108 protein-coding genes and 2 tRNA genes (1 of these 110 cut by a window edge) are annotated in these 112012 nt (G+C 63.0%); 50 read left to right on the top strand and 60 right to left on the bottom strand.

Annotated elements, in window-relative coordinates:
- The 4 genes in view from ACFHWW_RS15005 to ACFHWW_RS14990 are tightly spaced (at most 6 nt apart) and all read right to left on the bottom strand, a layout consistent with a single transcriptional unit that may run on beyond the window.
- Positions 1 to 768, bottom strand: partial view of a Na+/H+ antiporter subunit D gene (locus ACFHWW_RS15005; RefSeq protein WP_379938982.1) — the 5' portion only. Its footprint begins 798 nt before the window's first position; 768 of the gene's 1566 nt are visible here — the first part of the coding sequence; it begins with the start codon at positions 766 to 768; its stop codon lies off the left edge, out of view.
- 6 nt (positions 769 to 774) lie between these two features.
- Entirely contained in the window at positions 775 to 1152 is a 378-nt protein-coding gene (locus tag ACFHWW_RS15000; RefSeq protein WP_003527393.1) for a Na+/H+ antiporter subunit C, read from the bottom strand.
- On the bottom strand, positions 1152 to 1571 hold the full coding sequence (locus ACFHWW_RS14995; RefSeq protein WP_018094534.1) for a Na(+)/H(+) antiporter subunit B: 420 nt from the start codon (positions 1569 to 1571) through the stop codon (positions 1152 to 1154). The genes ACFHWW_RS15000 and ACFHWW_RS14995 overlap by 1 nt, the downstream gene beginning before the upstream one ends.
- Positions 1568 to 3943 (bottom strand): putative monovalent cation/H+ antiporter subunit A, encoded by a 2376-nt coding sequence (locus tag ACFHWW_RS14990; protein ID WP_379938979.1) that lies wholly within the window; start codon positions 3941 to 3943, stop codon positions 1568 to 1570. The genes ACFHWW_RS14995 and ACFHWW_RS14990 overlap by 4 nt, the downstream gene beginning before the upstream one ends.
- Before the next feature lie 252 nt (positions 3944 to 4195).
- Between ACFHWW_RS14990 and msrB the strand changes: the two genes are divergently transcribed.
- Positions 4196 to 4603 (top strand): peptide-methionine (R)-S-oxide reductase MsrB, encoded by a 408-nt coding sequence (gene msrB / locus ACFHWW_RS14985; RefSeq protein ID WP_100672002.1) that lies wholly within the window; start codon positions 4196 to 4198, stop codon positions 4601 to 4603.
- 190 nt (positions 4604 to 4793) lie between these two features.
- Complete coding sequence (locus tag ACFHWW_RS14980) at positions 4794 to 5291, top strand: hypothetical protein (RefSeq protein ID WP_379938977.1); 498 nt, start codon at positions 4794 to 4796, stop codon at positions 5289 to 5291.
- A 22-nt stretch (positions 5292 to 5313) separates the two neighbouring features.
- Here the strand turns inward: ACFHWW_RS14980 and trhA are convergent, their stop codons facing one another.
- The 3 genes from trhA to ACFHWW_RS14965 form a co-directional block, all read right to left on the bottom strand.
- The gene (gene trhA / locus ACFHWW_RS14975) at positions 5314 to 5976 is read right to left on the bottom strand and encodes a PAQR family membrane homeostasis protein TrhA (protein WP_100672000.1); all 663 of its coding nucleotides are present in this window, start codon (positions 5974 to 5976) and stop codon (positions 5314 to 5316) included.
- Positions 5977 to 6240: 264 nt separating this feature from the next.
- On the bottom strand, positions 6241 to 6585 hold the full coding sequence (locus tag ACFHWW_RS14970; RefSeq protein ID WP_018094528.1) for a TraR/DksA family transcriptional regulator: 345 nt from the start codon (positions 6583 to 6585) through the stop codon (positions 6241 to 6243).
- Positions 6586 to 6644: 59 nt separating this feature from the next.
- Positions 6645 to 7067 (bottom strand): universal stress protein, encoded by a 423-nt coding sequence (locus ACFHWW_RS14965; protein ID WP_100671998.1) that lies wholly within the window; start codon positions 7065 to 7067, stop codon positions 6645 to 6647.
- Positions 7068 to 7408: 341 nt separating this feature from the next.
- On the opposite strand from ACFHWW_RS14965, the gene ACFHWW_RS14960 reads away from it, so the two are divergent.
- From ACFHWW_RS14960 to ACFHWW_RS14935, 6 genes are all read left to right on the top strand, one after another.
- Positions 7409 to 8299, top strand: a complete 891-nt coding sequence (locus ACFHWW_RS14960) for a VOC family protein (protein ID WP_379938974.1) — start codon at positions 7409 to 7411, stop codon at positions 8297 to 8299.
- 175 nt (positions 8300 to 8474) lie between these two features.
- Positions 8475 to 10583, top strand: coding sequence for a S9 family peptidase (locus ACFHWW_RS14955; protein WP_379938972.1), 2109 nt, complete (start codon positions 8475 to 8477; stop codon positions 10581 to 10583).
- Positions 10584 to 10595: 12 nt separating this feature from the next.
- On the top strand, positions 10596 to 11123 hold the full coding sequence (locus ACFHWW_RS14950) for a DUF1697 domain-containing protein (RefSeq protein ID WP_338278593.1): 528 nt from the start codon (positions 10596 to 10598) through the stop codon (positions 11121 to 11123).
- A gap of 94 nt (positions 11124 to 11217) precedes the next feature.
- A complete protein-coding gene (locus tag ACFHWW_RS14945) occupies positions 11218 to 12174 on the top strand; it encodes a homocysteine S-methyltransferase family protein (protein ID WP_379938970.1) in 957 nt (318 codons plus the stop codon).
- Between the two features lie 167 nt (positions 12175 to 12341).
- On the top strand, positions 12342 to 13814 hold the full coding sequence (locus ACFHWW_RS14940) for a YdiU family protein (protein WP_379938968.1): 1473 nt from the start codon (positions 12342 to 12344) through the stop codon (positions 13812 to 13814).
- A gap of 231 nt (positions 13815 to 14045) precedes the next feature.
- Positions 14046 to 16379 (top strand): glucose/quinate/shikimate family membrane-bound PQQ-dependent dehydrogenase, encoded by a 2334-nt coding sequence (locus tag ACFHWW_RS14935; protein WP_324763090.1) that lies wholly within the window; start codon positions 14046 to 14048, stop codon positions 16377 to 16379.
- A 122-nt stretch (positions 16380 to 16501) separates the two neighbouring features.
- On the opposite strand, the gene bla is transcribed toward ACFHWW_RS14935, so the two are convergent.
- Entirely contained in the window at positions 16502 to 17392 is an 891-nt protein-coding gene (gene bla, locus ACFHWW_RS14930; protein ID WP_379938966.1) for a class A beta-lactamase, read from the bottom strand.
- A 289-nt stretch (positions 17393 to 17681) separates the two neighbouring features.
- On the opposite strand from bla, the gene ACFHWW_RS14925 reads away from it, so the two are divergent.
- The gene (locus tag ACFHWW_RS14925) at positions 17682 to 18095 is read left to right on the top strand and encodes a helix-turn-helix domain-containing protein (RefSeq protein WP_018094518.1); all 414 of its coding nucleotides are present in this window, start codon (positions 17682 to 17684) and stop codon (positions 18093 to 18095) included.
- 189 nt (positions 18096 to 18284) lie between these two features.
- The gene (locus ACFHWW_RS14920; protein WP_100674527.1) at positions 18285 to 18788 is read left to right on the top strand and encodes a GNAT family N-acetyltransferase; all 504 of its coding nucleotides are present in this window, start codon (positions 18285 to 18287) and stop codon (positions 18786 to 18788) included.
- A gap of 23 nt (positions 18789 to 18811) precedes the next feature.
- On the opposite strand, the gene ACFHWW_RS14915 is transcribed toward ACFHWW_RS14920, so the two are convergent.
- From ACFHWW_RS14915 to ACFHWW_RS14905, 3 genes are all read right to left on the bottom strand, one after another.
- Entirely contained in the window at positions 18812 to 19726 is a 915-nt protein-coding gene (locus ACFHWW_RS14915; protein WP_379938964.1) for a c-type cytochrome, read from the bottom strand.
- A 122-nt stretch (positions 19727 to 19848) separates the two neighbouring features.
- Positions 19849 to 20295 carry a cytochrome c gene (locus ACFHWW_RS14910; RefSeq protein ID WP_013844129.1) on the bottom strand — a complete coding sequence of 149 codons (447 nt, stop codon included), beginning with the start codon at positions 20293 to 20295 and terminating at the stop codon, positions 19849 to 19851.
- A gap of 204 nt (positions 20296 to 20499) precedes the next feature.
- The gene (locus ACFHWW_RS14905) at positions 20500 to 21138 is read right to left on the bottom strand and encodes a LysE family translocator (protein ID WP_379938962.1); all 639 of its coding nucleotides are present in this window, start codon (positions 21136 to 21138) and stop codon (positions 20500 to 20502) included.
- A gap of 127 nt (positions 21139 to 21265) precedes the next feature.
- Here ACFHWW_RS14905 and ACFHWW_RS14900 point away from each other — a divergent pair, with 127 nt between their 5' ends.
- Entirely contained in the window at positions 21266 to 21979 is a 714-nt protein-coding gene (locus tag ACFHWW_RS14900; RefSeq protein ID WP_275596592.1) for a YafY family protein, read from the top strand.
- Positions 21980 to 22072: 93 nt separating this feature from the next.
- On the opposite strand, the gene ACFHWW_RS14895 is transcribed toward ACFHWW_RS14900, so the two are convergent.
- On the bottom strand, positions 22073 to 22675 hold the full coding sequence (locus ACFHWW_RS14895; RefSeq protein WP_018094513.1) for a superoxide dismutase: 603 nt from the start codon (positions 22673 to 22675) through the stop codon (positions 22073 to 22075).
- Between the two features lie 231 nt (positions 22676 to 22906).
- On the opposite strand from ACFHWW_RS14895, the gene ACFHWW_RS14890 reads away from it, so the two are divergent.
- Positions 22907 to 23317 carry a VOC family protein gene (locus tag ACFHWW_RS14890; RefSeq protein WP_100674532.1) on the top strand — a complete coding sequence of 137 codons (411 nt, stop codon included), beginning with the start codon at positions 22907 to 22909 and terminating at the stop codon, positions 23315 to 23317.
- A 76-nt stretch (positions 23318 to 23393) separates the two neighbouring features.
- Here the strand turns inward: ACFHWW_RS14890 and ACFHWW_RS14885 are convergent, their stop codons facing one another.
- Positions 23394 to 24275, bottom strand: coding sequence for a branched-chain amino acid aminotransferase (locus tag ACFHWW_RS14885; protein WP_379938959.1), 882 nt, complete (start codon positions 24273 to 24275; stop codon positions 23394 to 23396).
- A 152-nt stretch (positions 24276 to 24427) separates the two neighbouring features.
- Between ACFHWW_RS14885 and ACFHWW_RS14880 the strand changes: the two genes are divergently transcribed.
- From ACFHWW_RS14880 to ACFHWW_RS14860, 5 genes are all read left to right on the top strand, one after another.
- Complete coding sequence (locus ACFHWW_RS14880) at positions 24428 to 25468, top strand: zinc-dependent alcohol dehydrogenase family protein (protein WP_379938957.1); 1041 nt, start codon at positions 24428 to 24430, stop codon at positions 25466 to 25468.
- A gap of 67 nt (positions 25469 to 25535) precedes the next feature.
- A complete protein-coding gene (locus ACFHWW_RS14875) occupies positions 25536 to 26087 on the top strand; it encodes a phosphatase (protein ID WP_379938955.1) in 552 nt (183 codons plus the stop codon).
- A 180-nt stretch (positions 26088 to 26267) separates the two neighbouring features.
- Entirely contained in the window at positions 26268 to 26930 is a 663-nt protein-coding gene (locus ACFHWW_RS14870; protein WP_100674536.1) for a haloacid dehalogenase type II, read from the top strand.
- A 13-nt stretch (positions 26931 to 26943) separates the two neighbouring features.
- Positions 26944 to 27717, top strand: a complete 774-nt coding sequence (gene tam / locus ACFHWW_RS14865) for a trans-aconitate 2-methyltransferase (RefSeq protein WP_338278570.1) — start codon at positions 26944 to 26946, stop codon at positions 27715 to 27717.
- Positions 27718 to 27857: 140 nt separating this feature from the next.
- Entirely contained in the window at positions 27858 to 28685 is an 828-nt protein-coding gene (locus ACFHWW_RS14860) for an aldo/keto reductase (protein WP_324763083.1), read from the top strand.
- A 97-nt stretch (positions 28686 to 28782) separates the two neighbouring features.
- Here ACFHWW_RS14860 and ACFHWW_RS14855 read toward each other — a convergent pair whose 3' ends face one another.
- Entirely contained in the window at positions 28783 to 29175 is a 393-nt protein-coding gene (locus ACFHWW_RS14855) for a hypothetical protein (protein WP_379938952.1), read from the bottom strand.
- Between the two features lie 290 nt (positions 29176 to 29465).
- On the opposite strand from ACFHWW_RS14855, the gene ACFHWW_RS14850 reads away from it, so the two are divergent.
- Positions 29466 to 31028, top strand: coding sequence for a helicase HerA-like C-terminal domain-containing protein (locus ACFHWW_RS14850; RefSeq protein WP_379938950.1), 1563 nt, complete (start codon positions 29466 to 29468; stop codon positions 31026 to 31028).
- 417 nt (positions 31029 to 31445) lie between these two features.
- On the opposite strand, the gene ACFHWW_RS14845 is transcribed toward ACFHWW_RS14850, so the two are convergent.
- On the bottom strand, positions 31446 to 31868 hold the full coding sequence (locus ACFHWW_RS14845) for an organic hydroperoxide resistance protein (RefSeq protein WP_010968954.1): 423 nt from the start codon (positions 31866 to 31868) through the stop codon (positions 31446 to 31448).
- A 109-nt stretch (positions 31869 to 31977) separates the two neighbouring features.
- On the opposite strand from ACFHWW_RS14845, the gene ACFHWW_RS14840 reads away from it, so the two are divergent.
- From ACFHWW_RS14840 to ACFHWW_RS14830, 3 genes are all read left to right on the top strand, one after another.
- Positions 31978 to 32454 (top strand): MarR family winged helix-turn-helix transcriptional regulator, encoded by a 477-nt coding sequence (locus ACFHWW_RS14840; RefSeq protein WP_275596599.1) that lies wholly within the window; start codon positions 31978 to 31980, stop codon positions 32452 to 32454.
- Positions 32455 to 32721: 267 nt separating this feature from the next.
- Positions 32722 to 33000, top strand: coding sequence for a DUF1778 domain-containing protein (locus ACFHWW_RS14835; protein ID WP_100674542.1), 279 nt, complete (start codon positions 32722 to 32724; stop codon positions 32998 to 33000).
- Positions 32997 to 33524 (top strand): GNAT family N-acetyltransferase, encoded by a 528-nt coding sequence (locus tag ACFHWW_RS14830; protein ID WP_379938947.1) that lies wholly within the window; start codon positions 32997 to 32999, stop codon positions 33522 to 33524. Before ACFHWW_RS14835 ends, ACFHWW_RS14830 begins: the two co-directional genes overlap by 4 nt.
- A 160-nt stretch (positions 33525 to 33684) precedes the next feature.
- Here ACFHWW_RS14830 and ACFHWW_RS14825 read toward each other — a convergent pair whose 3' ends face one another.
- Together ACFHWW_RS14825 and ACFHWW_RS14820 are read right to left on the bottom strand one after the other, a co-directional pair.
- A complete protein-coding gene (locus tag ACFHWW_RS14825) occupies positions 33685 to 34464 on the bottom strand; it encodes a L,D-transpeptidase family protein (RefSeq protein WP_026168561.1) in 780 nt (259 codons plus the stop codon).
- A gap of 185 nt (positions 34465 to 34649) precedes the next feature.
- Positions 34650 to 36968 (bottom strand): EAL domain-containing protein, encoded by a 2319-nt coding sequence (locus tag ACFHWW_RS14820; protein ID WP_379938945.1) that lies wholly within the window; start codon positions 36966 to 36968, stop codon positions 34650 to 34652.
- A 262-nt stretch (positions 36969 to 37230) separates the two neighbouring features.
- Between ACFHWW_RS14820 and ACFHWW_RS14815 the strand changes: the two genes are divergently transcribed.
- Positions 37231 to 37890 (top strand): glutathione S-transferase family protein, encoded by a 660-nt coding sequence (locus tag ACFHWW_RS14815; protein ID WP_379938943.1) that lies wholly within the window; start codon positions 37231 to 37233, stop codon positions 37888 to 37890.
- A gap of 30 nt (positions 37891 to 37920) precedes the next feature.
- On the opposite strand, the gene ACFHWW_RS14810 is transcribed toward ACFHWW_RS14815, so the two are convergent.
- From ACFHWW_RS14810 to ACFHWW_RS14800, 3 genes are all read right to left on the bottom strand, one after another.
- Complete coding sequence (locus tag ACFHWW_RS14810) at positions 37921 to 38829, bottom strand: LysR substrate-binding domain-containing protein (RefSeq protein ID WP_379938941.1); 909 nt, start codon at positions 38827 to 38829, stop codon at positions 37921 to 37923.
- Positions 38830 to 39215: 386 nt separating this feature from the next.
- Positions 39216 to 39836: a glutathione S-transferase family protein gene (locus ACFHWW_RS14805; RefSeq protein ID WP_003536681.1), complete on the bottom strand. Its 621-nt coding sequence runs from the start codon at positions 39834 to 39836 to the stop codon at positions 39216 to 39218.
- Between the two features lie 90 nt (positions 39837 to 39926).
- Positions 39927 to 40934 (bottom strand): asparaginase, encoded by a 1008-nt coding sequence (locus tag ACFHWW_RS14800; RefSeq protein ID WP_379938939.1) that lies wholly within the window; start codon positions 40932 to 40934, stop codon positions 39927 to 39929.
- A gap of 71 nt (positions 40935 to 41005) precedes the next feature.
- Between ACFHWW_RS14800 and ACFHWW_RS14795 the strand changes: the two genes are divergently transcribed.
- Positions 41006 to 41743 carry a DUF3750 domain-containing protein gene (locus ACFHWW_RS14795; protein ID WP_379938937.1) on the top strand — a complete coding sequence of 246 codons (738 nt, stop codon included), beginning with the start codon at positions 41006 to 41008 and terminating at the stop codon, positions 41741 to 41743.
- Between the two features lie 300 nt (positions 41744 to 42043).
- Here ACFHWW_RS14795 and ACFHWW_RS14790 read toward each other — a convergent pair whose 3' ends face one another.
- From ACFHWW_RS14790 to ACFHWW_RS14780, 3 genes are all read right to left on the bottom strand, one after another.
- Positions 42044 to 43045, bottom strand: coding sequence for an NAD(P)H-quinone oxidoreductase (locus tag ACFHWW_RS14790; protein ID WP_379938935.1), 1002 nt, complete (start codon positions 43043 to 43045; stop codon positions 42044 to 42046).
- Between the two features lie 79 nt (positions 43046 to 43124).
- Positions 43125 to 44924, bottom strand: a complete 1800-nt coding sequence (locus tag ACFHWW_RS14785) for an EAL domain-containing protein (protein ID WP_379938933.1) — start codon at positions 44922 to 44924, stop codon at positions 43125 to 43127.
- Positions 44925 to 45031: 107 nt separating this feature from the next.
- Positions 45032 to 45580: an HdeD family acid-resistance protein gene (locus ACFHWW_RS14780; protein ID WP_018094491.1), complete on the bottom strand. Its 549-nt coding sequence runs from the start codon at positions 45578 to 45580 to the stop codon at positions 45032 to 45034.
- A gap of 144 nt (positions 45581 to 45724) precedes the next feature.
- Between ACFHWW_RS14780 and betI the strand changes: the two genes are divergently transcribed.
- The 4 genes from betI (at position 45725) to betA (ending at position 51262) form a co-directional block, all read left to right on the top strand.
- Positions 45725 to 46345: a transcriptional regulator BetI gene (betI, locus tag ACFHWW_RS14775; RefSeq protein ID WP_018094490.1), complete on the top strand. Its 621-nt coding sequence runs from the start codon at positions 45725 to 45727 to the stop codon at positions 46343 to 46345.
- A gap of 103 nt (positions 46346 to 46448) precedes the next feature.
- A complete protein-coding gene (betC, locus tag ACFHWW_RS14770; protein ID WP_379938930.1) occupies positions 46449 to 47987 on the top strand; it encodes a choline-sulfatase in 1539 nt (512 codons plus the stop codon).
- Between the two features lies 1 nt (position 47988).
- Entirely contained in the window at positions 47989 to 49452 is a 1464-nt protein-coding gene (gene betB / locus ACFHWW_RS14765) for a betaine-aldehyde dehydrogenase (protein ID WP_379938928.1), read from the top strand.
- A 160-nt stretch (positions 49453 to 49612) separates the two neighbouring features.
- Positions 49613 to 51262, top strand: a complete 1650-nt coding sequence (gene betA, locus ACFHWW_RS14760) for a choline dehydrogenase (protein ID WP_324763072.1) — start codon at positions 49613 to 49615, stop codon at positions 51260 to 51262.
- 1 nt (position 51263) lies between these two features.
- Here the strand turns inward: betA and ACFHWW_RS14755 are convergent, their stop codons facing one another.
- Together ACFHWW_RS14755 and ACFHWW_RS14750 are read right to left on the bottom strand one after the other, a co-directional pair.
- The gene (locus ACFHWW_RS14755; RefSeq protein ID WP_379938925.1) at positions 51264 to 51743 is read right to left on the bottom strand and encodes a DUF6644 family protein; all 480 of its coding nucleotides are present in this window, start codon (positions 51741 to 51743) and stop codon (positions 51264 to 51266) included.
- Positions 51743 to 52129, bottom strand: a complete 387-nt coding sequence (locus ACFHWW_RS14750) for a DUF6152 family protein (protein ID WP_026168560.1) — start codon at positions 52127 to 52129, stop codon at positions 51743 to 51745. Before ACFHWW_RS14750 ends, ACFHWW_RS14755 begins: the two co-directional genes overlap by 1 nt.
- 156 nt (positions 52130 to 52285) lie before the next feature.
- Here ACFHWW_RS14750 and ACFHWW_RS14745 point away from each other — a divergent pair, with 156 nt between their 5' ends.
- The 4 genes from ACFHWW_RS14745 (at position 52286) to cysN (ending at position 57073) form a co-directional block, all read left to right on the top strand.
- The gene (locus ACFHWW_RS14745; RefSeq protein ID WP_379938923.1) at positions 52286 to 53638 is read left to right on the top strand and encodes a chloride channel protein; all 1353 of its coding nucleotides are present in this window, start codon (positions 52286 to 52288) and stop codon (positions 53636 to 53638) included.
- Between the two features lie 143 nt (positions 53639 to 53781).
- On the top strand, positions 53782 to 54576 hold the full coding sequence (locus ACFHWW_RS14740) for a phosphoadenylyl-sulfate reductase (protein ID WP_379938921.1): 795 nt from the start codon (positions 53782 to 53784) through the stop codon (positions 54574 to 54576).
- Between the two features lie 47 nt (positions 54577 to 54623).
- Entirely contained in the window at positions 54624 to 55577 is a 954-nt protein-coding gene (gene cysD / locus ACFHWW_RS14735) for a sulfate adenylyltransferase subunit CysD (RefSeq protein ID WP_127711630.1), read from the top strand.
- Positions 55577 to 57073, top strand: coding sequence for a sulfate adenylyltransferase subunit CysN (gene cysN / locus ACFHWW_RS14730; protein ID WP_018094481.1), 1497 nt, complete (start codon positions 55577 to 55579; stop codon positions 57071 to 57073). The genes cysD and cysN overlap by 1 nt, the downstream gene beginning before the upstream one ends.
- A gap of 114 nt (positions 57074 to 57187) precedes the next feature.
- Here cysN and ACFHWW_RS14725 read toward each other — a convergent pair whose 3' ends face one another.
- Both ACFHWW_RS14725 and ACFHWW_RS14720 read right to left on the bottom strand, forming a co-directional pair.
- A complete protein-coding gene (locus ACFHWW_RS14725) occupies positions 57188 to 57331 on the bottom strand; it encodes a hypothetical protein (RefSeq protein WP_100674558.1) in 144 nt (47 codons plus the stop codon).
- A 192-nt stretch (positions 57332 to 57523) separates the two neighbouring features.
- Positions 57524 to 57600, bottom strand: a tRNA-Pro gene (locus ACFHWW_RS14720).
- A gap of 278 nt (positions 57601 to 57878) precedes the next feature.
- Between ACFHWW_RS14720 and ACFHWW_RS14715 the strand changes: the two genes are divergently transcribed.
- The gene (locus tag ACFHWW_RS14715; RefSeq protein WP_018094479.1) at positions 57879 to 58292 is read left to right on the top strand and encodes a hypothetical protein; all 414 of its coding nucleotides are present in this window, start codon (positions 57879 to 57881) and stop codon (positions 58290 to 58292) included.
- A 93-nt stretch (positions 58293 to 58385) separates the two neighbouring features.
- On the opposite strand, the gene ACFHWW_RS14710 is transcribed toward ACFHWW_RS14715, so the two are convergent.
- The 4 genes from ACFHWW_RS14710 to ACFHWW_RS14695 all read right to left on the bottom strand — a co-directional run bounded on the left by ACFHWW_RS14710 (position 58386) and on the right by ACFHWW_RS14695 (position 62359).
- A complete protein-coding gene (locus ACFHWW_RS14710) occupies positions 58386 to 61004 on the bottom strand; it encodes a DUF3772 domain-containing protein (protein WP_379938918.1) in 2619 nt (872 codons plus the stop codon).
- Between the two features lie 344 nt (positions 61005 to 61348).
- Complete coding sequence (locus ACFHWW_RS14705) at positions 61349 to 61696, bottom strand: hypothetical protein (RefSeq protein WP_198516906.1); 348 nt, start codon at positions 61694 to 61696, stop codon at positions 61349 to 61351.
- Positions 61696 to 61947: a hypothetical protein gene (locus ACFHWW_RS14700; protein WP_379938916.1), complete on the bottom strand. Its 252-nt coding sequence runs from the start codon at positions 61945 to 61947 to the stop codon at positions 61696 to 61698. Before ACFHWW_RS14700 ends, ACFHWW_RS14705 begins: the two co-directional genes overlap by 1 nt.
- A 337-nt stretch (positions 61948 to 62284) precedes the next feature.
- A tRNA-Gln gene (locus ACFHWW_RS14695) sits at positions 62285 to 62359 on the bottom strand.
- A gap of 234 nt (positions 62360 to 62593) precedes the next feature.
- On the opposite strand from ACFHWW_RS14695, the gene ACFHWW_RS14690 reads away from it, so the two are divergent.
- Positions 62594 to 63502 (top strand): MBL fold metallo-hydrolase, encoded by a 909-nt coding sequence (locus tag ACFHWW_RS14690; RefSeq protein WP_100674575.1) that lies wholly within the window; start codon positions 62594 to 62596, stop codon positions 63500 to 63502.
- 53 nt (positions 63503 to 63555) lie between these two features.
- Here ACFHWW_RS14690 and ACFHWW_RS14685 read toward each other — a convergent pair whose 3' ends face one another.
- Positions 63556 to 64464: a DUF1499 domain-containing protein gene (locus tag ACFHWW_RS14685; RefSeq protein WP_324763065.1), complete on the bottom strand. Its 909-nt coding sequence runs from the start codon at positions 64462 to 64464 to the stop codon at positions 63556 to 63558.
- 294 nt (positions 64465 to 64758) lie between these two features.
- On the opposite strand from ACFHWW_RS14685, the gene ACFHWW_RS14680 reads away from it, so the two are divergent.
- Together ACFHWW_RS14680 and ACFHWW_RS14675 are read left to right on the top strand one after the other, a co-directional pair.
- Positions 64759 to 65148 (top strand): hypothetical protein, encoded by a 390-nt coding sequence (locus ACFHWW_RS14680; RefSeq protein WP_100674560.1) that lies wholly within the window; start codon positions 64759 to 64761, stop codon positions 65146 to 65148.
- A 168-nt stretch (positions 65149 to 65316) separates the two neighbouring features.
- Entirely contained in the window at positions 65317 to 65565 is a 249-nt protein-coding gene (locus ACFHWW_RS14675; RefSeq protein WP_018094472.1) for a hypothetical protein, read from the top strand.
- A 42-nt stretch (positions 65566 to 65607) separates the two neighbouring features.
- Here the strand turns inward: ACFHWW_RS14675 and ppdK are convergent, their stop codons facing one another.
- The 5 genes from ppdK to ACFHWW_RS14650 all read right to left on the bottom strand — a co-directional run bounded on the left by ppdK (position 65608) and on the right by ACFHWW_RS14650 (position 74034).
- Positions 65608 to 68304, bottom strand: a complete 2697-nt coding sequence (gene ppdK / locus ACFHWW_RS14670; RefSeq protein WP_100674561.1) for a pyruvate, phosphate dikinase — start codon at positions 68302 to 68304, stop codon at positions 65608 to 65610.
- Positions 68305 to 68500: 196 nt separating this feature from the next.
- Entirely contained in the window at positions 68501 to 71962 is a 3462-nt protein-coding gene (locus ACFHWW_RS14665; RefSeq protein ID WP_379938913.1) for a chromosome segregation SMC family protein, read from the bottom strand.
- Between the two features lie 196 nt (positions 71963 to 72158).
- Positions 72159 to 72530, bottom strand: coding sequence for an endonuclease domain-containing protein (locus ACFHWW_RS14660; protein WP_379938911.1), 372 nt, complete (start codon positions 72528 to 72530; stop codon positions 72159 to 72161).
- Positions 72531 to 72607: 77 nt separating this feature from the next.
- On the bottom strand, positions 72608 to 73417 hold the full coding sequence (locus ACFHWW_RS14655) for a DsbA family protein (RefSeq protein WP_379938909.1): 810 nt from the start codon (positions 73415 to 73417) through the stop codon (positions 72608 to 72610).
- A gap of 110 nt (positions 73418 to 73527) precedes the next feature.
- Complete coding sequence (locus ACFHWW_RS14650; protein WP_026168555.1) at positions 73528 to 74034, bottom strand: DUF721 domain-containing protein; 507 nt, start codon at positions 74032 to 74034, stop codon at positions 73528 to 73530.
- An 89-nt stretch (positions 74035 to 74123) separates the two neighbouring features.
- Between ACFHWW_RS14650 and mutY the strand changes: the two genes are divergently transcribed.
- A complete protein-coding gene (mutY, locus tag ACFHWW_RS14645; RefSeq protein ID WP_379938906.1) occupies positions 74124 to 75224 on the top strand; it encodes an A/G-specific adenine glycosylase in 1101 nt (366 codons plus the stop codon).
- A gap of 72 nt (positions 75225 to 75296) precedes the next feature.
- Positions 75297 to 75953, top strand: a complete 657-nt coding sequence (locus ACFHWW_RS14640) for an HAD family hydrolase (RefSeq protein WP_379938904.1) — start codon at positions 75297 to 75299, stop codon at positions 75951 to 75953.
- Positions 75954 to 76086: 133 nt separating this feature from the next.
- On the opposite strand, the gene ACFHWW_RS14635 is transcribed toward ACFHWW_RS14640, so the two are convergent.
- A complete protein-coding gene (locus ACFHWW_RS14635) occupies positions 76087 to 77217 on the bottom strand; it encodes a site-specific DNA-methyltransferase (protein WP_324763059.1) in 1131 nt (376 codons plus the stop codon).
- Positions 77218 to 77385: 168 nt separating this feature from the next.
- Between ACFHWW_RS14635 and ACFHWW_RS14630 the strand changes: the two genes are divergently transcribed.
- The 3 genes from ACFHWW_RS14630 to ACFHWW_RS14620 all read left to right on the top strand — a co-directional run bounded on the left by ACFHWW_RS14630 (position 77386) and on the right by ACFHWW_RS14620 (position 80212).
- Positions 77386 to 78069: a helix-turn-helix transcriptional regulator gene (locus ACFHWW_RS14630; RefSeq protein WP_100674577.1), complete on the top strand. Its 684-nt coding sequence runs from the start codon at positions 77386 to 77388 to the stop codon at positions 78067 to 78069.
- A 184-nt stretch (positions 78070 to 78253) separates the two neighbouring features.
- Positions 78254 to 78949, top strand: coding sequence for an HAD family hydrolase (locus ACFHWW_RS14625; RefSeq protein ID WP_379938902.1), 696 nt, complete (start codon positions 78254 to 78256; stop codon positions 78947 to 78949).
- A gap of 156 nt (positions 78950 to 79105) precedes the next feature.
- The gene (locus ACFHWW_RS14620; protein WP_100674568.1) at positions 79106 to 80212 is read left to right on the top strand and encodes an ABC transporter substrate-binding protein; all 1107 of its coding nucleotides are present in this window, start codon (positions 79106 to 79108) and stop codon (positions 80210 to 80212) included.
- Positions 80213 to 80404: 192 nt separating this feature from the next.
- Here the strand turns inward: ACFHWW_RS14620 and ACFHWW_RS14615 are convergent, their stop codons facing one another.
- Positions 80405 to 80950, bottom strand: a complete 546-nt coding sequence (locus ACFHWW_RS14615) for a hypothetical protein (RefSeq protein ID WP_379938900.1) — start codon at positions 80948 to 80950, stop codon at positions 80405 to 80407.
- 343 nt (positions 80951 to 81293) lie between these two features.
- Between ACFHWW_RS14615 and thrC the strand changes: the two genes are divergently transcribed.
- The 4 genes from thrC to ACFHWW_RS14595 all read left to right on the top strand — a co-directional run bounded on the left by thrC (position 81294) and on the right by ACFHWW_RS14595 (position 87811).
- Complete coding sequence (gene thrC / locus ACFHWW_RS14610) at positions 81294 to 82700, top strand: threonine synthase (RefSeq protein ID WP_198516904.1); 1407 nt, start codon at positions 81294 to 81296, stop codon at positions 82698 to 82700.
- A 15-nt stretch (positions 82701 to 82715) separates the two neighbouring features.
- Entirely contained in the window at positions 82716 to 84017 is a 1302-nt protein-coding gene (locus ACFHWW_RS14605) for a pitrilysin family protein (RefSeq protein WP_018094458.1), read from the top strand.
- A 270-nt stretch (positions 84018 to 84287) separates the two neighbouring features.
- A complete protein-coding gene (locus ACFHWW_RS14600; protein WP_379938897.1) occupies positions 84288 to 84899 on the top strand; it encodes a GNAT family N-acetyltransferase in 612 nt (203 codons plus the stop codon).
- Positions 84899 to 87811: a sensor domain-containing phosphodiesterase gene (locus ACFHWW_RS14595; protein ID WP_275596627.1), complete on the top strand. Its 2913-nt coding sequence runs from the start codon at positions 84899 to 84901 to the stop codon at positions 87809 to 87811. The genes ACFHWW_RS14600 and ACFHWW_RS14595 overlap by 1 nt, the downstream gene beginning before the upstream one ends.
- A gap of 145 nt (positions 87812 to 87956) precedes the next feature.
- Here the strand turns inward: ACFHWW_RS14595 and ACFHWW_RS14590 are convergent, their stop codons facing one another.
- Entirely contained in the window at positions 87957 to 88562 is a 606-nt protein-coding gene (locus ACFHWW_RS14590) for a YqgE/AlgH family protein (RefSeq protein ID WP_018094455.1), read from the bottom strand.
- A gap of 204 nt (positions 88563 to 88766) precedes the next feature.
- Between ACFHWW_RS14590 and ACFHWW_RS14585 the strand changes: the two genes are divergently transcribed.
- Entirely contained in the window at positions 88767 to 89594 is an 828-nt protein-coding gene (locus ACFHWW_RS14585) for a protein-disulfide reductase DsbD domain-containing protein (RefSeq protein WP_379939040.1), read from the top strand.
- A 55-nt stretch (positions 89595 to 89649) separates the two neighbouring features.
- Positions 89650 to 90135, top strand: coding sequence for a peroxiredoxin (locus ACFHWW_RS14580; protein ID WP_018094453.1), 486 nt, complete (start codon positions 89650 to 89652; stop codon positions 90133 to 90135).
- Between the two features lie 208 nt (positions 90136 to 90343).
- On the opposite strand, the gene rnhA is transcribed toward ACFHWW_RS14580, so the two are convergent.
- The 12 genes from rnhA to coxB form a co-directional block, all read right to left on the bottom strand.
- Positions 90344 to 90805, bottom strand: coding sequence for a ribonuclease HI (gene rnhA, locus ACFHWW_RS14575; RefSeq protein ID WP_018094452.1), 462 nt, complete (start codon positions 90803 to 90805; stop codon positions 90344 to 90346).
- The gene (locus ACFHWW_RS14570; protein ID WP_379938893.1) at positions 90802 to 91782 is read right to left on the bottom strand and encodes a homoserine kinase; all 981 of its coding nucleotides are present in this window, start codon (positions 91780 to 91782) and stop codon (positions 90802 to 90804) included. Before ACFHWW_RS14570 ends, rnhA begins: the two co-directional genes overlap by 4 nt.
- Before the next feature lie 152 nt (positions 91783 to 91934).
- Complete coding sequence (gene ispH / locus ACFHWW_RS14565) at positions 91935 to 92945, bottom strand: 4-hydroxy-3-methylbut-2-enyl diphosphate reductase (RefSeq protein WP_379938891.1); 1011 nt, start codon at positions 92943 to 92945, stop codon at positions 91935 to 91937.
- A gap of 92 nt (positions 92946 to 93037) precedes the next feature.
- Entirely contained in the window at positions 93038 to 93805 is a 768-nt protein-coding gene (locus ACFHWW_RS14560; protein ID WP_379938889.1) for an SURF1 family protein, read from the bottom strand.
- 4 nt (positions 93806 to 93809) lie between these two features.
- A complete protein-coding gene (locus tag ACFHWW_RS14555) occupies positions 93810 to 94157 on the bottom strand; it encodes a DUF983 domain-containing protein (protein ID WP_379938887.1) in 348 nt (115 codons plus the stop codon).
- Positions 94154 to 94255 carry a L,D-transpeptidase gene (locus ACFHWW_RS14550; protein ID WP_234819171.1) on the bottom strand — a complete coding sequence of 34 codons (102 nt, stop codon included), beginning with the start codon at positions 94253 to 94255 and terminating at the stop codon, positions 94154 to 94156. Before ACFHWW_RS14550 ends, ACFHWW_RS14555 begins: the two co-directional genes overlap by 4 nt.
- 96 nt (positions 94256 to 94351) lie before the next feature.
- Positions 94352 to 95230: a cytochrome c oxidase subunit 3 gene (locus ACFHWW_RS14545; protein ID WP_100669988.1), complete on the bottom strand. Its 879-nt coding sequence runs from the start codon at positions 95228 to 95230 to the stop codon at positions 94352 to 94354.
- 61 nt (positions 95231 to 95291) lie between these two features.
- Complete coding sequence (locus ACFHWW_RS14540) at positions 95292 to 95888, bottom strand: cytochrome c oxidase assembly protein (protein ID WP_100669157.1); 597 nt, start codon at positions 95886 to 95888, stop codon at positions 95292 to 95294.
- Positions 95889 to 95899: 11 nt separating this feature from the next.
- Positions 95900 to 96040: a hypothetical protein gene (locus tag ACFHWW_RS14535; RefSeq protein ID WP_010968907.1), complete on the bottom strand. Its 141-nt coding sequence runs from the start codon at positions 96038 to 96040 to the stop codon at positions 95900 to 95902.
- Entirely contained in the window at positions 96040 to 96990 is a 951-nt protein-coding gene (locus tag ACFHWW_RS14530; protein ID WP_198516603.1) for a heme o synthase, read from the bottom strand. The genes ACFHWW_RS14535 and ACFHWW_RS14530 overlap by 1 nt, the downstream gene beginning before the upstream one ends.
- 98 nt (positions 96991 to 97088) lie before the next feature.
- Complete coding sequence (gene ctaD / locus ACFHWW_RS14525; RefSeq protein WP_003532329.1) at positions 97089 to 98777, bottom strand: cytochrome c oxidase subunit I; 1689 nt, start codon at positions 98775 to 98777, stop codon at positions 97089 to 97091.
- Positions 98778 to 98796: 19 nt separating this feature from the next.
- Positions 98797 to 99681 carry a cytochrome c oxidase subunit II gene (gene coxB, locus ACFHWW_RS14520; protein ID WP_018094445.1) on the bottom strand — a complete coding sequence of 295 codons (885 nt, stop codon included), beginning with the start codon at positions 99679 to 99681 and terminating at the stop codon, positions 98797 to 98799.
- A 400-nt stretch (positions 99682 to 100081) separates the two neighbouring features.
- On the opposite strand from coxB, the gene ACFHWW_RS14515 reads away from it, so the two are divergent.
- Positions 100082 to 100612 carry an invasion associated locus B family protein gene (locus ACFHWW_RS14515; RefSeq protein WP_026168549.1) on the top strand — a complete coding sequence of 177 codons (531 nt, stop codon included), beginning with the start codon at positions 100082 to 100084 and terminating at the stop codon, positions 100610 to 100612.
- 69 nt (positions 100613 to 100681) lie between these two features.
- On the opposite strand, the gene ribB is transcribed toward ACFHWW_RS14515, so the two are convergent.
- Both ribB and aroC read right to left on the bottom strand, forming a co-directional pair.
- Positions 100682 to 101782, bottom strand: a complete 1101-nt coding sequence (gene ribB / locus ACFHWW_RS14510) for a 3,4-dihydroxy-2-butanone-4-phosphate synthase (protein ID WP_379938883.1) — start codon at positions 101780 to 101782, stop codon at positions 100682 to 100684.
- Positions 101783 to 101897: 115 nt separating this feature from the next.
- On the bottom strand, positions 101898 to 102995 hold the full coding sequence (gene aroC / locus ACFHWW_RS14505; RefSeq protein WP_379938881.1) for a chorismate synthase: 1098 nt from the start codon (positions 102993 to 102995) through the stop codon (positions 101898 to 101900).
- Positions 102996 to 103433: 438 nt separating this feature from the next.
- Here aroC and ACFHWW_RS14500 point away from each other — a divergent pair, with 438 nt between their 5' ends.
- Positions 103434 to 103694 (top strand): DUF1344 domain-containing protein, encoded by a 261-nt coding sequence (locus ACFHWW_RS14500; RefSeq protein WP_003532345.1) that lies wholly within the window; start codon positions 103434 to 103436, stop codon positions 103692 to 103694.
- Positions 103695 to 103704: 10 nt separating this feature from the next.
- On the opposite strand, the gene ACFHWW_RS14495 is transcribed toward ACFHWW_RS14500, so the two are convergent.
- The 4 genes from ACFHWW_RS14495 to ACFHWW_RS14480 all read right to left on the bottom strand — a co-directional run bounded on the left by ACFHWW_RS14495 (position 103705) and on the right by ACFHWW_RS14480 (position 107167).
- Complete coding sequence (locus ACFHWW_RS14495; protein ID WP_275598133.1) at positions 103705 to 104289, bottom strand: histidine phosphatase family protein; 585 nt, start codon at positions 104287 to 104289, stop codon at positions 103705 to 103707.
- A gap of 144 nt (positions 104290 to 104433) precedes the next feature.
- Positions 104434 to 105252, bottom strand: coding sequence for an enoyl-ACP reductase FabI (gene fabI, locus ACFHWW_RS14490; protein WP_018094441.1), 819 nt, complete (start codon positions 105250 to 105252; stop codon positions 104434 to 104436).
- 199 nt (positions 105253 to 105451) lie between these two features.
- Positions 105452 to 106495 carry a DnaJ C-terminal domain-containing protein gene (locus ACFHWW_RS14485; protein ID WP_379938878.1) on the bottom strand — a complete coding sequence of 348 codons (1044 nt, stop codon included), beginning with the start codon at positions 106493 to 106495 and terminating at the stop codon, positions 105452 to 105454.
- 216 nt (positions 106496 to 106711) lie between these two features.
- On the bottom strand, positions 106712 to 107167 hold the full coding sequence (locus ACFHWW_RS14480; protein WP_198516561.1) for an RT0821/Lpp0805 family surface protein: 456 nt from the start codon (positions 107165 to 107167) through the stop codon (positions 106712 to 106714).
- On the opposite strand from ACFHWW_RS14480, the gene pdxH reads away from it, so the two are divergent.
- Positions 107116 to 107928 (top strand): pyridoxamine 5'-phosphate oxidase, encoded by an 813-nt coding sequence (gene pdxH, locus ACFHWW_RS14475; RefSeq protein ID WP_379938875.1) that lies wholly within the window; start codon positions 107116 to 107118, stop codon positions 107926 to 107928. The genes ACFHWW_RS14480 and pdxH overlap by 52 nt on opposite strands.
- Positions 107929 to 107951: 23 nt before the next feature.
- On the opposite strand, the gene ACFHWW_RS14470 is transcribed toward pdxH, so the two are convergent.
- Positions 107952 to 109010 carry a polysaccharide deacetylase family protein gene (locus ACFHWW_RS14470; protein ID WP_379938873.1) on the bottom strand — a complete coding sequence of 353 codons (1059 nt, stop codon included), beginning with the start codon at positions 109008 to 109010 and terminating at the stop codon, positions 107952 to 107954.
- A gap of 211 nt (positions 109011 to 109221) precedes the next feature.
- On the opposite strand from ACFHWW_RS14470, the gene ACFHWW_RS14465 reads away from it, so the two are divergent.
- Complete coding sequence (locus tag ACFHWW_RS14465; protein ID WP_324763049.1) at positions 109222 to 110451, top strand: D-alanyl-D-alanine carboxypeptidase; 1230 nt, start codon at positions 109222 to 109224, stop codon at positions 110449 to 110451.
- Between the two features lie 86 nt (positions 110452 to 110537).
- Here the strand turns inward: ACFHWW_RS14465 and tldD are convergent, their stop codons facing one another.
- Positions 110538 to 111953: a metalloprotease TldD gene (tldD, locus tag ACFHWW_RS14460; RefSeq protein ID WP_275596636.1), complete on the bottom strand. Its 1416-nt coding sequence runs from the start codon at positions 111951 to 111953 to the stop codon at positions 110538 to 110540.
- Positions 111954 to 112012 lie beyond the last annotated feature (59 nt).

Below are 112012 nucleotides of genomic sequence, written 5' to 3'. Positions count from 1 at the left end.
ATGGTAGGAAGCAGGCAACCAGAAGTTCAAGGGAAACGCGGCCGCCTTCATGCCGAAGGCGAGAACATAGAGTCCGACCAAAGTCATCAACGGCGCATTGACGCGCAGTTCGTCGGCCTTACGCGCGATGTCGGCCATGTTGAGCGTGCCGAACACGGCGTAGAGGAAGCCGGTAGCGACCAGGAACAGTGTCGTTGCGACCAGGTTCAGAAAGCCGTACTTCACCGTCCCGTCGATCTGCCCGCGCTCGGAGCCGAGGACCAGAAGCCCGAAGGAGGAAATCAGCAGGACCTCGAACCAGACATAGAGGTTGAAGATATCCCCCGTGAGGAAGGCTCCCGATACGCCGGCCATCAGCAGCATCAGCAGCGGATAGAAACCATAGCGCCGGCCGCTGTCGTTGATATCGGCCAGCGAAAAGATGCCGGCCGCAAAAGCGACCAAGGCCGCCACCAGAGCAAAGAGCGCACCGGTCAGGTCAACCGTGAAGGCGATGCCGAACGGCGGCAGCCAACGCCCCATCACCATGGTCATCGGCCCGTTTCTCGCGACGTGATCGAGCAGCGCCACGTCGATCAACACCAGAACGGCCAGGCTCGCAAGCGCTATTGCGGGCTGGAGGCCGGCCCAGCGACGAAGCATCACGAGGAGCGCGCCGACGGCCAGGCACCAGGCGACGGGCAGAACGACGAGCCATTCGACGGCCGACGCGGGGGCAAGCATCAGGGCTGCGGAAAGATCGACGTGAGCGGGGGTGGAAACGGCCATGGTGCGTCAGTATCCCAGTGGCGGCGCCGGCTCGTTCACCGGTTCCGCAACACGCATCTCGTCCGTGTTGTCTGTCGCGAGGTCTTCATAGGCGCGCCAGGCGAGAACGAGGAGAAAGGCGAAGAAGGAGAAGGAAATGACGATGGCGGTCAGGATCAGCGCCTGCGGCAAGGCATTGGCCGCCGGACCGGAAAGCACATCGGCACCCTCCGCTATGACCGGCGGTACGTCGCGCGTCAGGCGGCCGCCGGTGAAGATCAGAAGGTTTACCGCATTTCCCAGGATCGCCACGCCCAGGAGGACGCGGATGATGGATTTCGACAGAAGCAGGTAAATGGCGACGGTGAAGAAGAAAGTGACCAGCAGGGAAAACCATGTCTCCATCAGGCGCCCCCTCTTTCTTCAAGCGACAGCGCGATCGAACTGATGGCACCGACGACGACCAGGTAGACCCCCGTATCGAACAGCATGACCGTGGAGAGCGGAACTTCGACGCCGAAAAAGGAGGGATATATCCACAGCCCGGTCATGAACGGCACCCGCGCGAAAAGTGACGCCAGTCCCGCCAAGGTCGCGGCGAAAAGGCCGGCGCCCGCGATAGCCATCGGGTGGAAGAATATCGCCCGCCGCACCGTCTCCACACCGTGGGCGATGCCGTAGATCGCCAGCGCCGAAACGGCGATCAAACCGCCTATGAAGCCGCCTCCGGGCTCGTTGTGGCCGCGCAGCAGCACAAAGATAGAAAAAAGCATCATCAATCCGGCGAGGAAGGGCGCGACGGTCCGAAAAATGATCGACTTCATACCGGCTCCTTCGTGTTCGCTTCAGCGGCCGCGATCTCGCGCGTTTCGCCGCGTCTCAACGATCCCGCCCGCAACCGCACGAGGGAAAGGATGGACAGGCCAGCAACCAGCACGACGGCAATTTCGCCGAGCGTATCCGTACCGCGGAAGTCGACGATGATGACGTTGACCACGTTCGCGCCGTGCGCGATCGATTTCGAATAGAGGTTGAAGAATTCCGTCAGCGTCGAATCGAACGGCACACCGGTAACCCGGAGGAGGAAAAGGCCGAATCCGATTCCGCAGGCGAGCGCGATCGTGAAGTCGGGAAGCTTCTGTCTGAGTGGTCGGTGATCGGAGGGAGACAGCCGCAGCCGGGTCATCACGAGTGCCAGCACGACGACGGACAGCGTCTCTATCATGAACTGGGTGAAGGCGAGATCCGGAGCGCCGTAAAGCAGGAAGAGCATCGCAACGGCGAAGCCCTGAATTCCGAGCGACACGATCGCCGTCAGCCTGTCCGCGGCCAGCACCACGGCGAAGAGGCCAAGCACGGCGATCGCCATGATCGCGAATTCGTGCAGCGGGACGTCGCCCGGAAAGAAAGGTGCGCGCGGGAATTCGCCATAGCGCAGCGGCAATGCGAGCATGACGGCGGCGACGAGCAGGAAGGTCACGGTCATGTAGTTATCGAGACGGCCGCCCTGCAAGCGCCGGGTCGCGGCGACCGCAAACCGCACGAGGCCGCGTATGAACTGGTCGAAGCCTCGATCCGGTCCCCAGCCGATATCGGCGAGGATCACCGCCATGGCCGCGCGCAGCCGCGTCAGATTGAGGAACAGAACGACGCCGACCGCCAGCGTCACCACGGAGAGCAACAATGGCACGCCGATATGCGGTGCGAGCGATATCGTCACGGTTCTCGGCTCGCCGGCAACGGCCGAGGCCATGGGCGAGGTCACGAACCGATGAACGAGGCCCGACATCAGCGCACTGGAAAGGCCCATCGCAGCCAGGATAGCCGGGCCGATCCAGAGGAGCACCGGTGCCTCGTGGGCATGCTTCGGCGTATCGACCTTAGGGCCGAGAAACGGTTTTAGAGCGATCGCGAAGCCGACGGCGAACATCAGGCCGTTGCCGAGGATGGTCAAGGCCGCGAACACCATGGACCGACGGTCGAAACCGGAGAGTGCGGCGTAGATTTCCTCTTTCGCAAGGAACCCGAAAAAGGGCGGAAGGCCGCCCATCGACAGGGCCGCCGCAAGAGCTATGGCGAAGGTCAGAGGCATGGCACTGCGCAGGCCGCCGAGCTTCGTCAGGTGGCGCGTACCGGTTTCATGATCGATAATGCCGGCCACCATGAACAGCGCCCCCTTGAACAGGGCATGCGCCACCAGGTAAAGCACTGCGGCTTCAATGGCGTAGGGCAGGCCGAGCCCGGTCAGCATGACCAGAAGACCCAGCGACGACATGGTCGTATAGGCCAGCATCATCTTCAGGTCCGTCTGGCGCACTGCCAGGGCGGCTCCGGCGACGAGCGTCGTCACGCCGAAGAGCGGCAACAGCACCTGCCACTCCGTCGTGCCGCCGAGCAACGGGTTGAGCCGCATCAGAAGATAGACGCCCGCCTTTACCATCGTCGCCGAGTGCAGATAGGCCGAAACGGGAGTCGGCGCTTCCATGGCGTTCGGCAGCCAGAAGTGAAACGGAAACTGTGCCGACTTGGTGAATGCGCCGCCGAGGACGAGGAGCAGCGCCGCGAGATAGAAGGGGCTCTGCTTCAGTTCGTCTCCGAAGGACAGCAGCAGCGAAAATTGCGTGACGCCGCTGACGTTCCACAGGATGAGGAGCCCGGCAAGCAAGGCAAGTCCGCCTCCCCCGGTCACGACCAGAGCCTGCAAAGCCGCGCGGCGCGCCGCCTCGCGGCCGTGATCGAAGCCGATCAGCAGGAACGAAGTGATCGACGTCAGCTCCCAGAAGACGAAGAGCATCAGGAAGCTGTCCGAGACGACGAGCCCCTGCATCGAGCCCATGAACATCAGAATGAACGAAAAGAAGCGGCCCTGGTCGGGATGCCCCTTCAGATATCCGCCCGAATAGAGGACGATCAGTGTGCCGATGCCCGAAATCAGAAGTGCAAATGTCAGTGACAAGCCGTCGATCAGCCAGGAGAAGCTGACGTTGAAGGATGGTATCCAGATATAGCCGCCGGTGACGATCTCGCCGGCGGCGACCTCCGGAATGAAGCCTGCGAGATGCATGAAGACGGCGAGTGGCGCCAGCGCCAACAGCCAGGCGGCATTCCCGCCGAGAAGCCGGGTCAGGGCCGGCGCGACGACGGCCGCGGCAAAGGGAAGACCGAGGGCCAGGAATGTCAGGGCCGCGGCATCCATCGTATCGACACGCTCCTTCTCATTGATCTTTCAGTCAAGCTTTAACCGGACATAGAAGATGGTCGGGCCTGCCTCAAGGGAAATCGGCCGGGGTGTGAGGTTATGCCACGTTTATACTGTGTAGAGGGCAGCGGCTTCGTCCCGACCCCGATCAGTATCCTGTCCAAAACGCGGAGCTCCTGGCATCGACCCCCATTTGTGCCCAAGCAGAACCCATCCTATATATTCGCTGCAATCGAAAGGAGCGCAGCCATGTCCGAAAACCGGATGCCGAAGATTACGAAGACGAACGAGGAGTGGCGGGCAGCGCTGACGCCCGAGCAGTACCGCGTCACACGCGAACATGGCACCGAGCGTCCCTTCACCGGCCCCTTCCTCGACAATAAAAGGCATGGCACCTACAAGTGCGTCTGTTGCGGCCGCGCGCTGTTTCGCTCGGATACCAAGTTCGATTCCGGCTGCGGCTGGCCCAGCTATTTCGCCCCGGTCGATCCGGACGCGATCTCTGAATATGTCGACCGCTCGCACCACATGGTCAGAACGGAGATTCGCTGTGCCGATTGTGACGCCCATCTCGGCCATGTCTTCCCCGACGGGCCTCCACCGACGGGCCTGCGCTATTGCCTGAACGGCACCGCGATGACATTCGAGGAGGATTGACCACGGGCCTGTTTCGGCGGCACTTTCCAGCCTGCGTGTGATCTGTCGCATGCCCTTAAACCCGGAACGTTTTGAAGATAAGATGGTGCAGCAGTTCAAAGCCGTTGCGGCGGCCCTCGGCGTCCAGAACAAAACGCGCGGCGCGGTGAGGAGAAGCGGCAGGTCGAACGAAGCCTAGAGGACGCCCCGCATGCGCCGTGCCTGTATCGCATCTCTGCTCCTCGTGACGCTTGCCTCGCCCGCTGTCGCCGAGGACGACTGGCACCCTTACGCCAATCCCCGCTTCGGTTACACGGTCGACATCCCGCCCGGATTCGAGATGGGCCTCGAGGCCGATAACGGCGACGGCGTCAGATTTCACGCCGATGACAACGGCGCGACGCTCATGGTGTTCGGCACCCATCCGCCGGATGGCGACTTCGAAACCGACGTCGCCGAAAGGATCGGCTACGAGAAGCAGGACGACTGGCGAATCATCTTCTCGCGCGTCACGCCCGCCTGGGCGAGCTTTTCCGGCGCGCGCGAGAGCGACGTCTTCTATACGCGGGCGATTGCGCTCTGCGACGGCAGCGCCGCCTATTTCAGGCTCCAGTATCGGAAGAGCAAACTGACCAGTTTCGATGGGGTCATCTCGCGCATGGCCTCGGCACTCAGGCCGTCGGAAGAATGTCAGCCTGCTGCGGACTAAAGCTGCAGCTTTGAATCCAAGCTTAAGATACGGCGGCGCTGCTGATGCAGGTCAGGACTGCGGAATAGTGCACAGCAGCTCCCGTGACGACGAAGCCGTGCCAGATGGCGTTCTGGAAGCGCAGGCGCTCCCAGACATGGAAGATGACCCCGACCGAATAGATGACGCCACCGATGACGATCAGAGTGAGCGTCGTTGCGCTCAAGGCGGTAAAGAGGGATTTCGCGGCGAGCAAACCGCTCCAGCCCATTGCGAGATAAAGCAAGATCGCCAGCCGATCGAAGCGCCCGGGCAGGAGGCACTTCATGGCGATGCCGGCGGCTGCGATAAGCCAGATGGCGACCAGCATCGAGAAGAGGAACGGATCATCCCAGCCGCGCTGCAGAAACGGCGTGTAGGTTGCAGCGATCAGCACGAAGATTCCGGAGTGGTCCAGCCGACGCAGCAGCCACTTGGCCCGGCCGACCGGAAAGAGATTATAGACGAATGAGATGGACAGAGCGGCGATGAGCCCGCCGCCATAGATCGAAGCCGCGGCCAATTGCCCGGACGTGCTCCAGACGGTGGCGTAAAAGATCAGGGCGGTAACACCGACGAGCGCCGCCGAAAGGCCGATCCCATGGACGATTGCGTCGGCGATCATCTCCGATCGGTCGTAGTCCCATTTGACGCCGGCAACCTTCACGCGGCCCCTCCCGCTCCGCTTCCGATATCCGTGCAGCCTGCAGCAGCAACGAAATACCTCATGATCGATCACGGCGAATTCGAACGGTCCGTAACGCCGTACAAGACCACTGGTTCGGTTCATCCTGCCACAGGGCAGCGGCGCGTCAAAGCACCAGGATCGGGCGAAAGGATCAACTTTTGCAACGCATTACAACAAATACCGCACCCTCCGCCGGAGCGTGCGGCAGGCGGCTTCCTCTGGAGCAGGTGGGAGTTTGGGCGGTTATCTCCCGCCGGTCGCGATCTCGGCGGCGCAGGTCTGACAGAGCGGAGCATGCGGCACGGCGCGCAGCCTTTCCGGGGATATGGGGTCGCCGCAACGCACGCAAATGCCGAAGGTCCCTGCTTCGATGCGGTTGAGTGCAGCATCGATCGCGCGAATCTCGCCCTGGCCGGCCAGGCCGAGTCCCTCCAGGACCTCATCGCTCTCCCGTTCCGTTACGCGATCCGGCACATCGGCATTCATCGGCTGCTCGAGATCTTCCTCTATTTGCACCAACCGGCCATGAAGTTCGCGTTTGCGGCGCAAAAGCTGTTCGCGAAAGTCGTCAAGCGCATACTTATCCATTGCGTGACTCCTTCGGATCGCGGCGCAGGGGGCCTGCACCGTGCCGTTTATTCCCAGTGTTACCGGTCGACGAGAACCGCGCAGGGGCAATGGCTGACGACACGGCTGGCGGTCGACCCGATGAAATAATCGATCAGGCCCGGGCGGTGGGACGCGATGATCACCAGGTCGGCCTTCTCTTCCTCGGCCAGTGCATTGATGCTGCCGGCAGCTCCGCCGGTGCGGATTTCGACGCGTCCGTTGATGCCATGCTTGGTTTTCAGCGCTTCCAGGGTCTTGACCGCGTGCTTGCGCGATTCCTCGATCATCTCCAGCGGAAAATCGACGATCATGTAACCTTGTGCATAGGCGTTGAGATCCTCGACGACGTTGAGCAGAATGATCTCTCCCCCCTCGTCGATCAGTTTCTCGGCGATGCCAAGGACGGACTCGCCGTGCTCCAGTTGATCCATGGCAATCGGCACGATGATCTTCCTGTACATGCTGCTAGGTCCTTTTCCTATGTTACCACGTCGCACGCCGAATGCGACGGCCCCTGGCTCCCGATAGAGACGGAAACCACATCACGTACGCCGTCCTGCGCCGGACCGATATCGCACGGTGACGGCTGTACGGGCCTTGACTTGGATCAAAGTGACCGCCCCACTGCTCCCATCGCTCCCACCGTTAAAGGTAGCGCGGCCGCGGCGACTGTCAACGTTTGTCGAACACAACATCAAGTAATAAAAGAGCTTTCGCCTACGTGTTGACGTGCTCATATTGGATCTGGGCAGCAGATCACAGTCTCGGGCGTCGCCCTCCCGCTGTCCGAAAGGCGAATAGGATGAAGGACACCGCACAACCGAAGCCGCAGGCCAGCGTTCCCGCCGATCACGCGACCGCGATGCCCGCTTATGTCGATCGGTCGCATCTTGTCGTCAGCGACCTGGAGACGGTCTCGTCCTGGTACCAGCGGATAATCGGTCTGTCGCCGATCGAGGCGAACAAAAGCGGCGTGACCCTCGGCGTCGCCGGAAGACCGCTCCTGACATTGACGGGCGACGGCAATGCCGTAAGGGCTCCGCGAAGTGCACCCGGTCTCTTCCATCACGCATTCCTGGTTCCGGACCGCACCGAGCTCGGACGCTGGCTCGTGCACGCCGCCGAGAACGGGGTGCAGTTGCAGGGAGCCTCCGATCACCTCGTCAGCGAAGCAATCTATCTCGCTGATCCGGAGGGTAACGGAATCGAGATTTATCGCGATCGCCCACGCGCCGAATGGAATTACGGAGCGGACGGCATGGTGGCAATGAACACGCTGCCGCTCGATCTGCAGGCACTCTACGACGAGGTGCCGAAGAACAGCTGGGACGGCTTGCCGGCCGGCACCACGATCGGTCACATTCACCTCCAGGTCTCGGATATCCCGCAGGCGGACAATTTTTTCCGCAATGGCCTGGGGCTCGACCTCATGGCACGCTACCCTGGAGCCAGCTTCTTCGCGACCGGCAAGTACCATCACCACGTGGCGGCCAATATCTGGAATTCTCGCGGAGCGCCGAAACGCCTGGGCAACATGACCGGTCTTGCCGACTACACGATCCGCTTCCGGGACCCGGAGGCCCTCGACGCGGCGATCCAGAAGCTCGACGCGCTCGAAATAGCGAGGGACAGGCAGGGCGACACGCATAGCCTCACCGACCCGTGGGGCATCGGCCTCAAACTCGTCGCCTAGGCGTCTCGGCGGCCCTTTCCGCTTGATCGCCGCGCTGGTGCCCTCTATCTCATTGTCTCCCCCATACGGCGCCGCACGTCTCGTCAGACGCGCAAGAGGTCGCTGTAGCGCATTAATCTGCTGCCTGTTTTCCCCTCCGGAAGACATGCAGCAGGACCGATCCCGGAGACATGCCTTGTCCGTATTCAAGAACCTGCCCGCCGCACCCGTCGCCCCGAAAAAGCCGGCAACGGATACCCGCCACGGCATGACCCGCACCGACGATTACGCTTGGCTCAGGGCCGAAAACTGGCAGGCCATGTTCAAGGATCCGTCGATCCTGGATCCCGAGATCCGTCGCCATCTGGAGGCGGAGAATACCTATATGAACGCCGCGATGGCGGACACGAAGGATCTGCAGAAGACGCTGTTTGCCGAAATGCGCGGCCGGATCAAGGAAGACGATTCATCGGTTCCGATGAAGGATGGCCCTTTTGCCTACGGGACGTCCTACGTCACCGGCGGCGAGCATCCGCGCTATTTCCGGATCCCGCGCGAGGGTGCAGCGGGCGACGAGACGATCCGCAAGGTGCTGCTCGACGGCGACAGGGAGGCTGAAGGTAAGGCCTATTTCCGTATCGCCGGGCTCGACCATTCGAGCGATCATTCCCGCGGAATCTGGGGGTACGACGACAAAGGGTCCGAATATTTCACTTTGAAGGTGCGCGACCTTTCGACCGGCGAGGACCTCGAGGACCTGCTCGAAAATACGGGCGGCGGCGGCGCCTGGGCGCCGGACGGCAAGAGCTTCTTTTATACCGTGCTCGACGAGAACCACCGGCCATCGAAGATCTTCCACCACGTCATCGGAACGCCGCAGTCGGAAGACCGGCTGGTTTATGAGGAGCCCGATCCCGGCTTCTTCATGTCTGTCGGCGGTTCGCTCCTCGACGATTTCATCTATATCGACATCCATGACCACGAGACGAGCGAGTATCGGCTCATCCCGACCAGCGACCTTGCCGCGGAGCCCAGGCTCGTGGCGGAGCGCGTAACCGGTCTGGAATATTCCATCACCGAGGGCGGCGACGTCTTCTACATTCTGACCAATGCCGACGGCGCCAAGGATTTCAAGATCATGGAAGCGCCGGTGGAAGCGCCGCAGAAGGAAAACTGGCGCGAGGTCGTGCCGCACAAGCCGGGAACGCTGATCCTCAGCCATATGGCCTATGCCCGGCATCTGGTCTGGCTGCAGCGCCGCAACGGGCTGCCGGAAATCGTCATCCGCGACCGCCGCACCGGCGAGGAACACGCCATCGCATTCGCCGAGGAGGCATATTCTCTGGGGCTTTCGGGTGCGGCCGAATACGACACCGACATCATCCGCTTCTCCTATTCGTCGATGACGACGCCTTCGCAGCTGTTCGACTACGACATGCAGACGCGCAAGCGCACACTGCTCAAGACGCAGGAAGTCCCCTCCGGGCACGATCCGGACGCCTATGTGACCCGCCGGGTATTCGCCCCGGCGCATGATGGCGAGCAGGTGCCGGTCACCCTGCTCTATCGCAAGGACACACCGCTCGACGGATCCGCCCCTTGCCTGCTTTACGGCTACGGTGCCTACGGCATCACCATTCCCGCCAGCTTCAACACCAACTGCCTGTCGCTCGTCGACCGCGGCTTCGTCTACGCCATCGCCCATATCCGCGGCGGCAAGGACAAGGGCTTCCACTGGTACGAAGACGGCAAGATGGCGAAGAAGACCAATACGTTCAAAGACTTCATCGCAGCCGCCGATTATTTGAATCAGGAAAAGTTCACCTCCTACGCGAACATCGTCGCCGAGGGCGGATCGGCTGGGGGCATGCTGATGGGCGCCATCGCCAATATGGCGCCGGAGAAGTTCCGCGGCATCATCGCCGCGGTGCCCTTCGTCGACGTGCTCAGCACGATGCTGGACGACACGCTGCCGCTGACACCCCCGGAATGGCCCGAATGGGGCAATCCGATCGACAGCCCGGAGTTCTACGACATCATCGCGAGCTACTCGCCCTACGACAATGTCGGTGCCAGGCCGTATCCCGCCATTCTGGCGCTCGGAGGCCTGACCGATCCGCGCGTCACCTATTGGGAACCGGCGAAATGGGTGGCGAAACTGCGCGAGGAGACGACCGGCAGCGAACCCATCCTGCTCAAGACCAACATGGATGCGGGCCACGGCGGCGCTTCCGGTCGCTTTCAGCGGCTGGAGGAGATCGCCTTCGAATATGCCTTCGCCATCAAGGTCGCAGGCAAGGCGTAAGGGGAAGAGCCGGTGCCGGTCTATGTAGCACTGCTCAGGGCCGTCAATGTGGGCGGCACCGGCAAGCTGACGATGGCGGACCTGAGGGCCGCCTGCGATGGGCTCGGCTTCGCGGGGGCCAAGACCTATATCCAGAGCGGCAACGTCGTTTTTCGCTCTGATCTGCCTGAGCCCGCAGTGCAGGCGAAACTCGAACAGGCGCTGGCGGCGAAAATGGGCAAGGCGCCGGGAGTCTTGCTCCGCAGCCGCCGCCAACTGGAGGACGTCGCCGCCAGGGCGGAGCGGTTTCTCGATGCCAAGCCGAACTTGCTGCTGATCACCTTCCTGCCGGAGCCGCCTCCCCGCGACGCGCTCGACAAGCTGGTGGCACCCGATGGAGAAAAGGTGCGGATCGACGGGCGCGAAATCTATATCCACTATCCGAATGGATCCGGACGATCGAAGCTGAAGCTTCCGGCGCTCAGACCGGGCACGGCGCGCAATCTCAACACAATACGCAAGCTGGCGGAAATGGCCGCCGCGATGGAAGAGGGTTCCTGACGTTACAGCGAGACGCCGACACCTGTGCATACTCTGCTCCGCCCCTGCCAATTTGGCAGGAGAACAAACGCAAGGAGGGATAAAGGTGGAGGACTTGGCCAGGTACAGACATGATCTGCCGCTTGTACGGGGCGGCATGTTCTTGAGCGACGGTGGCATGGAGACCGCGCTGATCTTCCAGGAGGGGATCGAACTCCCGCATTTCGCGTCCTTCGTCCTGCTCTCGACGGCGGAAGGCCGGCGGCGGCTTCTGCGCTACTACACGCGCTATCTCGAAATCGCCAGGCGCCACGGCACCGGCTTCGTGCTCGATACCGCCACATGGCGCGCCAATGCCGATTGGGGTGAAAAACTCGGCTACGATGCGGCGGCATTGAGAAAGGTCAATCAGGATGCCGTTGATCTCCTCACGGGGTTGCGCACCGAGTACGAGCGGCCGCAGGCTCCGGTCGTCCTCAATGGCGTGATCGGCCCGCGCGGCGATGGCTATCAGGCGGGCCGGATTACGGCCGACGAAGCGGAGGACTATCATTGCGCCCAGGTCGCCACCTTTGCCGACAGCCAAGCAGACATGATCACGGCCGTCACGATGACGAATACCGAGGAAGCGATCGGGGTCGTCCGGGCCGCCAGGGGCCATGACATGCCCTGCGCCATCTCCTTCACGGTGGAGACCGACGGCCGCCTGGTTACCGGTCGCTCGCTACAGCACGCGATCGAGACGGTGGACGCCGAGACCGGCGGTTATCCGCACTACTACATGATCAATTGCGCCCATCCGGCCCATTTCGAGAATGTGCTGGAACGGCAGAGCGCCTGGGTCCGGCGGATCGGCGGCATTCGTGCCAATGCCTCGACGAAGAGCCATGCCGAACTCGACGAGAGCGAGACATTGGATGCGGGCGACGCGGGCGACCTTGCAGAACGTTATCGTTCGCTCACCGGCTGCCTGCCGCATTTGCGGGTGCTCGGCGGCTGTTGCGGTACCGACCACCGGCACATGGCGGCGATCTGCGAGGCGTGCCTGCCACGAGCGGCGCTCAGTGCCTGATCGCGACGGCCCCTTCGGACGAAGGAGCGAGGGGGCTCATATAGGCGTCCAGGCCGAAACCTCGCGAAAAGCGCGAGGCTCGTGTAGACTTGCTGCGAAAGGGCGGCCGACTTTCGGCGTGCCGCTGTATCGCGATGAGTCCCGTTCCAACGCAGCCAATTTCAAAGATGACCGCATTCCGCTTCGACAACAGCTACGCCCGGCTGCCGGCCAATTTCTACGCCCGTGTGGAGCCGACGCCGGTCGCGGAACCGTGGCTGATCAAGCTCAACCGACCGCTGGCCGTCGAGCTTGGGCTCGACTCCGAAGCGCTCGAACGCGACGGCGCGGCGATCTTTTCGGGTAATCTCGTCCCCGAAGGTGCCGAACCGCTCGCCATGGCCTATGCGGGCCACCAGTTCGGCGCTTTCGTGCCGCAGCTCGGCGACGGACGTGCCATCCTGCTCGGAGAGGTGACCGACGCCGGCGGACGGCGACGCGATATCCAGCTCAAGGGAGCCGGCCAGACACCCTACTCCCGCCGCGGCGACGGACGGGCGGCGCTCGGGCCTGTCCTACGCGAATATATCGTCAGCGAGGCGATGCACGCGCTCGGCGTGCCGACGACCCGTGCCCTGGCTGCCACGGTTACGGGTCAGCCCGTCTACCGCGAACAGATCCTGCCGGGCGCCGTCTTCACCCGGGTCGCGGCAAGCCACATTCGTGTCGGCACGTTCCAGTTCTTCGCGGCACGCGGCGACATGGAGTCGATAAGGACTCTCGCGGATTATGTGATCGACCGTCATTATCCGGAGCTGAAGAAGGATGAGAAACCCTATCTCGCGCTCTTCAAGGCGGTCGCGGCGCGTCAGGCTGCACTGATCGCGCGCTGGCTGCATGTCGGCTTCATCCATGGGGTGATGAATACCGACAATATGACGATTTCGGGCGAAACGATCGATTTCGGCCCCTGTGCCTTCATGGACGTTTACGATTCGAAAACGGTGTTCAGTTCGATCGATCAGTTCGGCCGTTATGCCTATGCCAACCAGCCGGCGATCGGTCAGTGGAACCTCGCCCGCCTCGCCGAGACGCTGGTGACGCTGTTCGATCCCGTGGCGGACACGGCCGTGAACCTCGCCAACGACGCTCTTGGCGAATACGGGAGTATCTTCCAGAACCATTGGCTCGGCGGCATGCGGCGCAAGATCGGCCTGTTCACGGACGAAGACGAGGATCTCGACCTCGTTCAGTCGCTGCTGACGCTCATGCAGAACGGGAAAGCCGATTTCACTCTCACCTTCCGCCGGCTGGCGGCATCCGCGGAAAACGCGGCCGCCGATACGGAGCTTGCAAGCCTCTTCGAAGAACCGCAGGCACTCTCACCCTGGCTCGGGGATTGGCGCCGAAGGCTCGAACGCGAACCGCAGCCGGCGAGCGAACGCGCTGCCGCGATGCGCGCCGTCAATCCCGCCTTCATTCCGCGCAACCACCGGGTGGAACAGGCGATCGATGCGGCAACGGAAGACGCGGATTTCTCGCTCTTCGAAGCGCTCGTCGAGGTGACCTCCCGTCCCTATGAGGACCAGCCGGGCCGCGAAGCCTACGCCGCGCCACCCAAGCCGGGCGAGGAAGTGCTCCAAACCTTCTGCGGCACCTGACACTCCCTGTCGATCGTCATGCGACCATGCGCCGACAATCTCGGTCTCCGTCGGATTGTGGCCATTGAAAGGCACGCGTTTTGCGTTAACTTCGAAATAGCGCACCGACCGGGCTCCGCACGGAGCCGCGCCTTCGTCGTCGGCAATGCGCGTTCTCCTCCAGGCCCGGCCGGGCCTGCCCGCGGAATCAGTCGTGTCCACGGCACGTCCTCAACTCGGGAGTTCTACTTGATGCTCATCGTCCTGACCGCCATCGTCTTTGCCGTGATCGGCCTCGCCCTCGGTGCGGGCGGAACGCGGCTCCTGCTGCTCGGCGGCAGCCCTTACTACCTCGTCGCTGGCCTGGGCTTTCTGCTCACCGCGTTTCTGCTCTTTCGCCGACGCGCCGCCGCGCTCTGGGTCTATGCGCTGGTCGTCCTGGGCTCGCTTGCCTGGGCGGTCTGGGAGGTGGGATTCGATTGGTGGCAGCTCGGGCCTCGCGGCGGCGTGATTATCCTGCTCGGGCTGTGGTTGCTCACACCCTGGATACGGCGCCCCCTCGGCTTCGTCAGCCCCACGGGCGAGCAATACGGCGCGCGCGCCTGGCCGCTCGCCCTGGCCAGCCTTCTATCGATCGGCGTTGCGCTGTTTTCGATGACACAGAACCCCCACGACATCAGGGGCGATCTGCCGGGCGAGGTCGTGGCAAACCCGAATCTCGGGGGCAACGTGCCGCCGGGCGAATGGCACCAATACGGGCGCACGCCCTTCGGCCAGCGTTATTCCCCGCTCGACCAGATCCGCCCGGAGAACGTCTCGAACCTCCAGGTGGCATGGCAATATCAGACCGGTGACGTGAAGCTGCCGGAGGACGTCAGCGAAACCACCTACCAGGTGACGCCGCTGAAGGTGAAGGACACGCTCTATGTCTGCACACCGCACAACTGGGCGATCGCGCTCGACGCCGCCACCGGCCAGGAGAAGTGGAAGTACGATTCGAATTCCGGCATGAACCCGGACCGTCAGCACCAGACCTGCCGCGGTGTCACCTATTGGGCCGATCCGGCCGCGGCGCCCGGCAGCCCCTGCGCCGAACGGGTGTATCTGCCGACGTCCGACGCCCGCCTGATCGCGCTCGACGCGACGAATGGAGAGGTGTGCACCAGCTTCGCCGACAACGGGGTCCTGCATCTGGAGCAGGGCATGAAGTACAACCCGGCCGGTTATTACTATTCGACCTCGCCGCCGGTCGCCGTCGGCGACAAGATCATCATCGGCGGTGCCGTCAACGACAACTATTCGACCATGGAGCAGTCGGGCGTGATCCGCGCCTTCAACATCAACACCGGCGCCCTCATCTGGAACTGGGACAGCGGAAATCCGGACGTGACGACGCCGCTGCCTCCGGGTGAAACCTACACCACCAATTCGCCAAACAGCTGGTCGGTCTTCAGCTATGACGAGGGGCTCGGCCTCGTCTACATTCCCATGGGCAACCAGGTACCCGACCAGCTCGGCATGGGACGCAGCGAGCATGTGGAGAAATATTCCTCCTCCATCGTCGCCCTCGACATCAACACGGGCGCGGTTCGCTGGGTGCGCCAGACGGTGCATCACGACCTCTGGGACATGGACGTGCCCGCGCAACCCGCCCTGCTCGACATCACGAGAGAGGACGGGACCGTCGTGCCGGCACTCGTCGGACCGACCAAGCAGGGCGACATCTATGTGCTCGACCGGCGAAACGGGGAGCCGATTATCCCGATCGAGGAAGTACCCGCGCCCGGCGGCGCGATCCCCGAGGATTTCACTGCGCCTACCCAGCCGGTCTCGGGCCTCACCTTCATGCCCCCGCCGCTCATGGAGCGCGACATGTGGGGGATCAGCATGTTCGACCAGCTTGCGTGCCGTATCGAATTCAGATCGCTGAAATACGAGGGGCGCTACACGCCGCCTTCCCTCGAGGGAACGATCGTCTATCCCGGCAATTTCGGGACTTTCAACTGGGGCTCGGTCGCCGTGGATCCGGAACGCCAGGTGATGTTCGGGATGCCGACCTATCTCGCCTTCACCTCGCGGCTCGTTCCGCGCGACCAGATCGCCCCGAAGGGCGAGGGCGAAAAAGGTAGCGAACAGGGCCTCAACCGCAATGAAGGCGCACCTTACGGGGTCTTTATGGGTCCGTTCCTCGGCCCGCTCGGGATTCCCTGCCAGGCCCCGCCATGGGGCTATGTCGCAGGCGCCGATCTCAGAACCGGCAAGATCGCCTACAAGCACAAGAACGGCACGGTCTACGACATGACGCCGCTGCCGCTGCCCTTCAAGCTGGGCGTACCGGGCATCGGGGGGCCCATGATAACCAAGGGCGGTCTCGCTTTCCTGGGTGCCGCGGTCGACAATTACTTCCGGGCTTACGACCTGACCACGGGTGAGCAGCTCTGGGAAGCGCGGCTTCCTGCCGGCGGCCAGTCGACGCCGATGACCTATACGGTCGGCGACAAACAATATGTGCTCATCGTTGCGGGCGGACACGGTTCGGTCGGCACCAAGCCGGGCGACTATGTCATCGCCTATACGCTGCCCTGACGCACGAACCGGAATGCGCGCGCCCGCATGGGCGTCCGGAGGACTGCAACTCATCTCTGTGCTTGTCACAGAGATGAGGCGATCAAACAAGCGGCGGCGGGCGGCCGGAATCTCAACAGGCCTCAGGCCATGCCGGCGACGATACTGCCGATATCGGCGAAGACAGGGTTCAGGTCGTCGAGCGGCGCCTCGGCCTCGCCCATGTAGACGCAGATCAGGATCGGACCACGGCCCTGCGGCCAGGCGACGGCGATATCCGAAACGGCACCGGTCATACTCGTTCCCGTCTTGTCTCCGATCCGCCAGTCCTTGGGCAGGCCCGCCCGTAGCCGCGCATCGCCGGTCTTGTTCGCAACCAGCCAGTCGATGAGCTGCTGGCGCCCTTCTTGCGAGAGGACCGGACCCAGGACCAATTTCCCGAGCGTGTCGAGCATGGCGGCCGGTGTGGTGGTGTCGCGCGGATCGCCCTTCCTGGCCTCGTTCAGCTCGGGCTCCGTTCGGTCGAGCCGCGTGGTCTCGTCGCCGATCGAGCGCAGCCAGGACGTCAGGCCCTCGGGACCCCCGAAGCTTTCGAGCAGCAGGTTGCCGGCGGCATTGTCGCTGATGGTGATCGCCGCCTCGCAGAGTTCCGCGACCGTCATGCCGTTGCCACCCACATGCTTTTCCGTCACCGGCGAGTGAGGCAGCAGGACCTCCCTGCCGAAGGTGATCCGCCGGTCGAGCTTTTCCTTCCCGCGATCGACGCGTGCGAGCGCGCAAGCTGCCGCAAGCGCCTTGAAGGTCGAACACATGGCGAAACGCTCGGCCTCCCGGTGCCCGAACGAGATGTTGGTCTCGGTGTCGAGCACGGCAACCCCGAGGCGTCCGCCGGTGCGCTCTTCAAGCCGGCGAAGCCGTTCCGTGACGTCTTCCTCCGCCCCACCGGCCGCAAGCGCGGGCGTTCCGAGCACGAATGCCGGATAGAGCATGGCCGACGCGGCCAGCATTGCTCGGCGGGTAATGTGCAAAGGCATGTCTTCCTCCGTCTGTGGGGCTCAAGCGCCGAGACATAGCTAAATTATTGATCTGAAATATTATTCCTGTCGATTCCGACGGTCGAATCGCTAAGGGGCGATTGCGGCGGGCTTGTGCCCGAAGCTGCGCTCTTCGACACGGAACGAACCCCAGATGCCGCTTTCAAGGCTTGATCGAGGGCAGGTCCCTGTCCATATAAAGCTCTAGAGACTAGAGGATAGGAAAGCGGTGTGACGATTTCCGTCCGGAAACACGCAGTTTCAAAATGTTGGAGCACTGGGCCATCGCATGTACACGATCGGCGACCTTTCCCGTCGGACGGGCGTAAAAATCCCGACCATCCGCTATTACGAGCAGATGGGTCTGCTCGCGGCGCCGGAGCGCTCGGAGGGCAATCAGCGGCGCTATGAAAAGCACGAGCTCGAAAGGCTCGCCTTCATCCGCCACGCGCGCGACCTCGGACTTTCGATTGAGGCGATCCGGGACCTTCTGGCATTGAGCGAGCATCCGGAACGCCCTTGCGGCGAGGCGGACCGCATCGCGACCGAGCATCTTGCCTCCGTGCGGGAAAAAATCGCCCGGCTCAGAAGGCTGGAGCATGAGCTCGAGCGCATCGTCGCCTGCCATGGCGATCACACGATCGGCGATTGCCATGTGATCCGCGCGCTTGCCGACCACTCGCTGTGCGGAAAAGAGCATTGAAATTCCTCGTTGACAAATTCCGGGATTTGGACAATCTACGCGCATGATCAAGAACGCGCCCATTTCCAGCGTATATTTTTGGCTGTTCCGATAGGAGCGGCCTGCTGATCATATTCAACAAGGCCGCCATCAGGCGGCTTTTGTTTTTCACGGCACCTGATGGCGGAAGAGAACCATTAGGAGCCGAGAATGCTGCAGACCGTCACCCCTACCCTTCAGCCCGTTCCGTCGGCCCGTGCGCCGATGGTGACGATCCGTTGCGCCAAGCCACGTGATCTCGCCGAATTGCGCGAGATGGTCGCCGAGCTTGCCGCCCATCACGGCGATGCCGCAACCGTCACGCCCGAACAGCTCGAGCGGGATCTCTTCGGACGCACGCCCTGGATCACGGCGCTGGTCGCCGAAGCCGGCGGCGCGTTGATCGGCTATGCCGTTCTCGTCCCGCAATACCGGGCGGCCGAAGGTGCCCGCGGCATGGAAATGCACCACCTCTTCGTCCGCCCCGGTCACCGCGGCACCGGCATCGGGCGCCACCTCGTGGCCAAGGCTCGCGAGCAGGCGAAAATGGCGGGCTGCGACTACCTCTCGGTCAGTGCCGCCACCGGAAACTTCCAGGCGCACCGTTTCTACGAGTCCGAGCGTTTCGTACCGCGCCCGGTAACCGGCATGCGCTACCTGCAGAGACTCGGGTGACGGAGGCCGCGGGTCGCTCCGGTTTACAGCGCCGGCAGCGCCTTGAGATAGGCCGCGATCGCATCGCGGTCGGAGGCCGGCAGCTCCGCCATGTTCTTCTGGACCTCGACCATCGAGCCGCCGACCGTGTCGAAATCCGGCGTGAAGCCGGTTTCGAGATAGGAGGCGATGTCGGACGCACTCCAGCCCCCGATGCTTTTCGAAGACGGGGTGATGTCGGGAATTCGGCCTTCGCCTTCGGGATTGGGTGCGCCGGTGAGCCACCGGCCCTCCTCGAAACCGCCAAGCGCATCGCGCGGCGTGTGACATTCGCCGCAATGACCAGGGCCTTCCACGAGGTATTGCCCGCGGGCGAGCTTGGTGTCGGCGGTATTGACCTGAGTACGCGGCTCAGCGTTGAGATACAGCAGCTTCCATGCTCCGAGCGCCTGGCGGACATTGTAGGGGAATGCCAGGTCGTGCGGAGGTGTCGCGTTGCCGCTCTTCGGCAGCGTCTGCATGAAGCCCCAAAGGTCGTTCACGTCCTTCGCGGTCATCCGGATATAGGAGCCGTAGGGGAAGGAGGGATAGAGATGCTCGCCGTCCTTTCCGACGCCGCGGGTCATCGCGTCGCCGAACTCCGCAAGCGTCCAGTTGCCGATGCCAACGGTTTCATCGGGGGAGATGTTGGGCGGATAAAAGGTGCCGAAAGGGCTCTTCAGGGTGCGGCCGCCGGCAAGCACGAGCCTCTGGTCGTCCTTGGCGCCCGGAGCGGCGTGGCAGCTGACACAGCCGCCGGCCCAGAAGATCTGTTCGCCATTGGCGAGATCGGGCTCGCCGAGCCCCTCCCAATGAGCGCCGTCCCAGCGATCGGGCTTGGTCAGCCACCAGGCGAGACTCCCTCCCGCCACCACCAGCAGGACCAGACCAGAAAGCAGATACCTCGCGCGCCGGCCCATGGGCTCCTCTTGAAATCACGAATGCGGATGACAACGGCCGGAGGGCTTTTCGACCTGATTGCGGAGAGATCGCGCCGGCGAACCGGCGCGGTTCAAATCGGGTTGGAAGAACCGTCTGATCGTCAATTCTTCTTCAGGCGGTAGGTCTCGTGACAGCTGCTGCAGTCCTTTCCCAGAATGCCGAGCGCGGCGCCGACACCGGCCTGATCTGCCGGCAATTGGGCAAGGATCTTTTCTGCGTCACCGCCGAGCTTGGCGGCCTTTTCCTTGAAGTCCTCCATGTTCTCCCAGATTTTCGGACTTGCTTCGGTTTCCATTCCCGTTTCGGAGCCGGCCGGGAAGTGATTCGGGAAAACCTTCACCGTCTCGCTTATCGTCGCCAGAGATGCTTTGACGATCTCGGCGTCATAAGGCTTTTCACCCTTGGCGATGCCGCTGAGTTCGCCCGTGGCCTTTCCCACCTTTTTCATCAGCTGCTGACGCACCGCCTGCGGCTCGTCGGCCGCCGTCACGGCGGTCACGCCCAGGCCCGCCAGGGCTGCGGCAAGCATAAGAGCTCGTATCTTCATCATGTTCTCCGGTCTGACCCGCTTCCGCGGCGTGGTGTTCAAGCGCCGGCATGATGGCATTTTGGGTTTTCTACGGAAGTAACTTTTTTTTGATGTGCTTATCGATTCAGCACAATTCACCACGCAATACCTGGCCGCGTGGCGACGCCTTCAGATATTCAAATATGATTACAGAACTCATCTTTATACTTGTTCGACGGCGTCTCAAACAGCCCCGCTCCAGCCATGCCATACCGTTAAGATGGCGATGACGACGAGGAGGAGACCGGCGAGCCGGCCGATGGTGACCGTGGCACCGGGGCTGCCCACGAGGAAATCACGCCCGCGGCCGGCGGCAAGTGCAAGCCCGCCATAGACCGCAAGCTGCGTCAGCGCGATCATCACGGCCATGACAGCCGCCTGGGACCACACCGGGCCGAACTGCGGCTTGAGGAACTGCGGGTAGACCGCAAGCATGAAGAGATAGGCCTTGGGATTCATCAGGCTCGTCAGGGCGCCGTGCCGAAAACTCGCCCAACGCGACAGCCGTGCCCCTCCTTCGACGCCGCTGATGGTGATGGAACTGCGCAGGAGCGAAAAACCGATCCAGGCGATATAGGCCGCGCCGGCAGCGAGCAGCAGGTTGAAGAGGTGGGGCACCAGATGCAGGACGACGCTGACGCCAAGGGCTGCATAGAGCGTGTGCAGCACGCCGCCTGCCACGATTCCGGCCGTTGCCGAAAGCCCGGAAGCGCGCCCGCCGGTCATCGCATTGGCGAGGACGAAAACCATGTCCATGCCGGGAACGATGATGATGCCGAAGAGCAGGGTGAAAAAGAGCCAGAGGTTTTCCGCATAGGTCATGTCAGTTGCTCATCCGATTTCCGTGATATACCAGGAGCGGATTGTTTAGTTTCAACCCGTTGGCGCGTGTTATATCTCTCTCCTACTGACAAGGTCGTGTCAGGAGTGAGCAGGTAGAGGCCGCTTCATGCGCAAGGCGTCGCGTCTTTTCGAAATCATCCAGATGCTGCGGCTCGCCCGTACACCGGTGACGGCGGCGCAAATCGCCGACGCCCTGGAGGTGACGCCCCGCTCGATCTACCGGGATATTGCCGCCCTGCAGGCGATGCGCGTGCCGATCGAGGGCGAGCGTGGCATCGGCTATATCCTGAGGCCCGGCTTTGACCTGCCGCCGCTGATGTTCTCGATCGAGGAGACGGAGGCGATCGTGCTGGCGCTTGCGCTTCTGGCTCGCACGGGCGACGAGGAGCTGAAGGCGGCGGCACGGCGCGTCAATCAGAAGATCACCGGCGCCGTGCCGGAACCGCTGCGCAAGGCCTTCCAGTCACAGGCGCTTCACGCCTGGGGCACGATCGCCTCGCCGCCGCCGGCGGTGGACTTGGCCATGATCCGGCGGACGATCCGTGACGAACAGAAGCTGGTGCTGGACTATCGCGACGAGCTCGGGCGCGCGACCGAGCGCACAGTACTCCCGCTTGCGCTGATCTATTATTCCGAACACGCGATGATGGTCGCGTGGTGCGAATTGCGGCAGGATATCCGCAACTTCCGCGCCGACCGCGTTGAACACTGCGAACCCGCCGACGCCTATTTCCGCGGCGAAGGCAACCGGCTGAGGCAGATGTGGATTGCGGGATGGCAGGCGAATGCGGTTCGGCCGCTCGAGGCGGCGGACGGGTAGAAAACCGTGACGAGATGGCCGCTGAAAACCGCCCCTCAAAACGAAAGGCCCGGCGCAAGCGCCGGGCCGATTTCCCGCTGGTAGAAGCAGCGCTTACTTTGCAGCCGCTTCGTACAGCTCGAGGACGTAATCCCAGTTGATGAGATTGTCGACGAAGGCTTCCAGGTATTTCGGACGCGCGTTGCGGTAGTCGATGTAATAGGAATGTTCCCACACATCGACGCCGAGGATCGGGGTTGCGCCGTGGACGAGCGGATTTTCGCCGTTCGGGGTCTTGGAGATTTCCAGCTTGCCGTTCTTAACGGAAAGCCAGGCCCAGCCCGAGCCGAACTGACCTGCGCCGGCAGCAATGAAATCGGCGCGGAACTTGTCGTAGCCGCCAAGGTCCGATTTGACCGCCGCATCGAGCTTGCCGGGCAGGCTGGTGCCGCCGCCGCCCTTCTTCATCCACTTCCAGAAGTGAACGTGGTTGTAGTGCTGGCCGGCATTGTTGAACAACGGCTGGTTGGTGCCGTAGGATTTCTTGACGATATCTTCCAGCGAAAGATCGGAAAGACCGGCTTCCTCGGCGAGCTTGTTGCCGTTCGTCACGTAAGCGAGGTGGTGCTTGTCGTGATGGTATTCGAGCGTTTCGCGCGACATGTACGGCGCAAGCGCATCGTAGTCATAGGGAAGGTTCGGCAATTCGAAAGCCATTGTGGCATCTCCTCTTGGCATGGATTTCGTCGGGGAAATCTGTCAGCGGAACATAGGCACCCCCTTGCAGGGAGGCAACCGATGCAGCGCCAAAATTTCGCTAACCCACGCAAAATACTTTCATTGCTTTCGTGACTTCCGCCTTCGCGCGCAAGCGCCTCGACGCGCCGCCTTGCGGTCCTATCTTACGTTATCGAGCGCATGTGCCCAACCGTGCCACAGGAGAAGACGATGGAATTTCACCAGGGACGGCTCATCGACCATGTGCATCTTCGCGTCGGGGACCTCAGGGCGAGCAAGCGGTTCTATCAGGCGGTGCTCGGCGCGCTTGGCCACCAGCCGACCTACGAGACCGACGAGTTCTTTGCGTTCGACGAGTTCTTCGTCGACGCGGCGGAGGATTACCGCACCCGCGTCCACCTCGCATTCCAGGCCTCAGGCCCCGATGCGGTGCAGCGGTTCTACGATGCCGGACTGGCCAATGGCGGCACCGACAATGGACCGCCCGGAGAGCGAAGCTACCATCCGGGCTATTATGCCGCGTTTCTCCTCGACCCGGACGGCAACAATGTCGAAGCGGTCTATCACGGACCGAACACGCGCTCGTCCGCCGATGTGGTCGTCCGTCCGCTTGAACCGTGACCTTCGAAGAGCGACTGGCGATGCCTCGCGCGTTCAGGGCGGCGGAGAAATAGCGGCCGGCTAAACTGAGAGGAAATCACTTCCCTCCGGTCGCGTGCGCCCAGTCCAGATAGAGATCGCGCGCCTTCGCCGCGACCGGACCGGCCTGCAATTCGCGCTGCTCGAGGCGGGTGACAGGCAGCACCTTGGAATAGTTGCCCGAGGTGAAGATTTCGTCGGCCCCTTCGAAATCGGCCATGGTCAAGCTGGTTTCGATCACTTCGAGGCCTGCCTCCCTGAGAAGGGCCATCACGCGCGAGCGGGTGATGCCGGCGAGGAAGGTCCGGTTGGCGGCCGGCGTGAAGACGACGCCACCCTTCACCATGAAGATATTCGAGGAGCCGGTCTCCGCGATGTTGCCGAGCATGTCGCGCACCAGCGCATTGTCGAAGCCGCGCGAACGTGCCTCGTTGAGGATGCGGGCGTTGTTGGGATAGAGGCAACCGGCCTTGGCATCGGTCGGCATGCATTCGAGCGTCGGCCGGCGGAAGGGAGAGAGCGTCAGCGACGAGCCGGCACGGCCATTGCCCATCGGCGCCTCGAAAAGGCAAAGCGCGAAGCGTGTCGATTCAGGATCCACCGCAACGACGCTCCAGGACCCGTGCTCGCCCCAATACATGGGCTTCACATAGACCGCCGTCTCGCCGTCGAACTTCTTCACGCCTTCCCAGGTCAGTCCCTCGATCTCCTCGGCCGACATCGTTGGCCTGAGACCCAGAGCCTCGGCGGAGCGGTTGACGCGCCGGCAATGGAGGTCGAGGTCCGGCGCGATGCCGTCGAACCAGCGGGCGCCGTCGAATACGGTCGAACCGAGCCACATCGCATGGGATGTCGGGCCGATCAGCGGCGGGTTGCCGGCAAGCCATTCGCCGTCGACAAAGGTCCAGGTGGTGGATCGTGGGGATGTATCGACGGCCATCGGTGCCTCCTTCTTTCTTCACGCACTTCCGCTCTAGCCGGAAAAAGCAGCATGAGGGTGAATGGGTACATCAAAAAATGTCATGGCGTCCATTCTGGAGCCCTCCCGGGCGACGTGTCAGAATGATGAAAACGCCCAAGGGAGAGATCTCGATGAAAGCGATGTATTACGATGCCTTCGAGAAGATGCCGGAGATCCGGACGCTTCCCGATCTGGCGCCGACCGAGAACGGGGTCGTCATAAAGATCGAGGCGACCGGCCTTTGCCGCAGCGACTGGCACGGCTGGATGGGGCACGACCCGGACATTCGCCTTCCGCATGTGCCGGGCCACGAACTGGCAGGCACGATCGCGGCGACCGGGCGCGGGGTCCTCCGCTACAGGATCGGCGACCGGGTGACGGTACCCTTCGTTTCCGGTTGCGGCCGCTGCTTCGAATGCAGCTCCGGCAACAGCCAGGTCTGCGAAGCGCAGTTTCAACCGGGTTTCACCCACTGGGGCTCGTTTGCGGAATATGTGGCGATCGACTTTGCCGAGCAGAACCTCGTGCATCTGCCCGAGAACATGGATTTCGCAACGGCGGCGAGCCTCGGCTGCCGCTTCGCAACCTCTTTCCGTGCTGTCGTCGACCAGGCCCGCGTCAAGGGCGGCGAGTGGGTGGCTGTGCACGGCTGCGGCGGTGTCGGCCTCTCCGCAATCATGATCGCCGCGGCACTCGGCGCCAACCCCATCGCCATCGACATCTCGGAGGAGAAGCTCGCCTTCGCCCGGACGCTCGGGGCGGTCGCCACCATCGACGGCCGCGAGACGGAGGACGTCGCGGGAGCTGTCAGGGAACTCACCCGAGGTGGCGCCCACGTCTCGCTCGATGCGCTCGGCTCGCCCGTTACCTGCTTCAACTCGATCAAAAATCTGCGCCGCCGCGGCCGGCACGTCCAGGTCGGGCTTATGCTGGCGGAGCACGCGACGCCGCAGATTCCGATGGCGCAAGTGATCGGCCATGAACTCGAGATCTATGGAAGCCACGGGATGCAGGCCTGGCGTTACGACGCGATGCTGGCAATGATCACCGCCGGGAAACTGAACCCGAAGCAGTTGATCGGCCGTGAGATATCGCTCGAAGAGGCGGCGCCGGCGCTTGCTGCGATGGACCGGGCGACAGACCTCGGCATCAGTGTCATCACGCGGTTCTGACCGGATTTCGGTTGCGTGCCGGCGCTGCTATTCTGCCGGCAATCCGAGACGAATCAGGAGGCACGTCATGGCTCTTGCGGTTCAGGCTATCGAGAGCGCCTGTTATCGGCCCGTACTCGACGCGAATCCGGCGCATCCGAACGGCTGGCCGGTGCGCCTCATCGTGAGCTCGCAAACCGAGGCGCGGCACAATCGCGCGTTATGGGCGCCGACGCATCTCGTCTCCATCCGAGCGCCAGCGACGCGTCTGCTTTCGATGATCGACCTGCCGCCGGAGCGGCATCTGGAACTCCGCTTCGGCGACACCATCGACCCGGATGCGCCGGATGCCGCGCGTCCGGCGGCCATCGAGGCGACATTTGACTTCATCGACAGCCTGCCCGGAGAGGCGCACCTGCTGGTTCACTGCCTCAGAGGCATCGGACGTTCGACGGCGCTGACCCTCGGCGTTCTGGCGCGCTATCTGGGACCGGAGGAGGCTGCGGCAGCGCTTCACGCGCTGCGCCCGGAGGCGAAACCGAACCGGCACGTGCTCGGCCTTTGCGACGCGGCCCTCGGCCTCAAGGGCAAACTTGCGAAACAGGCGCTGCGTTTCCCGGCAAAGGTTTGGAAAGATTGAACGAAGGCGGGCGACGAAGACATTGTGCGGCGCACAAAGTTTTGACATGATGCGCGCAAAAGAATGCTGAGGCACAGCGTCTCCGACGCAGTGCCTCAAGCCCCTGCCCGGCGGCTACTCGCGCAAAATGGTGAAAACCTCCGGCGCGCCGCCCGGACGGTGGATAGACGGGAGAACTCGATGTCTTACGCCGCCTATGTCTTCGATGCCTATGGCACGCTTTTCGACGTGCATGCGGCCGTACGCCGGCATGCCGATGCGATCGGGCCGGACGGCCAGGCCTTTTCGGAACTCTGGCGCGCCAAGCAGCTCGAATACTCCTGGGTGCGCTCGCTCATGGGCGCCTATGTCGACTTCTGGGAATTGACCGAGCAGTCGCTCGACTACGCCTTTCAGCGCTTCCCCTCAGCCGATCCCGGGCTCAAAAAGCCGCTTCTCGATGCCTATTGGGCGCTCGACTGTTATCCGGAAGTTCCCGCGGTCCTCAAGGGATTGAAGGAACGTGGCGCCCGCATCGCCATTCTTTCCAACGGTTCGCCGGCCATGTTGGCCTCGGCCGTCAAGAACGCCGCACTCGATATCATCATCGACGACGTTTTCTCGGTCGATGCCGTCAAGGCGTTCAAGACGGCACCGGCTGTCTACGACCTGGTGACGACGAGCTACCGGCTCTATCCGCAGGCGGTCTCGTTCCAGTCCTCGAACCGGTGGGATATCGCCGGCGCCACGAAATTCGGCTTTCGCACCGTCTGGATCAACCGGGCCGACGGGCCGGATGAATACAAGGACCATGGTCCTTCGCTGATCCTCCCCTCGCTCGAAAGCCTGCAATTCGGCGTATGAAGGAGCCCCGCCCATGGCCTGGTCTGCAGCGCAATATGCCAAGTTCGAGGACGAACGGACGCGTCCGGCGCGCGACCTGCTGGCGCAGGTACCCGATCTGCCCGCCGGTCCGGCCTTCGACCTCGGCTGCGGCCCGGGCAATTCGACCGAGTTGATCCTCGAACGATTTCCGGGCAGCCCGCTCACCGGCATCGACAGCGACGATGACATGCTTTCGGCCGCCCGCACCCGCCTGCCGGACCTTCGCTTCGAAAAAGGCGACCTCGCCGCCTGGGCGCCGCCCGCGGAAAGCGCGCTCTTCTTTGCCAATGCGGTCTTCCAGTGGCTACCGGAGCACGTCACGCTTTTCGAGCGGCTCATACTGGCGCTTGCGCCCGGCGGAACGCTTGCTGTGCAGATGCCCGACAACCTCGATGAATCGTCGCATCTTCTGATGGAGGAAACGGCAGAGGAGGCCGCCTTCGCCCCGGCCTTCGCGGGCCGCACCATTCGGCGCAGGTCCCTCCCCTCACCGGCTACCTATGTCGAAAGGCTCACCTCGAAGGAGGTCCGCGTCGACGTCTGGCACACCGTCTACTACCACCAGCTCGCAAATGCGAACGCGATCGTCGAATGGGTGAAGGGCACGGGATTACGCCCCTATCTGGACGCGCTGCCCACCACTCAGCGGGCGGGCTATCTCGCCGCCTATGCCGAAAAGATCAGGAAGGCCTATCCGGCGATGAAAAACGGGCGCGTGCTCCTGCGTTTCCCGCGGCTTTTCATCGTGGCGACAAAAAATCGCTAGAGCGGGAGTGCATGCGGGTTCTCGCCGGCTCCGGCAGGCGCGGCCCTGTCTTCCGGACAAGCTTGAAGGCGCGCCTTGCGCGGACAAGTATAGGAGATCGCGCTTCGGCCCGCCGGGCGCTCGCAGTGAAGGAGCTCTCAATGCATGCAGTCAGTTCAAATGGCGCCAATATTCCCGCGCTCGGCTTCGGCACATTCCGTATGTCCGGAGCGGAGGTGCTTCGCATCCTGCCGCAGGCCCTGAAGCTCGGTTTCCGCCACGTGGACACCGCACAGATCTACGGCAACGAGGCGGAAGTCGGCGAGGCCATCCAGAAGTCCGGCATTGCACGGGCGGACATCTTCCTGACCACGAAGGTCTGGGTCGACAACTATCGCCACGACGCCTTCATCGCCTCGGTCGATGAGAGCCTGAGAAAGCTGAGAACCGACCATGTCGATCTGCTGCTTCTGCACTGGCCGGGGAGCGACGTGCCGATGGCCGAACGCATCGGCGCCCTGAACGAGGTGCGGAATGCCGGCAAAGTACGCCATATCGGCATCAGCAACTTCAACGCCGCGCAAATGGAAGAGGCGACGCGTCTCAGCGATGCGCCGATCGCCACGAACCAGGTCGAGTATCATCCTTATCTCGACCAGACGAAGGTCCTCCAGACGGCGCGGCGGCTCGGAATGTCACTCACGGCCTACTATGCCATGGCCAACGGCAAAGTGCCTGCCGACCCGCTGCTCGCGGAGATCGGCGGCCGCCACGGCAAGACGGCGGCGCAAGTGGCGCTGCGCTGGCTCGTGCAACAGCAGGATGTGATCGTGCTTTCGAAGACGGCGACGGAGGCGCGGCTCAAGGAGAATTTCGCGATATTCGACTTCGCGCTGACGCGGGAGGAGATGGCGGCAGTCCGCGAGCTTGCCCGCCCGTCCGGGCGGATCGTCAATCCGCAGGGTCTTGCTCCCGAATGGGATGCGTGAGGTGAAGGCCTTTAGAGGCCCCCATGCCGCACCGCGGCCGTTACCCCCTCTGGCTGCCGGCCAGAGGGGGTAACGGCCTGCCTGCGCATCAGAGCAATCAGACGAACTGGCTGAGGCCCGGAACGGAGGCGACCACCTCGTCGACGACTTCCTCGCCCGCCTTCTCCTTGGCAAATGCGATCGTCTCTTTGGCGAGCGCCGTGATCTCTCCCATGCCAAGACCCTGGCTCATCAATTGCTGACCCAGCGCCATGACGCCGCCGCCGCCGATCGCCGACATCAGGCCGCCAAGAAGGCCGCCACCACCGCTACCCTCGCCATTGTACTGCGCGACCAGTTCGGGCGCACCGGGGATCGCCTCGATCATCTGGGCGACCGGGCCTTCGGCTGCCTCACGCTGCAGGAAGCCGAGGATCATCCCCACTGCCTTTTCCGCCGTTGCGGTCTCGATTCCGACATTTTCCGCCACGCGCGTGACCAGTTCACTCATGGAAATCTCCTCGATCGAATTTTGACGTTAACGTCAAGGTAAATGAACGATGCCGGAATAACAAGAGCATCGAAACGGACGCCGAATACCATATTCCGCCACCTCGCAGCATCGTTTCACGGGGCTCGCCAGATGGCAATCCGGCCTTGTTCGCGCCCGCAATCATGTTGCCGGGAACAGACGCACCGCCTATAACAGATGCACGCTATGTTTCGATGACCGACTTTGTGCGACATGCGGGAAATACCCGCTTTCATTGATAAAATTGACAAGACGGAGATGAAGCCCCCATGCTGCAGGAAGGCAAGATCTATATCGGAACCAGCCGCAAGCCGGACGATTCGATCAACAAAGGCGAATATCTGAAGCTGAAGTTCGGCAACCGCCACGGGCTGATCACCGGCGCCACTGGGACCGGCAAGACCGTGACGCTGCAGATCCTGGCCGAGGGTTTCTCGAATGCGGGCGTTCCGGTCTTCTGCGCGGACGTGAAGGGCGACCTGTCCGGTATCGGCGCCATGGGCGAGCCCAAGGACTTCCTGCTGAAGCGCGCCGAGCAGATCGGCCTCGAGCCTTACGATTTCCAGGAATTCCCGGTGATCTTCTGGGATCTCTACGGCGAGAAGGGCCACAGGGTCCGCACCACCATTTCCGAAATGGGCCCACTTCTTCTGTCGCGGCTGATGAATGCGACGGACGCGCAGGAAGGCGTGTTGAACATCGCCTTCAAGATCGCCGACGAGGGCGGCCTGCCGCTGCTCGACCTCAAGGACCTGCAGGCGCTGCTCAATTACATGGGCGAGAATGCGAGCGAGCTTTCCAATCGGTTCGGCTTCATCTCCAAGGCCTCCGTCGGCTCTATCCAGCGCGAACTCCTGATTCTGGAGCAGCAGGGTGCGGAGCATTTCTTCGGCGAGCCGGCGCTGAAGATCACCGACATCATGCGGACCACAAATGACGGGCGCGGCGCGATTTCGGTGCTTGCCGCCGACAAGCTGATGATGAACCCGCGTCTCTACGCGACCTTCCTGCTGTGGCTCTTGTCCGAGCTGTTCGAAGAGCTGCCCGAAGTCGGCGACCCCGACAAGCCGAAGCTGGTGTTCTTCTTCGACGAGGCACATCTGCTCTTCAACGATGCGCCGAAGGTTCTCGTCGAGCGTGTCGAGCAGGTCGTCCGCCTGATCCGCTCTAAAGGCGTCGGTGTCTATTTCGTCACGCAGAACCCGCTGGACGTACCGGAGACGGTCCTCGCCCAGCTCGGCAACCGCGTCCAGCACGCATTGCGCGCCTATTCCCCGCGCGAACAAAAGGCCGTCAAGACGGCTGCCGACACATTCCGCCCGAACCCCGACTTCAATTGTGCCGACGTGATCACGAATCTTGGCACCGGCGAGGCTCTGGTCTCGACGCTCGAGGGCAAGGGATCGCCGTCGATCGTCGAGCGAACCCTGGTCCGGCCGCCTTCGTCGCGCCTTGGCCCGCTTACGGATGCGGAACGGCAGAAGGTGGTGGACGTGAGCCCGGTGCGCGGTCTCTACGACGAGGACTTCGACCGCGACTCGGCTTATGAGATGCTTGCCAAACGTGCAGCCAAGGCAGCGGAACAGGCGGAGGCTGCCCGGCAGGCAGAAGAAAAACCCGCCGAGGAGACTTCCGGCGGCAGCCGCTGGACCCTGCCCGGCTTCGGCGACGATGCGGCCGAAGCGCCTTCCGGCAAGCAGACCCGGCCGCGATCGTCCGGCTACAAGCGGGAAACCATCATGGAAGCTGCGATGAAGTCGGTCGCGCGAACGGTTGCGACCCAGGTGGGGCGAGCCCTTGTGCGCGGAATACTCGGCAGTCTGAAGCGCTAGATCACGATGATTTTAGGTCGGGTCGACCTGAAATCATGAACGTGATCGATTCCAATGGTTGAGACGCGGGATGCGGGCGGAAAACTGCACACACTTTTCCAGCGCGTCTCATAAGACGCGCGGCGCTGTAGGAAACGTATCGGAGGACTGCAACGTCTCCTCGTTCCTCATCCCTTGTGCTCGTCACAGGGATCCAGCAGCGCCGCGTCTGCGGCGCGGAAAGAGTTTTTTCAGCCCAAGGACTTGGTCTGGCTGGATTCCTGTGACGAGCACAGGAATGAGGAAATGAAACAAGCCGCGGCGGGTGGCCCGTATCTCAACAGGGCTTAGATCGATCCCCGACACTTGCTTGCGGCGGAACTGCCGGGGCAGGCCGAAGCCCGGGGTTACGGGCTTCGGCTATCTGCAACGGTCCTATCAGGCCACCGTCAGCTTAACGTCGACATTGCCCCTGGTCGCATGGCTGTAAGGGCAAACGATATGCGCCTTCTGGACGAGGTCTTCCAGGACCGCCTTTTCCACGCCGGGAGACGAGATTTCCAGCGCCGCGTCGATAAAGAAGCCTGTCCCGTCGTCGCGGGGTCCGATGCCGACCGTGCCCGTCACCGTCGTGTCTTCCGCAAGCTTTACCTTCTCCTTGCCGGCGACGAATTTCAGTGCACCGAGGAAGCAGGCGGAATAGCCGGCGGCAAAGAGTTGCTCGGGATTGGTGCCGCGCGCGCCGTCGCCTCCGAGTTCCTTCGGAACGGTCAGCGTCACGTCGAGAACGCCGTCCTTGCTCTTGGCCTGGCCGGCGCGGCCGCCGGTCGCGGACGCGGTAGTGCGGTAGAGGATGGGCATGACAGTCTCCTTCCTTGTGGTTGCCGGGATTTATATATCGAAAGATTAAATAGTGCGCAAATTAATTTTGCAAATTGCTTTGCCGGCGTGAATTTGCGACAATGACATCATGACGAGGAAAGCGGCAAAATTCGACGCAGATTCCGATGAGGTGCTGGCGCTCGGCCGCCAGCTCTGTTTCGCCGTCTACTCGGCGGCGCATGCCTTCAATCGCGCCTACAAGCCGTTGCTCGACCGCTTCGGGCTGACCTATCCGCAATATCTCGTGCTGCTCACGCTCTGGCAGCAGGACCGCATGACGGTGAAACGAATTGGCGAAGAACTGGGCCTCGATTCAGGCACCCTTTCGCCTCTGCTCAAGCGGCTGGAAGCAGGCGGATATGTCCGCCGCGTACGCGATGCGGCGGACGAGCGGCAGGTGATCGTCAGCCTGACGGATGGCGGCCGGGAGCTGAAGGCCGAAGCCTTCGGTATTCTGCGCGACATCGGCAATGCATCAGGCTGCAGCCTCGAGGAGGTGGGCGAATTGCGCGACGCGCTGCACAGGCTGACGCAGCGGCTGGCCGGGAGTCGACACGAAAGCTGACAAGAGCACCTGAAGGAAAAGGTGTACCGCTCTCCGTCCGGAAGTTCGGGTTCAAAGGGTTGAGTAGGCCGCGAACTATTCGCAAGCTGCTGTATGTCCTTGTCGAGCCACGGTCTCGGACGCCCACATCTACGGTTAGACCCGCAACGTCTCCCCCGCCCCCGGCGTTGTCGGGCAGGCCACGTACATCATGAAGACGCACGGCCTTGAAAATCCGAGCGTGATCGCGTACATCTTGAATGTGTACGATATACAAGGACAACGGAGATGCCCCGAGCTGCCGTAGATGACAATAAGCGCATGAATCTGCGGGTCTCGCCGGAAACGAAGGCCAAGCTCGTGCGCGCCGCTGCGTTGCGCGACACCGATCTAACCAACTTCGTTACGCAGACCGCCTTGCGTGAAGCCGAGGCCGTGATCGAGGCGGCCGATGTCGTGCGCTTGTCTGCGCGCGATCATGCGCGTGTGCTCGAACTGCTGGAAAATCCCCCCAAGCCCAACGCGAAGCTGCGGGCAGCGATAGCGGCGTTGCCTGATACTCTATGACGCTGCCGGTCTGGAACGAGGAAGCAATCGCGAAATCGCATGACCGCCAGTCCTTCGACTGTGGCGATCCCGCCATGAATGATTTTCTTCGACGCTTTGCGCGTCAAAGCCACGAACAGAATGCCTCAAAAACCTTCTGCGCGATCGATGTCGCCACGCCTAACCGCGTGCTCGGCTTCTACACGTTGGCCCCTTCTGCCGTGAAGCACGACGACGTGCCGGCGTCGATGACGCAGGGGTTGGCCCAGCACGAGGTCTCCGGGTTTACGCTGGCGCGGATCGCCACCGATGTCAGCGTAGCGGGTCACGGCCTGGGCGGTCAGCTTCTTGCCGCCGCGGCGCTTCGCTGCTTGCGGGTCGCGTCCGAAGCCGGCGGCGTGCTGCTGATTATCGACGCCAAAGGCGAGCGTGCTGCGCGATGGTATGCCGGCTACGGAGCAGAGCCGCTTCAGAACCGGCCGCTCACGCTGGTCATGCCGTTGGTCACCTTCGCCGCCGATCTCAAGGCCAAGGGTCTTCTCTGACGGTCGTTCCGGCCTGTAGCTTTGGGCGGCCGGTTCGGGTTGTTTGATGCCCATACGATCGGGTGATGACGCAACGCTTTCGCTGGTCATCAAAACGCAGAAAGAAGCGATTTTCGCCGCAGAGATGAACGGCTCCTTCGTTACGCCCCCGCACAGGCCGTCAGATGACGAGGATCGGCGCCTTGTTGCGCACGCGATCGTAAAGATCGATCACGTCCTGATTGACCATGCGGACGCAACCGGAAGAGACCGCCTTGCCGATCGATTGCCATTCGGGCGTCCCGTGGACGCGATAGAGCGTATCCTGGCCGTTCTGGAAGATGTAGAGCGCGCGCGAGCCGAGCGGATTGTCGAGTCCCGGCGGCATGCCGCCATTATCGGCGGAATATTTCGCCAGTACCGGCTGACGGGCGATCATTTCGTTCGGCGGCGTCCACTTCGGCCATTTCTGCTTCCACTGGATCAGACCGCGGCCCGACCAGGCGAAGCCTTCGCGGCCTAACCCGACGCCATAGCGCATCGCCCGCCCGCCCGGCTGGACGAGGTACAGATAGCGGTCGGCCGTATCGACGACGATCGTGCCGGGGGCCTCACCGAAGGGATCGCCGACCTCCTGGCGATAAAAGCGCGGATCGATCTGTCTGAAGGGCACCTCCGGGATGAGAAAGCCGCCATCCTCCCGCGCCGCATAGATCTCCGCGTAATAGGCATCCTGCGGCGGCAGGCCGATCGGCCCCTCGCCGACCGGTCCCTCGAAGATCCCGCCCGGCGGCCCGTTCCAGCGGCTTTCGAGCGCAGGATTGCGGTAGACCGGCATCGTTTGCTCGCGGAAGCGGTTCGTGTTCATCGATGAGGTGCAGCCCGCAAGTCCGGCGGAGGCGATTGCCAAGCCGGATGTGCGGAGAAACTGACGTCGGGACAAAGCTGGCAGTGATGACATCTAACTCTAACGGGGTTGTGCTGCACGGAAAGAGTCCAGGTGCTCCATTCCGAGGGCCGGATCAAGGTGCTTCGAAAGTGAATCGTTGCGAAGCCGTCTCGAATGGTTATCGGCAAGTCGGAACGGGACGCAAGCGGAAACCGCTCCCTGTGGCACCAGATTGCATTTACGGCCGCTCGCGAACATCACGGCCGCTGGGAGGAAAGCAGCGCTTCGAAATCCTCGCCCGACAAGGGCTGGCTGAAGAAATAGCCCTGGATCTCGTCGCAGCCGCTTTCTTTGAGAAACTCGACCTGGGCCTTTGTCTCGACACCCTCGGCAATGACGCGCAGGCCGAGCTTCTGTGCAAGCGAGATGATCGCGGATGTAATCGCCATGTCGTCGGCATCGTCCGGAATGTCCGTCACGAAGGACCGGTCGATCTTCAGCCGGCGCACCGGGAAGCGCTTGAGCGCGCTGAGGCTCGAATAGCCTGTCCCGAAATCGTCGATCGCAAGGTGCACGCCGATCGCCTCCAGCGCATGCATCGTGGCGATCGCCCCCGGCACGTCCTGCATGATCAGACTTTCGGTGAGCTCGAGTTCGAGGTAACGGGCCTCGAGGCCGGTCTCCTCCAAAACCGCCGCCACACGCGCCGCCCAGTTGCGCTCGCGGAACTGCCGCGCTGAAACGTTGACGCTGACGATCAGCGGCGGCAGACCGGCGTCCTGCCAGGCCTTCAGCTGGCGGCAGGCGGCGCGCAGGACCCAGTCTCCAATCGGGACGATCAGACCGGTTTCCTCGGCGAGCGGAATGAATGCCGCGGGCGAGATGATGCCGCGCACCGGGTGCTGCCAGCGCAACAGCGCCTCCGCAGCGAAGATGCGGCCGGTCTCGAGGCTCATCTGCGGTTGGAAATGCAGCAGGAACTCCTCCCGCGCAAGCGCCTCGCGAAGCTCTTCTTGCGACTGGAGTTTTTCATGGGCTCTGGCGGCCATCGCCTCGGTGAAGACCTGGATGTTGTTGCGGCCGAGCTCCTTGGCGCGATACATGGCCATGTCGGCATTGGCGAGAAGTTCGCCCGCCGTCGTGCCCTGGTTGGGGAAGCAGGCCACGCCCATGCTGCAGTTCACCTGCAGGGAGCGGCCCTGCAACTGCACCGGCATGGCGATTGCAGCGCGGATGTCCTCCAGCCGCGACAGAACGACGTCCCGCTCCTTCGGCAGGCCGTTCAGGAGGATGATGAACTCGTCGCCGCCGACGCGCACGACGGAATCGGACCTGCGCACGGCACCCCGCATGCGCCCGGCTACGACCTTCAGGAGCTCATCACCTGTGGCGTGCCCAAGGCTGTCATTGATCAGTTTGAAATCGTCGAGGTCGAGAAAGGCGAGCACGGCCCATTGATCCCGCTCGCGGATCTCCTCGAGCATGCCGGCGACCTGCTCCTCGAAAAGGACGCGGTTCGGCAGCCCCGTCAAGGCGTCGTGATGGGCCATGAAACCGATGCGGTCCTCCGCCCGCTTGCGCTCGATCGCTATTCCGGCGAGATGAGCGGCCATGGCAATCAGTTCCTGCTGCTGCTCGCTCGGCGTTCCAACCTCCTGCGCGTACAGCGCGAATGTCCCGAGCACATTGCGCTCGCGCGACAGGATGGGCGTGGACCAGCAGGAGCGGAGGCCGGAAGGCCCCAGGAGAGGCGCGTATTCCTCCCAGAGCGGATCGGCGAAGACGTCGGAAACGATCACCTGTTCGCCGCACCAGGCAGCCGTTCCGCAGGAGCCGGCCGCAGGGCCGATCTCGATGCCATGGATGGCAGCGCAATAATCCGCGTCGAGGCTGGGGGCAGCGCCGTGCAGGAGATGCCCGCCATCCTCCGAAAGGAGCAGGATGGAGGCCTTGATCCCGGGCAGCAGCGCTTCGATCATCAGCACCAGCTCGTGGAAGAACTCACCAAGGGGCCTGCCCTTGGCGATCATTTCCAGCAACCGGGCCTGACCTTCGAGCAGGCGCTCCGCGGCCTTGCGATCGCTGATATCGCGCGAGATGCCGACGATACCGATGATCCCGCCGCTCTTGCTGCGCAAGGGCACTTTCGAGGTCATCAGCCAGCGATCGCGGCCCTTGGTCACGATGGCGCGTTCCTCGATGCCGAAGATCGGTTCGCCGGTTTCCAACACGCGTCGCTCGGTATCGGCGACGGCCTGGGCGAACTCGTGCGGGTGCAGATCGAAATCGGTCTTGCCGACGAGGTCTCGCAGGCATTCAAGGCCGTTGTCGGCGACCGTCGCCTCGTTGGCGATCAGGAAGCGCCCCGCCGTATCCTTCGCATAGATATAATCGGGAACGTGGTTGATCATCGCTTCGAGCCAGTAGTGGCGGTCGGCCATGTCGGGTTCGGGCGGAAAGAGACGCGCGACCTCGTCGGCAAGGCGGCTGCCGGCATCGATCAGCCGGCGCGTCTGCGCATTGTCGTCCGCGTTCAGGTCGGCATATCGGATGCTGCGGGACGTTTTTCTTGCCAAGCGAAACCTCCGAAGGAGCGGCGCTCGCGCAGATTTAGCGAAAAGAGGTTATGCTTCCCTAAACTCCACAGCGAAAAATCGTCTAAAGGTTGCGCGGAACCACTTCGCATCAAAAGAATTCATGCGACCTATCATTGCCGACGGCTTCTGCCGAGGACGGTGATGGCCTACAGCATGACCATGCAGGAGTTACAGCGATCTTTGCGCGTCTGTCCGACGCGCGCGCTGCAAGGAGCTGAACGACAATCGGAGGACGCGGGAAATGCTGACGATCTATGGAGTTTACCGTTCGCGCGCGTCGCGCAACTACTGGATGGCGGGGGAACTCGGCCTGCCCTTCCGGTCGGTGCCGGTTGTCCAGGCGCGCCGGGTCGCCGATCCGCTGGCCGCGGATGCCCCCCTCAATACGAAGTCGCCGGGCTTCCTCGCCATAAATCCGATGGGCCTCATACCCGCGATCGAGGATGACGGGTTGGTGCTGACCGAGTCGCTCGCCAACAATCTTTATCTCGCCCGCAAACACGGCGGACCACTGTCACCGGCCGATATCCGGGAGGAAGGGCAGATCGGTAACTGGACGATGTGGGCGGCGACCGAGGTCGAGCCGCATGCGGTGAAGATCGTTCTCGCCTATGACAACGGGATCAAGGACACGCCGGAAGGGCGGGCGGAGATCGCGGCCTGCGCCCGCTCCCTTGAAAAAGCCTTTTCCGTACTCGAAACGCACCTCGCCGATCGCGACTACGTTGTGGGTGACCGCTTTACCGTCGCGGACCTTAATCTCGCGGAGGTTTTCCGCTACACGATGAGCCAGACGGACCTTTTCGAAAAGCACCGCCAGGTCAAGGCCTGGCTGGCGCGCTGCCAATCCCGCCCCGCCTTCAAGGCGATGATGGAGGAACGGCTGAAGGAACCGGAATAAGGCACCTGGCTGGGTGAGCGAAGGCTCTTCTCATCCCGTCATCGCCGCGAGCTGCCGCATTCCGTCCTCGACTTCCTCGCGCACCCAGCGCTTGAAGGCGGCAGCGCCCTTGCTTTCGCGGCGTGAGACGGAGGTGACGAAGTAGTGCCCGAAGCCGGTCTTGGCGCGAATGCCGAACGGCGCCACGAGAGACCCCCTCAGCAGCGCGTATCCGGCAAGCGTCTGCCAGGCAAGCATCACCCCCTGCCCGGCAATCGCCGCATCGAGCGCCAGGGAAGCGTCGTTGAAGGTGTGGCGCACCGTCATGGCCGCACCGGTGAGGCCGGCGGTCTTGAGCCATAGTTCCCAGGAAAACATTGCGTGCGCATCGATCACCGCGGGCAGCTTCAGTATGTCCGCGGGCTCACGAAGTCCGGCGGCCAGTGCCGGCGAGCAGACCGGGAAGACCTCCTGCTCGAGCAGCAGTTCCGATCGCACGCCCGGCCAGCGTCCAGCCCCGACGCGGATGCCGAGATCGACATCGGAGGTCTCCAGATTGGCGAGCGTCGTGGTCGCGTCGATCCTCAGCCGGATATCCGGATTACGCTCGGCGAAGCGGTCCAGCCGGTAGACGAGCCAGCGCGCCGCAAAAACCGGCGCGACCGACACCGTCAATACCGAATCGTCACGACGGCGTGCCTGCGCGACTGCCTCGGCGAGCTCCCTGAACGCGCTCGACAATCGCGTCAGCAGCGCGCGTCCGCTATCCGAAACCACAAGCCCCCGCGGCGAGCGCTCGAAAAGCGTACGACCGAGTTGCGCCTCGGTCTTTGCAATCTGCTGGCTGACTGCGCCGGCGGTGACGCCGAGCTCCTCCGCCGCAGCGGCGAGCGAGCCCAGGCGGCCGACCGCTTCGGCCGCGCGCAGTCCGTTCAGGTGAACCGTATTCAGGTCTTTCATATAGTTTTTCTAAACCGCTGCCGTCGCAATCTCAATTGCAAACTTCGACAAAGAGGTGGATTCTCCTTCAACAGGTTAAAGGGTTGGGCGGCCGGCGTGACCGGCCGCGCTACTCCAATCCGAGCTGAACGGTGACGACATGCTGAAGGTTTTCTCAATACTGAAGCGCCCCGGGGCCTCGTCCGACAGTGTTCGAGGACTCGCCTCCGACTGGACGCGCGACCCTCTCCAGCATCCGGATCTCTTCCGTATGGGTGAACGCGAACTCGCGGATCTGCCGTTCCCCGGATGGCCTTGGCCGCGCACTGGGGCGGAGAACCTCTGCAACTGAGGGCGACCAACGCCCGTTTCAACGCTTCGGCTCTGCCGATCCCGGCCGATTGCCGTTACGACTGCACTTCGGCCAGAACCTTGGCGACGGCCGGACGCTCGGCCATCCGGTTGCGATGGTCGAGGATCCGCGGAAACCGGGCCGGATCGACACCGTCCGACTCGAGCCAGCCGGCGATGGTGAAGAGATAGGGATCGGCGACCGAATAGGCGTCACCCCTGACAAAAGGGCCGACGAACATCGTGCGCTCGATCAGCGCGAAGCAGTCGGCCATGTTCTGCGGCACCTTGGCCTTCATCGCCTCCTGCGCCGCCGGGTCGTCTGCCCACCGCGCGGCCCGGCGCGCATGGGCATGAGCGACGTGAACCGTCGAGCAGAGATAGCTCAGAAACGACTGCAGCCGCGCGAACTCGAAAGGATCGTCAAGCGGCGCAAGCCGCGCCTTCGGGAAGCTTTGGGCGATATAGGCGAGAATGGCCGGCGTCTCCGTCAGGATACCGCGGTCGGTCACGAGGGCGGGCACCCGCCCCTTGGGGTTGATGGTGAGGTAGTCCGGCTTGGTCTGCTCGGCTTTGGAGAAATCGACCCGATGCACTTCATAGCCGGCACCGGCTTCCTCCAGCGCGATGTGCGAGGCAAGCGAGCAGGTTCCAGGCGTATAAAACAGTTTCAGCATCGTTCTTCCTCCCAAATTGCGCGGCTGACGGCGGCGCCGAAGCACAGAAGATCGAATCGCCGCGATTGACAAGTCCTGAGCGAGATCGCGTCAGGCGGCAAAGGCTTCCGTCACCCGCACGTCGCCGACGTGCATTCCGTTCCAGTTGCGCATCGCGTGATTGGCCTGAGCCATCAACGCCTCATGGATTTCGTCATCGTCCGAAAAGAAGCGCGCAAGCGTCGCGGCGACCATCGCCTCGGCGGCCCGGGTCGTGCCGTCCTCGCATTTCAGCGCGATGCCGATACCCTTTTCCGGTATCGCCGCACAGAATACGCCCTCGGCGCCGGTCTTCGCAAAAATGCGGCCGGGAGCCGTCTTCATCAGCCGCGTGCAAGCGCGCTTGGTGCCGGCGACGTAGAAGGGTTCGGCCATGCAGGCGTCGATGAGACGCTTCGAGGCCCGCGCCCGCTCCGTCCCGAGGCCGACCCCGCTCGCCATCCTGGCAAATCCATGAGCAAGTCCTTTCATCGAGAGCGCGTAGGTGGGGATCGAGCAGCCGTCGACGCCGCAATTGTCGCGATCAAGAACCGCTCCCGTCAGCTCCGCTATGACGCCGCGGATTTCCCGCTGGATCGGGTGGTCATAGCCGATATAGCCTTCGACCTCGGTCCCGGAATGGCAGCAGGCGCAGACGAAGCCCGCATGCTTGCCCGAGCAGTTGTTGTGGAGCGCGCTCGGCGCTTCGAGTGAGCGGGCCTGGGCGATCAGCGTCTTCTGGTCGGAGGACCAATGGGCGCCGCACTCAAGCGCCTGGACGTCCCGCCCCGCAGCCGCCAGCATTTTGGCGGCGAGCGCCACATGTTCCGGCTCCCCCGAATGCGACGAGCAGGCCAGCGCCAACTCCCGATCGCCGAACCCATAGGCGTCGGCGGCACCGCTTTCGATCAGCGGCAGCGCCTGCATTGCCTTGCAGGCGGAGCGCGGAAAGATATGAGCATCCGTTTGACCAAGGGAAAACAGCATCTTTCCGTCGCCATCGACGGCGACGATCATGCCCCGATGGCGGCTTTCGACCAGATTTCCGCGCGTTACTTCGACCAGAACCGGATTCGACATCGGCTGCCCTCAATTTTCCAAGTTTCGGATATGCATCTATCAGGAATCCCACGGCAGAAAAGTCACCGCAGATGAAATTCCTCCGCAAGCTCTTTCTCGTTTTCGCCGTCGTCTACCTGCTTCCGGCGCTCGCCTCGGCGGGCCTGTGGTACCTCAAGGAGCGGCCGCAGAGCTGGCACGACGCGGACTGGTCGTCGTCAGGTATTCTGGCGGATGCGGCTGCGAGCCCGCAGGCGGCGATATACGTCTTCTCGGCGACCACCGGAGGCATGAAGGGGGCGGTAGCAAGCCACGCCTGGATCGTCACCAAAGACGAAGGGGCGCCTACATACAACCGTTATGAGAAGGTCGGCTGGGGCAAGCCGATCCGCAAGAACGCCTATGCGGCCGACGGACGCTGGTATTCCAACGAGCCGCGCATCGTCGCGGTAGTCAGGGGCGAGGAAGCCAAGCGCCTGATCCCCAAGATCGAAACGGCGATCGAGGCTTATCCCTATTCTTCGCCGGGCGCCTATCGAATCTGGCCCGGTCCCAACTCCAACACTTTCGTCGCCCATGTCTTGCGATCGGTGCCGGAGCTCGACGTCGTGCTGCCGCCGGATGCGGTCGGGCGCGACTATCTGCCGGAGGGGAAACTGTTCCATGTCGATGCCGACGGTCGCGACCTGCATGCGACGCTTTACGGCCTCGCCGGCGTCTCGGCCGGCTGGCGCAGCGGGCTGGAACTGCACTTCATGGGACTGGTGGCGGGCTTCGACCTCGCGCGGCCCGGCATCAAGATTCCGGCACTCGGCCGCTTCGGAATCTGAGGGGATGGCACGCGGGCGGAAAACCGCACGCACTTTTCCCATCCCGTTCCATAGGAAAAGGGCCGCCCTGCGGCGGCCCTTCCATGAGCTTTGGCCTCACAATGGCCGGGTGCTGAGACCCTAAGGAAGGCGGCTATCAAGCCGAGGGCTGCCTCGACTCCTTCACCTCTCCCATGTCCATTACGAGGTCCGAAATCTCATTAGACATTGGATCACCTTCCTTTCTGTTCGTTGACGTTAATCCCAACGTAAGCGATCTTTGGGCCAATACAAGGGCGACCATCGTCTTATTGTTTGTTGTTACCCGATCCGCATCACGATCTTGCCGATATGATCGCCCTGCTCCATCAGGCGATGAGCGCCGGCAATCTCGGCGAAGGGCAGGATCGCCTGGATGACCGGCGCAACTTCGCCCCCTTCCAGCAGCGGCCAGACCTTTTCCGCCAGCCCGTCGCGGATTGCCTGCTTCTCGGCGGCGGTGCGCGGCCGGAGCAACGAACCCATTATCTGCAGGCGCTTCATGAGAATTGGCGCAATGTTGGCGTCCTCCACCCGGGCGCTACCGAGGAAGGCGATGATCGACAGGCGCCCGTCCTTGGCCAGGCTGCCGATGTTGCGATCGAAGTAGCGCCCGCCCACCATATCGAGAATGACGTCGACCCCGCGACCACCGGTTTCTTCCAGCACGACGGCCCTGAAATCCTCCTCACGATAATTGATGGCACGTTTCGCCCCGAGTGCCTCGCAGGCCTCGCACTTTGCAAGGTTGCCGGCGGTCGCGAAGACCTCTGCACCGAATGCCTTGGCAAGCTGGATGGCGGTCGTGCCGATACCGCTGGATCCTCCATGGACAAGGAACGTTTCGCCGGCCTTCAGGCGGGCCATGTCGAAGACGTTGGCCCAGACCGTGAAGAAAGTCTCCGGCAAGGCTGCCGCCTTCGCGGCATCGTAGCCCTTGGGCCAGCGAAGGGCCTGGGTGGCGGGAACGGCGCAATATTCCGCGTAAGCGCCGCCATTGGCGAGAGCGCAGACCTTGTCGCCGGTCGAGAAGCCGGCCGCTCCCTCGCCGAGAGCAACCACTTCGCCTGCAACTTCGAGCCCGAGGATGGGGCTCGCCCCAGCGGGCAGCGGGTAGTCTCCCTTGCGCTGCAGGACGTCCGGCCGATTGATGCCGAAGGCTTCGACGCGGATCAGAATGTCGCCCGGCCGGACCTCAGGCATCGCCCCCCGCGCCAGCACCATATTCTCCGGCCCTCCGGGGCCAGGCAGATCGACATAGGTCATTTCTGTCGGAAGGGTCATGACGGCATCCTCGCAAAACGGTTCCGCCTATACCTATAGCCCTCTTGCCGTTCGGGAAAGTTCGTCGTGCATCCGCTGCTCAGGTCCGGTCGAGGGGTTCCATGACGAGGCCTTCTTCGCTCGCCTTGGCGCGCGCCTTTATCTCCGCAATCCGCTTGCTCACGGTCTGTCCGTCCGAGAGGACAAGGCCTTCCGGAAGCAAAAGCACCGCGATCGAACAGCGCATCAGGGGGAAAGCCTTCGTGGTGCCGTCGCGGCCATATCCGCTGATCCGTCCCGCCGACAGATGCTCGGGCGAATAGAGCTGGCGGACGTCCGAGCGAAAGTCGTCGATCAGACGTGAAAGGACGCCCCGTATGTCCTCCTCGGTGGAACCGTCGATGCCGACGAAGAAATCGTCGCCTCCGACGTGACCCAGGAACTTCCCTTCGCCAATGAAGTGGCGCCGCAGGAGCGCCGCAAAGAGCGTGATCGCGAGATCCCCCTTCTGGAAGCCGTAGGTATCGTTGAAGGGTTTGAAATCGTCGAAGTCGCAGTAGCAGAAGTAGCGGGCCTGGTCGCCGTCCAGGATCGCGTGCTGGACATAATCGCGGATCGCGCGATTGCCGGGGAGGCCCGTCAACGGATTCTGCTCCTGGGCCGTCTTCAACTGCTTCTCGTTGATGATCTTCAGGAGCGACGAAGCGGAGAGAATGCCGGCATAGCGCATGTTCTCCGTGAGGATGACGCAGTCGCTCCCGTTCATGCCGGCGAAGATCTTGAGCATCTCGTCGGCGGGCGTGTCGAGATCGGCGATCGGCGCGGGCGTGACGAAATGCGAGATGCGGCGCTGATAGAGGCGGTTCTTCAGGAGGTCGCGGCCGAAGGGATGATAGATCATCTCCTTGACGTGATACTCGTGCAGGATGCCGCGCGGTTCGCCATTGGCATTCAGGACCGGAAAGAAAGCCTGGCGTGGATTGAGCCGGAAGAGGTCGAACACGGAATCGAGATCGTCGCTCTCCCTCGCTGCCGGAAGCTGCTCGATCTCCTTGCGGATCAGGATGCTGTCAAGGGTCGCAGACGGGCGCCGAGCGCCGGCCGCCGGTTCGAGATGAGCGTAGGCGGCCTGCAGCTCCGTGACGTGCGTCGTCGGTCGGGCGATGAAGTAGCCCTGCATCAGATCGCAACCGAGATCACGGCAGACGAGAAACTCCGCCTCCGTCTCCACGCCCTCGGCGATGACCCGCGACCCGAGCACATGGGCCATGTTGACCGTATGCCGGACGAGGTGCCGCTTGCGGGGGTCCTTGTCTATATCGCAGATGAAGTGCCGGTCGACCTTCACATAGTCGACCGGCTGGTCGCAGAGCAGTTTCAAGCCGTTGAACCCCGCACCGAAATCGTCGATCGCGAGCTTGAATCCCGCAAGCCGCAGCTGCCGCACGAGCGCGGAAAAATCAGGCATCTTGCTGCTGTCGAAACGTTCCGACAGTTCGAAGCAAAGGGAGGGCGGCGCGATATTCGCACGCTTCAAGTGGTTGACGAGGCGATCGACGATATCGCCCTCGGCGCCGACGAGCCGCGCATCGAAATTGAGAAAGAGCGTGCGCGCCGAAAAGTCCGGGAGCGCGGCAAACGCGGCGACGGCGCGGCTGTTGATCAGGTGCTCGAGCGCGAGCAACTGCCCCGCGCTCTCGGCCCTGTCGAGCAATTCGACCGGCGAGGCAAAGCCCAGGCGCTCGAAACCGCGCATCAGGGATTCATAGCCGAACACCGCCCCGGTCGCCGCTTCCACGATCGGCTGGAGGGCATTTTCGATGACGAGTTTGGCAAGGGTCACGATCTGGTCGTCGCCGAAACGGCGAAGTGACAGGATTTCTGCGGGGGCGGCCGACATGCCGGGCTCCAGGGATAGGACACACAAACGCGCGCCAGCATCGGAGCCAGGCGTCAACGAAATCTTTCGCGAATGTGAAAGTTTGATGAAGCTTCGGAAAAGCCTGATCAGCCCCTCGCGAGAACCCCGAAGGCGATCGAGGCCAGCCCCTGCATGACGAGATCGACCGCCAGGAAAAGACCTAGTATCCAGAGGCTGTCGACCGGCCAGCCGGCAGCGATGATGAGGCCGGCTAGCAGGGTCACGAGGCCGCCGATGACCATCCACCCCCAGCCGCCAAGAGGACGAAGCCTGAACCCTACCCAGATGCGGGAGCAACCGGCGGCGATCAGCGCCACCGCCAGCAGAAATGTCAGCACCGAGGAGGCGAGGACAGGATTGATGAAAGCGAACAGGCCTGCCGCAGCATAGAAGGCACCGCTCAAGATCCAGTAAAGGACACTTCCCCAGTTTTTGACCTGAAAGGCGTGGGCGAGGTTGAGCAGGCCGCCGATCAGCATGATGAGACCGACGTAATAGACGGAGGCGACTGTCGCCATCAGCAGGTTTCCGAAGGCGATGCCGCCGCACATGATCAGAAGCACGCCGAGTGCGACGAACCACCCCCATTTTCCGGCAAGGGCCTCTCTGCCGGCGGGATCGAACGCGTGAACCATTTCAACCTCCAGTCATGCCTATGCGCATGGACGCCTCCCGCTGATTGAGCCGGATTTCCAAGCAAAAAGAAAGAGAAAAGCGCAGGATTTTTTTATTGATTGATGGATCAATCAAAAATAAGCTAGAGCCAGAGGAGTTCGAAGATGCCCAAGGTCGGAATGGAGCCGGTGCGCCGCAAGGCGCTGGTCGATGCGGCGCTGCGCGTGATCGGCGACCAGGGGACGCTCGCGGTCACCATGTCGGATATCGCGCGGACGGCCGGCGTTTCGCCCGCGCTCGCGCATCACTATTTCGGCAGCAAGGAACAGTTGCTGATCGCCACCATCCGCAGCCTTCTCGGTAAGCTGCGCGACGACGCCGTGTCTGCGATGAAGGCGGCCTCGACGCCGCGCGCAAAGGTGAGTGCTCTGATCAGCGTGAGTTTTCGCGCCGATCAGTTCGCGCCGGAGACGGTCGCAGCCTGGCTCGCCTTCTATTCGGAGGCGCAACGGTCGGAGGAAGTGCGGCGGCTGCTGGTGATCTATGCGCGGCGGCTGCGCTCAAACCTGCTCGCGGGTCTGAGAGCGCTCTGCCCGGCAGATGACGCGGAACGCATCGCCGAGGGCGCCGCTGCGATGATCGACGGGCTCTACATCCGGCAAAGTTTGAAATCGGCGCCGATCAGCATCGAAGCCTCGGTGGCGCTCACGGAAGATTACGTGAATGCGCATCTGAGGGCGAGCGACGGGAAAGGCTCCCCTCCCCGGGTTTGCTCCGAGGATTAGCCACTCCCTGCCGGCGGGCAGAAGGTGGCGGCAGCCGCAGCTGACAATCGCCGACCGGCCAAGCAAGACGAAGCAAGAATTCGAACCACGAGGAAACGATCAAGTGACCACCGGGAAGCCGAATATTCTGATCATCATGGTGGACCAGTTGAACGGAAAGCTTTTTCCGGACGGGCCTGCAGACTTCCTGCACGCGCCCAACCTGAAGGCGCTGGCCAAGCGATCGGCCCGTTTCCGCAACAACTACACCTCGTCGCCACTATGCGCCCCAGCCCGAGCATCCTTCATGGCCGGGCAATTGCCGAGCCGCACGCGGGTTTATGACAATGCCGCCGAGTACCAGTCGTCGATCCCGACCTATGCACATCACCTGCGCCGGGCCGGCTATTACACCGCGCTTTCCGGCAAGATGCACTTCGTCGGACCGGACCAGCTGCACGGCTTCGAGGAGCGGCTGACGACCGATATCTACCCCGCCGATTTCGGCTGGACGCCGGATTACCGCAAGCCGGGCGAGCGCATCGACTGGTGGTATCACAATCTCGGTTCCGTCACCGGCGCCGGGGTCGCCGAGATCACCAACCAGATGGAATATGACGACGAGGTGGCATTCCTCGCCAACCAGAAGCTCTACCAGCTTTCGCGGGAAAACGACGATGCGAGCCGGCGCCCCTGGTGCCTCACCGTCTCCTTTACCCATCCGCACGACCCCTATGTCGCGCGGCGCAAATTCTGGGAGCTCTACCAGGATTGCGAGCACCTCACGCCCGAGGTCGACGCTATCCCCCTCGACGACCAGGACCCGCATTCGCAGCGCATCATGCTGTCCTGCGACTACCGGAACTTCGAGCTGACGGAGGAGAATGTCCGCCGCTCTCGCCGCGCCTATTTCGCCAACATCTCCTATCTCGACGAGAAGGTCGGCGAACTGGTCGACACCCTCACGCGGACGCGGATGCTCGATGACACCCTCATCCTCTTCTGTTCCGACCACGGCGACATGCTCGGCGAACGCGGCCTCTGGTTCAAGATGAACTTCTTCGAAGGCTCGGCGCGCGTGCCGCTGATGATTGCCGGCCCCGGTATCGCACCCGGCCTGCATCTGACGCCGACCTCCAATCTCGACGTAACGCCGACGCTTGCGGACCTCGCCGGCATTTCGCTCGAGGAAGTGAAGCCCTGGACCGATGGCGTCAGCCTCGTGCCGATGGTCAACGGCGTCGAGCGCACCGAACCGGTGCTGATGGAATATGCGGCCGAGGCCTCCTATGCGCCGCTGGTCGCCATTCGCGAGGGCAAGTGGAAATACGTCCACTGCGCACTCGATCCGGACCAGCTCTTCGACCTCGAGACCGATCCGCTGGAGCTCACGAACCTCGCAGCGAAGCCGCGCGGACCTGCCGACCAGGCAACGCTTACCGCATTCCAGGACATGCGCGCCGCCCATTGGGACATGCAGGCCTTCGATGCTGCCGTACGCGAAAGCCAGGCCCGCCGCTGGGTCGTCTACGAGGCGCTGAGAAACGGCGCCTATTACCCCTGGGATCACCAGCCGCTGCAAAAGGCATCGGAGCGATACATGCGCAATCACATGAACCTCGACAATCTCGAGGAGTCCAAACGCTATCCGCGAGGAGAATGAGATGAGAGCCCAACCGAAAGCCTCGCACTTCATCGACGGCGAATATGTCGAGGACACCGGCGGCACGGTGATCGAGAGCATCTATCCGGCGACCGGCGAAGTCATCGCCCGCCTCCATGCCGCAACACCCGCAATCGTCGAAAAGGCGATCGCAGCGGCGAAGCGCGCACAGCCGGAATGGGCGGCGATGAGCCCGACCGCGCGCGGCCGCATCCTCAAGCGGGCCGCCGAGATCATGCGCCAGCGCAACCGCGAGCTTTCCGAGCTCGAAACGCTCGACACGGGCAAGCCGATCCAGGAAACCATCGTGGCCGACCCGACGTCCGGCGCCGACAGTTTCGAATTTTTCGGCGGCGTCGCGCCCGCCGCACTCAACGGCGATTATATCCCGCTCGGTGGCGACTTTGCCTATACCAAGCGGGTGCCGCTCGGCGTCTGCGTCGGCATCGGCGCCTGGAACTACCCTCAGCAGATCGCCTGCTGGAAGGGTGCGCCCGCACTCGTCGCCGGCAATGCGATGGTGTTCAAGCCTTCGGAAAACACCCCGCTCGGCGCACTTAAGATCGCCGAAATCCTTATCGAAGCGGGTCTGCCGAAGGGCCTCTTCAACGTCATTCAGGGTGACCGCGCGACGGGCCCGCTCCTCGTCAACCATCCGGACGTCGCAAAGGTGTCGCTCACCGGCTCCGTGCCGACCGGAAAGAAGGTGGCCGGCGCCGCCGCCGCGGAACTCAAGCACGTCACCATGGAGCTCGGCGGCAAGTCGCCTCTGATCGTCTTCGAGGATTCCGATCTCGAAAGCGCGATCGGCGGCGCAATGCTCGGCAATTTCTACTCGACCGGCCAGGTCTGCTCCAACGGTACCCGCGTCTTCGTGCAGAAGAAGATCAAGGAGCCCTTCCTCGCCCGTCTCAAGGAACGCACCGAAGCGATCGTCATCGGCGACCCCCTGGACGAGACGACGCAGCTTGGGCCGATGGTCTCGGCGGCGCAACGCGACAAGGTCTTCTCCTATATCGAGAAGGGCAGAGCGGAAGGGGCGCGCCTCGTCACCGGCGGCGGCATTCCCAACAATGTGAGCGGCGAAGGCACCTATATCCAGCCGACCGTCTTCGCCGACGTCACCGACGGTATGACGATCGCGCGGGAAGAAATCTTCGGACCGGTCATGTGCGTGCTCGATTTCGACGACGAGGCGGAAGTCATCCGACGCGCCAACGCCACGGAGTTCGGCCTATCGGCCGGCGTCTTCACCGCTGACCTCACCCGCGCCCACCGGGTCGCCGACCGGCTCGAGGCCGGCACGCTCTGGATCAACACCTATAATCTCTGCCCGGTAGAGATCCCCTTCGGCGGGTCCAAGCAGTCGGGCTTCGGACGCGAGAATTCGGTCGCGGCGCTGAACCACTATACCGAGCTCAAGACCGTCTATGTCGGCATGGGGCCGGTCGAGGCGCCGTATTGAGCTTTGCAGTTATGCCCTCTCGGGTTTGACCCGAGGACTAACCCTCTCCCCGCGCGGGGAGAGGGGACAGGCGCGGCATATCCCTCTTTCCCTCGCGCGCGGGAGAAGGCGGCGGCAGCCGGATTGAGGGGCCATCCCAGAAGCAAGAAAGACCACGCTCATGCAGGCAGATTTCGTCATCATCGGTTCCGGCTCGGCGGGCTCAGCGCTCGCCTATCGCCTGTCGGAAGACGGCAGGAATTCGGTCATCGTGCTCGAGTTCGGCGGCTCCGATGTCGGCCCGTTCATCCAGATGCCGGCGGCGCTTGCCTGGCCGATGAACATGAACCGCTATAATTGGGGCTATCTCTCCGAACCCGAACCGAACCTCAACAACCGGCGCATCACCGCGCCGCGCGGCAAGGTGATCGGCGGCTCCTCCTCGATCAACGGCATGGTCTATGTCCGGGGCCATTCGGAAGACTTCAACCGCTGGGAGGAACTCGGCGCCAAAGGCTGGGCCTATGCGGACGTGCTGCCCTATTACAAGCGGATGGAGCATTCGCATGGCGGCGAAGAGGGCTGGCGCGGCACCGATGGGCCGCTGCACGTCAAGCGCGGCCCGGTCAAGAATCCCCTTTTTCACGCCTTCATCGAAGCGGGAAAAGAGGCCGGCTTCGAAGTCACCGAGGACTATAACGGCTCGAAGCAGGAGGGCTTCGGGCTGATGGAGCAGACGACGTGGCAGGGCCGCCGCTGGTCGGCCGCTTCCGCCTATCTGAGGCCGGCCCTCAAACGTCCGAATGTCGAGCTCATCCGTTGCTTCGCCCGCAAGGTCGTGATCGAGAACGGCCGGGCGACGGGCGTGGAGATCGAGCGGGGCGGACGGATCGAGGTGGTGAAGGCCAACCGCGAAGTGATCGTCTCCGCCTCCTCCTTCAATTCGCCGAAGCTGCTGATGCTTTCCGGCATCGGACCGGCCGCCCACCTCAAGGAGATGGGAATTGACGTGAAGGCCGACCGACCCGGCGTCGGCCGGAACCTGCAGGACCACATGGAATTCTATTTCCAGCAGGTGAGCACGAAGCCGGTTTCACTCTATTCCTGGCTGCCATGGTTCTGGCAGGGCGTCGCCGGTGCGCAATGGCTCTTTTTCAAGAGAGGCCTCGGAATTTCCAACCAGTTCGAGTCCTGCGCCTTCCTGCGTTCGGCACCCGGCGTGAAGCAGCCGGACATCCAATACCACTTCCTGCCGGTGGCGATCAGCTATGACGGCAAGGCGGCGGCGAAGTCGCACGGCTTCCAGGTGCATGTCGGCTATAACCTGTCCAAGTCGCGCGGTGACGTCACCCTTCGCTCGTCCGATCCCAAGGCCGACCCGGTGATCCGCTTCAACTATATGAGCCATCCGGAGGACTGGGAGAAGTTCCGCCATTGCGTTCGGCTGACGCGGGAGATTTTCGGCCAGAAGGCTTTCGACCTCTATCGCGGCCCCGAAATCCAGCCCGGCGAAAAGGTGCAGACGGACGAGGAGATCGATGGGTTCCTGCGCGAGCATCTCGAAAGCGCCTATCATCCCTGCGGCACCTGCAAGATGGGGGCGAAGGACGATCCGATGGCCGTGGTCGACCCCGAAACCCGGGTTATCGGCGTCGACGGGCTTCGTGTCGCCGACTCCTCGATCTTCCCGCACATCACCTATGGCAACCTCAACGCCCCCTCGATCATGACCGGCGAGAAGGCCGCCGATCATATCCTCGGCAAGCAGCCACTCGCCCGCTCGAACCAGGAGCCGTGGATCAATCCGCGCTGGGCGGTGAGCGACAGGTAAGTTATTCCGAGAGGAAACCAATCCAGCGCCCGGCTAGGACCGCACCGGTCCAGACCGACATGGAAAGCAGCGCTGAAAGGCGGACCCTCGGCGAGAGCGGCCCGCCTTTGATTGCGTCGCGCCATTGCGGGGTCAGGTGCAATATGGCGGCGTTGAGTACGCCGAGCGCGAGCAGCGTCATCTTCGTCAGGAAGGCGGGGTTGCCGGCATACTCAACCGGGCGAACGCTGAAGAGACAGAAACCGGTGACGATGGCCAACGCGATGCCGATCGCAGCCGCGCGTGAAAGATAGGGGCCGACCACACCGATCGGCACGTCGCGGAAGAAGCCGAGCAGCCGCAGGTCGAGCGGCAGGATCGAACCGACGACTATCCCGATCGAGAGTATGTGGGCGGCGTTCACGAAGATGTAGAGCACCGCGGAGCGCCGTATCGCCAAAGCGAAGGGCAACGCCCCGATCCACGTCAGCGCCTCCTCCATCAATTCGTCCGTATGCGCTCCGGATAGATGTCGTAGACCTTGCCGGCGACGGTGATCCGCACGGCCTTCATCCTCTTCTCGTTCCGGTCGAGCGAGCGGTTGCCCAGCACCACGATCGGATCGCCGGCCTTGGCTACCCCCTCCACAAAGCCCGAACGCTGGGTGAGCCGCGGGTTGCCGAGTTCGACCCGCCAGGTGCCGTCATCCGTCGTCTCGACCTGAAGGGTCGGATGCGGCGGCGCCATGGAGATCTCGCGGATCGTCCCTGAAAGCTCGACCTGATCGGCCTCCGCCCAGGACCAGCCGTGATGCGCGTAGGCGCCCGTCACCAGAAGCAGGCTCAGCAAACCGGCCGCGGGGAGGCGTGACGACAAAGACGTAGCCATCGGCATTTCCTTCTCCTGCGTTGATGATGCCTGAACATGGAGCACGCATGGGGCAAGAACAGCGCGCTCACCGATTGTTGAACGGCAGGGTCTCGCGATCCTGCAGGGGCAGACTCCCGATTTGTGTTCGAAGGGCATACTCGCTAAGAGAACATGATGCCTTCGGCCTACACCAAATCGAAACTCCTCCGCCGGTCCAGAGTCCTTTGGGGATCTTACGGCGTCTGGCGGCCAAGACTGGTCTTCTGGGTCGGCGCAATTGCGATCGGCGTGATCAGCGTCGCCTTCGCCGAAGCCGCAGATTGGGCGCAACACGCCTTCCGCCGGCTGACGGATGCCGGGGAGTGGAGCTTTCTGCTTCACCTGCTCCTCACACCTGCGGTTTTCGTCCTCTCTGCCTGGCTCGCCATCCGCTTCTTCCCCAATGCGCAAGGCAGCGGCATCCCGCAGGCCATCGCTGCAAGGCATCTGCATGGCGAGGAAGAGCGCTCGCGCCTGCTGTCGCTGCGGCTTGCCTTCGGGAAGATCCTGCTTACGGTCCTCGGGCTCTTCGGCGGGGCATCGATTGGTCGCGAAGGCCCTACCGTCCAAGTCGGCGCCTCGATCATGCTGCAGGCCGCCCGCTGGGGCGGAATGGCTCACGCGCGCGGGCTCATACTTGCCGGCTCCGCCGCGGGGATCGCGGCCGCATTCAACACACCGCTGGCGGGTATCGTCTTCGCGATCGAGGAAATGAGCCGGACCTACGAGTCTCGCGCAAACGGACTCGTTCTGACCGCAGTCATATTGTCCGGCCTCGCGGCCCTGAGCCTCTCCGGCAACTACACCTATTTCGGCACCAGTTCGACGACGGCGAGCGGCGCCAAAGATTTCCTGCTCATTCTCGCCTGCGGAATAGGCGGCGGGCTTCTTGGCGCCGCCTTTAGCGCGGCCAGCCTTCGGCTGACGCGGCGTATCCGCCGCTGGGCGCAGCCGGCTCCCGTGAAGCGCATGCTCATGCTGGCTGGCGGATGCGGCGTCGCCACCGGCATCGTCGGGGTCCTGTCGGGTGGTGCCACCTTCGGAACCGGCTACGAGCAGGCGCAAGCGGCGGTCGCAGGTGAGCCGCTTCCCTATTTCTTTTTCCTGGGCAAGCTGTTCGCGAGCTTCGCGGCGATGATCTCGGGTATCCCCGGCGGCATCTTCGCCCCCTCTCTTGCGATCGGCGCAGGACTCGGCAGCACGATGAGTTCACTTTTCGGAACCAGCATCGCCTTGGGAGCCGTGCTCGGCATGGCCGGCTATTTCGCCGGCATCGTCCAGGCGCCGATGACCGCCTTCGTCATCATCATGGAGATGACCGGCAACCATCAGGGCGTGATCGCGCTGATGGCCGCATCGATGCTTGGCTATGTCACCGCCCGGCTCGTTTCGCCCGAGCCGCTCTATCACGGTCTTTCCAGAACATTCATCGCCCAGAGCATTCTCCTGCGCAGGAGCAGCGCGAAAAGCGAAGCCGCACCTCAGTGAGGCATCGGCCACGGGCGCCTTTTTCAAGGCCTCTGGGGATCAGAGAGATATTTGCTCCGTTCGCGCGGCATTAGAAACCGCTATTTCTGTCCATTGTCATGAACGGCTGCCATATTCCGTGCAAATCGCAACAGGATGCAGCCATGACGACGCAATCCCGCAAAGCAGAAGTGGCGGTCGACGCGGAAGAGTTTGCCCTCGAGGCAGAGGCCCAGGCCATCAACGACGAGCTCGAAGGGCTGGATCTTTCCGGCCGTCTGGCATTCATCGCTGGGCTGGAAGGCCGCGCGGTCTTTACCACTTCGCTCGGCATCGAGGACCAGGTCATTACCGCCGCGATCGGCAGCAGCCATCTCGATATCGAAGTCGCGACGCTGAAGACCGGCCGTCTTTTCGACGAGACCGTGGCCCTGATCGACAAGACCGAGGAGACCTATGGCATCCTCATCAAGCGCTATTATCCCGAGAAAGCCGATATCGAAGCTTATGTGGCGCAATACGGCATGAACGGGTTCTACGAAAGCGTCGAAGCCCGGCATGCCTGTTGTGGCGTGCGCAAGCTGAAGCCGCTTGCGCGCGCACTCGACGGGGCAAGCTACTGGATTACCGGCCTGCGGCGCGGGCAGTCGGGCAACCGTGCCACGACCCCTTTCGCTGAAGCCGACGTCGAGCGCGGGCTCATCAAGATCAATCCGCTCGCCGACTGGGACATCGAGACGATCCAGGCCCACGTCGCGGCAGAGGCCATCCCCGTCAACCCGCTGCACAGCCGCGGCTATCCGTCGATCGGTTGCGAGCCCTGCACCCGGGCCATCAAGCCCGGTGAGCCGGAGCGCGCCGGGCGCTGGTGGTGGGAGAACGATGAGAAGCGCGAATGCGGCCTGCATGTGCCGGAAGCGGCTTCCTCGATCATCCCCAACGCCAGCAACGCGGCCTGAGCGCCACGCGCGCACCCGAAGACCACGATCTTCCCCCGGAGTTAGCAATGCCCCACACTCTTCCGGAAACGGAACTGCATAATCCGCAGAGCACGAAACCGCCGCTCGATCCGCATCTGAAGGCGCTGGAGAACGAAGCGATACACATCTTCCGCGAGGTCGCGGCCGAATTCGAGCGCCCCGTAATGCTTTACTCGATCGGCAAGGATTCGTCGGTCCTGCTGCATCTTGCGCGCAAGGCCTTCTATCCCGGCCGCATCCCCTTCCCGCTCCTGCATATCGATACGGGCTGGAAGTTCCGCGAGATGATCGCATTCCGTGACGAGATGGCCGCGAGATACGATCTCGACCTCGTCGCCCACACCAATCCGCGCGGCGCAGCCGAGAACGTCACGCCGTTCACGCACGGATCGGCGCTCTATACCGACATCATGAAGACCGAAGCGTTGCGCCAGGCGCTCGACGCGGGTCAGTACGACGCCGCATTCGGCGGCGCGCGCCGCGACGAGGAGGCAAGCCGTGCCAAGGAGCGCATCTACTCCTTCCGCACGCCCGATCATCGCTGGGATCCGCGCAATCAGCGCCCGGAACTCTGGAACGTCTATAACGGCATGATCCGCAAGGGCGAGAGCGTCCGTGCCTTCCCTCTGTCCAACTGGACCGAGGTCGACATCTGGCGCTACATCCAGGCGGAAGAGATCCCGATCGTTCCGCTCTATTTTGCCAAGAAGCGCCCCGTCGTAGAGCGCGACGGCATGCTGATCCTCGCCGAGGATCCTCGCCTCGAGCTGCTTCCCGGCGAGGTCAAGCGCGAGGAAGTCATCCGCTTCCGCACGCTCGGCTGCTTCCCGCTCACCGGCGCGATCCGCTCCGAAGCCGACACGCTCGACGACATCATTGCCGAACTTGAAACCGCGACCGTCTCCGAACGTCAGGGCCGCGCGATCGATCGCGATCAGGCCGGTTCGATGGAAAAGAAGAAACGCGAAGGATATTTCTGATGACCGCACCGGCAGCAGCGAACGCAGTCCTGGATCAAACCGTCGTATCCCTTCCGATGCAGGAGACTGCGCGGGTCGTGCGCGACACGCGGCCCCTTCGCCTCATCACCTGCGGCAGCGTCGACGACGGCAAATCGACGCTGATCGGCCGGCTGCTTTGGGACACCAAGGCGGTCAAGGAAGACCAGGCGGCAAGCCTTCAGCGCGATTCCGGCGGCAAGCAGAACGATCTCGGCCTTCCGGATTTCGCTCTCCTGCTCGACGGCCTTCAGGCCGAGCGTGAACAGGGCATCACCATCGACGTGGCCTATCGCTATTTCGCGACCGACAAGCGCTCCTTCATCGTCGCCGACACGCCCGGCCACGAGCAATATACCCGCAATATGGCGACCGGCGCTTCGACCGCCGACCTCGCCGTGCTGCTCGTGGACGCGCGCGTCGGCCTTTTGGAGCAGACCCGCCGCCACGCGACGATCGCGACGCTGATGGGCATCCGCCAGTTCGTGCTCGCCGTCAACAAGATCGACCTGACGAATTACGATCGCGCCCGCTTCGATCAGATCTCGCACGAGTTCCGGGAGCTGGCCCTTTCGCTCGGAGTGCGCCAGGTCACCGCAATCCCGGTCTCGGCGCTCAAGGGCGAGAACGTCGTCTATGACGGCCGCGCTTCCATGCCCTGGTATGACGGCCCGACGCTCATCGAAATTCTGGAGCTTGCCACGACCCGCTCCGCCCAGACCGTCGGCTTCCGCCTGCCGGTGCAGCGCGTATCGCGCCCGGGAGAGAGCTTCCGCGGCTATCAGGGCACGGTTGCCGGCGGCTCGGTGAAGCCGGGTGACTCCGTCGTCATCCTGCCGTCGGGCATGGTTGCCAATGTGAGCAAGATCGTCACCTTCGATCTCGTGCGCAATGCGGCGGTAGCGGGAGACGCGATCACCCTGGTGCTCGACCGCCAGGTGGACGTTTCCCGCGGCGACGTGATCGCCTCGATCGACAGCCAGCCGATGACCGGGCTCGCCTTCGATGCGCAACTCGTGGCGCTGCAGCCGGAAGGCATCCAGCCGGGCAAGCGCTACTGGCTGAAGTCCGGCAGCCGCCGCCAGCGCGTGCAGGTGCAGCCGGTCAGCCAGCTCGAACTCAAGAGCGGCAAGTGGAACCACGCAGACGAACTGCCGATGAACGCGATCGGCAAGGTGCACCTCGCCTTCGACGAACAGGCGATCTTCGACACCTATGAGCAGAACCGCACGACCGGCGCCTTCATCCTGATCGATCCCGACACCAACAACACGGTGGCGGGCGGCATGATCACTGCCAAGCGCGCCGCGCTCGGGGGCATCCATGCCGAGGAAAGCCGGGTGATCCTGTCGCTGCCGGCAGATCTTGCCGATCAGCTCATGGCAACGGAGCTCTTCGCCGCCCGCCGCGAAGACGTGGAGGTGCGCCGGATAACCGCCGCGAAGGCGGTGGGTATCATCGACTCGATCGACGGCTGACGCTCTTACCGTTTGCCTGTCAGCAAAGGGGCCGCATGGCCCCTTTTTGCTGCTCTGATCGGTAGACGGTCGGAGTGCAAGCACGCGCTTCTAAGGTGGAGGCCGTCAATACGGTCAGGCCCGCCGCTCGACCGTTGCGAGGTCGATCGTCAGCGGCTGTGGATCGGCATGATTCCAAAGCTGGTAGCCGACTACACTGCCCAGAATGGCGGCCCAGACGACAATTTCGCGCAGAGTGAAGATAGGTTCCTTCGACATCGCTGCCTCGCGGGTTTGCGTTTGAAGGATATTCGCTCCGATTGTTCACTCCGATAAGACGGATTTTCAGGAACAGCCCGTTTCTCTGTGAACAATAAAGGTGCGGCAAAGCATCCGTCGCCGCAATGTGAGGGCGACCCGGCAAACCGGCAGAAAGCCGGAAAAAAGATACGGTTGGGGGAGATTTGCAGCTGGTCGGAGTGGAGTGATTCGAACACTCGACCCCCACGTCCCGAACGTGGTGCGCTACCAGACTGCGCTACACTCCGTGACCAGCGGCGCCTCTATAGAACAGCATTTTTGATTTCACAAGCGCCTATCGCAAAAAAGACCGCGCTGAAGGTGAAAATGTTCCGGCCGCCGGCACGCCCCGTCTCATACGCGATAGGGCGTTTCTGCAACGCTCTCCAATTTACTCTGCGGCAATGCTCCGAGCCGATTTTCTTTCACGGCTTTTAGCGCTAGAGCCTCGGCGGACTGCAAGGAAAACCGGGGACTCCGGCCCTTCCGCGCCGCAGGTTTCAGGACATATCTAAGGGACAGACACATGAATTTCCGCATGATGACGGCGGGCGCCCTCGGGCTGCTTCTTGCCGGCTGCACGACAACGACCGGGATCACGAGAAATGCGGTCGAGGCGCGCTGGCTCGGCCAGCCGGCGGGGCCCTTCTTCGCTCAGTTCGGCCCACCCATTTCCGACGTCGAAGCGGGCGGCGACACCGTTTATAGCTGGAAGGGCGGTTACAAGACGCGCAGGATCCCGGCGGAATACGAAAAGACCGCCGACGGCAAACGCGGCAAGCGCATCTCTGCCGCGCGCACGGAATATCTGAGCTGCTCCGTTCAGCTGACCGTCTCCTCCGACTACGTCATCCGCGCGATCCGGATCGCCGGCGACCGCAAGCGTCCGAACGGGCCGAGCTGGTGCGAGGAGTTTTTGGGCGGCGCAAAGGCGGAGTAGTCAGCTCGAACCGTCTCGGCTACCTCGGCTACCCCCGGGCCCGCTGCCGAAAGCCAGCGGGCCTGCTTCGTCATCCGGGACTGCCTTTCATACTCATTCGCTGGCGGCCTCGGCCGCACTCTTCCGACGCTTCGCGCGCGATTGCCCCGGCCGAGACGCTGCGGCCGGCGCGGCTGTGCGGCCATCGAACAGCTCGCGGACCAGCCCCTCGATGCTGGCGAGATCGCGAAGATGGATGTCGCGCTGACCGAAGGGCATTTCGATCTTTTCCTCGCGGAAGCGTTTGGCGATTTCGAAACGCATATCGCTCGCCGCGCCCGCATCGGCGTTGATGTTGCCGACGTGGCAGAACAAGGTGAACTGCAGGGCATCGGCTCCGAAATCGGTGAAGGAAACGAAAGGCTCCGGAATTTTCAAGACGCGCGGATTGTCCATGGCGATTTCCAGCAGAACCCGCCGCACCTGCTCCGGGTCCGATTCATAGGAGACCCCCACCGGAATCTTCAGGCGCGCCGAGAAGTCGCCATGCATCCAGTTGACCACCTGGCCGCTGATCAGGTCGGCATTGGGTACGATCACCGTCACATTGTCGAAGGTCTGGATCTGGGTAGCCCTGACGCTGACGCGCTGGACGATCCCCGTATTCGGGCCGACCTCGATGCGGTCCCCGACCTTGAAGGGCCGTTCGGCAAGCAGGATGATCCCGCTGACGAAGTTGTTGACGATGGACTGCAGGCCGAAACCGATGCCGACGGACAGGGCGCTGGCGACGATTGCGACGTTCTGGAGGTTGAGACCCGCATAGGAAAAGGCCACGAGACCCGCGATTGCAGCGCCGACATAGCCTACCCCCGTATGGATCGACGTCCTGAGGCCGGTGTCGAGGCTGGTTTGCGGCAAAAGGCGGCCGTCGAGCCACCTCTGGAAACCGCGCGTTGCGACGATCACGACGACGAAAACGACGATCGCGCCGAGAATCGCAGAAGGCGAGAACGAAAATCCGGCGATCTCGAATCCGAAGAAGGCGGAAGTGAAGGTGCCGACCACATCTTCCGACTGGATGCCCCAGGGCGCGAGAAGGGCCATAACGGCTGCCATGATCACGATCAGGCGCGCGAACCCGGCAAGGATCACACCGATCTGGCTGATCGTGTTGGGCTTCAGGCCGATCGCCTGCCGCATGAAGCCGCCGATCCGCGTCTGTACCGAAAAGCCGTAGGAAATCGCCTCGTCCGCAAGACGCAGCAACAGCACGAGGCTCATCAGCACCGCCGTCGTGAAGACGATCTGCAGCGCGGCGAAGCGTCCGAAAGCCACGAAGCCGGCGAGCGGCGCAATAACGGTGAGCGCGGCGACCGCCCAGGTAACCGGAATGAGCAGGCGCCACGCCGAGCTCGTTCCCTGCGGATTCTCGTCATCATCTTCGCGCGCGACAAATCTGAGCGCGACCATGGCGAGAATGCCGAGCGCGATGGCACCGAGGCCTTGGGCCGCGACGGCAAAGGAGAGGGGCGCATGAGTCGCCTTCAGGAACGCGTCGAGCGCAAGGCCGCCGACATTCACCACAGCCATGGCCACTATTATCGGAATCAGCCGCTCGGCCGCCGTGTCCGTAACCTCGACGAGCCGCCAGCTCGGCCGTTCCGGTGCGAGAACGGCGATCGAGAGTCCGTAAAAGAAGGATGCGAAGGTCAGCCCGAAAAGGACCGGCCGCAGGACCGTCGCCAGATCCGCCGGGAGAACCTTCAGAATGGACATGGCTTGGTAGAGCACGAAGAAGGCGACAGCCGGGATCAGCAAGTTCGCAAGCGTGATGGCCGCCGCTGCGGTCGCCTTGGCGAGCCCCGACGGGTGGAGAACCGAAGGGTCGCGGCTCGTGCGCCGAGTAAGCCAGCGCCGGCCCGGCGACAGGAGAAAGGCGGCGAAGCCAATCACGACCACGAGAATGCCCGCGGCCGAACGGCCCGTGCGTTCGACCAGGGCGCCGAACCAGTACCCGACCACGCGGGACTGGTCTGCCAGCGTCTCCGGTGTCGCGGCGGCCAGATCGAACCAGAAGGAAGGATCGGCAAGGCTCTGCGAGCGCTGCAGAATGGAGCTCGTAAAGAGGGCCCGCCGCCGCTCTCCGATCGTGTCTATATCCTGCTGGCCGCGAAGCGCGATGAGATCGGCCTGCTGGACGACGCCCTGCAGGCCGGCCGCCTCCGACTGTAGTTGCGCCTGTTCGGATTTGATCGCTTCGGTCTGGTTGCGGGCGGCCTGCTCGTCGGCCGGCTTCAACTGCTCGATGCGCTGATTGACGAGCTGCAATCGCGGCTGCAGGGCTGCCTTGAGCCCGGCGGCTTGCATGGGAATCTTGGCGATCTGGCTGCGCAGCTGTGAAAGAGTGACGTCGTCTACGCGTTCGGCCTGGAGCGCGGCCTCCACACGCTCCAGCGTCGCTTGCCAGGCATCGATGCGTGCCTGCTCCTCCGGAAAGGCTTTCGGCGGCACCTCCGGTAAGGCACTACTCTGGCCCTGCACATCGGCTGCTGCGCCGGCTTTCGGCTGTCCGCCGCCGTCCTGGGCAAGGGCAGCCGGTGCAAATGTCAGCAGGAATGCGACGAGAAGCAATCGAAGCAATGTGCTGACCGAACGGGCCTGATCCAAAGCTCTTTCGAAGGTTGGGCCCGTCGCGGATGTGCGACGAAGAAGGAACCGCATGCTCGTCATTATCAGTCCTATTCCGGTGTTCTGCATCGTGCCTCTGCCGAGCGCGCTGAGCCGAGCCCGGGGTTTGCAAAGGCGCACCATAAGGTTGCCGACCGGATTATCCAACCTCACCCCGCCGATTTGCGCCGGCTATCCGGCCGGGAGCGCCTCGCAGACGCCGGCACGACGGCCGCATTCCGAACGGAGACACCGCTCGGAGATTCGACGCGTCGGCTTTCGCCGGCAGCCATTATCGGCATATTGCAGGAGGTTGTTGCCCGCCTCGATCCGTCCGCGTCCGAGGCAGCCCTTACGAAATTTCCGCCGCGCAAATCTCGGCCGTCAGGAGGCGAGGCGTTGCGCCCTCACAGGGTGCTTGCGAGATTCTGTGCTTTCTCTGCGAGGCACTTGTCACGGTTCTCGAAGTCGTATTCCAGGGCGATGAACGATACGTCCTCGCCGATGCCCTGGACTCTCAGCTCTATATATTTGATCGCGTCCTTGAGCTTCGAACCATGCGCGACTGACCATTCGTATCGGTGCATCCGCTCGTTCTGCGTTATGGACATCACCCAGTCACGCCTTTCATGCCAGCGTGGACCTGCCTTCAAATGCTCGAAGCGCTTTCCCCTGCCGTAAATATCTTCGAGTTCCTGTACAATCTCTTCGAACTTCGATCGAACGTCCGTTCCGAATCGATCCTTCCTGAACATCATCGATCCCGCACTGACACGGCAAACACCAAATCTTTCGCTGATTTTTCTGCTGCGTATACTTCAAAATCGGGGTGACGCCTCGGGACGGAACGAAGATTATATATGCCGCCGTGTGGCGCTACGTTTCTGAGTTCAAGAGAATTTTTACTCTGCCCCTGCTCTATGCCGATTGGACCCGCGCACGCTTCATATGCGATAATCAACGATGCAAGGCAGTGTGCGACATTGACAAGAATAATCGCTTTCATCTTCGCTATCCCCAGCGCGAATACACCTACAAGAAATAGGCGAATACGTTTCTTGTCAATCATAAATACTAAAATGCATTTCAGTTCTCGATGAGACCGCCAAAAATATGCATTATTTTATATAACTTATAAGGGTATAAGATTTCTGCCGAACCCGCATTTTCTCTGGGACCTATTCCCCCAGGGGCGCCAAATACGTCTGAATATGACTGCCGCAGAAGAACGGTGCTTTTCGGTTTTCATGCCGGTAAACCGAATTACAGTCGGCAGCTCTGTCGTCGAGCGCATCGACCACGCCGTCATCTTCGGCAAGGTATAGGTTCGGTGGTGTGAAGTGTGGCTGGGGCGCCTGGATTCGAACCAGGGAATGGCGGTACCAAAAACCGCTGCCTTACCGCTTGGCTACGCCCCAACTAAACTGGCAGGTAATCTCTTCGCCAAATCGAGCGCCTGATTAGCAAAGCTCGTGCGCGCTCACAATGCTTAACTTCGTTTGGCGCGCAGATTTATCGCTCGCGGTCCGGCAGCAATCTCAGGCCCGAACCGATGTTTCCTCCGCCCGGCCTTTGGCCTATGGTCGCGCCGCCCCCTAAAACTCCCGAGGGTGACGTGCAAGCGGGAGGCCGAGTGGATGACAGGCCAGGACATGCAAGCTCCGGAATTCGACCTCGATTTCAAGCCCGCCTATGGCGAACCGGTGAGCGTAGCCGAGAACGTACAGCGCATCACGGTCAACAATCCCAGTCCGTTTACCTTCCACGGCACGAACACCTATATTGTCGGCCGAAGTTCGGTCGCGATAATCGACCCCGGCCCCGAGGACGAGGCACATTTCCATGCGCTGATGGCCGCACTCGGGGGTCGCGAGGTGACGCATATCGCCGTCAGCCATACCCATCGCGACCACTCTCCGCTCGTCGGCAGGCTCGCCCGGGCAACCGGCGCGATGGTCGTGGGCGAAGGACCGCACCGGGCAGCCAGGCCGCTGCATGCCGGCGAGGTCAATCCCTTCGCCGAAAGTTCGGACATGGACTTCGTGCCCGATGTCGCGCTTTGCGACGGGGCACACGTCGAAGGCGACGGCTGGAGCCTGACGGCGGTAGCGACGCCGGGGCACACGGCCAACCACATGGCATTTGCGCTCGATGGAACCGGAATCCTCTTTTCCGCCGATCATGTGATGGCCTGGGCGACGAGCATCGTCGCGCCGCCGGACGGAGCCATGGCCGATTACATGGCCTCGCTCGACAAGCTGCTCCAGCGCGACGATCGGATCTACCTGCCAGGCCATGGCGGTGCGGTCAACGAGCCTGCCTCCTTCGTGCGGGCGTTGAAGGCGCATCGCAGGATGCGCGAGCGCGCGGTGCTCGAACGCCTGCGTGCGGGCGACCGGCAGATCGCCGACATGGTCAAGGTGATCTATGCCTCGACCGATCCGCGGCTGCACGGCGCTGCGGCACTCTCGCTGCTGGCGCATATCGAAGACCTCATCGAGCAGGGGCGCGTCGAAACAGAGGGGCCGCCGTCGCTCGCCAGCGCATACCGGCTGGCGTGACGCGGTTGGATCGCTGAAAGGCGCAATCCGCGGCAGAAAACCGCGCGCATTCTCTAATCGCCCGCGATCCCCAGGAGCTCGGCGTCGAGGTCGCGCAGGAACTCCTCGGCGAACATGGCTCCCATGCCGAGGTCATGGCGGCCGTAGCGCGAAGCCACGCGCAGATCGACGAAGGTCGTTTCCGCCTCTTCTCGCAATCTGATCAGCACGTCGAATCGGAAGCCGACGACAAGGCTCCGCCATTCGCCTTGCAGGACGACGTCGCTGGATCGCCGTCCCGGTATGCCGTCGTCGACCAGTTGCGTGGGTCGAGCGGTTGGAACGGGGATGACGTTCGGCCCGGCATTCGCATCCCCGCCTGCCTCGGGTCGTACGGCGAGGTCTTCGAGGTCCGCCCGCGCGTTGTCGGCGCCGAACTCAGCAGTGATGGTGATCCGCGTCTGCTCGACGACCTTGCGCACGCCCTGGAATACACGGTCCAGCGCCCCTTCGTAGCGCCGGCCCGTAAGCCCTGGATAGGCTTCAACCTGCGCCTCGCGGTCTTCCCGCGTCACCGGACGCTTGCGCCCGAGCCAGCTTTCCCCTGATGCCGGCGTCCTGATCCAGGGCGGGGGCGTCGAGGTATCGGTACTGACCTCGTAGAGCGCCGGTCGCGTCAGGTATTGCACGGCCCCATAACCGAGGAATCCGAGCGGAACCGCCGCGTAGAAGAGCGCCGAAACGGAAGCGGCCCCGCCGATCGCTGCCACCTGCCAAAGACGCGTGAGCCCGACCGTTGCCAGCACGACGCTAAGGAGAGCCAAGCCCCCGGCGATCAACGCCAGCGTCAGAAAGTGCGGCGTCGTCAGAGGACCGAAACGATGCGACAGCAGCGACAGCAGAAAAACGATGAAGGCGATGCGGGCGATGCGGCGCGCCCAATGTGCCGCGTAGGAATAGGGACGCTCGTACCGGACAATCATCTAACGGAATCAATCCCCGAGGCGGAAAAGGACCTCGCCTTTCTTAGACCATGGCTCGGGTAGTGCAAACCCCGTATCTTTCCCCCATCGGCGACGGAGATCACCCCATGGAGGCCAAAGAGAGAATGCGGGCGGCGAATATGGCGGCGCCACTCACACGGGTGCCGCAAATTTGCCATTCTCGTTAACCACCTATTCAGGTTTACTATTTGGCCGGACACACGGCGCTGTAGCATTTGGAGGCATCGGCCGTCGTCGCCGGCAAGAGGCGCGGCAAATCAACGGAGAGACATCATGGCCGCACAGCAATCTACCATGGAGATCGCCATCCCCGCCCCTCCGCCCCCGGTCGGCGAAGCCGCGATGCCCATGGCACTTCTCGAGTTGGAGCTTTCGCTCGATCGCTTTTCCGGCGACAAGGACGATTTCGTCGGCTTCACACATAAGGTGGCTCACGACATCGGCGCCGAGCTGCTCTTCGTTCTGCCGGCTTCCGGTCTCGTCGACGATTGCGTGACGATCGCCGCGATACGCCACGGCCAGGCGGAGGACAAGACACCGATCATCCTGTTCATCTGTCTCGCTCAGGACGGCACCACCATCCGCGTCGAGCAGCCGAGCGAGCACACCGCCGGTCTCAAGAGCTTCGCCAACTCCTTCGTCGGCGTCCTCGAGCGGATCTGAACCGCACTCCGTGGGGCGATTGACCAGCTATGCGCAACGGGCGCATGATGTCGACGAGTTGAATCGCGCCAACGGATTTCGTCTTATGCGTTGCATTATCATGCCTGTCGTCCAGCGGAATGCCATCGGACTCTGTCCCCGCGAATGGGTGCCGGTCAGGAGGCAAGGATGACGACGATGACCATGAGACTGCTTGGCCTTGCGGCCGTGGGGCTGGTGCTTGCCGCGTGCCAGTCGATGTCGCCGCAGGAACGTCGAGCGAGAGACGAAAATACATGCGCCTCCTACGGCTTCAGAAGGGGCACGGATGCGTTCGCAAACTGCCTGCAGCGCATAGATCTCGATCGTCGGGCGGAAGCGCGCGCTTTCCGGTACGACAACGACGTCTTCCTGCGCGGCCCCTATTACTGGCACTGACCGGCGAGACGGCCCACAACTCCGGACGAAGATCGACGACCGTCAGCTCGCCGCCAGAGCTTGAACCTCGGCGACCTCGCGGCCGTTGATCGTCGCCTGTGCGGCCGCAAGTCTCGCGATCGGCACTCGGAACGGCGAGCAGGAGACGTAATCGAGACCCGCTTCCTCGCAGAAGCGAATCGAGACGGGATCGCCGCCATGCTCGCCGCAGATCCCGAGCTTCAAACCGTTCTTGGTCCGCCGGCCCCGCTCCGCCGCGATCTGGATCAGTTCGCCCACGCCCTCGAAATCGAGCGAGACGAAGGGATCCTGCTCGATAATGCCCTTCTGCTGATAGGTGGCCAGGAACAGGGCTGCGTCATCGCGCGAAATGCCGAAGGTGGTCTGCGTCAGGTCGTTGGTGCCGAAAGAGAAAAAATCCGCCGATTCGGCGATCGTGTCCGCCCTGAGGGCCGCCCGCGGCAACTCGATCATCGTGCCGATCAGATAATCGATGTTCACGCCAGCCTCGCCGACGACCTCCTTGGCGACCGCCTCGATCCGCGCCTTGACGTAATCGAGCTCGGCGCGCAGGCCGACGAGCGGCACCATGATCTCGGGAACGACGGCAGCGCCGGTATCGTGGGCAGCCTGGACCGCCGCCTCGAAAATCGCGCGCGCCTGCATCTCGGCGATCTCCGGATAGGAGATCGCCAGTCGGCAACCGCGATGCCCGAGCATCGGATTGAACTCGTGAAGTGCATCGACCCGCTGACGAAGTTCCGCGGGATCGATCGTCAGCACGCGCGCAACCTCTGCGATTTCCTCGTCGGTTTTCGGCAGGAACTCGTGCAGCGGCGGATCGAGAAGACGGATGGTGACCGGCAGGCCGTGCATGATCGAAAAGAGCTCGACGAAATCGGAGCGCTGCATGGGCAGAAGCTTGGAAAGTGCTGCCCGCCGCCCTGCTTCGTCTTCGGCCAGGATCATCTCGCGCATCACATTGATGCGGTCATCCTCGAAGAACATGTGCTCCGTACGGCAGAGTCCAATGCCTTCGGCGCCGAAGGAGCGGGCGGCGCGCGCATCCGCCGGCGTCTCGGCATTGGTGCGCACGGTCATGCGGCGGCTTGCGTCGGCCCATTGCATGATCTTGCCGAAGTCGCCCGAAAGTTCCGGCTGCAGCATGGGGATCTCGCCCTTCAGCACCTGACCGGAAGAGCCGTCGATGGTGATCACGTCGCCCTTCCGCAGCGTGACGCTCGCGGCGATCAGGAGCTCGTTTCGCTGATCGACGCGGATGCTGCCGGCGCCCGATACGCAAGGCGTACCCATACCGCGCGCGACGACCGCCGCGTGGCTGGTCATGCCGCCGCGGGTCGTCAGTATGCCTTCAGCCGCATGCATGCCGTGAATGTCTTCAGGACTCGTCTCGACGCGAACGAGAATGACCTTGCGGCCTTCCTTGACCGCCTGCACCGCCTCGTCGGAGCTGAAGACGATCTCGCCCGTGGCGGCACCCGGCGAGGCCGGCAGGCCGGAACCGATAATATCGCGGCGGGCATGAGGGTCGATCGTCGGATGCAGAAGCTGGTCGAGCGAAGCCGGATCGATGCGCGCCACGGCCTCCTCCTTCGAGATCAGCCCTTCCTCGGCCATGTCGACGGCGATCTTCAGCGCCGACTTGGCCGTTCGCTTGCCGGAACGCGTCTGCAGCATCCAAAGCTTGCCGCGTTCGATCGTGAACTCGATGTCCTGCATGTCGCGGTAGTGGCGCTCGAGCGCGTTGCATATCTTTTCGAACTCGGAAAAAGCCTCCGGCATCAGCTTTTCCAGTGACGGCTTGTCCGAACCGGACGCGATGCGGGCCGCTTCGGTGATGTTCTGCGGCGTGCGGATGCCGGCGACCACGTCCTCGCCCTGAGCATTGACGAGAAACTCGCCATAGAGCTCTTTCTCGCCCGTCGACGGGTTGCGCGTGAAGGCGACGCCCGTCGCCGACGAATTGCCGAGATTGCCGAAGACCATGGCCTGGACGTTGACGGCCGTGCCCCAGCCGGCCGGTATGCCGTGAAGGTGCCGGTAGGTGATGGCCCGCGGGTTCATCCAGCTCGAAAAGACGGCACCGATCGCGCCCCAGAGCTGGATTTCCGGGTCCTGCGGGAAAGGCACGCCGAGCATCTCCTCGATCGCCTCCTTGTAGCGCGAGATCACGTGCTGCCATTCGACGGCGGAAAGCTCCGTGTCCTGCTCGTGACCGAGGCGCGCCTTCTCGTCCTCCAGAACTTCCTCGAAAACCTCGTGGTCCACCCCCATCACCACATCGCCATACATCTGGATGAAGCGGCGGTAACTGTCCCAGGCAAAGCGCGCATCGCCGGCGTCGTGACCGAGCGCGTGCACGGATTGATCGTTGAGGCCGAGGTTCAGGACCGTGTCCATCATTCCCGGCATGGAGGCGCGCGCGCCGGAACGGACCGACAGAAGCAGTGGGCGGTTCGTATCGCCGAAGACGCGCCCGGTGATTTTCTCCATCCGCGCGATGCCCTCGCGGACCTGCTCGCGCAGACCCTCGGGCATGCAGCGGCCCTTCTCGAGATAGCTGTTGCAGGCAGCGGTGACGATTGTGAGCCCCGGCGGCACCGGCAGGCCGAGATTGCACATCTCCGCGAGGTTAGCCCCCTTGCCGCCCAGCCGATCGCGGTCTTCCGCGCCCCCTTCGGCCTCTCCCGCACCGAAGGTATATACCCATTTCGCCATGCCTGTTCTCCACCCGAAACAGTCGCCGACCTAAAATCATGAACGTGATCGAATCTAAGAAGTCAGAGCGGGGTGCGGGCGGAAAAGCGCACGCACTTTTCCTCACCCCGCTCCAGACCATCTACAGTATATGCTCCGGCCTGAAAATGCACTCGGCGAAGATTTTGTTGCAGTGCACCAAATTGGAGGGTCGCCATCAGATGGCTTCGCGCAGCCGCTCTGCCGTCTGCAGGTCTACCGAGACGAGCTGCGAGACCCCCTGCTCCGCCATCGTGACCCCGAACAGGCGGTTCATCCGGGCCATGGTGATCGGATTGTGGGTGATGATGACGAAGCGGGTCTCGGTGGAGGCCGCCATTTCGTCCATCAGGTTGCAGTAGCGCTCGACATTGTGGTCGTCGAGCGGCGCATCCACCTCGTCGAGAACGCAGATCGGGGCCGGATTGGTGAGGAAGACGGCAAAGATCAGCGCCATGGCAGTCAGCGCCTGCTCGCCGCCGGAAAGCAGCGTCATCGTCTGCGGCTTCTTGCCGGGCGGCCGGGCAAGGATTTCGAGCCCCGCTTCCAGCGGGTCGTCGCTTTCGATGAGCTGCAGTTCCGCCGTGCCGCCCCCGAAGAGATGGGTGAAAAGCCGCTGGAACTGCACATTGACCACGTCGAACGCGGCAATCAGCCGCTCTCGGCCCTCGCGGTTGAGGTTCTGGATGGCACTCCTCAACCTGCGGATCGCCTCGATGACGTCGTCGCGTTCCTTGAGCAGCGCCGCGAGCCGTTCCGAAAGCTCCTTCTGCTCCTCGTCTGCGCGCAGGTTGACGGCGCCGAGCCTTTCCCGCTCGATCTTCAGCCGCTCGAGTTCCCGTTCCACGCTGCGCATATCCGGCAGTCCTTCGTCGGGGCCGAGGCCGGTAAGGCGCATCACTTCATGGGGGGCGCAGGACAATGCTTCGAGGATGCGCGCCTCTATCTCGACACGCCGCTCCCGCGCAGAAACGAGCCGCTCTTCGGCGCGGCCGCGCTTTTCGCGTACCTCTGCCAGCTCCGAGAGCGCGATGGCGGCCTGGCGATCCGCTTCGCGCTGGTGGTTTTCCGCCTCGGCGAGTCTGTCGGCCGCCTCTCGGCGCGACGCCTCCGCCTTTTGCAGCTCGTTCATCAGCGCGCGGCGCTTGTCGTCGAACTCGTCAGGCGCATCGAGCAGTTCCTCGACCTCCTCGCGCGCCTCCGCCTCGCGCTCGCGAAGCGTCGCAATGTGATCTTCGGCGCTCGCCGCCCTCGCTGCCCAGGTCTCTCGCTCCCCGGCGATGGCCGCAAGCCGCCTGAGGCGCCCATCGTTTTCGCGTGCGAGACCGTCATGTGCGGCGCGAGCCTCGGCCGCCGCCGCACGGTCGGTCGCGACTTCGGCCGTCCGATTGCTCAGCCGCAGGTCGAGCTCTGCAAGATCCGGCTGACCGGCAGAGGCCTCCCTGGCCGCCTCGATCGCTTCGGCGATCTCCTCGGCCTGCCCCTCGATCTGGAGCTTCGTCTCGGCAAGCACCGCGCGGCGCCGGGCAAGATCGCCGGAGGCCCGCTCGGCGGCTGCCAAGGCATCGCGCGCCTCGGAGAGCTGCCGTGCAAGCATGCGTTGCGCCTCGCGCGAAAGCCTCAGCCGCTCATCCTCGGCTCGGATGTGCGCTCCGGCAGCGGCAAGATGCGCCTCCGCCTTCAGCAATGCCTCGCTCGCCTCCTCGGCTGCACCTTCCAGTTCGGAAAGGCGGTTCTTCTGGGCGAGCCTTAGGGCCGCAGCACTCGGCGCTTCCGAGCCGGTAACGTGGCCGTCCCACCGCCAGACGGCGCCTTGCCTCGTCACCAGCCGCTGGCCGGTGCTGAGGAGCGGCAGCAGTCGCTCCGCCTCCTCGTCGCTCTCGATGATCCCGATCTGCCGGAGCGCTCGTCTCAGCGCCTCCGGTGCCTGGACGAAATCGATCAAAGGGAGGGCGCCAGCCGGCAATGCGGGATCGTTCGCATCGTCGCCAGGCATGCGCCAGTGCGCCGGCGCCGCCTGTTCCAGGGGCGAATCGAGGTCGTCGCCAAGAGCCGCGCCGAGCGCCGCCTCGAAGCCGCGCTCGACTTTCATCTCCTCGACGACGGCCGGATAGGTGCTGCCGCCGGCCGCCTCCAGCATGCGCCGGATCGTTCGCGCTTCCGTCTCGATGCCGTTCAGCCGCGCCCGGGCCTCGTCGACGGGCGGGCGCGCGGCGGCTTCGTCGGCGCGCGCCTCGGCGAGTCTCTCTTCGACGGCGGCGACGGCGGCCTCGGCCTCCTCCAGCGCCGCCTCCGCAAGCTCCACCTGCCCCCTCTTTTCGTCCGGGTCGGGGAGTCGCGCCATCTGACCGTCAAGCTCGTCGACTTCGCGCCCCTGATCCGCAAGCTGGCGTGCAAGGCGCGCCTGCCGCTCGGAGAGATCGCGCAGCGCTCTCTCGATCTGGTTGCGCGCGGCTTGCGCCTCGGCGCGCTCGGCCGTAATGCGGGCGAGACCGGCTTCGCTCGCCGCTAGCTTTTCATTGGCCTCGTCGAGCCTTTCACGCGCCTGAGCGCCGCGATCATCCGCCTCGGCCAGCGCGTCTCGCAGATCTTCCTCCTCCTGATCGAGGCGGGCGAGAATGCCGGCATTGTCGGCGACCAGCCGCTCTTCGCGGGCAATGTCCTCCGCAAGTTGCGCCAGTCGCCGCTGCAATTCCTCACGGCGGCGCAGGATGCGGCCGGCATCCTCCTCGAGCTGCGCGCGAGCGATCTGCAGGCGCTGCAGCCCGGCAGCGAACTTCGCCTCGCTTTCACGCAGTTCCGGCAGCTTGAGGCTCGCGATCGCCTGAGCCTTGGCGGCTTCCATCTGCGCCTGCGCCTTCTCGGCGACGAGCGCAGTGATCTGGTTCAGCTGGCTGGTCGCCTCGGCCTCCGCTTCCTTGGCCTGCACCCAGCGGGTATGGAACAGGATCGCCTCGTGCCGGCGGATTTCCGCCGACAGCATCTTGAACCGGTTGGCCTGGCGCGCCTGGCGCTTGAGGCTCTCGATCTGGCTTTCGAGCTGCGAGGTGACGTCGTCGAGGCGCTCCAGATTGGTTTCGGCCGCCTTCAGCCTGAGTTCCGCCTCATGCCGGCGCGAATGGAGACCGGAAATGCCGGCCGCCTCCTCGAGCAGTTGCCGGCGCGCCTGCGGCTTGGCGGCGATCAGCTCGCCGATGCGGCCCTGGCCCACCATCGAGGGCGAGCGCGCACCGGTGGACGCATCGGCAAACAGCAACTGCACGTCCTTGGCGCGCGCCTCCTTGCCATTGATGCGGTAGACCGAGCCCTGCTCGCGCTCGATACGGCGCGTCACCTGTATCTCGTCGCTGTCGTTGAAGGCTGCGGGCGCGGTGCGGTCGCTATTGTCCAGGTAAAGGCCGACTTCGGCCGTGTTGCGCGCCGGGCGGTTGCCGGATCCGGAAAAGATCACGTCGTCCATGCCGGAGGCACGCATGTTCTTGTAGGAGTTCTCGCCCATCACCCAGCGGAGCGCCTCGACGAGGTTGGACTTGCCGCAGCCGTTCGGTCCGACGACCCCGGTCAGGCCGCGCTCGATGACGAATTCCGTCGGTTCGACAAAGGACTTGAAGCCGAGCAGGCGCAGCCGGGTGAATTTCATGACGGACACGCTGGGGTGGATGGCGGCGCATACCCCCCTCTGCCCTGCCGGGCATCTCCCCCACAAGGGGGGAGATCGGCAAGGAGCAAAGCCCCGCATACGAGACCAGCGGTTGAAGGAGACATTGCCACATGCCAATCTCCCCCCTTGTGGGGGAGATGCCCGGCAGGGCAGAGGGGGGTGAGCCACGACCGCCTCACTCGAACGCCCCCTTCCCGATCACACGGACAATATGCTCGCAGACATTGTCGATGTCGCGCAGCACGTCATCGTTCCAGAAACGCAAAATCGTCCAGCCATCCGCCTCAAGACGCCGAGTACGCTGCCGGTCGTAGTCAGCACTTTGAGGTCTCGCATGCTGCGAACCATCGACCTCGACGATCAATCGATGCGCGGCACAGGCGAAATCCACGATGTAACCGGCGATCGGAACTTGCCGGCGAAAACCAAGCCCCATCAGCCGATGCGCACGCAGTTCATTCCAGAGCTTGGCTTCCGCCTCCGTCATGGCATTGCGCATGCGGCGGGCGTTGCCGCGAACTTCCGGCGATACGTCAGCGTGAGGCATGGCGAAGCCCCACCGACCGGAGACAAAAAACGGGCGCACGGCTGCCGCCGTCGCCCGTCGGAATTGAAAGCGATGGATCAGAGCTTGCTGTCGATGAGGGCCGACATAACGTCAACCGACATGTCCCCCGAATAGTGCTCACCGTTGACGAAGAAGGTCGGCGTCGACTTGACCCCGAATTCCTTGGCGCCCCTCTGCATGACTGCATTCACATCATCCAGAAGTTTCTGGTTCGTCAAGCAGGCCTCGAAGCTCTCCTGTGTAAAACCGGCGAGTTTCGACAGTTGCAGGAGTGCATCGCGGCCGTTCTGCGCAGCCGCCCACTGCTCCTGCTGCTTGAACAGCATGGAAATCATCGGGAAATACTGCCCCTCCGGTGCACAGCGCGCCAGCATGAAGGCGGCCGCCGCGCGCGGATCGAAGGGGAATTCGCGGACGATGAAGCGTACCTTGCCGCTGTCGATGTACTTCGCCTTGATCGCGTCGAATGTTTCGTTGTGGAAATTGGCGCAATGCGGGCAGGTCATCGACATGTATTCGACGATGGTGACCGGCGCATTGGCTTCTCCGAGCGCCATTTCCGGCAGCGCTCCGGGCTCCAGGAGCTTCGCCATGTCGACGCTGCCCTCCGACTTCGGCAACTCGACCTTGGCGGCAGGGGTTGAGGCCTGCGCCACTTCGGTCGCCGGCTTCGCCTCGCTCGCGGCGGCAGGCGCCTGAGACGTCGAGGCGGTGGTCGTCGCATCGGTGCTCGCCGTGGTCTCGGCGGGCGTCGTTGAAGCCGCCTCCTTCTTTTCATCGCTGCAGGCTGCGAGCGCCAGAGCGAGCGCTGCAACGGCGACGCCGCTCAGCAGGCGTTTCGGAAGGCTTGTTTGGGAAGCGGACATGGACAGGACCCGTGTTCTACTCGAGGGAAATTGAAGCGTGATTTCGATAACTTGCCACGTGCGGGGCGACAAGAGGGGGTGTTTCGACAGCGTTCAAACAATCGTGACCGTCATCGCCGCGGCGTCGACAGAACGGCAGTGCCGAGCCGCTTCAGCGCCGCCTTCAACGCGTCGCTTTCGACGCCTTCCACCATGGTTTCGAGCCGCCGGGCAGCCTCGCCGACGAGGGGCAGCGGGCGGCTGTAGCGCTTGGGCGGCGGTGCGACCGGCTTCTGGACGATGCGCAACTGACCGATTGCGTGGAAACCGAAGAAGCCGTTGATGCGCTGGATCAGCTCGCCCTGGGCATGGGTCAGGAAAAGCGCCCGGGCGCCTTCGCACGCGACCGTCAGCACACCCGGCTGGTATCCGCCTTCGCCGGCGATCTCGGAAGCGCGGCGCGGCCAGGCAATTCTTTCCGGCCGGGTGCAATCGGCAAACTCCGCACCGGCGATTTCGTCCCACGAACCGAGCAGCATCGTGTTGATGCCGGCCCGCTTCGCCAGCACCGGATCGATCAGGCCGTTGGCAACTTCGCTGATCTGAACGACGCCCTTGCGGGCCTTTCTCTCACTCACGGAACGACTTTCTGTTTGCAATTTCGATCGAACCTTGCGGCTCAAGCCGGCATCGGCCAAGTATAGGCCGCAAAAGGATCTCCCTGCAAATGATGCGCGATCTTCCACAGGCGGCGAGCGCCGCACTTCTTCTCGAATGGTACGATCGCCACCACCGCGTCCTTCCATGGCGGGTCTCGCCGGCAGCGGCGCGGAAAGGTGCTGTTGCCGACCCCTATCGCGTCTGGCTGTCGGAGGTGATGCTTCAGCAGACGACGGTCCAGGCAGTCAAAGCCTATTTCGAGAAATTCCTGACCCTGTGGCCGACGGTCGGCGACCTTGCCGCTGCGGACACCGAGGATGTGATGAAGGCCTGGGCCGGCCTCGGCTACTACGCCCGCGCGCGAAACCTGAAGAAATGTGCCGAAGCGGTCGCCCGCGATCACGGCAGCCGTTTTCCCGATAGCGAAGAAGGGCTGAAAGCGCTGCCGGGCATCGGCGACTACACCGCCGCAGCCATCGCCGCGATCGCCTTCAACCGGGCAAGTGCCGTTCTCGACGGAAATGTGGAGCGCGTGATCTCGCGCCTCCATGCGGTCGAGACGCCGCTGCCCGCGGCCAAGCCCGAAATGCGGGCCCTCGTCCACGCGCTGACCCCGGCCGACCGGCCGGGCGATTTCGCGCAGGCGATGATGGATCTCGGCGCGACGATCTGCACGCCGAAACGGCCTGCCTGTTCGCTCTGTCCCTTTCGCGCGGATTGCCGGGCCCTGAAAACAGCCGACCCGGAGACATTTCCGCGCAAGGCGGCCAAGAAGGAGAAGCCGCTGCGCCGGGGTGCGGCCTTCGTCGCCGTCGACGGCTTCGAGGCGGTCTATCTTCGCAAGCGCCCCGAAACGGGCCTCCTCGGCGGCATGACAGAAGTGCCAGGCACGGACTGGACGGCGCGCCGCGACGGCGACACCTCGATAGACGCTCATCCCTTCCCCGCAGCGTGGGAGCCGTGCGGGACCGTCAACCACGTCTTCACGCATTTCGAGTTGCACCTTTCCGTCTTTCGGGCCAGGGTCTGGCGCGCCAATGTCGGAGAGGTGCGGACCGGCACGAGCGGATGGTGGGAGCCGCTCGCCTCGCTCAAGGCGCAGGCGCTTCCGACTGTCATGAAAAAGGCAATCGCCAAGGCTATACCGCATGCGTTCGAAGCGGGCTAAATGCAAGGCGGAGCGCTTTGCGGCCGCTCCGGCCCAATTTCCGTCGCAAGCCAAGGATCGGCAGGAATACCAATGAGCAGAATCGACATCCGCCACATCGTTTTCGACATCGGCAAAGTGCTGATCCATTACGATCCGAACCTTCCCTATTCCCGCCTCATACCGGACGAGGCGGAACGCAACTGGTTTTTCGCCAATGTCTGCACGTCAGACTGGAACATAGAGCAGGATCGCGGCCGCTCCTGGGAAGAGGCGGAGGCACTCCTCATCCGCAACCATCCCGAACGGGAAGATCACATCCGCGCCTTTCGCCGGCACTGGCATGAAATGGTGCCGCACGCCTATGTGGGGACGGTCGCCATCATGGAAGGCCTGATCGCCGACGGCTGGGACGTCACGATGCTGACCAATTTCGCCTCCGACACCTTCCGGGAGGCGCAGAAGCTTTATCCCTTCCTGACCCTGCCGCGCGGGGTTACGGTCTCCGGCGACGTGCGGCTCATCAAGCCCGATCTCGCCATCTACCGGACCCACGCGAAGGCCTTCGATCTCGATCCGGGCGCAACGCTTTTCATCGACGACAGCGCCGCCAATGTCGAGGGCGCGCAAGCGGCCGGCTGGCACGCGGTTCAGTTCACCGGCGCAGAAAGGCTGAAGGCCGATCTGGCGGCCTACGGTATCCAGCCTTCCGAGGCGGCACCCGCACTGACAGCGGCCGCCGTGCTGTAATTGGCCGACGCCAGAATTGATACAAACGCCCGGAATCCTCTTCGGATTCCGGGCGTTTAAAGCGCTCATCCGGGACTGAAGGTACAAAAACCGGAGGGGGGCGCTTATCGAAGACCCAGGCGGAACTGGTTGATCAGTTCAGTTTTGCCAGGTCGTTTCGAATGACGGATCTGAGCTCGTCGATCGGTTTCAACGCGCTTCCCTCCTCGAAGTGCCAGAAGGTCCAGCCGTTGCAGGCATCGAGGCCCTGCACTTTCGCACCGAGGCGATGAATGGATCCGGCCTCGCCGCCGGACGCAAGCGTGCCGTCGGCGCGAACGATCGCGCTGTAGCGGCGCTTCGCATCCGTCAGAACCGTGCCGGGCTTGATGAGCCCGCTTTCCACCAGAGTGTTGAAGGCGACGCGCGGCTCCGCCTTCTTGCCGGTCATGACCGAGAGCGTGGCCTTGCCGAGCGGCTCCACGGCCGCGATACGCTCGGCGGCGGCGTCGATATAGTCCTGCTCGCGCTCGATGCCGACGAAGTGCCGGCCGAGGCGCTTGGCGACCGCTCCGGTGGTGCCGGAGCCGAAGAACGGGTCGAGCACGACGTCGCCGGGCTTGGTCGAGGCCATCAGAATGCGGGCAAGCAGCGCTTCCGGCTTTTGTGTCGGGTGTACCTTCTTACCGTCGTCTCCCTTCAGCCGCTCGGAACCGGAGCAGATGGGGAACAGCCAGTCGGAGCGCATCTGAACGTCGTCGTTCGCCGCCTTCATCGCTTCGTAGTTGAAGGTATAGCCCTTGGCTTTGGCGTTCGGCGTCGCCCAGATCAGCGTTTCATGCGCGTTCTGGAAGCGTCGGCCCTTGAAGTTCGGCATCGGATTGGTCTTGCGCCAGATGATATCGTTCAAGACCCAGAAGTGCAGGTCCTGAAGGATCGCGCCGACCCGGAAGATATTGTGGTAGGAGCCGATGACCCAGAGCGTGCCGGTGGGCTTCAGGACACGCCGGCAGGCAAGCAGCCAGGCGCGCGTGAAAGCGTCATAGGCTTCGAAGGAGGCAAACTGGTCCCAATCGTCGTCCACTGCATCGACCAGCGACTGATCGGGCCGGTGCAAGGTGCCGCCGAGCTGAAGATTATAGGGCGGGTCGGCGAAGACGACATCGACCGAATGATCGGGAAGCGCGTTCAGCGCGGCCACGCAATCTCCTTTGATGATGCTGTCCAGCCAGTTCAACGGACGGGCGGCACGGGAGATTTCGGCAAGCGAAACAACTGATGACATTGGCAACTCGCAAATACGCTTACTCGGACTGACGATAGGCTTATGGTTACCGAAGATGGTTACCAAAGCCTGAAGGCGCCGGAAAAATCTGCGTCGCTGCAGGGGCCGTCGTCCAGGCGGCGCCGTCCGGGACTTGCCGGCCCGCGATACTTCGACTACCATCGAAGTATGAAGGAAGGTCCGGACATAGCTCTTATCGGCTCGTTGATCGGCGATCCTGCACGCGCGAACATGCTGACCGCTCTGATGGGCGGCCAGGCGCTGACGCCGACGGAGCTCGCAGCGCAGGCCGGCATCACGCTGCAGACCGCCAGTTCGCACCTGGCCAAGCTGGAGGCGGGCGGTTTGCTGACACAGCGCAAGCAGGGCCGGCACCGCTATTACGCGCTGAGCGAGGACGAAGTTGGCCTCATGCTCGAAAGCCTCATGGGTTTTGCCGCCGGGCGCGGCCTGACGCGCTCGCGGCCCGGACCGAAGGACCCGGCACTGCGCAAGGCACGCGTCTGCTACAACCATCTTGCCGGCGATTACGGCGTGCGCATGCTGGACAGCCTGATCGCCGCCCGGCAGATGGAAATGACGGGCGACGACGATCTGGCCCTGACCGATGCCGGGCGTGTCCGCATCGAGTCGCTCGGGATCGACTACGCCGCGCTCAGGAAATCCAGGCGGCCGATCTGCCGCACCTGCCTCGACTGGAGCGAGCGGCGGTCGCATCTCGCCGGTTCTCTCGGGGAGGCGTTGCTGACGCTCTTCATCGACAAGGGCTGGGCGAAACGGGAGCAGAGCAGCCGTGCAGTTCGCTTTACGGCGCCAGGCGAGAAGGCCTTTCTCGAGCTCTTCCCGCGGTGATCACGACGATTTGTACCGTCGGCTGCAGCGATTGTGAGTTGAATCGGCCACAATCCCCGGTTCTCCATCTCCTGCCCCAGGTTGAGCTTTGATCCGCCATCGTATAAAGCTGCGAACACCGTTTCCCGCGCCGCTTTTCAGCTCCTCCCCTGCCGGCGGCGCCTTTCTCCCAAGGAACCGATTTATGACGGGTATCGACCTCATCATCTTCGACTGCGACGGCGTGCTCGTCGACTCGGAAATCATCGCTTCGGAAGTCGAGGCCGGACTGCTGACGGAAGCGGGCTATCCGATCAGCATCGAGGAAATGTCCGAACGCTTTTCCGGCATGACCTGGCGCGACACGTTGCTGGCGGTCGAGAAGGAAGCAAGCATTCCGCTCTCCGCCTCCCTGATCGACAAGGTCGATGCCATTCTCGACATGCGGCTTGCCCGCGACGTCAAGATCATCGAAGGCGTGCGGCCGGCACTCATGCAACTGACGCTTCCGCATTGCATCTGCTCCAACTCCACTTCCAAACGGCTTGCGATGACGCTCGGCAAAGTCGGAATCAAGGATCATTTCGGCAAGCACATCTATTCCGCGCGCGATCTCGGGCCGGATCGCGTCAAGCCGAAGCCGGACATCTTCCTGCATGGGGCCGCACAGTTCGGCGTCGATCCGGCACGCGTTCTTGTCATCGAAGACTCGGTTCACGGCATTCATGGCGCACGCGCGGCGGGCATGCGCGTCGTCGGTTTTACCGGCGGTTCGCATACGTTCGCAGCCCATGCGGACAAGCTGACGGAAGCCGGTGCCGAAACGGTCATCTCGCGAATGGCGGCGCTTCCCGGAGTAATCGCCGCGCTCGCGGAATGGTCGGAGTCCATGACGGCTTAGGGGGGACGGCTTAGGGGGGAACGGCTTAGGGCGGGCGAGGATTCCATGCCGCATTGAAGCCGCATGGACTTCCTCCGAGAATCGGCCGATTTTCAGACTGCGCGCGGCATATCAAGCAAACCCCCAGAAGGGGGAATTTTCCAAGGAGGAAACACAATGCGTCTTTCACGATTGACCGGAATGGCCCTGGCGGCCAGCGTCGCGTTTGCGCCGCTCGCCCATGCCGACATCACCATCGGAGTCATCACGCCGCTCACCGGTCCCGTTGCGGCCTTCGGCGAGCAGGTCAAGAACGGCGCCGAAGCGGCGATCGAAGCGATCAACAGCGCCGGCGGCGTCAATGGCGAGAAACTCGTCGTCAAGATCGTCGACGACGCGGGCGAACCCAAGCAGGCCGTCTCGGTCGCCAACCAGCTGGCGGGCGAAGGCATAAAATACGTGGTCGGACCGGTGCTTTCCGGCACCTCGATGCCGGCATCCGACGTGCTGGCGGAAAACGGTATCCTGATGGTCACGCCGACGGCAACGACCCCGGACCTGACCACCCGCGGCCTGTGGAACGTTCTGCGCACCTGCGGACGCGATGATCAGCAGGCCGTGGTCGCCGCCGACTACGTCGTCAAGAACTTCAAGGACAAGCGCGTCGCGGTCCTTCACGACAAGGGAGCCTATGGCAAGGGTCTTGCCGACGGCTTCAAGGCTGCGATCAACGCAGGCGGCATCACCGAGGTGGTCTATGAGGGCCTGACGCCCGGCGAGAAGGACTTCGGGGCGATCGTCACCCGCCTCAAGTCCGAGAACGTCGACGTCGTCTATTTCGGCGGCTATCACGCGGAGGGCGGGCTGCTCGCTCGCCAGATGCATGACCAGGGCGTGAAGGCGCAGCTCCTCGGCGGCGACGGTCTTTCCAACACCGAGTTCTGGGCAATCGGCGGCGAAGCCGCATCGGGCACCGTCTACACCAATGCCAGCGACGCCACCCGCAACCCAGCCGCCGCACCGGTGATCGAAGCCCTCAAGGCCAAGAACATCCCCGCGGAAGCCTTCACGCTCAACGCCTATGCCGCCGTGCAGGTTCTCAAGGCGGGCATCGAGAAGGCGGGCTCGCCCGACGACGCGACTGCCGTTGCCACCGCCATCAAATCCGGCGACGCGATCGACACGGTCATCGGCAAGCTGACCTACGGCGAAAGCGGCGACCTCACCTCGCCAAGCTTCTCGCTTTACAAGTGGGAAGGCGGCCAGAGCGTCGCGGTCGAGTAAGCGGCCGCTGAACGGAGTTGAGCTCGCCCCTCATCCGCCTGCCGGCACCTTCTCCCCGTCTTACGGGGAGAAGGGACAAGCGGCATCGTCTCCGCATCTTCAACGTTAAGAGAGAGCTGGGAGCGTGCCGCTCGCGTCCTTCGCCCCGCCTGCGGGGAGAAGGTGGCCGGCAGGCCGGATGAGGGGCGGGTATTACTTGGTCCTGTACGGACCTTCGTCAAATCCTACGAAGACCTTCGCTTCGGCGCCGGCGCCGGCAGGAAGCGTCACATCGGCCTTGGTGAAAACGAATTGGGTGGTGGCGCTGCCCGCCGGCACTTCGACCGGATATTGAGTGAGCTCCGAATAAAGCGTCTTTTCGCCATCCGTGGCGGCGACGCGGATCGGCAGCGTCACCTTGCCCGGCCCGCCGGCGGGACCGGCGACCACGCGACCCTGCACCACGACGGTCATCGTCAGCTTGTCCGGGCTCTGCACGCATTGGCGCGTCGTATCGGCAAGCGAGGCCTGATAGACGATCTTGCTCGGATCGTCCTTGGCACCCTTTGCATAGGTGCGGTAGGAGGAGGTACCGTCCCGGAGGCTGATCGGCGGGCAGGCCGCCTGGATCACCGCAGGCGTCGGCGCCGTCGCGCTTCCGCCGGCGTCGATGGCGCCACCCGATTGCGTCTTGTTACAGCCGGCAGCGGCCAAAAGAAGGGATACTGCGAGAACACGGCGAAATACTTTGCCAGACACGTTGCACAACCTCTACTGAACGGACGAACTCCCAAACCGCGATGATTTCGGCTTATAACAAAGCCAAACTCGCCGCGGCCGGCTTCAACGGGCGAGAGCTCGAGACCGCCTCGGGTCAACTCGAGCTCAGGGCCGAAAACGGCTGGAGGCCTTTCTTGACCTTCGGGCATCGTCTATATCAGCGGCGAAATCAAAAATCGACCGGTCCACGCTCCCCAACCGAAATTTCCGAAACCGACGTGAAATTGCCACGGTGACAAGAATGGCCGCGCGATTTGCCAGGGACTGACGCAAAAGCGCCTGCAGCGCCGCGCGTCTCATTCAGACGCGCAAACGACGAAGGATGACGACGGTGAAGTATATTTCGACACGGGGAGAAGCGGCCTCTCTCGGTTTTTGCGATGCTCTTCTGGCAGGACTTGCTCGCGACGGCGGACTTTACCTGCCGAAGGAATGGCCGGCGCTCTCGAAAAAAGAGATCCGGGCGCTGCGCGGCAAATCCTATCAGGAGATCGCCTTCACCGTTCTCGAACCCTTCACCAATGGCGAAATCCCGGCGGCCAAGTTCCGCGAGATGATCGACGAGGCCTACGCCACTTTCCGTCATCCGGCCGTAGCACCCCTGGTCCAGACCGGACCGAACGCTTTCGTGATGGAGCTCTTTCACGGTTCGACGCTCGCCTTCAAGGACGTCGCCATGCAGTTGCTCGCCCGGCTGATGGACTATGTTCTTGCCGAAAGGGGTGAGCGGGCGACGATCGTGGGAGCGACTTCCGGCGATACCGGCGGCGCCGCGATCGACGCCTTCGCCGGCCGCGATCGCACCGATATCTTCATCCTCTTTCCGCAGGGCAAAGTGTCGCCGGTGCAGCAAAGACAGATGACCACGTCCACGGCATCGAACGTGCACGCGGTCGCCGTCAAGGGCAATTTCGACGATTGCCAGAACCTGGTCAAGGCCATGTTCAACGACCAGGCCTTCCGCGACCGCGTGAAGCTTTCCGGCGTCAATTCGATCAACTGGGCGCGTATCATGGCTCAGATCGTCTACTACTTTACGACGGCGGTCGCTCTCGGCGCGCCTGACCGGAAGATCTCCTTCACCGTGCCGACCGGCAATTTCGGCGATATTTTCGCAGGCTACGTCGCCAAGCGCATGGGTCTGCCGATCGACAAGCTGATCATCGCCACCAACGAAAACGACATTCTGGCGCGCACCCTGAAGAACGGCCGCTACGAGATGCGCGACGTCAAGGCGACGACCTCGCCTTCGATGGACATCCAGATCTCGTCGAACTTCGAAAGGCTCATCTTCGAGGCGAACGAGCGCGATCCGGCGGAAGTCCGCGCAGCCATGGCGAGCCTCAGGCAATCCGGCTCGTTCACGCTCGGCGACGCAGCGCTGAAAAAAATCCGCAAGGAATTTCGCGCGGGCCGCGCCTCGGAGAAAGATGTGGCGAAGACGATCCGCAAGACCTTCGACGAAACCGGCTATCTCCTTGATCCGCATACGGCAATCGGCGTTTTCGTGGCAGCCAAGCACGAGAAGAACTCCGCCCCGATGGTCACCCTTGCGACTGCCCATCCGGCAAAATTCCCCGCCGCAGTAAAATCGGCAAGTGGTATTGACCCCGCGCTTCCGACGTGGCTTGCTGATCTCATGACTAGGGCGGAGCGTTTCGACATCCTGGATCCGGAGCTCAAGAGCGTCGAAACCTTCATCGGCGAGCGTACCCGCGTTCGGGAATAGAGCGAAAGATCACGGATGATGAAAGTTGAGTGCACCCGGCTCCCTTCCGGGCTGACGGTGGTTACCGAGCGAATGCCGCATCTGGAAAGCGTGGCGCTCGGAGTCTGGATCAAGTCCGGTTCGCGCAACGAAACCGTGAATGAACACGGAATTGCGCATCTCCTGGAGCACATGGCTTTCAAGGGCACGAGGCGGCGCAGCGCCCGCCAGATCGCCGAGGAAATCGAGAATGTGGGCGGCGAGGTCAACGCCGCCACCTCGACCGAAACGACTTCCTACTATGCCCGCGTGCTCAAGGACCATCTGCCGCTGGCGGTCGATATCCTCGCCGACATTCTGACGGAATCGACCTTCGAGGCGGACGAGCTCCGTCGCGAGAAGCAGGTCATCCTGCAGGAGATCGGCGCGGCGGACGACACGCCGGACGACGTCGTCTTCGATCGCTTTGCCGAGACCGCCTATCGCGGCCAGACGGTCGGCAGGCCGATCCTCGGCACGCCGGAAACGGTGATGTCCTTCAGCGCGGATCAGATCCGGCAGTATCTCGGCCGCAACTATACGACCGACCGCACCTTCATCGTTGCCGCCGGCGCCGTCGATCACGACACCATAGTGCGCCAGGTGGAGGAGCGTTTCGCCTCCCTGCCCGCCGAACCCGTTTGCGCCCCCGTCATCGAGACCGCGCGCTACACCGGCGGCGACAGCCGCGAGAGCCGCGACCTGATGGACGCGCAGGTTCTGCTCGGCTTCGAAGGCAAGGCCTATCACGCGCGTGATTTCTATTGTTCGCAGATCCTTGCCAACATCCTCGGCGGCGGCATGTCTTCCCGCCTGTTCCAGGAAGTGCGCGAACACAGAGGCCTCTGTTATTCGGTCTACGCCTTCCATTGGGGCTTTTCCGATACCGGCATCTTCGGCGTACATGCGGCAACGGGCGGAGAAAACCTGCCGGAATTGATGCCGGTGATCGTCGATGAATTGCGCAAGTCGTCCTTGAGCATCGATCAGCAGGAGATCGAGCGTGCCCGCGCACAGATCCGGGCGCAATTGCTGATGGGTCAGGAAAGCCCGGCCGCGCGTGCGGGACAAATCGCACGGCAGATGATGCTGTACGGCCGGCCCATTCCTAATGAGGAACTGATGGAACGGCTGTCGGGCATCACCATCGAGCGCCTCACCGACCTGGCCGGCCGCCTGTTCTTCGACACGGTTCCGACGTTGTCGGCCATCGGGCCGCTCGGGCAGCTCGCTCCCCTGAACGACATATTGGCCTCGCTGACCGCGAAGGCGGACGCGATCCATGCTGCGGCGAGCTGACCGGCCGTTGCCAGTCGCATGCCTTCCTTCAACGTCCTCGTTTTCCTTGTACAATTCTTAAAATCGGATTCGATTTGGGCGTAAACTTGTGCAACGTTTCGCATTGAGACAGTGCCCTGAAGCGCGTCGCGTTCGATCGGACTCAACCGACGCGCATTAGGGAATTGTTCTCGTGCAGGTCGTCCCAACCGCCGCATATTGTCTGGGCGACATGCATTCGGTTCGACCGAACTGCGGCGGCGCCGACGCGGTATTGGCCTGGAGGCATAGATGACAAGATCGGTTTTTCGGTTCCTTTCGCGGCAGCCGGATACGGTCGAGATCGCCAGCCAGCATTACCTGCTCCGCCTCCCCCGCTACGCCGACTACCGGCAATGGTATCGGTTGCGCAGCGAAAGCCGCGCCTTCCTGGAGCCGTGGGAGCCTACCTGGCGCGCCGACGAAATGACCGAAGGCGCCTTTCGCAGCCGCGTCAATCGCAACGAGCAGGAATTTGCGTCCGGTCAGGCCGTACCGCTCTTCCTCTTCCACAGGCCGGACGAAACGCTGCTTGGCGGTCTCACCATCGGTCATATCCGCCGCGGTGCTGCCCAGAACTGCATGATCGGCTACTGGATGGGCCAGAAACATGCCGGACAGGGCCATATGTACGAGGCCTTGAAGCTGACGATCCCCTACATCTTCACGGGGCTCGAGTTGCACCGTATCGAAGCAGCCTGTATTCCAGAAAACGCACGGAGCATCCGGCTCCTTGAAAAGGCCGGCTTTAAGCGTGAAGGCTATTTGAGACAGTATTTGAAGATAAACGGGCAGTGGCGGGACCATTTGATGTTTTCGCTCCTCTCCGTCGATGCCGTACCCAACAGGAATTTGCCCCTTTGATGCCCCTGACCCGTAAGCCGCTCGCATGGCCAGCCGCAAGGCTGGCGGCGTTTCTGGTCGCACTCGTCGTTTTCGTCCTTGGTCTTGGCGGCGGCGTTGCGCATGCGCTCGAGCCGGTGAAGATCTCGCGCGAGGACACGGCGCTCGACCTTACCGCCACGACGGAGATCTACAGCGGCAGAGGCGATGCCTTTCAGGTTTCGACCGCTCCCGGCACGGACGGCATCGTCAGACGCATCGAAGTGCGTTCCAGCACGGAAAACCACCAGGGCGACTGGGCCGTGTTCGCGCTCGCGAATGTATCGGAAGAGCAGCTCGAACGCGTTATCGTCGCACCGCATTTCCGGCTCGTGAATTCGAAGCTCTTCTGGCCCGACCTCGGCTCGCAGCGAATACTCTCGATCACGCCGAGCGAGGGTTTTGCGCTGGACCGGCAACCGAGCGAAGAAGCGGATGTCTTCCGGATCACGCTCAATCCGGGTGCGGTCATCACTTTCGTTGCCGAACTCACCACGCCGGAGCTGCCACAGATCTATCTTTGGCAGCCGGACGCCTACAAGGATACCGTCAACGCCTTCACCCTGTACCGCGGTATCGTGCTCGGCATCGCCGGGCTGCTCGCGGTGTTCCTGACGATCCTTTTTGTCGTCAAGGGCACGTCGATGCTGCCGGCCACCGCCGCGCTCGCCTGGGCCGTGCTTGCCTATATCTGCGTCGATTTCGGCTTCCTTTCGAAGCTCATCACCGTGACTGCCGACGACGAGCGCATATGGCGAGCGGGCACGGAGGTGTTCCTCGCAGCCGGTCTCGTGGTCTTCCTGTTCACCTATCTCAATCTCAATCGCTGGCATCAGCATCTCGGCTACGCGACGCTCGCATGGATTCTCGGCCTCGGGCTGCTCTTCGGCGTCGCCGTCTACGATCCGGCGATCGCCTCCGGCATCGCCCGCCTGTCCTTCGCGCTGACGGCAACCGTCGGCATCGTGCTGATCGCCTATCTGGGCTTCAACCGTTATGACCGCGCGATCCTTCTCGTTCCCGCCTGGCTGTTGATCCTTGTGTGGCTGTTCGGCGCCTGGCTCGCGGTGACCGGTCAACTCGCCAACGACATCGTGCAGCCGGCACTCGGCGGCGGCCTCGTACTCATCGTGCTTCTGATCGGCTTCACCGTCATGCAGCACGCCTTTTCCGGCGGGGCCTATCAGCTCGGCCTGTTCTCCGATCTCGAGCGCCAGGCGCTGGCACTCACGGGATCAGGCGATACCGTCTGGGACTGGGACGTGGCGCGCGACCGGGTCGTTACCATTCCCGATATCTCGCACCAACTCGGGCTTTCGCTCGGAACGATGAACGGGCCGGTGCGCAATTGGGTGCCGCGGCTGCACCCCGACGACCGCGACCGTTTCCGCGCAACGCTCGACGTCCTGCTCGAGCATCGCCGCGGGCGGCTCAACCATGAATTCCGCGTGCGCGCCGAGGATGGCCATTATCATTGGCTCTCGATCCGGGCGCGCCCGGTGCTCGGCGCCAATGGCGAAATCATCCGATGCGTCGGAACCATCAACGACATCACCGAACAGCGCAATTCGGTCGAACGGCTCCTGCACAACGCGCTTCTGGACAATCTGACCGGCCTGCCGAACAGACAAGTCTTTCTCGATCGCCTGCAGGCGATCCTCCTGATGGGCGACGGCAGCAACTCGATACGCCCGACCGTGCTTGCCATCGATATCGACCGCTACAAGCAGGTCAACGACATGCTGGGGATCGCCGCCGGCGACAACGTCCTCATCGCGCTGACGCGCCGCCTGCGCAGGCTTCTGCGCCCGCAGGACACGCTCGCGCGTCTCGGTGGCGACCAGTTCGGCTTGATCCTCATGTCCGAACGCGATCCGCCCAAGATCGCCGACTTCGCCGATGCGGTCAGCAAGGCGATCATGGTCCCGCTCAACTACGGAAATCGGGAGATCAACCTGACCGCTTCGATCGGCCTCGTCTCATGGCTCGATCAGGAGCAGAGCGCTGCTGGACTGCTCGACGATGCCGAGCTTGCGATGTTCCGCGCCAAGAAGGCGGGCGGCAACCGGGTCGAACCGTTCCGTCCGGCTTTCCGGACCTCCGGCTCGGACCGCCTACAGCTCGAAGCCGACCTGAAACGCGCCATGGAACGCAAGGAGCTTTCCCTCGTATACCAGCCCATCGTCCGCCTCAGCGATGCCGAAATCGCCGGCTTCGAAGCGCTCATGCGCTGGGAGCATCCGAAGCGCGGAAATATTTCACCGACTGAATTCATCCCCATTGCGGAGAATTCCGACCTGATAAACCAGCTGGGTCTGTTCGCCTTCGACAAGGCCACGAGCGATCTTGCCGAGTGGCAGGCGCAGACCGGCGACCTGCCGATCTTCATCTCGATCAACCTGTCGAGCGCGCAGCTTCTGAACAACGAACTCTATGACGACATGCGCGCGATTCTCAGCAAGAGCCGCTGCGATCCGGCGCAGATCAAAATGGAACTGACGGAATCGCTTGTCATGGAGAACCCCGAGCAGGCCAGGCTCGTGCTTGAAAAGCTCCGCGAAGCCGGGCTGCGGCTGGCGCTCGACGATTTCGGCACCGGCCACTCGTCGCTCTCCTATCTCACCCGCTTCCCTTTCGACACGATCAAGATCGACAAGGCGCTGGTCCGCGATCCAAGCGACAAGCGCGCGGTCATCCTGCGCTCGGTGATCACGATGGCGCGCGAGCTCGACATGCGGGTGGTCGCGGAGGGAATCGAATCCGAGGAGGATGCGATCCAGCTCGCGCAGATGGGCTGCGACTACGGTCAGAGCTTCCTGTTCGGTCCGCCGGTGGGATCGGAATCGATCCTGAGGCTCCTGAAGGAGCGATTTCCGCTGATGAAGCGGGCGTGAGGCATCTGCCCCCTGATGGCCCATTGGGCGAAGGGACAAGCGGCACGCTCCTCCTGCTGCTGGCTTGAGAGATGATCGAGCGACTGCCGCTTGCCGCTTCCCCCCGCCTGCGGGGAGAAGGTGCCGACAGGCGAATGAGGGGCAATCAAGCGTGGCCTGAGTCCGTCGAGAGCATCGCCGGGCTGACACCCATCAGGGCCAGCGCTCTGTCGTACTTCTCGTCGAGGTCCCGGCTGAAGATCAGCTCCTCCTGCGCAGGGCAGGTCAGCCAGCCGTTCTGGGTGATTTCGGCCTCCAGCTGGCCTGGGCCCCATCCCGCATAGCCGAGCAGCATGGTCGCCTTGAGAGGTCCCTCGCCGCGCGAGATCGCCCTGACGATGTCGAGCGTCGCCGTCAGGCAGATGTCGTCACTGACCGGAATGCTGGAGTCGCTCAGATAATCGTCCGAATGCAACACGAAGCCGCGCCCGGTCTCGACGGGGCCTCCGGCCTGGATCTGGAACTCGCGCGTAGCCGACGGCAGGCGGATGGCCTCATCCGGGTCCAGAAGCTGCAGGTGCAGCAGAACATCCGGGAAGGTCAGGCGCTGCGGACGATTCAGAATGAAACCCATCGCCCCGTCTTCCGAATGGGCGCAGACGAAGATGACCGTCCGGGCGAAATTGGTGTCGAACATGCCGGGCATGGCGATCAGGAATTGACCGTCAAGGAAGCCACGTTCGCGTATCGTATTCAGCACGTTTTTCGCCATGATGATGATAGCCTATCAATTCGCGACGAAATGAAAAGCGCTTCTACGTGGCGTTCGCCGATATTTGCGCCCACGCAAGCGACACCCTGTCCATGCTCTCGCCTTGCCCGATCAAGCAATTATGATCGCAGCGGCATATCGGGACCGCTGGAGGCCAAGGGCGAAACGCGATACAGCTTGGCCATGACCCGACGCTCGACCCCAATGAAGATGGCCCAGCGCATCGCGACGGCAAGCCTTCTCTTCGCTTTTTTTCTGCCTGCCCAGTCCTATGGAGCCGCCAGCGAATGGGTGACCTCGCCCGGCGGCGCTTTCCGCATTGTCGCTTCGCACCCGAACCCGGATGGTATCATTCCCGCCATTCTCGAAGTTCGACTGAACCCCGGCTGGAAGACCTATTGGCGCGATCCCGGCGCAAGCGGCATACCACCACAAGTGACCATCGATCCCTCCGGCGGCGTCTCGCTGCGGTCGATCCGCTTTCCAGTGCCGAAGACGTTCGGCGAAGGGCCCGGGCGCTACACCGGATATGACGCGCCGGTGGCTTTCCCGCTGATGCTCAGGAAGACCGGCAACGGCGGCGACGTCACCATCCGCGCCTCCGTCTTCCTCGGCATCTGCGAAGATATCTGCATCCCCGTGCAGGGCGATGTGACCCTTGCGCTCAAAAGCGGCGAGTTCGACAATCCGCTCGACGGTGCGCGCATCGAGAAGGCGCTCTCCGCGCTGCCGGAACAGCCATCCGAGAACTTCAGGGTGGTCACCTCGAAATTCGATGCGTCCGCCGGCAAGCTACGGATTGAGTTCGTGTTGCCGCCGGATGCGGCTGCCGGGTCAGCCGATCTCTTTCTCGCCGGACCGTCGGGCGTCTTTTTCGGCGTGCCGGTTTTTCACGATGCGCAGGGCGCCGAGCGCCGGGCCGACGTTCCGGTGAAGCTCTCCGGCAAGGACAAGAACGTCGCTGGAAAGCCGATCACGCTCACCCTGCGCGCGGGCAGGCGCAGCATGGAAACGACGCTTGCGTTTGATTGAGCCGACCCTATAGTCCTGCGAAACACCGCTGCTGCATAGAAACGAGGAGATACCAGTGACCATTGCCGTCGGAGACAAGCTGCCCAACGCCACCTTCAAGGAGAAGACCGCAGACGGCCCGGTCGAGGTAACGACAGAGCAGCTCTTCAAGGGCAAACGCGTGGTTCTTTTCGCGGTGCCGGGTGCTTTTACCCCGACCTGCTCGCTCAACCACCTGCCCGGCTATCTGGAAAATCGCGACGCCATTCTTGCGCGCGGCGTCGACGATATCGCCGTGGTCGCGGTCAACGACCTGCATGTGATGGGCGCCTGGGCGACCCACTCCGGCGGCATGGGCAAGATCCATTTCCTCTCGGACTGGAATGCCGCCTTTACCAAGGCGATCGGGATGGAGATCGATCTTTCGGCCGGCACGCTCGGCATCCGCTCGAAACGCTATTCGATGCTGGTCGAAGACGGCGTCGTCAAGGCGCTGAACGTCGAGGAAAGCCCGGGACAGGCGACCGCTTCCGGTGCGGCCGCGATGCTTGAGCTGCTCTGATTCTGAAGGCGCACTGCGTGCATCTGCCCCTCATCCGGCCTGCCGGCCACCTTCTCCCCGCACGCGGGGCGAAGGGACAAGCGGCATGCCCCGAAGGTCCCGCTTCCCCGCCTGCGGGGAAGAGAGGGCTGGACTAGTCCGGGTCGAACCCTAGGAAGAGGGGCAGCCGCAAGTGAAATCGCAGCCTCGCATTATATCCCATCCGAATTCACTTCACCGCGTCGGCGCGACGCGCTCTCTTGAACGGTTCCATGCCCTTGCGGGCGAGTTCGTCGGCGCGTTCGTTCTCCGGGTGACCGGCGTGGCCCTTCACCCAGTGCCAAGTCACGTTGTGACGGTTCCTCGCCTCATCGAGCGCCTGCCATAATTCGCCGTTCTTTACCGGCTTCCGGTCGCCGGTTTTCCAGCCATTGCGCTTCCAGCCGTGTATCCATTTGGAGATCCCGTCCATGACATATTTGCTGTCGGTATGGAGATCGACCTCACAGGGCTGCCTGAGCGCGTTGAGGGCAGAGATCGCCGCAAGAAGCTCCATGCGGTTGTTCGTCGTCTCCGCCTCTCCGCCGGACAATTCCTTCTCCACGTCGCCGTAGCGCAGGACCGCGCCCCAACCGCCCGGCCCCGGATTTCCCGAGCACGCACCGTCGGTAAAGATGTCGACGTGCTTCATGCCGAGGCCTCTTCGCGTCTGAGGCCGTATTCGGCGCTCGAGACGATGGCGCGGTGGAATCGGATCTTCGTCAGATATTCGAGCGGATCTTTCTTGACCACAAGCGCGCCCGGCGGCGTCGTCAGCCAGTCATAGAGGCGCGTCAGGAAAAAGCGGAGTGCGGATCCGCGCGCAAGCAGCGGCAGCGCCTCTACTTCTTCCGCCGTCAATCTCCGCACGCTCTCATAGCCGGAAAGCAGCGCCATGCCCTTGGTGATGTTGTAGGAGCCATCCTTCTCGAAGCACCAGGAGTTCAGGCAGATGGCGACGTCGTAGGCGAGGAAGTCGTTGCATGCGAAGTAGAAATCGATAAGGCCGGAAAGGCGATCGCCGAGGAAAAACACGTTGTCCGGGAAGAGATCAGCGTGGATCACGCCTTCCGGCAGATCCTTCGGCCAATGCTCCTCGAGAAAGGCGAGCTCCGTCGCGATCTCGTCCTTGAGGCCGGCTTGGACCTCGTCGGCACGCGCCTCGGAGTTCCGCCATAGCGGTCGCCAGCCTTCGACGGAGAGCGCGTTGGGGCGCTGCAGGGCAAAGCCCTCGCCCGCCTGGTGCATCGATGCGAGCGCCCGGCCGACTTCGCGGCAGTGCTGCGCCTCCGGCTTCCTCAGCCACATGCCTTCCAGAAACGAGATCACCGCCGCAGGTCTTCCGGAGAGCGTTCCGAGAAGCTTGCCGTCGGCGCGTGGAAGGGGCAGGGGGCAGGAAAGCCCCCGCTGGGCGAGGTGATGCATGAGGCCCAGGAAAAACGGCAGATCGTCGGCGTTTACCCGCTTCTCGTAAAGCGTGAGGATATAGGCCCCCTCGGTCGTGTGGAGAAGGAAGTTCGAATTCTCCACGCCTTCGGCGATCCCCTTGTAGGAGGTCAGCGATCCAACCTCGTAGGCGGCGAGGAAACGGATCAGCTCGTCTTCCGTGATATCGGTATAAACTGCCAAGGCGCGTTACTTTCCAGAGATGCGAATTGCGAGATATTAAGCGGCTAGAGCACTTCCAGAAAAGCGTGTGACGGTTTTCCGTCCGGAAGCGCGTTGGTTCAAATGGGGAGCATTTCAGTGTTTCCTTGAAACATCGACATGCTCTGGCCAAGCTACTCGCCGTTGACGAAGGCCATGTCGGCCGCCGTGAGTTCGACGTGCCGGAGCTCGCGGTTGACGAGAAAGTGCTCGTTTTCCTCCACCGTGTCGGCAAGCTCGACCGTGGCATCGTAGCGCTCGCGGAACGCTTCGATGATCTCGTTGACGATCACCTCCGGTGCGGAAGCACCCGCCGACAACCCGACCATCGAGATATCCCCCACCCTCGCCCAGTCGATTTCGGAGGCGCGCTGGACGAGAACGGCTTTCTTCGCCCCTGCCCTCAACGCAACTTCGACGAGGCGCTTCGAGTTCGATGAGTTGGGTGCGCCGACGACCAGGAAAAGGTCGCAGCCGGGCGCCGCCTGCTTCACCGCTTCCTGCCGGTTCGTGGTGGCATAGCAGATCGAATCGGCTGCAGGCGCCGTCAGGTTCGGAAAGCGCTCATGCAGCCGCTTGATGACGCCGGCGGTGTCGTCGACCGAGAGCGTCGTCTGCGTGACGAAACCGAGATTGTCAGGGTCCGGCGGCATATAGACCTCCGCATCCTCGACGGTCTCGACGAGGGAGACCGCCCCCTCCGGCAATTGTCCCATGGTGCCGATAACCTCCGGGTGTCCGGCATGGCCGATCAGCACGACGTGGCGTCCCATGCGATGATGGCGCATCGCCTGCTTGTGCACCTTCGAGACGAGCGGACAGGTGGCGTCGAGATAGAAGAGATTGCGCGCGTCCGCATCGGCCGGAACGGATTTGGGCACTCCATGGGCGGAGAAGACCACGGGCTGCTCGCGGTGCTCGGGCGGGATCTCGTCGAGTTCCTCGACGAAAATCGCCCCCTTGGCTTCGAGCCCCTCCACGACGTAACGGTTATGCACGATCTCATGGCGGACATAGACCGGCGCGCCGAACTCCTTGAGCGCGAGCACCACGATCTGGATCGCCCGGTCGACGCCCGCGCAGAAGCCACGCGGCCCGCAGAGGCGGATGGTGATCGGGGATTTTGCTGCTGCGGATGGGGCCATCATGAAAACGCCAGTGGAACGAACAAACCAGATGTCGGCATGCGCCATATATAGCGGCAACGACCGGGCACACAAGGAAGAACCGGCGCGCCCTACCGCCTGCGCCGATAGACGTAGATGCCGCTGACGGCGACGAGGGCGGCTGCAAGGCCGTACCAGGTCAGCGCATATTGCAGGTGATTGTTCGGCAGATCGAACTGGGTCACGCCGCCGATCGGAAGGCCGCCGGGATTTTCCGCTGCATCGGCATCGATAAAGAAGGAAACGACGCGATCGGATGCGATGCCGGCAGAGTCCGCCATCGCATCGAGGTCCTTCCAGTAGAAGATGTTCTTGGCGGCGTCGTTGTCCGGTACCAGCGACGACGGCTTTCCGGAAAGCTTCGGCCGCGCCAGGCCGTCGATCGCCACGCTTCCGGCGATCTGCCCTTCGGCCCGCGTGGAGGCGTCCTTCTTTTCGAAGGGGACGAAGCCGCGGTTCACGAAAATCGCCCGGCCATCGGCCAGCATGAGAGGCGTGAAGACGTAGAAGCCGGTACGGCCTTCATGGGTGGCGAAGAAATGGCGCTCCTTGCTGTGGTCGTACACGCCGGACACATGCACCGTCCGGTAGTCGATGTCTTCGCCGGCCGCGGCCATGGCCTCGATCTTGTCGAGCGAGACGGCCGGCGCCGAACGCCGCTCGGCAATTGCACCGATCAGCGCCTCCTTCCAATGCAGCCGTTGCATCTGCCAGGTACCGAGCGACACGAGCACGGCGAAAGCGGCGAGCACCAGGACAATGCCCGCCAGACGGCCGGCGCGGCTATGCGGGGCCGGCATGCGCTCGTCAACCACGGTCGATTTCACCCGGGCGTGCATTGTTTCAGTATTGCAGATTGATGAGCACGCCCTTCAGCAGGCGCGTCAGCGCCAGGCTCAAGATGGTTGCAAGCGGAATCCACAGGAGGAAATGCAGCCAGAGCGGCGGGTTGACGTTGATCTCCATCCAGAGCGCCGCGCCGACGACGACGAAGCCGACGATCAGGATGACGAAGACGACCGGGCCATCGCCGGAGTCCGCGAAACCATAATCGAGCTCGCAACTGCTGCAAGCCGGCCGAACCTTCAGCAGGCCGTCGAAGAGCTTTCCCTGGCCGCAGCGGGGGCAAAGACCCTTGATTCCCGTCATCACGGGATCGACGGGCGGGTAGAGCGCCTTGTCTTCGTTCATGGCGTGGTCACGATCGCGGTATTGTCGGGAACCATGTCCCGGATTTCGTCCATCTCGGCATTGGTAACGGCAATGCAGCCATTCGTCCAATCGAACATCTGCGTCAAAAACGCCGGCCAACCGAAATACCATATGTTCAAACGAAACGGGGCGACCTCTCGGCCGCCCCCGTCATCAACAAAGCAAAAACAGCATCAGCCGTGGGCGATCGGCGCGCCCCAGCCACCCCAGATGTAGATGGAGAAGAAGAGGAACAGCCAGACGACGTCGACGAAATGCCAGTACCAGGCCGCCGCTTCGAAGCCGAAGTGGTGCTTCGGCGTGAAGTCGCCCCGCAGGGCGCGCAGCAGGCAGACGAGCAGGAAGATCGTGCCGACCAGCACGTGGAAACCGTGGAAGCCGGTCGCCATGAAGAAGGTCGCACCGTAGATCGAATCCTTGAACGCGAACGGCGCGTGCGCATATTCGTAGCCCTGCACGTAGGAGAAGAGAACGCCGAGCAGGACCGTGAGCGTCAGGCCGTAGACGAGGCCCTTGCGGTCGTTGTGCAGCAGCGCGTGGTGCGCCCAGGTCGCAGTCGTGCCGGAGAGCAGCAGGATGACGGTGTTGTAGAGCGGCAGGTGCCAGGGATCGAGGACCTCGATGCCCTTGGGCGGCCAGACGCCGCCGGTAAACTCGGCGCGCGCGGCCTGGATCGCTTCGCCGGGAAAGAGGCTGGCGTCGAAGAATGCCCAGAACCAGGCAGCGAAGAACATCACCTCGGAAGCGATGAACATGATCATGCCGTAGCGCAGGTGCAGCGACACGACGCGGGTATGGTGGCCCTCATGCGCTTCCTTGATGGTGTCCGACCACCAGCCGAACATGGTATAAAGGATCAGCGCCAGACCGATGAAGAAGACCCACGGGTTGGCGAACTCAAGCCCGAACAACTTGAACGAGCCGCCGGAGAGATAGCGCATGTAGCCGACGCCGCCGAAGGCCATGACGAAGGCTCCGATGGAGGCAAGCAGCGGCCACGGGCTCGGGTCGATGATGTGATAGTCGTGTTGCTTCTGATGCGCTCCGGCCATGTCGATAACCCCCGATAGTCCTCTCTTGTCGCCGCCCGGCATAGCCGAAACGGCGCGCATGTCAAAGTTTGTTTTCTGCCTTCGCCTTCACTTGCGCGACCGGCTTGGAGGGTTCGCGCGGATAGAAGGTGTAGGACAGCGTCAAAGTCTTGATGCCCTTCGTCTCGACCGGCTTGACGATCTCCGGATCGACGAAGAAGACGACCGGCATCTCCATTTCCTCGCCCGGCTGAAGCGTCGTCTCGGTGAAGCAGAAGCATTGCACCTTGTTGAAATAGGCACCGGCCGCCATCGGCGTCACGTTGAACGTCGCCTGGCCCGTCGTCGGCGTCGAAGCCAGGTTCTTCGCACGGTACATGATCTGTACCGTCTCGCCGATCCTGATGTCGATATCCCGTTGAACCGGGACGAACTCCCAAGGCAGTCCGGCAGCGACATTGGCGTCGAACGTAACCTTGACCTTCTCGTCGAGGATGAGGTCGGATGCCTGCTCGACCCGCTGCGTCGTACCGTTGTAGCCCGTAACGCGGCAGAACATGTCGTAGAGCGGAACGGCGGCATAGGCCATGCCGATCATGCCGGCCACAAATGCAAGGCACGTGCCGACGATCACGCCGTTCGAGCGTTCCTTCCGATCTGCCTGTCCATTCTCCGCCATGCGCAACGCCTTCAATTCACCATGCCGCCGCCGACCTTGACCAGCGTGACGACGTAGAAAATCGCGACCAGGGCCGCCAGCACGATACCGAGCGCGATGTTGCGGCCGCGGCGAGACTTCTTCTGAGCCTCGTTGAGTTCGACGGTTTCCATCAGACGATACCTCCAAGCCAGATCCGGGCGATCGCGTAATCGACCAGAAGCGCCGAGAATATCGCGAAAAGATAGGCGATCGAGAATGCGAAGAGCTTCTTCGCCGGTACCATGCGCTTGTCGCCTTCGGGCATGCGCAGCACACCCAGCGAATACCAGACGAAACCGAGCCCCATGGCCGTGGCAAAGGCTCCATAGCCCAGGCTCGCGAAGCCGAGCAAGGTGGGACAGACGCCGCTGATCGCGGTGAGCACGGCATAGATGACGATCTGCCGCTTGGTCGTCGCCTCGCCGCAGACATTCGGCATCATCGGCACGCCGACCGCGCCGTAATCGCCCATCTTGAAGAGAGCCAGGGCCCAGAAATGCGCCGGCGTCCAGAGAAAGATGATGAGGAAGAGCACGATGCTCTCGACCGACACGCCGCCGGTCACGCAGGCCCAGCCTATCATTGGGGGGAAGGCCCCGGCGGCTCCACCGATGACGATGTTCTGCGGCGTCGAGCGCTTCAGCCACATCGTGTAGATGGCCACGTAGAAGAAGATCGTGAAGGCGAGCAACCCGGCTGCGAGCCAGTGAACGGCGAGCCCGAGGATGATCACCGAGAATGCCGACAGGGTCAGCCCGAAGGCAAGCGCCTCCTGGGGCAAAATCTTGCCGGCCGGAATCGGACGCTTGGCCGTGCGGCTCATCACCGCGTCGATATCCGCGTCGTACCACATGTTCAGCGCACCGGAAGCGCCGGCTCCGATGGCGATGCAGAGAATGGCGGTGAAGCCGATGAACGGATTGATATGGCCGGGGGCAAGGATGAGCCCGGCGAATGCGGTGAAGACGACGAGAGACATGACGCGCGGCTTCAGGAGCTCGAAATAATCGCGCGCAGAGGCCTCGGAAAGTCGCGGTGCGCCTTCCATGCCAACTACCTCGTGATTGTCGATGACCGTCATGTCCGTACCTTGAACTTGCTGCGGCAAAAACAGCCGCGTCACGCCGGTATCCCGGCGGGGAGAAGCCGCCGAAACCGGCGGCTTCTGTTCGTTACCCGTCACTTGATCCGCGGGAGCTGCTCCCACTGGTGGAACGGCGGCGGCGAAGACAGCTGCCATTCCAGGGTGTTGGCGCCCTCGCCCCAGGGGTTATCCCCCGCAACGCGCTTCTTGGCGAAAGCTTCGGCGACACAGAAGAGGAAGATCAGCACGCCGACCGCCGCGATGTAGGAGCCGTAGGACGAAACCATGTTCCAGCCGGCAAAGGCGTCCGGATAGTCGATGTAACGGCGCGGCATGCCTGCGAGCCCGAGGAAGTGCTGCGGGAAGAAGATCAGGTTCACGCCGACGAACATCACCCAGAAATGCAGCTTGCCCAGAAACTCCGAGTACATGTAGCCGGTCATCTTCGGGAACCAGTAGTACCAGGCCGCGAAGATGGCGAAGACGGCGCCGAGCGACAGCACGTAGTGGAAGTGCGCCACCACGTAATAGGTGTCGTGCAGCGCACGGTCGAGGCCGGCATTGGCGAGCTGGACGCCCGTCACGCCGCCGACGGTGAACAGGAAGATGAAGCCGATCGCCCAGACCATCGGCGTCGCGAAGCGGATCGAGCCACCCCACATCGTCGCGATCCAGGAGAAGATCTTCACACCCGTCGGCACAGCGATGACCATCGTCGCGAAGACGAAGTAGCGCTGCGTCTGGAGCGACATGCCGACCGTGTACATGTGGTGCGCCCACACGATGAAGCCGACGGCGCCGATCGCGACCATGGCGTAGGCCATGCCGAGATAACCGAAGATCGGCTTGCGCGAGAAGGTCGAGATGATGTGGCTGACGATGCCGAAGCCCGGCAGAATCAGAATGTACACTTCCGGATGACCGAAGAACCAGAACAGGTGCTGGAACAGGATCGGGTCACCGCCGCCTTCCGGCGCGAAGAAGGTCGTGCCGAAGTTGCGGTCCGTCAGCAGCATGGTGATCGCGCCCGCGAGAACCGGCAGCGAGAGTAGGAGCAGGAAGGCGGTGATCAGAACCGACCAGGCAAAGAGCGGCATCTTGTGCAGCGTCATGCCCGGAGCGCGCATGTTGAGGATGGTGGTGATGAAGTTGATCGCGCCGAGGATCGACGAGGCGCCGGCAATGTGCAGTCCGAGGATCGCGAGATCCATCGCGGGCCCTGGCATGCCGGATGTCGAGAATGGCGGATAGATCGTCCAGCCGCCGCCCGCGCCATAGGCGCCTGCAGGGCCTTCGACGAACATCGAAAGGAGCACCAGCAGGAAGGCCGGCACGATCAGCCAGAACGAAATGTTGTTCATGCGCGGGAACGCCATGTCCGGCGCACCGATCATGATCGGCACCATCCAGTTGGCGAAGCCGCCGATCAGCGCCGGCATGACCATGAAGAAGATCATGATCAGCGCGTGAGCGGTCGTGAAGACGTTGAACATGTGCTTGCCGCCGTCGATGGCAGCATCACCCTCGAAGCCATAGACCATTTGGGCCAGACCGTGGAAGATCTGGATGCCCGGCTCCTGCAGTTCGGCGCGCATGAAGACCGACAGCGTACCGCCGATAATGCCGGCGATGATCGCGAAGATCAGGTAGAGCGTACCGATGTCCTTGTGGTTGGTCGACAGGAACCAGCGCTGAAAGAAAGTCAGCGGCTTGTGCGCGTGGTCCGCGTGGCCATGATCGGAATGATCATGGCGTTGATCGTGATGAACGGCTGTTCCAGCCATGGTCAAGCTCCACTTCCGATTACTGTGCGGCGTTGTCGGCGACGTCAACGGCCTTGGCCGCGCCGTCTACGGACGCCATGAGCGCCTTGTTCGCTTCGCCGACATTGGTTGCGGCGGCGGCGAGCCAGGCGTCGTATTTATCCTGCGCAACAACGCGGACGGCGATCGGCATATAGGCGTGATCCTTGCCGCAGAGCTCGGAACACTGGCCGTAATAGAGACCTTCGCGATCGGCCTTGAACCAGGTTTCATTGAGGCGGCCGGGAACCGCGTCGATCTTGACGCCGAAAGCCGGCATGGCGAAGGCATGAATCACGTCGGCAGCCGTGACGAGCAGGCGAACGGTCTTGCCGACCGGCACGACGACTTCGTTGTCGACGGCGAGAAGACGCGGATACTGCGCCTTATCTTCCTTGCCGAGGCCCGCACGATCCTCGTCCTTCAGGAGCAGGCTATCGAAGGAGAGCGGGTTTTCGCCGACTTCATATTCATAGGACCAGTACCACTGGTTGCCGGTCGCCTTGACCGTCAGGTCCGGATTTTCCGGAGGCGTGAGCTGCGCGGTCAAAAGCTGGAATGAGGGAATCGCGAGGAAAAGCAGCACGATAACCGGGCCGACCGTCCAGATGACTTCGATCAGCGTATTGTGGCTGGTCCTCGACGGAACAGGATTGGCACTCTCGCGGAACTTGACGACCACGATGACCAGCAGCAGGAGAACGAAAAGTGTGATCGGAATGATGAACCACAGGGTATAGTGTTCAAACCACGTGATTTCTTCCATGATGCCCGTAGCAGCCGCCTGAAAGTTCGTCTGCCAGTCGACAGGCTTGTCAGCAAAGGCGCTCGAAGCAAAAAGCAGACAGGCAAGCGCTGCCAGAACTGCATAGGCCTTGTTTTTCACAATTACGTCTCCCCAATGCGCTTGATCAGGATCAAACCCGGAACGCAGAATCCCTGCGATACTGAAGCGCTTCAAACCACAGTTTGACCAGCGCCGCAACATCTGTCCAAGCAACCTCGTGCGGCATTTTTGCACAAAGCGGAAGTTTTCGCACAGGAGACCTCGCAACCGGTCGAAAGCCCTCCCACGCACCGGCGCCCGCGCGCGGGCCGGTATTCGCCGCCCCATTTGCGGGCAGCCACGTTCATCGGCGGAGAGAAGGCGGCCCTCGCCAGGCCTATTTCGTGCCGGGAGGGCCCAATTTCGGCCATATGACACTGGAATGTAACGACCAGGGCTTTTCATTTATCCTCGCGCGCTTCAAGAATAGCCCTAATGATTCGAGGTTTTTGAGGTTTACATGGGCCTGTCCCTCTTCTCCCGGCTGCCCGCCCTGGCCGCGCTCGCAATTGCCGCCTTCGCACTCCCCGCAGCAGGCTTGGCCCAGCAATCCAACGCAACGCCGGGCACGGTGAAGTCAAACCACGGCGCGTGGTCGATCGTCTGCGACCAGCCGGCGGGCGCCTCGGCCGAACAGTGCGCGCTGATGCAGAACGTCATCGCCGAAGACAGGCCGGAAGTCGGCCTCTCGGTCGTCGTGCTCAAGACCGCCGACCGCAAGGCGAAGATCCTTCGGGTGCTTGCGCCGCTCGGCGTGCTCCTGCCGAACGGCCTCGGCCTCAATGTCGACGGCAAGGACATCGGCCGCGCCTATTTCGTGCGCTGCTTCTCCGACGGCTGCTACGCCGAGGTCGTGCTCGAAGACGAGCTCCTCAAGACCTTCCGCGCCGGCGCGACGGCGACCTTCATCGTTTTCCAGTCGCCCGAGGAAGGCATCGGCATCCCCGTCGACCTCAAGGGCTTCGACGAAGGCTACGACGCCCTGCCGTAACGGCAGCTTTCTTCAAAGGCGAGGAAGCCGCGTCCGGTGACGCGGCTTTTATTTCGGGCTCTTCCGGATTTACAGAATCTCGGTCGCGGCGATCTTGATGCCGAAGCCCTCCAGGCCGACGTAATGCCGCTCGCGCGATGAAAGAAGGCGAATGGAGGTGATGCCGAGGTCTTTCAGGATCTGCGCGCCGAGGCCAATCTCCAGCCACTCGCTTTCACGCTCCTGTGCCTCCGAGTGGGCTTCCCTCTCGTGCTTGCCCTTTCGCGCGGTCTGCGAAATTCCGACCCCCACCGAGCCCTCTCGCAGATAGACGATGACCCCCCTCCCCTCAGCGGCGATGCGCTTCATGATCTCGTCGATCTGGCGGCCGCGGCCGAAGACGTCGGCTCCGACGTTCTCGAGGTGGAGGCGCACGGGAATGTCGACGCCGTCGCGAATGTCTCCGAAGACCACGGCCAGGTGCTGCATCGTATCCCAGGGCAGCGAATAGGTGTGGCCCTTGGCCTTGCCGTAGGGCGTGTCCATCTCGAAGGAATGGCCCTGCTCGATCAAGGTCTCCTTGCGCTGGCGATAGGCAATGAGATCGGCCACGGAGACCTGCTTCAGGCCATGCGTTTCGGCAAAGGTTTCGACCTGCGGTCCACGCATGACCGTGCCGTCATCGTTGACGAGTTCGCAGATGACGCCGATCGGCGGCAGGCTCGCGAGCCTGCAGAGATCGACGGCGGCCTCGGTATGGCCGGAGCGCATCAACACGCCGCCTTCGCGCGCCACGAGAGGGAATATGTGGCCGGGCCGGACGAAATCCGTCGGCCCGACATTCGGATTGGCGAGGTTTCTGACCGTCAGCGTACGATCGTCGGCGGAAATGCCGGTCGTGGTCCCGTGCTTGAAGTCGACCGACACCGTGAAGGCGGTGGTGTGGGCGGAGTCGTTCTCGGCAACCATCGCATTGAGGTTGAGGCGTTTTGCCTCCTCGCGCGGCATCGGCGCGCAGACGATGCCGGACGTATGGCGCACGATGAACGCCATCTTCTCAGGCGTGCAGTGCACCGCCGCGACGATCAGGTCGCCCTCATTCTCGCGGCCGCCGTCGTCGGTGACGACGACGATCTCGCCTGCTTCGAAGGCGCGAATGGCTTCGACGACGCGCTTCTGGTCGTAGGACATGTCTTGTCTCCGCGAATATCCTGTTTGGTGCATTCCCCGACGGAAAACGGCTGCACACCTTTTCCTGCAGCGCCGCGCGTCTTTCAGAAACGCGAAGGCCGCTGCAGCAGTCGAGTTACTTCAGCCGGCCGGTCTGGCCGCGGTCACGCAGATAGTGATCGGCGATGGCGCAGGCCAGCATGGCCTCTCCGATCGGCACCGCCCGAATGCCGACGCAGGGGTCGTGACGGCCCTTGGTGCGCACGTCGACCTCCTTGCCGTCGCTGTCGATCGAACGGCGCTCCGTGAGAATGGACGAGGTCGGCTTGATGGCGAAGCGCGCAACGACCGGCTGCCCGGTCGCGATCCCGCCCAGAATGCCGCCGGCATTGTTGGACAGGAAAACCGGTTCGCCCTGCGCTCCGATGCGCATCTCGTCGGCGTTCTCCTCGCCGCTGATCTCGGCTGCGGCGAAGCCGTTGCCGATCTCGACGCCTTTGACCGCGTTGATGGACATAAGATTGGCGGCGATATCCTGATCGAGCTTCGCATAGATCGGCGCGCCGATGCCGGCCGGAACGCCTTCGGCAACCACCTCGACCACGGCGCCGATCGACGATCCCGCTTTACGGATGCCGTCGAGATAGTCTTCCCAGACGGGCACAATCGCCGGGTCGGGTGCGAAGAACGGATTGTTGTTCACTTCCGCCCAGTCCCAATTGGAACGGTGGATCCGGTGCTTGCCGATCTGGACGAGTGCACCGCGGACCACCAGGCCCGGCACGACCTTGCGGGCGATAGCGCCCGCCGCCACGCGCGCAGCGGTTTCGCGCGCCGAGGAGCGGCCGCCGCCGCGGTAGTCGCGGATGCCGTATTTCGCATCGTAGGTATAGTCGGCATGGCCGGGACGGTAGCGCTTGGCGATCTCGGAATAATCCTTGGAACGCTGGTCGGTATTCTCGATCATCATCGAGATCGGCGTACCGGTCGAAATCATCGTCTCGCCGTCGTCATCGAGCATCACGCCGGAAAGGACCTTCACAAGATCGTCCTCACGACGCTGGGTGACGAAGCGCGACTGGCCGGGCTTGCGCTTGTCGAGCCAAGCCTGGACTTCGGCGAGCGTAAAGCGAATTCCGGGCGGACACCCGTCGACGACACAGCCAAGTGCGGGACCGTGGCTTTCGCCCCAGGTCGTGACGCGGAAAAGATGACCGAATGTATTGTGCGACATGGCGGCTACCGAACTCCGGATCGCGAAGGGCCGGTGAGCCGCCTCGCGTCTATTCCAATTACCCCGGAGCCGCAGCTGGCCCGCTCCGAGGGCCACGCGAAAGAAGCGCGTGCCCTCTCTTAGTGGAAAGCGGGCACGCGGGAAAGTCCTTCTGCGGCGGCGGCTGGCACCCGTGCCGTCTCCCCTGCCCCCAGGCTTGGCGCCTTAAGGAAGATGCCGCTAAATTCCCGTGGAAAACCGGGAGAGTTCGGCTGCCGCCGAGCCGCTCCGCCGCTTTCACGGAAACATCGGGTTGCAATTCGCCGAACCGGCCTTCACCCTCCCATGCGGCGGGCAACTGCATCGAAAAAGCAACGACATAGGGCTACTTTTGCCACAATCGGGGATCAAAGCGTGAGAACAACAAAATTCGCAAAATCATTGATGAGGGCAACAAGGATGCGATTTGTCATTGCCACGCTCATGGCCACCGCAAGCCTGCTTTCGCCGCTCTCCGCGCTTGCCGAGAGTGCCGATGTCGAAGCCGTGATCACCAGCGTCGATACCGACCGGCTGAGCCTCTCCCTCGATGACGGCAAGAGCTATCAGGCGCCCGAGGAGTTCAACTTCGAAGGGCTGGAGGCCGGCGTCAAGGTGCTTGTCTTCTATACCGAGGTCGACGGCAAGCGCGTCATCAACGACCTGGAGATCCTTCAGTAGGTTTGTGGCGTCAGAGCCAGCCTATCGAGCCATCCAGGATTTTCAGCAGGCGGTCCTGCGGGATCGCTGCGGCCGCCGCCTCATCGGCATCCATCTCCCCAAGCAGCTTGAACAATGCCCTGATAACGCCGCCATGGCTGACGCAGACGGTAGGCCGCGTCACGCTCCTGAGCCAGGCACCGACACGCCAGGACAGGATTTCGTAGCTTTCGGCGTCGGGACCGGGCGGGATGAAATCCCATTTCGCGACTCGCCTCTCTGCGATCCGCTCGGGCACGAGCCGCTTCAGTTCGGGAAGCGTGTAGCCTTCCCAGTCGCCGAAGGACACCTCCTTCAGACGCTCGTCGGTGCGGTAGGCCGAGGGATCGAGATCCATGGCCCGCCGAAGACGCTCCATGGTTTCGCGCGTACGGCCGAGCGGGCTGCTGACGAAATCGAAGTCGGCGGCGCCACTCCCGAGGAACCTCCTCAGCGCGACGCCGTTCCCGGTCGCCTGCTGCCGTCCGGTCTCGTTGAGGGGGATGTCCTTCTGGCCCTGAAGGCGGCTCTCCGCATTCCAGTCCGTTTGTCCATGGCGAACCATGTAGATGAGCACAATGTCCACTCCGGGCGGGCCGCCGCGATCCCTGCCGCACATTCCGCAAACCGCAGCCGGTTTGAGGATAGAACATGCAGCAGTTCAAAGTGCGACAGCCGCCATGCGGCCGAAGGACGCATGGCGGCTGTCGAGCAAAGGCTGTCAATCCTTCACAACGCTGATGTCCGGCGCGTCAACGGCCTTCATGCCGACCGTGTGGTAGCCGGAATCAACATGATGGACTTCGCCGGTAACGCCGCTCGACAGGTCGGAAAGCAGGTAGAGGGCAGAATTGCCGACCTCCTCGATCGAGACGGTGCGCTTCAGCGGGGCGTTGTATTCGTTCCACTTCAGGATATAGCGGAAATCACCAATGCCGGACGCAGCAAGCGTCTTGATGGGCCCGGCGGAGATCGCGTTGACGCGGATGCCGCGGTTGCCGAGGTCCACCGCCAGATAGCGAACGCTTGCCTCGAGGGCCGCCTTGGCGACACCCATGACGTTATAGTGCGGCATGACCTTCTCGGCGCCGTAATAGGTGAGCGTCAGTATCGAGCCGCCGTCGTTCATGACGCGATCCGCACGTGCGGCGACCGCCGTGAAGGAATAGACCGAAATGTCCATGGTACGCGCGAAGTTGTCGCGGCTCGTATCCAGATAGCGCCCGGTCAATTCGTCCTTGTCGGAAAAGGCGATCGCGTGCACGACGAAATCGATCTTGCCCCACTTCTCTTCGAGGGCCGAGAATACGGCATCGATCGTGGTGAGGTCGGTCACATCGCAATGGCCGGCCATGAAGGCACCAAGCTCCTGCGCCAGCGGCTCGACGCGCTTCTTCAAAGCGTCGCCCTGCCATGTCAGCGCGATCTCGGCCCCCGCCTCGGCCAAGGCCTTCGCGATGCCCCATGCAATCGAGCGATTGTTTGCGACGCCCATAATGACGCCGCGCTTGCCATTCATCAGACCCGATGCCTGAGCCATGGAATGTCCCCAATACTGTCTGCCTCCACCAGCTGCTGCCGGTGGCAAAATTTCACGAATGCCAGGATGCCGCGCCTCCTGCAGCGGGTGCGGCAATTGTCGAGCATTGCCTATGGCATAGGCGCCACAGCGGTTCAAGCAGGAGGCAGATCAGGAACTGTTAGTCCCCGTAATATTGGTTCAGCTTGTCAGAAAAGCTTCATAAAAAGAGGCCGTCACGCTGGGATCGCATGAGGTCCGTCACCTTGTCGTCCGGTTTTTCGTGCAGCACCACCCGCAATTCGACGACCAGGTCGCCGCTATCCCCGTCCGCCCCGCGCAAGCCTTTTCCGGCGATGCGGATCTCCTTGTCGGAGCCCGACCACGCCGGCACCGTCACCGTGAGCGGTCCGTTCGGCGCATCGATCGTCGTTTCGCAGCCGAGAACCGCGCTCTGAAGATCGATCGGCAATGTGGTGACGAGGTCGAGACCGCGGGTCCGGAACGGGCCGTCCTGGCGGAGGCGCAGGGTTGCCACCACATCGCCGCGCGCCATCCCGGCAACGCGGTAGCCCTGCTCCTTCAGGCGGATCGCCTGGCCGTCCGTAGCGCCGGCCGGGATGGGGACCTTCAGCAGTTCTCCGTCCGGAAGCTCCACCGGCACCCGCGCGAGATTGATCACGTCGTCGACGCTGGCGTGAACGTCGACGGCAAGATCCGGCACCTTCTCGGCCGTCTTCGCGATGCGTCCGCGAATACGCTGAACGATCGCCGCGACCAGATCCGCCGCCGGCATGATCGAGCGACGGGCAAACGCGTCGGCTTTCGGCTGCTCTTGTTTTGCTTCGGCGGCGAGCTCGGTTTTGGCTTCCACCGGCGCACGTTCCCGTTCGGCGGCACGCACGGAGGATTTCGGCCTGGCGGCAGCGGGCTGCGGCTCGACGCCGAATATGCGCGAAATCGCTTCCTCGGCCGTTTCGGTGCCGACAGGGTCCTCCGGCACCTCCGCGCCTCGCATCTTCTCCTTCATCGCTTCCATGCGACGAAGCTCCGCCTCGCGCCGCGCCCAATCGTAACGGCTTCTGCGCACCGGATCGCGAAGCAGCTCATAGGCCCTGCCCGCTTCCGCGAAGCGTTCGTTGGCGGAGGGATCGTCCTGATTGTGATCGGGGTGGACCGCTCTGGCGACGGAGCGCCAGGCCGCCTTGATTTCCTCTTGCCCGGCGGTGCGACGCACACCAAGAATTGCATAGGGATCGCGCATGGCTGCTATCGTTTTCTCTACTCGGCGGTCCTTCCCCGGATGCCCGCCTGACACCTCACGACGAGCGAAGAGGGTCTGCGAGACCTTCTCCGTCACCGGGCGATGATCGGGCGAAGTTGCTAACTATCGGTTAGTCGGAAGCGGGGACGCGGTGCCGAAAACATCGTCCGGGACGCTTCGCCGGCCGCTTTGCGGCAATATGGTTAACCTGCGATTTCAGCTCCGCGGGCCGAAGCTCGTCAGGTACCATTCCCCGTTGCCGAGCTGGCAGGTGTTGCCATCGAACTTGGCAATGCCCTCGAAGGAGTGCCGGGTCGTCGTGAAGCGGCGGCAACGCATGCCCGAGGCATGGTCTTCCTGGATGCTGCTGATGACGCCGGCGCTGCCGGAATTTGCATTTGCCCAGGGGATGGTGCTGTCCTTGCCCTGACTGATGTCGGCAGCGGTAACGAGGTCGCGCACGGCTATGGCATCGGAAAGGCCGTCGGATGTCTTCGCCACCGGCACGGTTCCGGTCGAGACCGAACGATCGACGCCCGATCCCCCGAAGACGTCGAGGCCCGCGCCCATGCACCCCGGCAGGGCGAGAATCGTCACGCAAATTGCCGCGCTGCGCAGCAATGCGAAGGAAAGACCCTTCTTGCCATCGTTCCGCTTTGCTATGTCTTGCACGGCATTCCTGTCAGACTCGCCAGAGCGCACCACGTCCCGAGGAAGTCCGCAGGCAGGCTCTGACACTATTACGATGCGGAAACGCCACTCGGCTCATCCCGAAGCGTTCCCGCGCCAGACACACGGCATTGGAAGACAATATGACCGCGAACGAGTTAACAACCAGTGACTTCACGGAAGCAAGCGAGCCCTTTTCCCTTTTTGGCACATGGCTGAAGGAAGCCGAAAAGAGCGAGGTGAACGATCCGAACGCCGTCGCCCTTGCGACCGTCGACCCGGATGGCATGCCCAATGTACGCATGGTCCTGCTCAAGGGGTTCGACGAACGCGGCTTCGTCTTGTACACGAATTTCGAAAGTCAGAAAGGCCGGGAAATGCTTGCGACCCCAAAGGCGGCCCTGTGTTTCCACTGGAAATCGCTGCGCCGCCAGGTGCGTCTGCGCGGTCCGGTCGAAGTCGTCTCCGACCAGGAAGCCGACGAATATTTCATGAGCCGGCCCCGCGGCAGCCGCATCGGCGCCTGGGCATCGAAGCAGTCCCGGCCGCTCGAAAGCCGCTTTGCGCTGGAGAAGGCCGTCGCCGAATACACGGCGCGGCATGCGATCGGCGAGATTCCACGTCCGGACTACTGGTCCGGATTCCGCATCCGTCCACTGTCGATCGAATTCTGGCACGACCGTCCCTTCCGGCTGCACGACCGTGTCGAGTTCCGCCGCGAAACGCCGGATGGCGGTTGGACGAAAGTGCGGATGTACCCCTGACGGAAAGACGCTGCCACCGCGCCTCAAGCTGCCTGGCGGGCAAAGAGCCGGAACGGGATGCCGGAACCGAGCGCGGTCACATAGCGCGCGGCCTGGAAATGGCCGTTGAGCGAAATGCGCGGCAGCGCATGAGGATTGGCAGCCTCGGACAGCATGCCGGGCTGCGTCGTCACCGCCACGGCAAAACCGAGTTCCGCCGCCAGCCGATGATCGCGGGGCGAAACCGCGAGCCTGTCCCCATAGGGATAGGCGAAGCTCGTGGGCCGGCGACCGGTGATCGTCCCGACGCGTTCGGCGGAGGCTGAGATTTCGCGGCTGGCCTCGTCGTCTCCAAGCCGCGCAAGTGCGCGATGACTGATCGTGTGTCCGCCGAGGCTCGCAAGCGGGCTTCGGATCAGGCTCCGAAGACCCACTTCATCCAGCGTCAAACGCTCGGTGATGGCCAGCGGATCGATGCCGTGCTCCTGCGCGGCCCTGTTTAGTGTCGCGAGCGCATGGGCCTCATCGCTGCCATGGACGTAAGCGGCGATCCGATCGAAGGCGGCCTGCTTCTGCGCAAGGTTTTCGCTCGCCACCGCTTCCTCACCTGCGCCGAAATCGAAGCGAAACCTGCTGCAGACGGACAGAAGATCGGCGAGCGTTTCCCACCAGAGCGTATGGCTGCGGTCGATGTAACCGGCGGTGACGAAAACGGTGAAGGGCACGCCGTGGCGCTCGAAGACCGGCAGGGCGTGATCGAGATTATTGCGGTAGCCGTCATCGAGAGTGAAGCAGGCGAAGGGCCGGGTATCGGCGGAAGCAAGGCAGGCGGGCAGGTCGTCCAGCGGGATGAAGCGATAGCCGTCCCGCTTCAAAGTCACGATCGCCTCTTCGAGGAATTCCGGCGAGATTTCCAGATGGGCGTTGGGATCGAAAGCCCGCGCAACCCTCGGGCGAACATGATGCAGGGTGAAGATCGCCCCGCGCCCGCGGGCCGCCCCCATCAGCCGTGCCCGCGCAAGCAGATGCGCAGCTTCGAGCCCGCCGGTGATAGCGGCGCGCTTGGCATGGTAGCGGACCAAACCCGCAAAGCCGTGTTTCATCTTCTTCCGTCTTCTCAAATCGTCCTGTCGAGCGTGGACGGGCGTTGCGGCCCGGACGGTAACTTCTGCGGGGTTAAGCCTTGCTGAATCGGCCGGGCGGTGCGAAAGAGCGGGCCGCCTTTTGTGCGGCGAGGTTGCAACGACGCCTCGAGCCTGTCAAAACAGCGTACCGCGTCGATATCGGCCGCACATCTCTATGAGGGGGAGTTCGATGACGAGCTTTCGATTGGCTCTGGCGACGATCGCCGTGCTTTTCTTCGGTGCCGTTCAGGCAATGGCAGGCAACGCCTCTCTTGTCGTCGACGCTCGGACGGGCCGGGTTCTCTCTGCCGAAAACCCCGACACGCTCCACCATCCCGCGTCTCTCACCAAGATGATGACGCTCTACATGACCTTCGAAGCGCTTCACCGCGGCCAGATCGCCTGGAAAACGCCTGTGCCCATGTCCGCGACCGCTGCACGCAAGCCGCCGACGAAGCTCGGCGTCAAGGCCGGAGGAACGATCACCGTCGAAGAGGCTGTCTACGGCATGATCATTCGTTCGGCCAACGACGCGGCGGCAGCGATGGCCGAACGGCTTGGCGGTTCCGAGGAAGGCTTTGCGAGAATGATGAACGCAAAAGCGCGCCAGCTCGGCATGAACCGCACATTCTTCGTCAACGCTTCGGGTCTGCCGGCAAGCGAACAGGTGACCACGGCTCGCGATATGGCGCGGCTCGCCGTTGCCCTCATGCGACACTATCCGCGCGAGTACCGCCTGTTCTCGGTCCAGAGTTTCGCCTTCCGCGGCCGTGTGATCCGAGGCCACAACAATCTGATGTATCGATACCAGGGGATGGACGGCATCAAGACCGGCTACACGCGGGCCTCCGGCTACAATCTCGTAAGCGCGGTGAGCGACGGCAACCGCCGCATCATCGGCGTGGTGCTCGGTGGGCGAAGCGCGCGAAGCCGTGATGAGAAGATGGCGGCGCTCCTCGACCAGCACCTGGGCAGGGTCTCCTCGCCCGGCCGCCCGATGATCGCAGCGGCAAGCGCACCCCGCCTGGCCGACGTGGCGAGCTTGCCTGGCGTTTCCTTGTCCTATGTGGGTACCCAGCCCCCGGTCGAAGCTGTCGCCGCAGCGCCGACGGAAGCTATCGTCCCGGCGGACCGGCCAACCGCAGTGGCGGCCGCGGGCACGAAACCACCGGCGAGCGGCTGGAGAATTCAGATTTCCTCCGCACCGACCGCGGAAGGCGCGCGCAAGATGCTCGTCGAGGCACAATCGGCTGGCGGCGCGGCCCTTCTCGGCGCCGCCCCCCACACCGAGGCCGCAGGCTCGGGCGGAGCCTATCGCGTAGGTTTCGTAGGCTTCGCCAGTCGTGAAGCGGCGACGACCGCCTGCAGCATCCTGAAGAAGCGGTCCTATGACTGCGTCCTGCTTCCTGATGGGGGGTGAGTCCGCAACAGCTGAAAGAACGCTTCCCCCGCCGCAGTGGCGGCTGCCCTCACATCCGTAACAAGCACAAAGATGAGGGCACGTTGTCAGGCCTGCGTGCCGCCGACGGTGATCTGATCCATGCGCAGGTGTGGCTGGCCGACGCCGACCGGCACCCATTGGCCGGCCTTGCCGCAATTGCCGATGCCGGTATCGAGCTTCGTATCGTTTCCGACCATCGTCACCCGCTTCATCGCATCCGGACCGTTGCCGATCAGCATCGCACCCTTGACGGGCGCTCCGACCTTGCCGTTCTCGATCAGATAGGCCTCGGTGCAGCCGAAGACGAATTTGCCTGAGGTAATATCGACCTGGCCGCCGCCGAAGGAGACGGCATAGATGCCCCTCTTCACCGACGAGATGATTTCATCGGGCGTGCGGTCGCCGGCAAGCATGTAGGTGTTGGTCATGCGCGGCATGGGCACGTGGGCGTAGCCCTGGCGGCGGCCGTTTCCGGTCGGTTCCATGCCCATCAGACGGGCGTTCTGCCGGTCCTGCATATAGCCGACGAGCTTGCCGTCCTCGATCAGGACATTGTAGCCGGACGGCGTTCCCTCGTCGTCGATCGAGATGGAGCCCCGCCGCGCTTCGATCGTGCCGTCGTCGACGACCGTCACGCCCTTCGCAGCGACCTGCTCGCCGAGCAGCCCGGCGAAAGCGGAGGTCTTCTTGCGGTTGAAATCGCCCTCCAGGCCGTGGCCGACGGCTTCGTGCAGCATGACGCCCGGCCAGCCGGAGGCAAGCACGACATCCATGGTGCCGGCCGGCGCATCGATCGCCTCGAGGTTCACGAGCGCTTGCCGCAAAGCCTCTTCCGTCCCGCTTTTCCAGTTTTCCTCGGTTATGAAATCGCCGAAGCCACGCCGTCCGCCGATACCGAAGGAGCCGCTTTCCTGGCGGTCGCCCTCGCCGACCACGACGGAGATGTTGATCCGCGTCATCGGCCGGACATCGTGGACGCGGTGCCCGTCGGCTCTCAGAATATCCACGACCTGCCAGCTCGCCGCGAGCGTCGCGGTCACCTGGCGGACCTTCGGCTCCTTGGCGCGCAGATAGGCGTCGATCTCCTGAAGCAGCTTGACCTTCGTCTCGAAACTCGGCTCGCCGATGGGGTTCTCGTCGCCGTAGAGCTTTTTGTTGGTGCGCTGCGGGGCTGCCGCGTAGGAGCCGGAATAGCCTCGGGTCACCTGCTCCACGGCGTCCGCCGCCCTCTTCAGGGCCGCAAGCGACAGTTCGCCGGCATGGGCATAGCCGACGGCTTCGCCGGCGACGGCCCGCAGACCGAAGCCCTGGTCGGTGTTGAAACTCCCGCCCTTCAGGCGGCCATTGTCGAAGGAAAGCACCTCCGCCTGCGCATGCTCAAGGAAGAGTTCGCCGTCATCGGCGCCGGCAAGCGTCTCGGAGAGAACCTTGCGGACCGTCGCCTCGTCCGCATCGAAGAGGCTCATCAGGTTGGTGTCCATGGTTCTGCTCCCTGCCGTGAAGGATTGGGTCGTGAAACTTACTGGCTCCATTTAGGGAG

Origin of the sequence: Sinorhizobium sp. P24N7, from assembly GCF_042436655.1 — a bacterium.
Taxonomy (GTDB): domain Bacteria; phylum Pseudomonadota; class Alphaproteobacteria; order Rhizobiales; family Rhizobiaceae; genus Sinorhizobium; species Sinorhizobium meliloti_A.
This window is presented reverse-complemented; position numbering and strand designations above follow the sequence as displayed.

Bases quoted from the DNA above. Each gene is read 5' to 3' on its own strand.
- ACFHWW_RS15000 (WP_003527393.1), bottom strand. From the start codon at position 1,152: ATGGAGACATGGTTTTCCCTGCTGGTCACTTTCTTCTTCACCGTCGCC.
- ACFHWW_RS14995 (WP_018094534.1), bottom strand. From the start codon at position 1,571: ATGAAGTCGATCATTTTTCGGACCGTCGCGCCCTTCCTCGCCGGATTG.
- ACFHWW_RS14990 (WP_379938979.1), bottom strand. From the start codon at position 3,943: ATGGATGCCGCGGCCCTGACATTCCTGGCCCTCGGTCTTCCCTTTGCC.
- msrB (WP_100672002.1), top strand. From the start codon at position 4,196: ATGTCCGAAAACCGGATGCCGAAGATTACGAAGACGAACGAGGAGTGG.
- ACFHWW_RS14980 (WP_379938977.1), top strand. From the start codon at position 4,794: ATGCGCCGTGCCTGTATCGCATCTCTGCTCCTCGTGACGCTTGCCTCG.
- ACFHWW_RS14970 (WP_018094528.1), bottom strand. From the start codon at position 6,585: ATGGATAAGTATGCGCTTGACGACTTTCGCGAACAGCTTTTGCGCCGC.
- ACFHWW_RS14965 (WP_100671998.1), bottom strand. From the start codon at position 7,067: ATGTACAGGAAGATCATCGTGCCGATTGCCATGGATCAACTGGAGCAC.
- ACFHWW_RS14960 (WP_379938974.1), top strand. From the start codon at position 7,409: ATGAAGGACACCGCACAACCGAAGCCGCAGGCCAGCGTTCCCGCCGAT.
- ACFHWW_RS14940 (WP_379938968.1), top strand. From the start codon at position 12,342: ATGACCGCATTCCGCTTCGACAACAGCTACGCCCGGCTGCCGGCCAAT.
- ACFHWW_RS14935 (WP_324763090.1), top strand. From the start codon at position 14,046: ATGCTCATCGTCCTGACCGCCATCGTCTTTGCCGTGATCGGCCTCGCC.
- bla (WP_379938966.1), bottom strand. From the start codon at position 17,392: ATGCCTTTGCACATTACCCGCCGAGCAATGCTGGCCGCGTCGGCCATG.
- ACFHWW_RS14925 (WP_018094518.1), top strand. From the start codon at position 17,682: ATGTACACGATCGGCGACCTTTCCCGTCGGACGGGCGTAAAAATCCCG.
- ACFHWW_RS14920 (WP_100674527.1), top strand. From the start codon at position 18,285: ATGCTGCAGACCGTCACCCCTACCCTTCAGCCCGTTCCGTCGGCCCGT.
- ACFHWW_RS14915 (WP_379938964.1), bottom strand. From the start codon at position 19,726: ATGGGCCGGCGCGCGAGGTATCTGCTTTCTGGTCTGGTCCTGCTGGTG.
- ACFHWW_RS14910 (WP_013844129.1), bottom strand. From the start codon at position 20,295: ATGAAGATACGAGCTCTTATGCTTGCCGCAGCCCTGGCGGGCCTGGGC.
- ACFHWW_RS14905 (WP_379938962.1), bottom strand. From the start codon at position 21,138: ATGACCTATGCGGAAAACCTCTGGCTCTTTTTCACCCTGCTCTTCGGC.
- ACFHWW_RS14900 (WP_275596592.1), top strand. From the start codon at position 21,266: ATGCGCAAGGCGTCGCGTCTTTTCGAAATCATCCAGATGCTGCGGCTC.
- ACFHWW_RS14895 (WP_018094513.1), bottom strand. From the start codon at position 22,675: ATGGCTTTCGAATTGCCGAACCTTCCCTATGACTACGATGCGCTTGCG.
- ACFHWW_RS14890 (WP_100674532.1), top strand. From the start codon at position 22,907: ATGGAATTTCACCAGGGACGGCTCATCGACCATGTGCATCTTCGCGTC.
- ACFHWW_RS14885 (WP_379938959.1), bottom strand. From the start codon at position 24,275: ATGGCCGTCGATACATCCCCACGATCCACCACCTGGACCTTTGTCGAC.
- ACFHWW_RS14880 (WP_379938957.1), top strand. From the start codon at position 24,428: ATGAAAGCGATGTATTACGATGCCTTCGAGAAGATGCCGGAGATCCGG.
- ACFHWW_RS14875 (WP_379938955.1), top strand. From the start codon at position 25,536: ATGGCTCTTGCGGTTCAGGCTATCGAGAGCGCCTGTTATCGGCCCGTA.
- ACFHWW_RS14870 (WP_100674536.1), top strand. From the start codon at position 26,268: ATGTCTTACGCCGCCTATGTCTTCGATGCCTATGGCACGCTTTTCGAC.
- tam (WP_338278570.1), top strand. From the start codon at position 26,944: ATGGCCTGGTCTGCAGCGCAATATGCCAAGTTCGAGGACGAACGGACG.
- ACFHWW_RS14860 (WP_324763083.1), top strand. From the start codon at position 27,858: ATGCATGCAGTCAGTTCAAATGGCGCCAATATTCCCGCGCTCGGCTTC.
- ACFHWW_RS14855 (WP_379938952.1), bottom strand. From the start codon at position 29,175: ATGAGTGAACTGGTCACGCGCGTGGCGGAAAATGTCGGAATCGAGACC.
- ACFHWW_RS14850 (WP_379938950.1), top strand. From the start codon at position 29,466: ATGCTGCAGGAAGGCAAGATCTATATCGGAACCAGCCGCAAGCCGGAC.
- ACFHWW_RS14845 (WP_010968954.1), bottom strand. From the start codon at position 31,868: ATGCCCATCCTCTACCGCACTACCGCGTCCGCGACCGGCGGCCGCGCC.
- ACFHWW_RS14840 (WP_275596599.1), top strand. From the start codon at position 31,978: ATGACGAGGAAAGCGGCAAAATTCGACGCAGATTCCGATGAGGTGCTG.
- ACFHWW_RS14835 (WP_100674542.1), top strand. From the start codon at position 32,722: ATGCCCCGAGCTGCCGTAGATGACAATAAGCGCATGAATCTGCGGGTC.
- ACFHWW_RS14830 (WP_379938947.1), top strand. From the start codon at position 32,997: ATGACGCTGCCGGTCTGGAACGAGGAAGCAATCGCGAAATCGCATGAC.
- ACFHWW_RS14825 (WP_026168561.1), bottom strand. From the start codon at position 34,464: ATGTCATCACTGCCAGCTTTGTCCCGACGTCAGTTTCTCCGCACATCC.
- ACFHWW_RS14815 (WP_379938943.1), top strand. From the start codon at position 37,231: ATGCTGACGATCTATGGAGTTTACCGTTCGCGCGCGTCGCGCAACTAC.
- ACFHWW_RS14810 (WP_379938941.1), bottom strand. From the start codon at position 38,829: ATGAAAGACCTGAATACGGTTCACCTGAACGGACTGCGCGCGGCCGAA.
- ACFHWW_RS14805 (WP_003536681.1), bottom strand. From the start codon at position 39,836: ATGCTGAAACTGTTTTATACGCCTGGAACCTGCTCGCTTGCCTCGCAC.
- ACFHWW_RS14800 (WP_379938939.1), bottom strand. From the start codon at position 40,934: ATGTCGAATCCGGTTCTGGTCGAAGTAACGCGCGGAAATCTGGTCGAA.
- ACFHWW_RS14795 (WP_379938937.1), top strand. From the start codon at position 41,006: ATGAAATTCCTCCGCAAGCTCTTTCTCGTTTTCGCCGTCGTCTACCTG.
- ACFHWW_RS14790 (WP_379938935.1), bottom strand. From the start codon at position 43,045: ATGACCCTTCCGACAGAAATGACCTATGTCGATCTGCCTGGCCCCGGA.
- ACFHWW_RS14785 (WP_379938933.1), bottom strand. From the start codon at position 44,924: ATGTCGGCCGCCCCCGCAGAAATCCTGTCACTTCGCCGTTTCGGCGAC.
- ACFHWW_RS14780 (WP_018094491.1), bottom strand. From the start codon at position 45,580: ATGGTTCACGCGTTCGATCCCGCCGGCAGAGAGGCCCTTGCCGGAAAA.
- betI (WP_018094490.1), top strand. From the start codon at position 45,725: ATGCCCAAGGTCGGAATGGAGCCGGTGCGCCGCAAGGCGCTGGTCGAT.
- betB (WP_379938928.1), top strand. From the start codon at position 47,989: ATGAGAGCCCAACCGAAAGCCTCGCACTTCATCGACGGCGAATATGTC.
- betA (WP_324763072.1), top strand. From the start codon at position 49,613: ATGCAGGCAGATTTCGTCATCATCGGTTCCGGCTCGGCGGGCTCAGCG.
- ACFHWW_RS14755 (WP_379938925.1), bottom strand. From the start codon at position 51,743: ATGGAGGAGGCGCTGACGTGGATCGGGGCGTTGCCCTTCGCTTTGGCG.
- ACFHWW_RS14750 (WP_026168560.1), bottom strand. From the start codon at position 52,129: ATGGCTACGTCTTTGTCGTCACGCCTCCCCGCGGCCGGTTTGCTGAGC.
- ACFHWW_RS14745 (WP_379938923.1), top strand. From the start codon at position 52,286: ATGCCTTCGGCCTACACCAAATCGAAACTCCTCCGCCGGTCCAGAGTC.
- ACFHWW_RS14740 (WP_379938921.1), top strand. From the start codon at position 53,782: ATGACGACGCAATCCCGCAAAGCAGAAGTGGCGGTCGACGCGGAAGAG.
- cysD (WP_127711630.1), top strand. From the start codon at position 54,624: ATGCCCCACACTCTTCCGGAAACGGAACTGCATAATCCGCAGAGCACG.
- cysN (WP_018094481.1), top strand. From the start codon at position 55,577: ATGACCGCACCGGCAGCAGCGAACGCAGTCCTGGATCAAACCGTCGTA.
- ACFHWW_RS14725 (WP_100674558.1), bottom strand. From the start codon at position 57,331: ATGTCGAAGGAACCTATCTTCACTCTGCGCGAAATTGTCGTCTGGGCC.
- ACFHWW_RS14715 (WP_018094479.1), top strand. From the start codon at position 57,879: ATGAATTTCCGCATGATGACGGCGGGCGCCCTCGGGCTGCTTCTTGCC.
- ACFHWW_RS14710 (WP_379938918.1), bottom strand. From the start codon at position 61,004: ATGACGAGCATGCGGTTCCTTCTTCGTCGCACATCCGCGACGGGCCCA.
- ACFHWW_RS14705 (WP_198516906.1), bottom strand. From the start codon at position 61,696: ATGTTCAGGAAGGATCGATTCGGAACGGACGTTCGATCGAAGTTCGAA.
- ACFHWW_RS14700 (WP_379938916.1), bottom strand. From the start codon at position 61,947: ATGAAAGCGATTATTCTTGTCAATGTCGCACACTGCCTTGCATCGTTG.
- ACFHWW_RS14690 (WP_100674575.1), top strand. From the start codon at position 62,594: ATGCAAGCTCCGGAATTCGACCTCGATTTCAAGCCCGCCTATGGCGAA.
- ACFHWW_RS14685 (WP_324763065.1), bottom strand. From the start codon at position 64,464: ATGATTGTCCGGTACGAGCGTCCCTATTCCTACGCGGCACATTGGGCG.
- ACFHWW_RS14680 (WP_100674560.1), top strand. From the start codon at position 64,759: ATGGCCGCACAGCAATCTACCATGGAGATCGCCATCCCCGCCCCTCCG.
- ACFHWW_RS14675 (WP_018094472.1), top strand. From the start codon at position 65,317: ATGACGACGATGACCATGAGACTGCTTGGCCTTGCGGCCGTGGGGCTG.
- ppdK (WP_100674561.1), bottom strand. From the start codon at position 68,304: ATGGCGAAATGGGTATATACCTTCGGTGCGGGAGAGGCCGAAGGGGGC.
- ACFHWW_RS14665 (WP_379938913.1), bottom strand. From the start codon at position 71,962: ATGAAATTCACCCGGCTGCGCCTGCTCGGCTTCAAGTCCTTTGTCGAA.
- ACFHWW_RS14660 (WP_379938911.1), bottom strand. From the start codon at position 72,530: ATGCCTCACGCTGACGTATCGCCGGAAGTTCGCGGCAACGCCCGCCGC.
- ACFHWW_RS14655 (WP_379938909.1), bottom strand. From the start codon at position 73,417: ATGTCCGCTTCCCAAACAAGCCTTCCGAAACGCCTGCTGAGCGGCGTC.
- mutY (WP_379938906.1), top strand. From the start codon at position 74,124: ATGATGCGCGATCTTCCACAGGCGGCGAGCGCCGCACTTCTTCTCGAA.
- ACFHWW_RS14640 (WP_379938904.1), top strand. From the start codon at position 75,297: ATGAGCAGAATCGACATCCGCCACATCGTTTTCGACATCGGCAAAGTG.
- ACFHWW_RS14635 (WP_324763059.1), bottom strand. From the start codon at position 77,217: ATGTCATCAGTTGTTTCGCTTGCCGAAATCTCCCGTGCCGCCCGTCCG.
- ACFHWW_RS14630 (WP_100674577.1), top strand. From the start codon at position 77,386: ATGAAGGAAGGTCCGGACATAGCTCTTATCGGCTCGTTGATCGGCGAT.
- ACFHWW_RS14625 (WP_379938902.1), top strand. From the start codon at position 78,254: ATGACGGGTATCGACCTCATCATCTTCGACTGCGACGGCGTGCTCGTC.
- ACFHWW_RS14620 (WP_100674568.1), top strand. From the start codon at position 79,106: ATGCGTCTTTCACGATTGACCGGAATGGCCCTGGCGGCCAGCGTCGCG.
- thrC (WP_198516904.1), top strand. From the start codon at position 81,294: ATGACGACGGTGAAGTATATTTCGACACGGGGAGAAGCGGCCTCTCTC.
- ACFHWW_RS14605 (WP_018094458.1), top strand. From the start codon at position 82,716: ATGATGAAAGTTGAGTGCACCCGGCTCCCTTCCGGGCTGACGGTGGTT.
- ACFHWW_RS14600 (WP_379938897.1), top strand. From the start codon at position 84,288: ATGACAAGATCGGTTTTTCGGTTCCTTTCGCGGCAGCCGGATACGGTC.
- ACFHWW_RS14595 (WP_275596627.1), top strand. From the start codon at position 84,899: ATGCCCCTGACCCGTAAGCCGCTCGCATGGCCAGCCGCAAGGCTGGCG.
- ACFHWW_RS14590 (WP_018094455.1), bottom strand. From the start codon at position 88,562: ATGGCGAAAAACGTGCTGAATACGATACGCGAACGTGGCTTCCTTGAC.
- ACFHWW_RS14585 (WP_379939040.1), top strand. From the start codon at position 88,767: ATGAAGATGGCCCAGCGCATCGCGACGGCAAGCCTTCTCTTCGCTTTT.
- rnhA (WP_018094452.1), bottom strand. From the start codon at position 90,805: ATGAAGCACGTCGACATCTTTACCGACGGTGCGTGCTCGGGAAATCCG.
- ispH (WP_379938891.1), bottom strand. From the start codon at position 92,945: ATGGCCCCATCCGCAGCAGCAAAATCCCCGATCACCATCCGCCTCTGC.
- ACFHWW_RS14560 (WP_379938889.1), bottom strand. From the start codon at position 93,805: ATGCACGCCCGGGTGAAATCGACCGTGGTTGACGAGCGCATGCCGGCC.
- ACFHWW_RS14555 (WP_379938887.1), bottom strand. From the start codon at position 94,157: ATGAACGAAGACAAGGCGCTCTACCCGCCCGTCGATCCCGTGATGACG.
- ACFHWW_RS14550 (WP_234819171.1), bottom strand. From the start codon at position 94,255: ATGTTCGATTGGACGAATGGCTGCATTGCCGTTACCAATGCCGAGATG.
- ACFHWW_RS14545 (WP_100669988.1), bottom strand. From the start codon at position 95,230: ATGGCCGGAGCGCATCAGAAGCAACACGACTATCACATCATCGACCCG.
- ACFHWW_RS14540 (WP_100669157.1), bottom strand. From the start codon at position 95,888: ATGGCGGAGAATGGACAGGCAGATCGGAAGGAACGCTCGAACGGCGTG.
- ACFHWW_RS14535 (WP_010968907.1), bottom strand. From the start codon at position 96,040: ATGGAAACCGTCGAACTCAACGAGGCTCAGAAGAAGTCTCGCCGCGGC.
- ACFHWW_RS14530 (WP_198516603.1), bottom strand. From the start codon at position 96,990: ATGACGGTCATCGACAATCACGAGGTAGTTGGCATGGAAGGCGCACCG.
- ctaD (WP_003532329.1), bottom strand. From the start codon at position 98,777: ATGGCTGGAACAGCCGTTCATCACGATCAACGCCATGATCATTCCGAT.
- ACFHWW_RS14515 (WP_026168549.1), top strand. From the start codon at position 100,082: ATGGGCCTGTCCCTCTTCTCCCGGCTGCCCGCCCTGGCCGCGCTCGCA.
- ribB (WP_379938883.1), bottom strand. From the start codon at position 101,782: ATGTCCTACGACCAGAAGCGCGTCGTCGAAGCCATTCGCGCCTTCGAA.
- aroC (WP_379938881.1), bottom strand. From the start codon at position 102,995: ATGTCGCACAATACATTCGGTCATCTTTTCCGCGTCACGACCTGGGGC.
- ACFHWW_RS14500 (WP_003532345.1), top strand. From the start codon at position 103,434: ATGCGATTTGTCATTGCCACGCTCATGGCCACCGCAAGCCTGCTTTCG.
- fabI (WP_018094441.1), bottom strand. From the start codon at position 105,252: ATGGCTCAGGCATCGGGTCTGATGAATGGCAAGCGCGGCGTCATTATG.
- ACFHWW_RS14485 (WP_379938878.1), bottom strand. From the start codon at position 106,495: ATGCGCGATCCCTATGCAATTCTTGGTGTGCGTCGCACCGCCGGGCAA.
- pdxH (WP_379938875.1), top strand. From the start codon at position 107,116: ATGCGAAGGAAAGACCCTTCTTGCCATCGTTCCGCTTTGCTATGTCTT.
- ACFHWW_RS14470 (WP_379938873.1), bottom strand. From the start codon at position 109,010: ATGAAACACGGCTTTGCGGGTTTGGTCCGCTACCATGCCAAGCGCGCC.
- ACFHWW_RS14465 (WP_324763049.1), top strand. From the start codon at position 109,222: ATGACGAGCTTTCGATTGGCTCTGGCGACGATCGCCGTGCTTTTCTTC.
- tldD (WP_275596636.1), bottom strand. From the start codon at position 111,953: ATGGACACCAACCTGATGAGCCTCTTCGATGCGGACGAGGCGACGGTC.